Genomic DNA, 115,343 nt, shown 5'->3' with positions numbered 1-115,343 from the left:
ACAGAAGATCCGTGATGACAGCCTGCCGGGACAGGGGACAGACGATCCGGACAGCGCCAGGGGTCCAAGCGATGAGGCTTGAGCTATGGGAGCACGGCGCGTCACTCGATGCACGTCTGCCTGGCTCAGTGGCCCAGGCGCTAGTGAATGACAACCTCGTGGACATCGTGCCCTTGGGCGATGATCACTGGCGGTTGATTCCGGGCGACCGAGTCGGCGCCTTGCGTTTCGGGGAGTTCCAGGTCATCGTCCAACCCAAGATTGGCCCTAGAAATCTCCTTTTCCTTCTTGGCTATGCGGCAGATCCAGGCTTCCGGGCTGAGGATGTCGGGGGCGTTGAACAGACTGACATGCTGCCCGTCGTCGCGGAGTTTCTAGCCCGCCAGACGGAGCACGCCATCCGATCTGGCATCCTGCAAGGATATGTCACCTACGACGACTCCTTGATGTTGGTTCGGGGACGGATCAGAACAGCTGACCATATGTCCAAGCGAGCTGGGATGACGCTCCCAGTAGAAGTCACCTACGACGAGTACTCGGTAGACATAGCCGAGAACCGGATCCTGCGAAGCGCGATCAGGCGGATGCTTGCCGTGCCCCGCCTTGACGCCTCAGTTCGACGGCGGCTGTCACACGCCGATGGCCGGCTGGACGGAGTCGTGCCGATTACGCCCGGACAATCGCCGCCGGCGTGGTTGCCTTCCCGCCTCAACGAGCGGTACAAGCCGGCGCTCCGAATCGCAGAGATCGTGCTGCGTCACCTCTCAGCGACCATAGGCCCAGGAGAGGTACCGGTCGCCAGCTTCGTAGTGAACATGGCAAAGGTGTTCGAAGACTTCGTCACGGTTGCACTGCAGGAAGCCGCCGCCGAACACCGTGGGTTGATGGCCCCGCAATATCCAGTGGATCTTGCACGTGGGGGTGGGGTAACCATGCGCCCGGACGTTGTGCATGTAGTCAACGGAGAACCACAGGCCGTGTTCGACGCCAAATACAAGATCGAACGAGATGACCGGGGCGTGCCGAACGCGGACATCTATCAAATGCTCGCCTATTGCACCGCTCTCCAGTTACGTCGCGGCTACCTCGTCTATGCCAAAGGCGCAGCCGCACCCGTCGTACACGAAATAGTGAACACCGACCCCAGCGTCGAGGTCGTCCAGTACCCGCTCGACCTATCAGGTTCACCTCAACAAATCCTCGACGCCGCCAACCAGCTCGTTCATGCGGCGCTTCCCGCGGCGGCGTAAATTCGCGGATTCCAGGCGAGCGCCGAGCGCGAGGTTGGTGAATCCGAACTTCACGTCGTCGATAGGGCCCGACGATGCGAGCTTCGGATATCGAGGAGCGCCGTCATCTGCAGTTTCTAGCTTGCATGAACGATCTTGATGGCAACTTGTGAAGACACAGATATCTTCCGAATATACGCAGCTCGTCATCGAGTAGCGGTCATCTCGTTGAGGCGCTTTGGGCATCGATTTGTGGTGTCTCGGGGTGGGCGATCAAGGATGATGGTGCGCCAACCCACCCGAGCCAGAGGGCATCGCGGGCCCTGGTCATGGCGACGAAGAGACGTCGGCGGAGCAATGCAATTCGTTCGGCATACGTCTTGTCGTCCTCGTTGCGTCGCTGTGCTTCGCTGAGCCCGTCGAGATCAAGCCGTGGAAGGTAGACACGCTTGAACTCAAGACCTTTGGCGCGCTGATACGTCCCCACCTTCACGTGAGAGTTCGGATGGCCGTCGTAATGCTCTAGCTTCTGCGTGGTGAGGCCGATTTGGCTGATACGGCTGACGTATTCGGCGACGAGCCGATTCGTTGGGACCAGCACGGCCACATCTCCTTGGCCACAGCCGGCGTCGATGGCCGCTTCGATGTCGGCGGCGAGAGCGAGATCGTGGTCGTCACTTGTCTCGAAGCCACATCGGACAGGTTCGGAACCGTCGCGCATCACTTGGATCTCACGCTTGCCGGGTTCGAGGATCTCACCTCCGTCGTCGAACTCCTCGTGCTCGACAACTCTGAATGCCGCATCCACGATCTGTCGGGTATTGCGGTAGTTCTTCGTCAGCCGCGTTGCACGTCCCCGTACATCTACGCCGAGCGAGGCGAGATTGTACCCCCCTGGGTAGATCGATTGCTGACCGTCTCCAACAAGGAGAAGCCCGTTCTCTCGGTCACCTACAGCCGCGTGGAGGAGCCTGATTGAGACCTCGGTGAGATCTTGTGCCTCATCGGCGATGATCGCAGTGTAGGGGAGTGTGATCTCGCTATCTCGGACAAGCTTGTACGCGGTGGTCAACACGTCGTTGAAGTCGTGGACGCCGGCATTCTGCAGTTCCGTCTCGTAGGACTCGTACAGCGACCACACATCCGTCCGGAGTTCCTTGGACAGCGGAGTGCCGCGGCCACTGCGCTGAAGACCGAGGTAGTCGTCAAGCGATCCCAGCGCGCGGCCTTTCACCAGCCAGTCGATCTCCTCCCTCAGATAACTCCGTGTCAAGGACGCGCGCTGCAGTGGTGAGGTGTCGGTCAAAACGCGATCACAAGCCCGCTTCCATGCTCGGTCTACCTTGCTCAGGTCGATATTCATTCCCCGCCCTGCGCGTCCGAGCAGACCTAGAGCCCACGCGTGGATGTTCTTGAACTCGACACGTTGGCGTTCATCGGGCGCGAACCTGCTGAATATGTGTTCGAGCACGGCTGGGATGGACCGTATGAACGTTGTGAAGAGGACCTTGCTGTCCCCAGCTTCGCGAGCCATCTCTCGTGCTCGGTGAAGGGCGACGACTGTCTTGCCGGTTCCTGCGGCGCCTCGGATGCGGGCCGGGCCGTTGAATCGTCGATCGACCAAGCCCTGCTGGGAAGGGTCCAGGTAGACCATCCAGTCTTCGATTGGCGCAGCCAGGATTCGCGCCAGCTCGTCTGCGGTGACCGGCACGAACTCGTCACGAGAGCCCGGTTGGTCGAGTGCGGATACGAGCGTACGTTCTTCGGCTTCGTCGGCGAGGAAGAACCCATCATCGACCCTGGTTGCCTCTTCACGTTCTTTGGCTTGACGTGCTTCGATGGCTGCTTGCTCGCCCTGCGGATTGCCGTGAGCCAGCACGTTGTAGGCGAGGGTGAATGCTTCCGGTCGCATTCGCGGCTCAAGGTCCAGCAAGGAGTCCTCGTTGTCGAGCCGACGGAGCACGGGCACTTCATGCTGCCGAAAACCAAGGCCCAGCAAATCACGATCATTCCAGGCCATGAACAGGCTGCCTTCAACCTGCCGGCGTTCTTCGTACGGCTGCTGTCCTTCCGTAGCAGGGTCTATGTCGTAGACGCGTAAGACGTTCTGCTGGTCATCGATTTCAAGCTTGAGACGTTCCGCGCGCCGGTACGCGGCGTCGTGCTCATCGACCACGAGAAGGATGATGACCCGCTTGATCAACCGCCAGATCAGCCGGTGGCCGCGGTTGCCGACGTAAGACGTGTAGGTGCCGGCCGGGCAGTTCTTGACCGCATGGGTTTGAAGTCGTGGGTTCTGGAAGGGCTGAGATGTCAACTCGGTGGTAGTTACGAGTAACGACGCGAGCACGTCGGGTCGGTGCTCGAACTTGCGGATCGAATCCGTGTAGGGCTTGGTCAATCGAATGTCGTACATGCCCGACCCCCTCCGTCGTGCCAAGACCATACAAGGAACCCCGGACATTAGACAGACGCAACTGGCCATATGGCCGTATGACCGCACCCCGGACGAGCAAACTCGGGTGTAGGCGGACGATCTTGGGTATCACGTGCCGGCGACGTCCCGTAGCCTGAAGACATGACGGCCTTTGCCGAGACTCAGCACGACTCCGGGCGCACGTTTGTACTGCTCGGAGCCGGCTTTTCACGAGCCGCCAACGATGCGATGCCGACGCTCAGCCGATTGACGGAGGGCGTCGTCGAGAAGATGCCCGGCGAGACCGACGAGCTGTCGATGTTCAATGACGATCTGGAGCAATGGCTGTCGTACCTCGCGGTCGACCAGCCATGGCTCACCGAAGATCGCAACCTCGAGAACCGCGCTCGCTTCGTCCGAGCAAGCCAAGCCGTGCACGACGTGATCACCGAGGCCGAGACTGCGGCAGCGAACGGGCCATTCCAGATGTGGCTCCAGCGTCTCGTGAGCTGGTTGTACGACGAAGCAGTAAACGTCGCTACGTTCAACTACGACCTGCTCTTGGAGCGTGCGGCATTCGACCTCGGGCTATTAGGTAGTTGGGAGCATGCCTATGTCATTCCGCTATCTCGCAGAGAGGGGAGCACGATCTATCCAAGTCCACCCGAAGGGCCTCAGGCCCGGGTGTACAAACTTCATGGATCGATCAACTGGGCCTACCCAGGAATGTCCGCGCCGGTGAGTGAGCGAATCACGCTGACGACAGCGAAACGACTTGGGTGGGGTCGGGAGACGCGGAACCAGAATCAACGACGCGGGGACGAACCTCGCTATGACGACCTCATGCCGATGATCGTCCCACCCACCTTGACGAAAAGCGTCTACTACAGCAACACGTCGCTGCGTGCGCAGTGGCGAAGTACGGCCGAGGCATTAAGCCGGGCAGAAAACCTCGTAGTCATCGGCTACTCGCTCCCACCAAGCGATGTGAACGCGCGGCAGTTCATCTCCACGCTATTCAAGGGCAGCCGCGTCACCGTCGTGGATCCGTGCAAGAAAGTGAAGAAGCGATACGTGAGACTTCTGGAAGCGAGGAAGACTGAGATCGTCCACGTCCCCAACGTCGAAGAGTTCGTCGACTCGACGTGCGGCGACCTCGTCGAATGGGGCTTGAAGGCCGGCGAGGATTCATACCCGCACCCGTACATCAACTACAACGGGAGCAACGAATTGGCCGACTCCCGGTGGACGGTTGATCCAGATGCCCCAGGCGATCCGGCTGAGCGCCTCTTGACGGAAACCCGAGACGAGGTCGAGCGGCGCTGGCCACGGCTGACGCAGCGCGGTAGGCGCGATATAAGGGCCTCAACGATCTCTTGGAATGCCGATGCGCAGCTTGCATATCTGCCACCCAGGGCTGCGAACTAGAGTGTCGTGTCGCAGGCGGTTGTTGCCGGCCGAGCCATGCTGATGTTGTACGGCTTCCCTGGTCTTGGTGTCAGCCGAGCCATTGGATGAGTAGCAGGTGGACTTCCTGTTGTTCTTCGTGGATGAGGTAGATGATCTGGCCGGCGTGGTCGGGGCCGAAGGGCCACCACCTCACCGCGCCGTCCGGGTCGGCTTCGTGCTGGGGGCGGCCGTTCCACGGCGTGAGCTGCAGAACGTCGAGGACTTTCAGCGTAGGCGGCCAGAGCTTCGTCGGGGAGTGCGGCGAGCTGGTCGAGTATGGGCCGCGTCGGGGACGAGGCGATACACCCTAGGTGTCCTGGCGTCGGCCGAGCAGTTCGTGCATCTGCTCCACGGGAACGGCGTCGGGGTTGTGGCCCGTCTGGGTAATCTGTTCGGCCTTGGCGAGTACGCGGAAGTACGAGCCCGGGTCGGTGTATTCAGTGTGAGCGATGTGTTGCCACTTGCGGAGGAATTCGTGCACTCCGGTGAGGTCTTTGGATTGCTTGGCCCGTTCTAAGACGATGTCCCATTCGGTATCGACTCCACGGTGACTCGCCAGCTCAGGCGTGCCCGGATGGCTGCCGGGTCAGCGGCCAGCGGTGTCGGAGACCGTCGGGTAGTGGCTCAGCGGCGTGGTCATGTCCTCACGATAGCCCAGCCGGACGTTCTTCTCGCTTGAGTTCGACGGTGTCCTCGTGGGGCGTCGTGTTTGGTCGTCTCCGGTGGTGGCCGACGGTTTGTGTCAAAATACGTGCCGAGTTTCAGCCTGCGCGGCCGTCGTGTGCGCGTTTTGCAGGTCAGCTCGTATGTGCTTGTTGCGGGCACGCCGCTCTCTCAAGGCGGTTGCGGGACCGGGATCCCGTTGGCGGCACTCGGGCTGGCGGCGGTGAGCCGCGGATTGTCACAGATCTGGCCCGTGGAGGACATCGTTCGCGTGACACGGGCTGCGACGCGAAACCGAGTCGAATCGGGTATCCTGACGCTGTCAGAGTGCCCTCAAGCGATACTGTTGTTGCAGGTAGAGGACAGATGAGCCAACACAGAGCGGACTTAAATCCGTCCCGTGTGGGTTCGAGTGCCTCCGAGGGGGTTCGACAAAGGTTCAGATCACCACGAATGTAGTGATCAGCGTATCGTCCCCGCTCCTTCGCACTTCGAGTTCGTATTCGGTGAGGTCAGCTTGGCTGCCGCGATGACGCCGGGCAGCGCCCTTCATCAACTTGGTGAGATGGTCGGGGTCCGACGGATCTGCATCCGCCACGAAGCGGCGGATCTCCTCGCCGAGGTGGAGAAGCCGAAGATCGAGGAGGGGCTGAGGCGCTGGCGGCGCGTCCGCGGCGCGATCTGCTGAGCGCTCGTCAGGTGCGGAAGCTTTCCCAGCAGAGGACATGACCACTGCCCGACTCCCACGCTTGACATCAATGGCGCCCCATTCCTGTAAAAGACGCGTCGCGCGCTGAACCGTTCCTGCACTGACGTCATATGTGCTTTGAAGCTGCTTGACCGTTGGTAGGAGAGAACCCGCTGGAAATCGTCCAGCGGTGATCTCTGCCCAGAGGTCCGCGGCAATGCGTTCATACGGTGCGTGCGGCTCGGTCCTCGCGCGCTCGGATCGCGACATCGCCTCTGGCTTTGGCGGTAGACGTTCAGTGAGGGCTTGCGCAGCTCTCTGGTCGGCCTCGCTTAACCAAGCGGTATAGACGCGGAGGGTTGTGGTTCCACCTCCGCCATGGCCGAGTCGACCAGCGACAGTCCGGACGTCAACGCCGGCCGCGATGAGCTCGGTCGCCGAGTAATCACGGAGCGCGTGGAGGTGCGTGTCGATGCCTAGCCTACGTACGAGACGCCGATAGCGTTGCGTCACCGACGACGGGCGAAGGGGGACACTGTGCGCAGGATCGTTAGAGAACAGGTAACAGTCGCCTTGTAGCTGCGCGCCGATGGCGTGAGCCTGGTCCTCGCCGCGTGTCATGTGCTCAGCTATGAGCTGACTGGTGACATCGTCAAGCACGATGCGTCGCTCTTGGTGAGTCTTCGTGGACTTCTCCCACACTTCGGCACCGTCTTGAGCGAGAGCGTGGCGTAAATGAAGGACTTGGTTGTCAAGGTCAATATCCTGTCGTCTGATAGCGCAGATCTCACCACGACGTAGGCCCGTGACCATGAGGAGCCAGACGGCCGTCCCCCAACCGGGATCATCGGCCCACGACTGATTGATGATCCTGGCCGCATCCTCAGCGCTCGGTGGTGACGGATTGGGCGGCGGCTGGGCCGGGGCTTCGGCTCCGGTGATGGGGCTGGTCGAAATCCAATTCCAGTATTGCGCCTTCTTGAACGCGCCTGAAAGGATGTAGTGGATCTTCCGGATGGTCGCCTCGCCCAGAGGCTTGCAGCTGTGCGGTTTGCAGCGGTCGTCACATGCGTGGGTCGCCGACGTCCGGTGGTCTACGCGGCCCTTCTCATTTCTGCAATGTGCGCGGCAGCGGCGTACTTCGGCGAAGAGCGTGTCTAGAACGTCGCCAGTAATTCGTCCGGCTCTTTGCGATCCGATAAGTGGTCGAATGTGCAGGTCAGCAACTTGCCGGTAGCGCGTGAGGGTCGTTCGTTCGACGGTGATGACCGAGAAGTACCGGTCGAGCAGCTCATCGACTGTCGCAGACGTCCTCGGGTGCCGAGCTTCGTCGACCTCGTGCACCAACCGTGTGCGAGCCTTCTCAGCCTCCCGCTCAGCATTGGGCCCGGCAGGGATCGTCTCGGTGAGGGTGTTGCGCCTTTTGCTGATCGGGTCTTTGCCACCGTAGACGCGTACGCGCAGCGAACCGCTGCGGAGCCGCTCGATACTGCCTCTGGGTTTAGCGCCTTTCGTGCTACCCGCCATGACCAGTACTTTAACAACCTTTGTGCCACGTTGCGTGCCACGCGAGGTCGTGGAAGCCGGCCGGGAAGGCCTAGATGGCCTGGTCAATCATGGCGCCCTCGGTAGGATTCGAACCTACGACACCCGCTTTAGGAGAGCGGTGCTCTATCCCCTGAGCTACGAGGGCTCGGCCGCAACCTGCCGGATTAGCGTACCTGGCCAGGCGCGGCCGTGGCGACCTCGGTGCGGTGGCTGTGCGCCCTTACGATCTCTCCCGGAGATGGCTCCGGACTCGGCGCGACTGATCAGTCCAGGACGCCGCAGTCGGCCCCGAGGTCGACCAGGCCGGCCACGAACGCCTGCGTCTGCTCGACGGCGTCCTCGATCTCGGCGCGTTCCGGATTCTCCGCGTCCACCAGCGACTGCCATGCCTCTTGCGCGGGGACACCCAGTGCAATGACCGCCTCGGTCTGCTCGGCCTCCTGGGTGTTCGACACCGGCGGGAGCTCATTCAGGCGTTCGATCAGGGCGGTGACACCTTGCTCCACCGCCGCCGTGTTCTCCGGGTCGAGCTTGGCGTCCTGCCCCTGTGTGAGCACAGAATGCTCCTCGGCGACGGTCATGCATGCCCCGGTCGCCTGCTCCACCCAGCCCGACAGCTCGACCGGGCCCTCTTCGTCCGAGTCATCGCCACCCATGAGCAGCGTGTACCCGATGAACGTCGCCGCAACGACCACGAAGAGCGTCGCCACCATGGTGACCAGCACCCGGCGACCGGACGGTCGCGGTGTCGTGGATGAGGGGATCTCCTCGAGCAGTTTCACTATGACTCCTCACGAGCTGCCAATGCCGTACCCTCTGCCGGGCGCGGCGTTGATTCCCCCTTCACGCCGCGCAACTCTAGCTTGTTTGGCTCGATTGTCGAGTGACGTGGGGCTGACCGCCGTGTCAGACGCCGGTGCACGGCCTGTCTACGTCGCTCTCGGCTAGTCGCTGAACTACCCTCGGCAGAGTGAGACACAGTGATGGCCTCGGCGAGGTGGTGGAGCAATGGAGGGACGAGCTCGCCGCGCTGGGTGGGCGCGATCCGCTGCTGTCCTTCCGTGACCTCAAGGTCGGGACGCTGGATCTCGCCGCCGCAGAGCCGGAAGCCCGGCAGCGTCTGATCGACGGTGAGCCGGTCGTCCTCTCGAAGCTCTTTCCGCACGAGCCGTTGCGCAGTTCCGCACTGCGCTCTACCCGCGCCATCCGGGACAAGTCACGCGAGCTGTTCGAGGAGCGTGGCATCAACGTCGGCCTGCTCGCTGTGGGCATCGCCACCTGGTCGAATCCGTTCGTCGCGCACCGCCCCACAGCCCCGGTGTTGTTGCGCACGGCGTCGGTCGTCGCGCAGGACCCAGCCGAGACCGACTTCGTCATCACCGTCGACGACGACCCCGTGGTGAACCCGGTCCTGTTGCACGCCCTCGACACTCAGGTAGGTCTCCGGTTCAAGGCGGACGACCTGCGCGACCACTCGGGGCAGCTGAAGTACCCGACGGTGGTCGAGCGGTTGCGGGAGTTCGCTCCGGCGCATGTGGTCGACGGATTCTCCATCGCACATCGTGCCGTGCTGGCCACGTTCGCCATGGAGCCGCTGCTACTCTCCCGCGACATCGAGCAGCTCGGCGCGGACCTGGCGAGCCATGACATCGTGGCGGCGCTCGCCGGCGATGCGCATGCGAGCCGGACGATCGGCTCGGCGGGCGAGCAGGTCACGCCGGAATACGTGGCTTTCGACCTCGACTCCCATCAGCATGACGTGGTCGCCGCGGCGGCGGGTGGCGGCAACCTCCTGGTCGACGCGCCGCCTGGCTCCGGCCGGACGCAGACGGTCGCGAGCATCGTCGCCGAACTGGTCGGTCGCGGCCAGCGGGTGCTCGTGGTCAGCCACAAACGCGCGACGGCGGCCGATCTGATCACCAGGCTCGACTCCGCCGGGCTGAGCGATGTGGTGCTGGACATCGGCACGTCGTCCTCGACTGAGGCCGTTGCGCAGGTGGTGGACACGGCGCACCGGCTTCGCGAGGCTGGCGTCAGCGGTGGAGTTCAGCCGGAGAACCCGCAGGACGTGCGGGCAGCCGAGCACCTGCGCTCGGAGCTGGACGCCTACCGCGATGCTATGCACCGACGCCGCGAGCCCGACGGCACCAGCGCCTACGACGCGATGGTCGCGGTCGCATCGGCAGACGAGAGCATCCGCACCGACGTCCGGATATCGCCGAGCGCTCTGGACGGCGCCCGTACGGCCGAGCAGCTCCGCTCCCACCTGCGCGAGTACACAGACCTGGAGGGGCTGACGCTCACCGAGAAGGCCTCACCGTGGTTTGGCTCCCGGGTGCACACCGCCGCGGTCGCCGACTCCCTGGCGACCACCGTGGTCGGTCTCCGGGACAGCTACGTGCCTGAACTGCGGGACGCGGCGACCCGGGCCGCGGTCGAGGTGGGACTCGGCGCCCCCAACACCATCGAGGAGAGTGTGGAGGTCGTCGAGTTACTGTCCTCGGTTGAGTCGACGCTCTCCATCTTCGGTTCGCGCCTCTGGGACGAACCGATCGACGATCTGGTGGCCGCGACGGCCCCGCGGAGGTCGCACCCCAACGACGGCGGCGACGGGCCTGGATTCTTCGCACGTCGGCGACTGCGCCGCCGCGCCGCCGAGCTGGCCGGCGGTTCCGGTCGCGGTCAGCGGGACGTGGTACACAAGCGGCTGGCCGCTGCCCGGGAGCAGCTGGCGGCGTGGCGGGAACGGTCCCGGGACGGAAAGCCGCCACGCACGGGTCAGTTCCTCGCTCGGGCGGTCGACGCGGTGAAGGCGCTGCATCGCCGGCTAGACGTGCTCACCGAAGCGAACCCACGCACCCGAGATCTCTCCACATTGCCGTTCTCCGACGTGGCGAAGCGACTGGAAGCCCTCGCCCGGGACGAGGCGCATCTGCGGGCGCTGCCGCGGCTGACCGAACTGGAGAGCGAGCTCGTTGACGCCGGTCTGGAGCCCCTGCTCGATGATCTGCGCAACCGGAGCGTTCCTCCGGACCGCGTTGAGCAGGTGCTTGACTACGCGTGGCTGGCGTCACTGCTGGACCATTGGCGCAACACCGACTCTGCGCTCCGTGGTTTCGACCCGGCCGACCATCGACGCAAGGCCGAGGAGTTCCGCGCCGTCGACGCGGCGGTCGTCCGAGCCGGCGCCAACCGTGTGCTGCGCTCGCGGGCCGCGCACTTCGCCGAGGTGGCCGACGAGTACGCGGGCCAGTCCGAGGTGTTGGAGGGCACGGTCGGCCAGGGCTCCGGCGACATCCCGCGGACTCCGCGTCAGCTTCTGGAGATGGCACCGGAAGTGGCGCTGGCGGCGGCTCCGTGCTGGGTGATGTCTCCGTTGAACGTGGCCACGGTGCTGCCGCCGCGGCGGCTGTTCGACGTCGTGATCATCGAGGACGCCGGACGGGTGGCGGTAGCGCAGGCAGTTCCCGCGATCGCACGCGGTTCGCGCGTCGTGGTGGTCGCCGACGACGAGGTCGCGTTGACGTCCTTCACGACGGCTGTGGAACCGGCCCCGGATCCCGATGAGCACGAGGGTCCATGGGCGGGCGAGCCGCCTGCGTCCGTGGCGGATCTGCTGCGCGACGTGCTCCCCGTCTATGGGCTGCGTGGCCAATACCGGTTCCGGGACGACCGGCTGGTCGGTTTCGCGGCACGGGTCAGTTACGCGGGACGACTGACGACGGTGCCCAGCGCCGGCGGCAACCCCCGGGTCACGCTGGAGCTGGTCGAGGCTCGGGCCGGTGGCGACGATCCGGTGGACAGCTCGTCGGCGGAGGTGAGCCGCGTCGTGGAACTCGTGCTGGAGCACCTGCGGGCACGTCCGCACGAGAGCCTCGGGGTGGTGACGCTCGGCCCGCGACATGCCGAACGGCTGGATGCGGCACTGCGCCGGGCGCTGGTGCGGGCACCGGACGTGGCACGGCTCCTGCGCGAGGAACGGACCGAGCCGTTCTTCGTCAAGGACGTGGAACGGGTGGCCGGCGACGTCCGCGACGCGATCATCCTCAGCCTCGGATACGGCCGGTCGGTGGACGGACGGATCCTGTATCGTTTCGGCGCGCTCGGGCGGCCCGGCGGCGAGCGGAGGCTCGCGTCGGCGACCACCCGGGGACGCGAGCGGCTGACCGTCGTCTCGACGTTCGGCGCCGACGATCTCAGCCCGCGGCGGTTGACGACCCCGGGGTCGCAGGCGCTGGGGGAGTTCCTGGCGTATCTGGAGTCTGGCCAACAGGCCGTCGACCAAGAGCAGGCGCCCGGCCAGGACGCGCTCGCCGAGGCCATCGCCGAGCGGTTGCGGCAGGCGGGAGCGGCGGTCGCGGTGGGCTACGGCGGCCCAGGCGGCTTCCCGGTCGCCGTCCGTCACCCGGTGCGCAGCGATCGAATGGTGCTGGCGGTCGAGACCGATTCCCCGGATGGGCCCGCGGCGCGTTCTGCCCGGGAACGCGAGCGACTGCGGCCGAATCAGCTCGCCCGGCTGGGATGGTCCCTGCACCGCGTCTGCGCCGAGGCTTGGGTGAGCGACCCGGACGGCGAGGCCAAACGGCTGGTGCACGCGTACGAGGAAGCGGTGTCTGTGGCGGACGCCTACGACTGGGCGGTGGCCGCGGCCGAGGCGGACGTCGTGGCTGGAATGCCGGATGAACCCACCCCGAGCGCCGATCCGTCCTTCGCGTCTGACGCCGGTGCCGTATCCGCCGAGACGGACAGCCCCGACGCATCGGACGCGGAGATCGGTGACTCCGCCGCGGCAGACGAGGCCGGCGACGCCATGCCGGACGCCGAAGAGGAGCCGCCGGTGCCGGCGCGAACTGCGTCCCGGCCCGAGATCACACCCGGGTGGCCGGTCTCCGACTACACGGTCCGGGAGCTGTCCGCGGTGTCGCGGTGGGTGGAATCCGACGGGGTGGCCCGCAGCGAGGACGAGACGATCGATCTCGTCGCCCTCGAGCTCGGGCTGTCCATGGACGACGCACGCAATCGTGACGTCCTGCGGCATGCGGTGCGGGTGGCACGCGCCGGCGCATCCTCTTGATCATGAACATTAACCGTTCACATAGCACGGCTAATGTTCATGATCATGGGCGGGAGGCTTTGGCGTAGCGGGCGGACAGCCCTCGGAAGTGTTCGACGAGTTCGGGCGGGTCGATGACCTCGAAGTCGACGCCGAGCAGGGCGACATGGACGGCGAGCTGTTCCAGGGAGTCGTTCGCCGTGTGCAGCACGCATCGGTTCTCATCGACGCTGCGCACCGTCCCGACGGAGGTGTGCAGCCGGCTCTGGATGGTCTCCGCGGGCGCCTCCAGAAGCAGCTCGGCCTGGTATCGGCGCGGCGCGACGTTGACCTGCCGCGACACGTAACGTGCCAGGTCTTCGTCGGGTAGTTCCCGCGGCGTGAACCGGGCGCCGACAGCCGTGCAGGATGCGATCCGGTCCACCCGGAACGTCCGCCAGTCGCTGCGGTCGATGTCCCACGCCACCAGGTACCAGCGGCGACCCCACCGCACCAGGCGATACGGCTCGCCCGCGCGCTTGGAGGGTTCGCCCTGGTGGTTGTGGTAATCGAACCGCACGCGCTCCCGGTCGCGGCAGGCCAGCGAGAGCGTGGCCAGGATCTCCGCGTCCACGCTGGGTGCGGGTGAGTCGTACGGCACGGACACGGTGTGCGTGTTCAGCGCGTCGACGCGGCGGCGCAGCCGTGGCGGCAGCACCTGTTCAAGCTTGGCGAGGGCGCGTACCGAGGATTCCTCGATGCCCTCGATGGTGCCGGTGGCCGCGGTACGCAGGCCTACGGCGACGGCGACCGCCTCGTCGTCGTCGAGCAGCAACGGCGGCAGGTCGGCACCGGCGCCGAGTTGGTAGCCGCCGGCCACGCCCGGGGTGGCATTGACCGGGTATCCGAGTGAGCGGAGCTTGTCGATGTCGTTGCGGATGGTGCGCGCGGTGACGTCGAGCCGGGAGGCCAGCTCTGCCCCGGTCCACTCGCGCCGCAGCTGCAGCAACGAGAGGAGCCGCAACAGACGGGCCGATGTTTCGAGCATTCTTCAAGAATGCCAGCTATTGAGGAAAGAAGTCTTCCGCATTAGCCCGTAGCGTGCATGACATGACGAACACCACGAGCGCCCAGAGCGCCCTCGCCGCCGCAGAGATCCGCCCGTTCACCATCGACATTCCCGAAGCCGACCTCGACGACCTGCAGCGTCGGCTGGCCCGCACCCGGTTCACTCAAGAGCTGCCGGGAGCCGGCTGGGACTACGGCATGCCGCTTGACTTCGTCACCCGGCTGGTCGACTACTGGAAGGACGGCTACGACTGGCGCGCGGCGCAGGCCAGACTGAACTCCTACCCGCAGTTCACCACCGAGATCGATGGCCAGAACGTCCACTTCCTGCACGTCCGCTCGCCCGAGCCGGATGCGTTCCCGCTGCTGCTCACCCACGGCTGGCCGGGCTCGATCGTGGAATTCCTCGACGTCATCGAGCCGCTGACCGATCCGCGTCGGCACGGCGGCGACCCGTCCACCGCCTTCCACCTGGTCATCCCGTCGGTCCCCGGGTTCGGCTTCTCCGGGCACACGACGGAGCGGGGCTGGGACAAGACGCGGATCGCGAAGGCATGGGCCGAGCTGATGGGCCGGCTCGGTTACGAACGTTACGGTCTGCACGGCAACGACGGGGGATCGATCATCTCGCCCGAGGTCGGCCGGGTGGACAGCGAGCACGTCGCCGCGGTGCACGTGACTCAGATCTTCTCCTTCCCATCCGGTGATCCGGCCGAGATGGAAGGGCTGTCCGAGGAGGATCAGGCGGGTCTGCAGCGGTTGCAGTGGTTCTGGGAGAAGATGGGGGCGTTCAACCAGCTCCAGTCGACGCAGCCGCAGACGCTGGCCCACGCGCTCGCCGACTCGCCGGTGGGACAGCTGGCCTGGAACGCGCAGCTGTTCGGTGAGGGAGCGGTGAGCGACGACTTCATCCTCACCAACGTGATGATCTACTGGCTGACCAACACTGCGGCGTCGTCGGCCCGCTTCTACTATGAGGGCAGCCACGGAGCCGAGCCGGAGGGTCCGACCACGGTGCCGATCGGATTGGCCGCATTCGCCGACGACTTCATCTCGATCCGCCGGTTCGCCGAGCGTGACCACCAGAACATCGTGCAGTGGAACACGTACGACGTCGGCGGCCACTACTCCGCCCACCAGGTCCCGGAGGTGCTCGTCGGAGATCTCCGCGAGTTCTTCCGCCGCTTCCGCTGAACGCCTGCACGCCTCGGAAGGGTCCATCGATGCCACGCTCCACCTCCGCGTCCGGCACGAGCGGCGACGTTCTCCAGCGGCGCGCGTTGAATCGCGCGACGCTGGAGCGTCAGCTGCTGCTCCGGCGGTCGGACATGTCGCCGCTGGCCGCTGTCGAACATCTCGTCGGTCTGCAGGCGCAGGCGCCGTTCTCGCCGTACTACCAGCTGTGGTCGCGGCTGCGTGACTTCGATCCACACACGCTGGGTCAGCTGCTGCTCGACCGGCAGGTGGTGCGGATCGTGGTGATGCGCGGCACCATCCATCTGCTGTCGGCCGCGGACTGCGCGACACTCAGGCCGTTGACGCAGCCGATCATGGACCGGGACCTGGGGACGAACACCCAGTACGCAGCCGGTATTCGCGGCCTGGACCTGGACCACCTCGCCGCCGTCGCGCGTGCCGTGGTCGAGGAGGAGCCGCGCAGCAACGCCGAACTCGCCGCTGTGCTGGCGGAACGGTTCCCGGAACGGGACCGCTCGTCGCTGGCGTATGCGGCCCGGGGGTTGCTTCCGCTGGTCCAGGTCCCGCCCCGAGCCGTCTGGGGGCGGAGCGCCCAGGCACGGTTGACGACGGCGGAGGCGTGGTTGGGCCGAGGGCTCGATCCGGCACCGTCGATCGACGCCGTGGTGCTGCGTTACCTGGCGGCGTTCGGACCGGGGAGCGTGGCGGACGTGCAGACGTGGTCCGGGCTGACCAGGCTTCGGGAGGTGGTGGAGCGGCTGCGGCCGGAGTTGCGCACCTTCCGCACCGAGGAAGGCAAAGAGCTGTTCGATCTGCCGGACGCGCCGCGGCCGGATCCGGATACGCCGGCGCCACCACGTTTCCTGCCCGACTTCGACAACGTGCTCCGCTCGCACACGGACCGGACGCGGTTGATCGACCCTGAGGATATGAAGCGGATGCATGTGCGCAACGGCGTCACGCCCAGCTTCTTCCTGGTGGACGGCGTGGTCGCCGGCACCTGGCGGTTGACTGTGGAGCGCAAGGCCGCGACGCTGCGGATCACCCCCTTCCGCCGGCTTCCTCGCGCGGAGCAGCCGGGCCTGGTGGAGGAAGGAGAGCGGCTGCTCGCGATGGCGGCATCCGATGCTGAGACGAGGGAGACCGTCGTCGACGATCCGATCTGAGGCCGGGTCGCCGCGGCGAGCGTCTCATCCGGCTCGGCGGTCGCGGTACGTGCGCCGAGCGCGCGTCGAACTCTTGGTGAACCGTGCGGAGTGGAGTTCGCCCACGGTCTAGGCTGGTCGTCAGTGTCAGCGTCGTACGAGGAGTAGAGAAAGCCGTGAGCATGACGAGCGGGTGGGACGACGACTTCGAGATCCTTCCGGACACCACCGAGGACGAGGCGCCCCGTGGGTGGGGCGATGACGATGCCTCGAATGACCGGCGACTTCTGGACGAGCGCCCGCCGCACTGGGACTGACCGCGACGTCCGAGGCCAGGCCCGGACGCTCCCGCGCCGGCGCGGGCCGTGGACGGAGGCCGACCCGAGATCGACACGAAGCGGGCCGGACGGATTCACCGTCCGGCCCGCGTCATCGTCAGCCGAGCATGCCTATTGCTGTGGCGGTGGGCCACCCGCCAGCGGTGCTGTCGGTGGTTGTGGTTGATCTCCTGGGGGCGGCGCAGCAGGTGGCTGCTGGCCGTAACCGGGTGCCGGGGGTTGCTGGCCGTAGCCCTGAGTCGGTGGCTGTTGGCCGTAGCCCGGTGCGGGAGGTTGCTGGCCGTAGCCGGGCGGAGCCGGTGGCTGTTGGCCGTAGCCCGGTGCCGGCGGTTCCTGGCCGTAACCGGGTGCCGGCGGCTGCTGGCCGTATCCTTGCTGGGGATATGCGCCGGCTGCGGCCGGCTGTGCGGCACTAGAGTTCCGGCGAGCCAGCGCGAAGAACAGCAGCCCGATGAGGAGCGCGGCGCCCACGCCGATCACGACCCACAACCACGCCGGGAAACCGTCGTCGTCGGAACCCGCGACCGCCGTCGTGTCATCCTCGGCGACCGGATCAGCTTGTTCGTCTTGTTCGGTGTCTGAGGCGGTGTCTTCGGCGGCGTCGCCTTCTTGATCGTCCGTGTCGTCGCCGGGCACGGCACCGCCGGACGACTGGGCGCGGGCGAATACTTCGTTCGCCTGGCCCATCTCCGGCACCCAGGTCACGGTAGTGCCGCTGAGCTCACCGTTGTGATCGAGCACTTCACCGGGGAAGGTGATGCTGATCCGCATGTCGAAATCGAGCATGCCGTCGAACATCCCCGGCGGAAGGTCCTCCATGCCCTCCAGTTCATCGAGCTCGCTCGTGTCCACGTCGGACATGTCGAGCTGCCCGGAGACGACGTACTCGTCGCCTTGACGTTCAATCGACAGGTCGCCGTCGGTGCTGCCCTGAAACTCGGACAGCGGCACACCGTTGAAGGTCACTTCTTGACCTTGGTATGTGCCGTCGTCGTACGGAACGGCTGACGCTCCGTCAGGGTAGTCGTCCGGGTTGAACTCCGTCAGATCCTCGAGGTCGGACATATCGCCGGCGGCCGGATCGTCGTACATCTCGGCCATCGACATGAATTCGGAGCTGACCCCGGTGATCATCGTCCCATCGACGGTGTCGTCTTCATTGATGGTCAGATCCATGTCCATTTTGATGCAACCGGTCAGAGCCAAGGCCAAGCCGCCCAGCCCGATTGCGCGCAGTATTCGTCTAGCGCTCATAGGGCGTTATCTTCGCATACGTCATGATGGTGATCGTCTCGCTCCGGTAACGTCAGGTACGGCTCGCGCGCAGCTCATCGCGGATCTCACGGAGCAGGGCGATCTCCTCGGCCACGACCTCTTCCGCTTCTTCGGCGGCGTCCTGTGCCTTCCGAGCGCGCACCTTGTTGATCGGCACGACGATGAAGAAGTAGATCGCCGCGGCCACCATCAGGAAGTTCAGAAGAGCGTCGAGGATCAGCCCGATGGAGAATTCGGCGTTGTTGATCTCGAATGTCGCGACCTGGGTGAGGTCGGGCTCGCCGAAGACGGCAGCGACCAGCGGATTCACGAACCCGGTCACCACCGCGTCGATGACAAGCGCGAACGCTCCGCCGATGACCACCGCCACGGCGAGATCAACGACGTTGCCACGGCTGATGAACTCGCGGAAACCCTTGACCATGAGCCACTCCTCGAAATCTCTCGTGTCAGATCATGATGTACCGCGCACAGATTAGCGGTGCGAGGTGTCGGGAATGGTGAACGACAGTCGTGCCGTTCCGCCGGCGTGGGCGAGGTCGGCCGCTTGGTCGGAGGTCACGGCGACGGTGACCAGCGCTCCGCCGCCGACGGAATCCGCGGGTGTGTCACCGCCCACGAACAGTACCGGCACGGCGGAGGCGACGACGCGGGTCTCCTGCAGGCCATCGGGGGACACGGCGAGCAGGTTGATCCGGTCGCCCGGACGTAACAGCGCGGCCGACCCGGCGTCGGCGATCCGGACGGGGACGGCCTCTAGCTCGTCGTCCCAGCCGCTGAGGAGCGATGGGCCGATGACGCGGACGTCGGTGATGGGTTCGCCGGCGCGTACCGGCCCAGCGAGCACACGTCCCGAGATGTCTTCCGCGTTCAGCGCGCCATCGGGTTGTGCGTCGGGTGGCACCGTGACGGTGGTGACATCGTCCGACGCCAGGATGGTGCCGCCGGGCAGGTCGTGAGCTGCCACGTGTAGTTCCGCACCCGGCGGCGCCGACGAGGTAGAGATCGCCTCAATGGCGAGCGCGACCGTGCCCGCTGCCAGCCCGGCGGCAAGCAGGCGGCGCCGCCAGGCGATGGCGCGGGCAAACTGGACCAAACGCAGGTGTCCGCTCTCCATGACCAGTAACCCTAAGCGATGCGGGACGCTTCATGGAGTTTTCCACAGGCATGACCGCTGCGGGTGTGCGGCCAGGTGGCGCAGGGCGGATCGCTCAGGCGGTCGACGGCGCAGGCGTCTTGTTCGACGACGAGCTGGATCCGTTCGACGAGCTGGATCCGTTCGACGAACTCGTCGACGACGACTCTGAAGAGCTCGACGACGATTCCGACGAGCTGGACGACTCGGACGAACCGGATCCGTTCGACGAGCCGGACTTCACGCTCGACGATCCGTTCTTCGAACCCTCGTTACGGCTGTCGTTGCGGTAGAAGCCGGAACCCTTGAACACGACGCCCACGGCGGAGAAGACCTTGCGAAGCCGGCCGTTGCAGTTCGGGCACTCCGTCAGCGCGTCATCCGTGAAGCTCTGCACCACCTCGAGCGGTTCGCCACAGTCGGTGCAGGTGTACTGATACGTGGGCACTCGTAGTCCTCCAGGCTCTCAACACGTCCACGTTAGCACTCATGGACCCCGACTGCTAATAATGCGCTCTCGGGCGCTGTTTTGTCCACGTGACAGACGCCATGTGGGACGAGTGGCGACGGGTCAGGAGCGCAATGCGATGACGGTGCCGGCCACGGCCGCCGCCCAGAGGATGCTGGCGAAGGTGCCGATGATGAACCGTTCCGGTGCGGCCGGTTTGCGCAGCTCGGGATAGCGGGCCAGCCCCTTGACCGCCAGAATGAGCGCAAGGCCCTCCGGCCACCCGGCCAGCAGTGTGGCGACGACGGCCGCACGCTCGAGAACGCCGATGGTGGCCCCGCCGCGGAGCGTGTCCGGGTTGGAGACCGCTCGGTATCCCGTCGCTGATGTGCTGTCGCCGGCGCCCGAGGAGGTGTAGATCGGCGGCATGCCCGGCATGGCGGGCGTCAAGGCTTGGTGCAGCGACGACGACCGCTGGCCGTGGGGGGTCGATGTCGGCGGGGGCGGCGGAGGGGGAGCCGCGGGTGGCAGGTCGGTGCTGCCGCTAGTCCAGCCGTGCTCCGGTGCGGTGCCTGCCGCCGCCCCGCGTGCCAGTGGGCTGCGGTCGGCCAGCCGCAGCACCGCGGTCACGACCAGTCCGCCGGGAATCGCGGCGAGGACTGCGACGGCGTGGCCCGCACGCAGCGTCCAATCTCCGGCATCCGACTCGCCCAGGGCGAACAGCGTGGCCACCCCGAGCAACACCAGCGGGACCCCGGCGGCGAACGCAGCGGTGGTCGCCGAGATCCGTCGTCGATTCTGGTCGACGACGTACCAGAGCGCGGCGCCGACGGCCGCGGCGCATGCAAGAAGGATGACGGTGATCATCCAGCGGCCTCCTCGAGGAGTCGTGCGGCCAGTGGATGTACGTCTCTCTCCTGCTGCCATAGGGCCACGGCCAGGCGCTGTCCGACCGCCTGGCGGGTGATGCCGAGCCGGTCGGCGGCGTCGGCGATCGTGTGTCCCGCGTCGAGCAGGTCGATAGCCTCCCAACCGGCGGCGGTGCGTTTGGCGATGAGGGCGGCCAGCAGAGTCAGCAAGGCGTCCGCGTCGCGTGCCCTGTCATCCTGGCTGATGGCCGCGATGGTCGGCGTCCGTCGTTTGGCGGTCTCGAGCGCTTCGCGGGCGTATACGAACGCGGAGCCGCGTGCGGCGCGGGTGCTGTCGGGGATCGGCTCGTCGGCGTCTCCGATGCCGATGCCGACGCTCCACGTGCCTTGTCGCATGAGCGCAAGTGAAACACGGATGACGTCGGCGGCGTCAGAGAGCACGCCCTGGAATTCGTCGCCGGCGGTGCGTTCGAAGTGCAATACGGGCTCGGACACGTGATCATGAACCGACAGCAGTGCGTCCTCGACCAGATCCCGGCTGGTACGGCTGCGCCGCTGGTCCACGGTGAGGACGTATACGCGCATGGTGGCCAGCGTAGCGCGCAAGGGCAGAGCCTTGTATCGGCCACTGCAAGCCCAGAGGCTTGCCCATTTGTGCGTAGGACTTTGACCTCTGGTGTCGATGCGCGTACGGCACATGTGGGATGTGTGGCGTCACGGCTACGACCTTTCGGCCTCGTGCGCAAGGTCAGGAGCTGCGCGCGCAGCCGCAGCCGCAGCCGCAGCCGCTGGCATGGCTTCGCGGCTGCGCGACGAGGCGTCAGGATCTGCGGGGAGGGAGTGTCATGGCACGGTGAGGGCCGGTGCATGGCACCTTGAGCGCCCGCCACCGCGCCTGTTTTGCCCGCTTTGTGGAGGCGTTCAACGCGCCATGCTCCGCGTGCCGGGGCCCGGGCGGGGGCTGCGCGGACGCCGGCGCCGGAATCGTGCCGCTGGCCATAACCCGATCTATGAGTGTGCCTGGGGTATTAAAGGTGTTAACCTTTCCCGCCGCTGTGAAAGGGTACAGCCTTGACACCTCAGGTGCCGCTCTTGCCTCGAGGCGTGCCCGTGTATCCGGCGGTGCATGTGTCGAGATGGGTCGTGATGAGAGCCGTGTGGATATCGGCCCGGGGCGTGGCGTCGTGAGATCTGTCGTGTGACGCTGGACCGGTATATGCGGCCGACGGAGGGTCGTGAGACCTGTCGTGGTGTAGATCGCCGCTCCACGCGGCTGGAATCACCACGGCTCGGAACACGACCCGCAAAGCGGCGCCAATCAACACGACTCGTTACACGGTCGCTTCCAGCCGGGGTGGTGCGGCGGCGCGTGCGTTGCGCGGTGACGGTGACTGGGTGGTGCGGCGGCGCGTGCGTCGTGCGGTGACGGTGACTGGGTGGTGCGGCGGCGCGTGCGTTGCGCGGTGGCTGCGACTGGGGGATGTCCGCCCACGCCCGCAGGTGGCCGGGCCCAGCACGACAGGCCACACGGTCTGTCCGTCGTTGCGGCTGCGCAACGCACAGGTGGCGTTTTGTGCCGGAATATGACGCCGACCGGTAGCGCGCCTGATAGCGTCGTCCCCTACGCTGTGCCGGGTGGCTCGTCGTCGGATCATCATCGCGCTGTCGGTGACGACAGGTGTGGTCGTGCTCGCGTTGGTGGCGGCTACGGTTTTCACCGTTTGGTCGATACGTCGTCCGTTCCCCGAATATGACGGAACGGTCGGCTTGCCCCGGCTCGCCGACGACGTGGAGGTCATCCGCGACGAATACGGCATACCGCACATATATGCCGACACTCCCGAGGATCTGTTCCGAGCCCAGGGTTATGTCCATGCTCAAGATCGCTTCTGGGAGATGGACTTCCGCCGGCACGCCACCGCCGGCCGGCTTTCAGAACTCTTCGGCGAGGACCAGGTCGAGACGGATGCTTTCGTCCGGACCCTCGGCTGGCGCGAAGTCGCGAAGGAAGAGCGGCCGCTGCTGGAGCCGGAGACCCGGCGCTACCTGCAGGCCTACGCGGACGGGGTGAACGCCTGGCTGAACGACAACTCCGGCGGCGACCTCGGCTTCGCGTACACCCTCCTCGGCCTGACCTCCGGCGACACCACACCGGACCGCTGGACGGCGATCGACTCCCTTGCCTGGCTGAAAGCCATGGCATGGGACCTGCGAGGCAACATCGAGGACGAGATCGACCGGGCCTTGCTCGCCGCGGAGCTGCCTCGTGACCGCGTCGAGCAGCTCTACCCGGCGTACGACACGGACGTCGCTGCGCCCATCGTCGCCGACGAGCAACTGCCGACGCAGCAACCGGAGTCGATCATCGGTACCGACGGCGAGCCGCTGCCCCTGGACGAGACCGAGGTCGCATTGCGCTCCGCGGCAGACGCGCTCCGTTCGGCCCCGGCCCTGCTGGGCGACGGCGACGGAATCGGCTCCAACTCGTGGGTGGTGGACGGCTCACACACCGAGAGCGGGGCACCGCTGCTGGCCAACGATCCGCACCTGGGGCCGGAGATGCCGTCCGTCTGGTATCAGGTAGGCCTGCATTGCCGAGACGTCGGTCCGGACTGCCCGTTCGACGTCACCGGGTTCTCCTTCTCCGGCCTGCCCGGCGTGGTCATCGGCCACAACGGCCGGATCGCCTGGGGCTTCACCAATCTGGGCGCAGACGTCAGCGACCTGTATCTGGAGGACGTGCGCGGCGACACCTACCTTACGGGCGACGAGCGCGTGCAGATGGAGACGCGCGAGGAGACGATCCAGGTGGCGGGCGGCGACGACGTCACCATCACCGTCCGATCGACGCGGCACGGCCCGTTGATCTCCGACCACGACGAGCAGATGCGAGAAGTGGGCATCCGTGCGCCCGTCGACGCGGAGGCGGACGCACCGGCTCGCGGTGACGGCTACGCGGTCGCGCTGCAGTGGACGGCGCTGCAGCCCGGGAAGACCGCTGATGCGATCTTCGCCATCAACGCCGCGCAGGACTGGGAATCCTTCCGGTCAGCCGCCTCGCTCTTCGACGTCCCGGCGCAGAACCTGATCTATGCCGACATCGAGGGCAACATCGGCTACCAGGCGCCGGGGAGGATCCCGGTCCGCGCGAACGGGGACGGACGTTATCCGGTACCCGGCTGGGTGGACGAATACGAGTGGGCCGGCTACATCCGGTTCGACGACCTGCCCAGGGTCTACAACCCGGACAGCGGCATGATCGCGGCGGCGAACCAGGCGGTCACCAGTGCCGCCTACCCGTTCCTGCTCACCGCGGACTTCGACCGGGGACACCGTGCCGGCCGGATCGACCAGCTGCTGCGGGAAGCGACGGCCGGCGGTGCCCGGGTCGACGCCGAGACGATGGCCGACATCCAGATGGACAGTTACAGCTCGGCAGCGGAGGTGCTCGTCCCGTATCTGCTCGACCTGAATGCGCCGGCCGGCTACTACGGGGACGGCCTGCGTCTGCTGGAGGACTGGGACTACCTGCAGGAACCGGAGTCGGGCGCGGCCGCCTACTTCAACGCGGTCTGGCGGCACGTGTTGGAGCTGACCTTCCACGACGAGCTTCCGGAAGACCAGTGGCCAGACGGCGGCAGCCGATGGATCGAGGTGATGCGCGACCTCGCGGCGCATCCGGACGATCCGTACTGGGACGACGTCGACACGGAGACCATCGAGTCACGCGACGAGATTCTCGCCCGAGCGGTGGACCGGGCTCGCAATGAGATGACCAGGCTGCAGGGCAAGGACGCTTCCACCTGGGAGTGGGGCCGGTCGCACCAGCTCACGCTCGTCGAGCCGACGTTCGGCACCTCCGGCATCGACCTCGTCGAGAGCCTGGTCAACACCGGCCCGGTCTCGGTCGGCGGTGGGACGTCGACCGTGCTGGCCACCGCCTGGGCGCCGGATGAAGGTTACGAGGTGACCTGGGTGCCGTCCATGCGGATGGTGGTGGATCTGAGCAATTTCGACGCGTCGCAGTGGGTCGACCTGACCGGGGTGAGCGGACACCCGTATCACGAGCACTACGGCGATCAGACGGAGTTGTGGCGAGACGGTGAGATGCTCCCGATGCGGTCGAGCGCGAACAGCGTGCGGCACTCGGGCGAACACACGCTGACCTTCACACCGCTGGAGACGGTCGGCGCGGAGTGAGGCTGCGCCGCCTCAGCGGTCACCGACGTGCTGGATACCCGAAGGGGTGACCACCGTGTTGACCCGGACGTCGTGTGGCTCATGCGGGATGGGCATGTCGAGCACTTCGCCGTCGTGGAGCAGGACGTACGCGGGGGCGCGCCCAGCCAGCCGGGAGAGCACCCGGTCGTAGCATCCACCACCCTTGCCCAGCCGGGTCCCGCGGCGGTCCACCGCCATGGCCGGCACGAGGACGACATCGGCTTCCCGCACGGCCTCGGGACCCAGCCTGGGCGCGATCGGTTCGAGCAGACCGCGCCTGGCGGGCGCCAGCGATGCGGGACCCTGGTATTCCGCCCAGTCCAGGTCGAAGTCCGGAAGCAGGATCGGAAGCAGCACGTGGACGCCGCGGTCGTGTAGTTCCTCGATGAGTGGACCGGTGCCCGGCTCGTCGCCGACCGAGACGTAGGCGGCGACCCGTTCGGCCGCGACCACTTCGGGTACCGAGACAAGCACGTCCCGCAGCGCCCGGGCGTGTACGGACAGCGCAGTCGCGTTCAGCGCGGACCGGTTGGCGGTGATGCGTTCGCGGAGGGCTTGTTTCGCCTCGCGGATAGACGTGGCCACGCCGCCACCGTACTCGGTGAACGACGGATCTGCCTGCCGGTAGTCGTCCCGTTGACGCGCTGGTACGTACTGGATAACCCCCGGGGAGGACTCCGGCGGGGGAGAGAGGTTAAGTAAAGTATCGTCATGAATGAGCCGACCAAGTCTGTCACGAAGGCCGTCATCCCCGTTGCCGGTCTGGGGACCAGGTTCCTGCCTGCCACCAAGGCGACGCCCAAGGAAATGCTGCCGGTGGTCGACAAGCCGGCCATTCAGTACGTCGTCGAGGAAGCCGTGGGCGCCGGGCTGGAAGACATCCTCTTCGTCACCGGCCGGAACAAGAGTTCGCTGGAGAACCATTTCGACCGGGCCTGGGAGCTGGAAGCCGCCCTCGAACAGAAGGGCGACGAGTTCCGGCTGGAACGGGTCCGGAAGTCGCAGATCCTCGGGGACATCCATTACGTGCGGCAGGGTGATCCGCGCGGGCTCGGTCATGCCGTGTTGTGCGGCGCGATGCACGTGGGGGACCAGCCGTTCGCGGTCATGCTGGGCGACGACCTGATCGACCATCGGGATCCGCTGCTCGCCCAGATGCTCGACGTGCAGCAGCGTTACGGCGGAAGTGTCGTCGCGCTGATCGAGGTGGACCCGGCGCAGGTCAATCTGTACGGCTGCGCGGCCGTGCGGCCCGGAGCCGAGGAAGACGTGGTAGAGGTCACCGATCTGGTGGAGAAGCCCGACCCGGACGACGCGCCGAGCAACCTCGCCATCATCGGCAGGTACGTCCTGGAGCCTGCGGTGTTCGACGTGTTGCGGCAGACGCCACCAGGCCGGGGTGGGGAGATCCAGCTGACCGACGCGCTGAAGACACTGGCCGGTATGCCGGCCGATTCCGGCGGTGGCGTACGGGCGGTCGTCTTCCGGGGCCGGCGCTACGACACCGGGGACCGGCTCGACTACCTGCGCAGTACGGTTCAATTGGCCAGTGAGCGCAAGGACCTGGGGCCGGAGTTCCGTAGCTGGTTGCGGGGGTTCGTCGCCTCGTTGCCGCCGGAGGAGCAGGAGTGATTCGATGAGGCGTCGCTCGACTCACCGTCGCTCGACGGCCCTGTCCTCCTCGCCAGCGGCGACCGGCTGTGAAACGGTGAAGGTGTGAAACGCGTCGCCGACCATCTCTCCGACATTCTCGAGACCATCCGGCCGCTGCCGGCACTCGACGTGCACCTGCTGGACGCGCATGGCTGCGTGCTGACCGAAGACGTGGTGGCTCCGTGGCCGTTGCCGCAGTTCGACAATTCGGCCATGGACGGTTACGCGGTGCTGGCCGACGACGTGTCGGATGCCACCGAGGAGAGTCCGGTGGAGCTCCCGGTGGTGGCGGACATCGCCGCCGGTGACCTGGACGTCAGTGCCATCAGCTCGGGTCTGTGCGCCCGGATCATGACCGGTGCGCCGATGCCTGCGGGCGCCGATGCGGTGGTCCCGGTGGAGCAGACCGACGGTGGCACCGCCCGGGTCCGGATCATGGCCCCGGCCAAGCTCGGTGCCCACGTGCGGCACGCGGGCGAGGACGTGAGCGCCGGCGACGCGGTGCTCGGCGCCGGGACGTACATCGGGGCCCCGCAGGTGGGGCTGCTCGCCGCGATCGGCCGGGACCGGGTCGTGGTCCGCCCGAAGCCGCGGGTCGTCGTCATCTCCACCGGAAGCGAACTGGTCGAGCCGGGCAACCCGGTGTCTCTGGGACAGATCACCGACTCCAATTCGTTCACCCTCACGGCGGCGGCGCGCGAGGCCGGGGCGATCGCCTACCGGATCCCGCCGATCCCGGATGACCCGGATCGGCTGCTCGGCCTGATCGAGGATCAGCTGGTCCGTGCCGACCTGGTGATCACCACCGGTGGGGTCAGCGCGGGCGCCTACGACGTGGTGAAGGAGGTGCTCTCCAGGCTCGGCACGGTGGCGTTCGAGAAGGTGGCGATGCAACCGGGGAAGCCGCAGGGCTTCGGCACGGTCGGCGAGGAGAACACACCGATCTTCACGCTGCCCGGGAACCCGGTCAGCGCGTTCGTCTCTTTCGAGGTGTTCGTCCGGCCCGCGATCCGCAAGATGTTCGGCGCCGCCCGGCTGCACCGGCAGAGCGTGAAGGCGGTGCTGCAGCAGACGATGCGTTCGCCCGAGGGCAAGCGGCAGTTCGCCCGGGCCCGCCTGCAGCCGTCGTCGGATGGTTCGTACCTGGTGACGCCGCTGGGTACGCAGGAGTCGCATCGGCTGGGCGATCTGGCTTACGCTAACTCGCTGATCGTCGTGCCCGAGCATGTCACCGAGGTGACGGCCGGGCAGGTGGTCGACGCCATGCGGCTGGAGAACAGAAAGGACTGAGCGTGAGTGCTCGGCTGACGCATATCGACGACGACGGTTCGGCGCGGATGGTCGATGTGTCGGCCAAAGACGTCACCGTCCGCACGGCCCGGGCCAGCGGCCGTGTGCTGGTCTCTCCGGACGTGGTGGCGGCCCTGCGCGCCGGGGACGTGCCGAAGGGCGATGCGCTGGGCGTGGCACGTATCGCGGGCATCCAGGGCGCGAAGCGGACCCCGGATCTGGTGCCGTTGTGCCATCCGCTGGCCATCCACGGGGTCGACGTGGACGTGTCGGTGTCCGACGACGCGGTCGAGATCTCCGCGACCGTGCGCACGGCGGACCGGACCGGCGTCGAGATGGAGGCGCTGACCGCCGTCTCCACCGCCGCGTTGACCGTCGTGGACATGGTGAAGGCGATCGACAAGGGCGCGGTGATCACGGACATCCGGGTGGAGGAGAAGACCGGTGGGCGCTCGGGTACCTGGCGGCGCGCGGATCGCGCGCACTAGTGTCCTCTTCAGCTGACGAGGCCGTGAGGTGGCGAGCCGATGAGAGCGCTAGTGGTGACCGTGTCCACCCGGGCGGCGGCCGGTGTATATGAGGACCGCAGTGGACCGGTGCTCGTCGCCGGTCTGCGCGAGATGGGCGCCGACGTCGACGGCCCGACGGTGGTACCGGACGGACCCGAGGTCGAATCGGCCCTGCGCGGCGCCGTCGAGGCGGGCTACGACGTCGCCGTGACGACCGGCGGTACCGGGCTGAATCCGAACGACCAGACGCCGGAGATGACACAGCGCGTGGTCGAGGCCGAGGTGCCCGGCCTCGCCGAAGCGATCCGCGCACACGGACGGTCGAACGGTGTGCCGACGGCGTCGCTGTCGCGTGGCATCGCCGGACGGGCGGGCCGCACGCTGATCGTCAACCTGCCCGGTTCCACCGGGGGTGTCCGGGACGGCTTGTCCGTCCTGCAACCGGTGCTGGTCCATGCCGTGGATCAGATCGCCGGCGGAGATCATCCCAGGAGCGGGGCGGCGTGAGGAGTGGGTCCCGGTTGGGGTGGCCGGTCGAGCTGGAGGATCCGCCGGTCGGGCTACGGCCGCTGCGTTACCGCGACTCGCGCGCATGGGCGGAGATCCGCACCCGGAACGCCGAGTGGCTGCGACGCTGGGAGGCTACGCCGCCGCCGTCGTCCGCCTCGCCACCGATGAGCTTTCGCCAGATGGTCCGGATGTACTCGGCTCAGGGGCGGGCGGACGAGGCGCTGTCCTGGGCGGTGACCTACGAGGGCCGGTTGGCCGGGCAGCTGGGCGTGTCCAACATCGTCTGGGGCTCCGCCCGGATGGGGACGGTCGGGTACTGGGTCGACGGCGCGCTGGCCGGACGTGGCATCACCCCCACGGCGCTCGCGCTCACCGTGGACTACTGTTTCTTCACGGTGGGGCTGCACCGGCTGGAGGTCAACATCCGGCCGGAGAACCAGGCATCCTTGCGGGTCGTCGAGAAGCTCGGCTTCCGGGACGAGGGGATACGTGAGCGGCTGCTGCATATCGACGGTGATTGGCGTGATCATCGGTCTTTCGCGCTGACGTCGGAGGACGTCCCGGACGGCTTGCTGACGCGGTGGCATGAGTCGAAGCGGCTGACGTGAGACAGGCGGTCCTCGGAGGGATCATGGTGCACGTGACGCCGTGATCTGGGTGTGCAAACCGCCACAGTAGTCACATCCGTTACCGGCGACACACCGCCGCAGGTCCACCGCCAGCGACGTTGCGCACCGTACCGTCTGATGTCATGGGGTACAGCGGCCTGATCTATGCGGCGATCGTCGCTGCGTGGTTGGCCGTCCTCGTCCCTCGATGGGTCCGCCGCAACGAGGAGGTCGAGCGGGCGCGGGAGACCGACGCGGCGAACGGCGTGCGCGTGCTACGGCGCAAGTCCGGGCCCATCCATGCCCCGCACCGGGTTGTCGCCGACGGGCCGGACGGCCGGACGATCGTCACCGGCGACGTCAAGGGTTTGGCGCCGACGAGCGGGGCGGTACCGGCGGCGCGAGAGGGCGCTGCTGCCGCCCGCCATGCCGAGTCCAGCGCTGCGGACGGTCGCGTGCGGCCTCGGCCACGAGACGGACGTGTACCGGCCGAGGCGGAGCTTCGGCGGTTCGAGCAGGCGGCTGTCGATGCGGCGCGGCGGCGTCGCCGGATGCTCAGTCTGCTGTTCATGGCGACCCTGCTGGGCGTGGCGGGGACGGTCTTGGGGCCGTTGCCGAGCTGGGTGCCGATCGTCACCGGGACCATGATCGCCGGGTTCGTGGTCGTGGCTCGCCGGGCTGCGGTAGCCCAGACCCAGCGGCGTCGCACGTTGCGGAAGCGGGCGGCGCGTGAACGCGCCGCCGCGGCGGACAGTGCACCCGAGAACGATTCCGTGGCGGTCAACGCGGAGGGCAAGCGGATCGCCGTCCTCGATCTCCCGGAGGAGGCGGAGCAGCCAGCGGAGGGCACCTGGGATCCGGTCGACGTGCCGTTGCCGACGTACGTCAACAAGCCGAAGGCGCCGCGTGTCAACCGCAAGATCGACCTCGGCGGCGACGGGTCGTGGACGTCCGGTCGACTGGAGCACACGACGTCGTTCGAGCTGCCCTCCCGCCCGCCGGCGTCGCCGGTGACCGGCGACGGGACGGAGGCAGCGGAGAGCGAGACGAACGCGTCGGACGACGAGATGCCGGAGAAGCGCCGTCGAGCGGTCGGCGAGTGAGCGCGGACCGCGTCGCCCAACAGCCTACCTCTGGTTGGTGTCCAGGCTCTGACCACGCGATTCCATGATTGGTGCCGGGTGATGGTAAGCTCGTCGAGGTCTTGAGCCGGGGGCTGTGGCGCAGTTGGTAGCGCGCCTCGTTCGCAACGAGGAGGCCACGGGTTCGAATCCCGTCAGCTCCACCATGTCTGCTGACCAGGACATTTGATTGTTCGAGGCTATCCACAGTAGTCATCGGAGCCGCCCGAAGAGCGGTTCTGTCGCGTGCTGGGGACGTGCGGCGACCTACGTTGCCACTCAGCGTCCCCAGCCAGTGCCTTCCTCCGAGCACCGTACCGGTGTATCTGCGGCGGCGGCCGGATCATCGCGGCGTAGGGGATCGCCATCGTCGATCGCCGCGTCGGCGTCCGCGGGCGCGGAAGAACGGCTCGCGGCGACGTCTGCCGTCACGTTCGGCGGTAGGCACCAGAAGAGGAGTAACGATTGGCTAGAGGTGTTCAGCGCCAGTCCGGCGCTAGCCGTACCACCACCCGAGCCCGGCGTCGTGCCCGTGGCCGGGATAACGACGGAATCATCCCGGTCCTCGCGCGCGCCGTCCGCGACGTCGAGACCGCCGTCTCGCGTGGCCCCTCCACGCCCTCCACACGCACCAAGTTTCAGGTCATCGCCCTGCTGGTGCGGGAGGAACGCGCCCGCGTCAAGGCAGACGAGTCGAGCAGTGACAGCTACCGTGCCGACCAGCTCAAGCGCCTCGACGGGATCGCGACGATCCTGGCGAAGGTCGCCGTCCGCGAAGCCTCGCTCCTGGCGCTGCTCGCCGAGGATGCCGTCGTCGGCGACGCAGCCAAGTCGCTCAAGCGGGAGATGCTGGCCGCGGCGGGCATCGAGCCATCCGAAGACGAGGTCTCGGTCAGCACGCCGGTAACCTCGACCGGCACGATGAAGCGTCAGGTGGTGCCGCAGTCGGTCGTCTCCCGGCAACTCGCCAATCCGTTCCTGGCGCCGGATTTCACGGCTCCCGGCCCACGCGAGCCGCGCCCGCAACGCCTGGCCAGCTGGGAACTGATCGGCCCGCTGCTCAATGCGTTCGAGTACGCCGCTGACGGGGCATCGGCCTGCATGGCACTTCCCGACGAGTCCGCCCTGCGGACGTCGGGCGGCGGCGAGATGATGCCACACCAAGCACGGCTGATCGCCGCAGCCGAGTCCGGACACAGAACCTTCCTGCTCGCCGACGAGCCGGGGCTGGGCAAGACGGCTCAGGCGCTGCTCGCCGCGCAGGCCGCGAACGCCTATCCGCTGCTCGTCGTCGTACCGAACGTCGTCAAGACCAACTGGGCTCGCGAAGCGGACCGGTGGACGCCGGAACACCCGGCCACGGTGATCCACGGGGACGGCGACACGGTCGACGGCTTCGCCGAGATCATCATCGTCAACTATGAGGTGCTCGACCGTCACATCGGCTGGCTCGGTGATCTGGGCTTTCGCGGCATGGTCGTCGACGAGGCGCACTTCATCAAGAACAAGAAATCCCAGCGCTCGCAGTACGTCCTGCAGCTCTCCGAACAGATCCGGGCGCGGGCCGTGCGTCCGCTGCTGATGGCGCTCACCGGCACGCCGCTGATCAACGACATCGAGGACTTCAGAGCCATCTGGCAGTTCCTGGGCTGGATCGACGAGAAGAAGCCACGCTCCGAACTGATGGAGGCACTGGAGAAGACCGGCCTGACACCGGCCGACCGCGGCTTCTACGCGTCCGCTCGCGACTGCGTGATCGACTTGGGCATCGTTCGCCGCCGTAAGATCGATGTGGCCGCTGACATCCCTGCCCGCCGCATTGCCGACCTTCCCGTCGAGCTCGACGGCGCCGCCGGCCGGTCGATCCGCGACGCCGAGCGCGAGCTGGCCGACCGTCTCCTGTCGCGCTATGAAGCGGCATTGGAAGCACGGACGTCCGGCGTCGTCGTGCCGGGAATCGATCACGATCTCGTCCGCCGGGTCGCCCGTGCGGAGCTGGCCGATACCACGACGGCGAAGACGGGCCAGAACGTGTTCAGCATGATCCGCCGCATCGGTCAGGCCAAGGCCGGCCTGGCCGCCGACTATGCCGCGCAGCTCGCCCGCAACGTGGGTAAGGTCGTCTTCTTCGCCAAGCACGTCGACGTGATGGACCTCGCCGAGAAGACCTTCGCGGAGCGCGGCATCCGCTACTCGTCGATCCGGGGGGATCAGACCTCGAAGCAGCGTCAGAAGAACATCGACGCCTTCACGCACGATCCCGACGTCTCCATCGCGGTCTGCTCGCTCACCGCTGCCGGCGTGGGCCTGAACCTGCAGGTCGCCTCCAACATGGTCCTCGCCGAGCTGTCCTGGTCCGCCGCCGAGCAGACGCAGGCCATCGACCGCGTGCACCGCATCGGTCAGGACGAGCCCGTCACCGCCTGGCGTATCATCGCCGCCCAGACCATGGACACGAGGATCGCGGAGCTGATCGACAGCAAGGCCGGGCTGGCCGCCCGGGCGCTCGACGGCTCGGACGACGAGGTTGGCTCGGCAGCCGACGTGCAGCTCGAAGCTCTCGTTGCGCTGTTGACGGACCGGTTGTCGACGTCGTCGTAATCCCGTGACCCGCCGCGCGGCAGGCGACGGCAGGGGGTCCCACGACATCAGCCACGACCTTTCGAACTTTTCGTGGCGTGGGCGCATCTTGTGGGCATGCACTCTTCGATACACGCCGTGGACTCCATAGACGATCTGGCTCCACAGCTGGCCAACAACCGTGCCTACTGGCTCGGCTGGGGCAGCACTGATTCCGTCGATGCCGACCTGCCGACGTACCGCAGTGACCTTCCGCACCCTCTCCTCAATGGGGTGTTGCGGCTGCGTCGGCAGCGACTGGACGATGCCGTGGCCGAGGCGCGACGCCGGCTGTACAGAACGCCATGGCTCTGGTGGGTGGGTCCGGACAGTGATCCCGCTGTCGCCGACGGTCTGCTGGCCCGGGGCGCGAGCGAGGTTCAGTCGATGCCTGTCATGGCCGTACGGGTGGACCAGGTGGCTGAGGTCCCCGCGCCGGCCGATCTCGTCATCGACCAGGTGGAAGGAGCCGGCGGGACCGCGGCATTCGTCGAGGCGTATGCGCCGTCCATGGGCGTCCCCGATGCAGCCGTGCCGGCCGCCGTCGAACGAGAGATCAACCGAACCACACAGAATGATGAACTCATCCGTTTCACCGGCCGTCTCCACGGGCGGGTCGTCGGAACCGCCGCCACGTCGATCAGCAACGGTGTCGCAGGCATCTACGTCGTCAGCACCGATTCCGGCTACCGGCGCCGGGGAATCGGCACCGCGCTGACCCTCGCCGCGCTGAAGGCCGGAAGGGAACGCGGTTTGCGGGTCGCGACGCTGCAGTCCAGCGCCGACGGCGAGCCGGTATATCGCCGGATGGGCTTCCACACCGTGACGCACTACCGGCTGTTCCAGTTGCCGAGGGCACCGGCGTAGGCGACGATTCCGCCGCCTGGTGATGGGTCAGTCGAAACCGGCTGATGGACCGGCGTCTGCGGCGCCCGGAATCGAGCGGCAATCTCACCGCTCGGGATGGAAAAGCCGCAGCCGCCGGACTCGGCGGTCTTCCAGGGCCAGTACCCAGACCGCGCCCGGCGGGCAGTGGAACGGATCGTCAGGTGGGCTGATCAGGTCGGTCTCCAGGATGGTCACGCCACGGCTGGCCACGACATGGGCCAGCCGATAGCGCACGCCGTCTTCCACGTCGCCGTACATCGCCCGGATGAGCTGGTCCTGGCCCGTTGTCCGCTGACCGTCAGGCCAGGTGGTCTCCACGTCCGTAGACCAGGTCGCTGCCAGGAGCTCGGCGTAAGAACCGCGCTCCGCGGCCCGCAGCATCTCGGTTGCCTCGGCCCGGCGCGTTCTGGTCAGCGCGGCCACGTCGTCGTGTGCCGCGTCGGCGGTCGCGAGGAGGGCGTCGGTCAGTTTGGTACGAGCCTGGCTGAGCCGGCTGCGCACCGTGCCGACCGGAATCCCGCACAGCGCCGCGATCTGTTCATAGGCGGTGACTCCGGTGAAGTACCGCAGCATGGTCACCAGACGGAGGCTCGGGGACAACTCCTCTATTGCTCGCCAGACCCAGTCCCTCGCCGCATGCCGGTCCAGCAGCTCCGCCGGATCAGAGTCGATCGCCGGCCGGGCCAGGAGATCGAGCTGATCGGCAGGGACCTCCGTCCTTCCGCGCACCTGCATCCGGCAGACATTGCGCACGATGGCGCGCAACCACGGGCCGACGGAGGCCGCATCACGCACATCCCCGATGCGGCGCACGGCTGTCAGCGCCGCCTCCTGCAACGCGTCGTCGGCTTCGGGCCTGTGGCCGAGAATGCTCAACGCGACCGCCCGCATGGCGCCCCAATGCCGAGCCAGAAGCACACCGGAACACTCGACATCACCGGCCTGAGCGGCACGGACCAACTCGGCGTCGTCTGGTGCGTCCGCCATCCCCCTGCCCACCAGGCGAGTCTATCGACGTGCTGGGACGGCAAGGGCCGCCACCGGCGTCCATCGGCCAGTCAGTCCGCTTCGGGGATGCACCACGCCAGCGGTGAGCCTATATGCGCAGGACGCTCACCCGGACCATACGCTCGTCTGCCGGTGTCACGACGTGGGGTTCACCGGTCAGCGTGATGGTCGCGCGGGGCGGGCCGTCGTCCGCGTCGGCCATCACGTCCGATGCGGGCTCCGCCTGGGCGATGCCGTCGGCGTGTGGGCGTGTCCGGTTGTCGGCGGCGGAACGGCCCACCCAGACCTCGACGTCGCCCGGTTCCACGATGCGGACCATGTGACGGTCGGTGAACGCCAGCCGCGTCGTGGGAACCTCGAAGCGGACGACCGCTGACTCGCCGGCGTCGAGCTCGACGCGGTGATAGCCCAGCAGCTGGACGGTCGGCCGGGTGATGCTGGCCACCAGGTCGCGAGCGTAGATCTGCACGACGTCCGCGCCGCGACGATCGCCGGTATTCGTCACCCGGACCGAGGCGGCGAAGGAACCACCGGCGGCCGCTGCGGAGTCGACAGCGAGATCCTCATGCGTGAACGTCGTGTATGACAGGCCGTGCCCGAACGCCCGGACCGGTGTGGTGTCGGCGGTGGTGACGTCATTCGGGCCGCCGAGCGGCGGGTGCAGATACGTGTACGGCTGGGCTCCGGCCGACCGCGGCATCGAGACGGGGAGCCGCCCGGACGGGTTGACCCGCCCCGAGAGCACACCGGCGATCGCCGAGCCACCTTCCTCCCCCGGGAAGAACGCCTGGAGAACCGCCCCGACCGCGGATGGTCCCTCCAGCGCCCAGTCGATGGCGTACGGACGTCCGGTGATGAGGACCAGCACGGTGGGCGTGCCGGTGGCTCGGACGGTCTCGACGAGTTCCCGCTGGACACCGGGAAGATCGAGGCTCTCGACATCGTTGCCCTCACCGACCGTGCCTCGCCCGAACAGCCCGGCCTGGTCGCCGACCACCACCACGGCCACGTCGGCCTCCCGGGCGGCCTCGGTTGCCTCGGCGAACCCGGAACGGTCGGCGTCGTCGACGCCACACCCACGTACGACGACGGTCTCCGCCCCGGAGAGCGAGCCGGTCGCCGACTCCTGGCGCAGCCCGTCCGCGACGGTGGGGATCTCGATCCCGAACGGGACGTCAGGACGATCGGCGAGAACGTGGTTGATGAACGAATAGCAGCCCAGAAGCGCTTCCGAGCGGTCGGCGTTCGGACCGATCACCGCTACTCGGCGGGGCACCGTGCGACCGGGACCGCCCAGAGGGAGGACGCCATCGTTGGACAGCAGGACGACCGACTCCTCCGCGAGGCGGCGCGCGAGGTCCCGATGTTCCGCCGAGTCCAGGTCGGCCGTGGACGGCGGATCGTCGGCGAAGGTCTCGTCAAGCAGACCGAGTTCCTCCTTCTGCGCCAGCGCGCGCAGCACCGCACGGTCGACGAGCTTCTCGTCGACGACGCCGGCCCGCACCCGCTCGGCGAGCGGCTCGAGGTATGCATCGCCGTTCGGCAACTCGATGTCGATGCCGGCGGCCAGCGCCTGGGCAGCCGCATCACCCTGGTCGGCGGCCACCCTGTGCAACAGCGCGAGAAACGCTACCGAGAAGTAATCCGCGACGACGGTTCCGGTGAAGCCCCACTGCTCGCGCAGCAGACCGGTCAGCAGGTCGGCGTCGGCCGCGACCGGCACGCCGTCGATCTCGGTGTAGGAGTTCATGACCGAGCGAGCGCCTCCGTCGAACAGCGCCATCTCGAACGGCGGCAGCAGGACATCGGCGACCTCGCGAGGCCCGGCATGCACCGGTGCGTGGTTCCGTCCGGCCTGCGACGCCGAGTAGCTGACGAAGTGCTTGAGCGTCGCGTGCACGCCTGCCGACTGCAGCCCACGCACGTACGACGTGCCGAGTGTGCCGACCACGTACGGATCCTCGGCGATGCACTCGTCGACGCGACCCCACCGCGGGTCCCGGATCACGTCGAGCACCGGTGCGAGGCCTTGGTGGATGCCGAGCGCCCGCATGGACGCGCCGATGACGCCGCCCATCTGCTCGACGAGGTCCGGGTCGAACGACGCACCCCAGGCGAGCGGCGTGGGGAACGCCGCCGCCTGCCAGGCGGCGAGGCCCGTCAGGCACTCCTCGTGCACGAGCGCCGGAATGCCGAGGCGGGTGTCCGAACGCAACCGGCGCTGCTGGTCCCAGAGCCATTGCGCACGTGTGACCGGGTCGACCGGGTGGGTCCCGTACACCCGGGTCAGGTGGCCGATGCCGTGCCGGATCGACTCCTCGAACGACCGCTGTGATGCGGTCATCTCCCCCTGCAACGGCGCGACGTCACCCGGACGATCCGGCTCGTCGCTGCTGCTGCCGCCGTCGTCGCTGCTGTCGTCCGTGCCGGCGTTGTCGGCGCCGACCTGATCGACCCAGTAGCCGACCAGCTGAGCCAGCTTCTCGTCCAGCGTCATCCGCGCCAGCAGGTCATATACCCGCTGGGAGATCTGAGACAGGGGCAGGTGATTGTCGAGGTCCGTCACGTATTTTGGCTCCTTCTTCCGGGGTGGGCCGGGGTCATCCCTTGACCGCACCCTGCAGGCCGCTGACGATGCGCTTCTGCATCAACAGGAACAGCACCAGCGCTGGGATCATGGCCAGCGAGGTGAAGGCGTAGACTCCGGCGACGTCGGCCGAGTACTCCGAGGAGTAGTCCGCGACCCCGAGGGGCAGCGTGCGCATGTTGCCCTGCAACAGCAACAGCGGGAGCAGGTAGGCGTTCCAGGATTGGACGAACGCCACCACGCCCACGGTGACCATCCCTGGCCAGGACAGCGGCACGACGATCCGCCAGAAGAAGCTGATCCGCGACGATCCGTCGATCATCGCCGCCTCTTCGATCTCGTTCGGCAACGCGATCAGGAACGGACGCAGGATGACGACGCTCAACGGCAGCGCGAACGCGGCTTGTGGCAGCGCGATTCCCCACCAGGTGTTGCTGAGCCCGAAGTTCTGGCTGACGAGGATGAACAGCGGGATCACGGCAACGGTGACCGGGAACAAGAGCCCCGCGACGAAGACGGTGAACAGCGCCTCGCGTCCACGGAACCGATACCGCGCGAGCGGGTACGCCGCCATCATGCCGCACACCACGACCACAAGCGTCGTGATGGTCGCGATGGCCGTGGAGTTCAGCGTGAACCGCCAGAAGTCCGGATTGGTCAGGGCCTCGGTGTAGTTGCTGAACACCCACGGGTCGGGCAGGCCGGCCGGGCTCTCCGCCAGCTGGGCGTTGGTACGGAAGCCGCCGAGCACGCCGAAGAGCACCGGTCCGAGCGAGCCCGCCGCTACCACGAGGGCGAGCACGTAGATCAGCGGGTTACCGCCGGAGAAAGTGTCCTGCTGTCGTCGCGCGCGCTGGGGAGTTGTCGCGGTGGTCATCGTCCGGCCTCCTTGGTGTCCCGGCGCAGCACCAGCCGCTGGTAGAGGATCGCCATGGTGAGTGCGATCACGAAGAGGATCATCGAGGCCGCGCCTGCGATGCCGTAGTTCTGGCGGTTGGTACCCTCGTTGACCAGGAACGTCACCATGGTCGTCGTGGCGTTGGCCGGGCCGCCCCGGGTGAGGATCCACACCATGTCGAACAGCTGGAGTGATCCGATCATCGACAGGAACGCCCAGGTCCGCATCGTCGGTCCCAGCAGCGGGATGGTGATGTTGCGCTGCACCTGCCACCAGGTGGCGCCATCGAGCTGCGCGGCCTCGTACAGGTCGTTCGGGATGCCCTGCAGGCCGGCGAGGAACAGCAGGATCGGCAGGCCGAGGTACTTCCATGTCAAAACGATCAGGACGGTCCACAGGGCGATGTCGGGATCGCCGAGCCATCCCTGCGCGGGCCCGTCGAGGCCGACGCTGCCCAGCGCCGTGTCGACGACGCCGTAACGCGGCTGCAGCAACTGGAACCAGATGACACCGGCGATGACCTCGGACAGAACGAACGGTACGAAGACGATCGTTCGCAGTAGGCCCTGGCCCTTCATCTTGCGGTTGAGCAGCAGGGCGACGGCGAGCCCGAGCGGCAGCTGGAGAAGGATCGAGCCGACGACGATGATCATGGTGTGCGCCACGGCCCCGGTGAAGACGTCGTTGGTCAGCACGGAGACGTAGTTGTCCAGACCGACGAAATCCTCGAGCGGCCCGAAACCGCGCCACCGGTACACGGACATCTGGACTGCCGTGAGCACCGGCACGATCACGAAGACCACGAACAACGCGAGGGCGGGCGTGACGAAGAAGACGATCTCCGCGCGCTTGCGCCACTCTTGCCGAGCCCGACGGCTGCTGCGGCGGCGGGGGGTCCGATCCTGTGTGCTGCGGTCGGCAGGCGGCGCCTCGGAGGCACCGCCTGCCGACCTGGTCGTTGCGTTACTCACTGCTCGGCATCTGCCGCTTGCTGAGTGGCGTCCACGATGTCCTGTGGTGACGCGTTGCCGGCGAACGCCTGGACGATCGCGTCGTTCATCGCACCACCGACGGACTCACCGAACGCTGTGTCGAAGTAGAGCTGCACGTAGGGCGCGTTGTCCCGTACTTCGAGCAGCCCGGACAGCGCCGGATCGGTGACGGAATCCGAGGCGGCCGGATTGACCGGCAGACCCATGTCGTTCTCGGCGAAGCCCTGCTGAACCTCGTCGGAGAGCAGATACTCGATGAAGTCGACGGCTTGGTCCGGCGCGTCCGCGGAGAGTGCCCAGGCATCGCCACCGCCGAGAACCGCCTCCGGGTCACCCTCCTGGCCGGGGACCTCAGGGAACGGGAACCAGCCCGTGTTCTCGCCGAGCCCTTCGCCATCCTCGGTCAGGCCCTGCATGACGCCCGGCTCCCAGTGGCCGGCCAGCTCCATCGCCACTCGCTCGGTGGCCAGCAGGCCGGACGCGGAGGTCGGGCCCTCCTGAGCTGGGGTCGTCAGGAAGCCCGCGTTGAACGGCTCGGCCTCGACGATGGTCTGCAGCGTCTCACCGGCCCGTACGAAGCACGGGTCGGAGAAGCCCAGGCTGGTGACCGCGTCCTGCAGGACGTCCTGGGCACACTGGCGCAGCGCCGTGTAATACCAGTAGTGCGCGGCCGGCCAGGCGTCGCCCGCACCGACCGAGACGGGTTCGATGTCCGCGTCCTTGAGCGCGTCGACGGCGGCGAGCCAGTCGTCCAACGTCTGTGGCGGCTCGGTGATCCCCGCCTCCTCGAACAACGCGGTGTTGTACCAGAAGCCGACCACGCCCAGCGAGAACGGCAGCGCGTACGTGCGATCGTCCACCTGCCAGCCGGCGACTGAGCCACCGAGCTTGTCGATCGTCTCGGCGGCGTCATCGGTCAGATCCCGGGTGAGGCCGGCGTCGACGTGAGCGGCGAGTTCGCCGCCGCCGCGTTCCATGTAGATGTCCGGCACGTCGCCGCTCTGGAACGCCGCGTCGAGCCGGGTGAGCATGTCCTCGTGCTCTTGTGCGTTGATCTCGATGGTGACATTGGGGTTGGCCTCTTCGAAGTCGGCGGCAACCTGTTCGTAGTAGCTCCGGCCCGGATCGTTGTTCGAGTTATGCCACCACTCGATGGTGACAGGCTCGTCGCCTCCTCCGGTGTCGCCACCGTTGCCGTCACCCTCCGCGGTGTCGGCGGCGTCGGGTTCGGAGTCGCTGTCTTGTCCGGCGCACGCTGTGCTGAAGAGAGCGGCCGCCGCTGCAACTACCAGCGCGGCCTGCCTCCGTGTCCTGCGAGTCATCTGGGTGCCCTCCAGTCGTCCCTGACGGAATGTGCGCGAGTTTTGCAGCTTCGACACACGGGTGTCAATCGTTATCGACATCGGTTTCGATAACGGTATCGACATCGTTATCTATCACACACCTCCATTCGCGTGCCCGTAGCTCGCCGGCACGCTACTGTCTTGTCCATGCAGCCCACGGGAAGGGTCACCATCGGTGACGTTGCGAGAACCGCGAAGGTCTCCGTCGCGACCGTATCCAAGGTGATCAACGGCCGTTACGGTGTCGCGCCGGAGACCGAGCTCCGGGTCCAAGAGGTCATCAGGCAACTCGGCTACGAGTCGTCGATCGTGGCACGGAGCCTACGCAGCCGCCGCACCAACGTGATCGGCATTCTCGTCGCCGAGTTCGAGCCGTTCTCCACCGAGCTGCTGAAGGGTGTTTCCGAGGCGGTCGACGGGACGGGTTACGAGTTGATGGCGTATACCGGCGGTCTCGGGCGGCACGACCGCGTCGGCTGGGAACAGCGCAATCTGAGCCGGTTGGCCGGAACGCTCATCGATGGTGCGGTACTCGTCACGCCTACCGTGAGTATCGAACACGGCACCATTCCCGTCGTCGCCGTCGACCCGCATACCGGCCCGTCCGGCACTCCGACCGTCGACGCGGACAGCTTCGCCGGCGCCCGGCTGGCGACTCAGCACCTGATCTCGCTCGGCCATAGCCGCATCGGCTTTCTCGGCGGCCGGGAGGATCTCGAATCGGCGACCCTTCGCGAACAGGGTTACCGCTCGGCGTTGGAAGAGGCGGGCATCGCCGTCGACCCGGATCTCATGCGGATCGGTGGCTACCGTCCTGACCTGGCCGACACCCCGGCGCATGAGCTGTTGTCGCTCCCGGACCGCCCGACGGCCATCTTCGCGGCCAACGACCTCTCCGCGATCCGCACCATGGAGGTCGCCCGGGAACTGGGGCTGCGCATCCCGGACGATATCTCGGTGATCGGCTTCGACAACGTGCCCGAGTCGGCGTTGACGGACCCTCCGCTCACGACCGTCGCCCAGCCGATCCACCAGATGGGCGCCGAGGCCCTGGGCATGGTCATCGACCTCATCAACGGCGTGACCAGGGAGCCCCACGTCCGCTTGCCGACGAGCCTCGTCACCCGCTCGAGCTGTCGCCGGTTGTGAACGCCGCGATATCGGTCGCTGCAGGACTCATCGCGGTACACGATCCGGATGTAGGGCTGCGCCATCGCCGGTATGTGCCATTCTGGGCGGCGCGGGCTCGTGTTGCTTAACGCTTACTTAACTGGCGCAGCCAACGTTGCATGTGGTCGACCGTCGAGTATGCCGCTGACCTGCAGGAATAACGTGCCTAGACCCATCGGCCAGCCTGATGTCACTTAATCCGATCGTTTGCACCTCACATAACACGGCACGATCAATCTGGTCTAGACCAAGGGAGGCGACGCGGTCAGCGATTCTGCAGCTCTTCCGCCGAAAGTTCGTTGTCCACCATGTCGCCGGCGAGGTACGCGCCCTAGGCGGGGCAGATCGAGATTGGCGTGCCCACACAGGTCGGTGAGGATGACCTTCTCTTCGCCGGTCTCGACGGGCTGGGGTGCACGGTCGTGCCGTAGGCCTCCATCATGATCTTGCGGTCGGCTTCTGATCGTACGACACCGGTATCATGCTGCTCCTCATGCACGGACTCGGGCGATCTCGCGTTGCGCACAAGGCTTGCGCGGCTACCCTGCGCGGGGCCTACTTCCGCGTACGGTGAAGGCATGCAGACGGTGCAGGCTTCCGGCGATGCCTCCTCGCCGGCCACGGAGATTCGATCCGCGGTCGGCCGGTTCGTGGACTTCGCGGAGGTCGTCGGGGTCAAGAAGCCCGGCGGTAAGGGTTGCTGGTGCATGTCCTACCGGGACTCGCGGGTGTCGAGCGAGGAGCGTCCCGAGTTCATGCGTCAGCTGTGCGACGTGGAACCGGGTCCTGGTGTGATCGCGTACGTGGACGACATTCCGGCGGGTTGGTGTTCCATCGCGCCACGCAGCACCTATCGACGGCTGATGAACGCTCGCACCATCCCGTTCGTAGACGAGCGGGACGCGTGGGTCGCGGTCTGCTTCGTCGTCCGTGCGGGATACCGTCGCCGGGGCTTGATGCATGTGCTGCTCGACGGCGCCGTCGAACATGCCGCCGCTCACGGTGCCGAGGTGGTCGAGGGATACCCGGTCGAGGTGGGCGACGACGAGCGCGTCGACGTGATCAGCGGGTATGTCGGTACGACCAGACTGTTCGAGGCGCATGGTTTCCACCGGGCCGGCCCCACCTCGGGTCGTAGCGGTGGCCGCCCTCGATGGATCATGCGCCGCGAATTGACCTAGGTCCCGGGTCGACCGCACCACGCGGCGGGTGGAGCCCGCCGAACATCCAACCCCAGACGCAGTATACGTAGACCATTACAACTAACTGAGATACGTCTAGCGTAGACTCCTAGTAGTATTGGACTACAACTAACTGGAGTGTGTTATGACGTCGCTGTCGAAGCCCCAGGTTCTGTTCGATCGTGACGATGAGTGGGCGCAATTGGTCGACTTCATGTCCCCCCACGTCGACAGCTTGCGGCTGGGCGTGGTGTATGGACGTCGAAGGCAAGGCAAGTCCGAGATGCTGCAGCAGTTGTGTGATGCATCCGGCGGCTTCTACATGCTCGCGCTCGAGCGGAATTCGAAACCCCTCGCGTTGCAGCGTTTTGCTGATGAGTTGGCAGAATGGGCTGGCTTGCCCGCTGGAATGAGGTTCTCGTCGTGGGAGAACGCTCTGGAGACGGCCGTGCGAATGGCAGGTGAACGGGCCGGACAACGGGGCGAGGTGCAGCTGCTCGTCCTCGACGAGTTGCCCTTTCTGATCGCGCATTCGCCGGAGTTGCCGGGCGTCCTGCAGTGGCTACATGACACATACGGTCCGACCAAGGGTGGCGGCGCTCCTCCGGTGCGCCTGATCTTGTGTGGGTCGGCGTTGTCAGTGATGTCGGAGCTGCTCGCCGAGTCGAAAGCGCTATACGGTCGGGTTCAACTCAACATATGCCTGAATGCGTTCGACCACATCGACTCCGCTGCCTTTTGGGGAGTGGATGACCCAGATACGGCCGTGCGCTTACATGCGATCGTCGGCGGCATCCCGGGCTATCGGGCGCTCACGGATGGAGTGCCGGTACCCGACTCGCGTGAGGATCTGGGGCGATGGCTCGCGGCGACCGCATTCAATCCTGCGCATGCGATGTTTGATGAGGTTGATCTCCTCTTCAGTCAGGAGCCTGGCATCAAAGACCGTGCACTGTATTACGGGATCCTTGCGGCGATAGCAGCTGGGGAGTCGACGCCCGCCCGAATCGCCAGTCGACTAGAGCGTGACTCGCGGACGATGTCGTATCCGCTGACGACTCTGCGCAGAGCCGGCTTCATCTCCTACGACGAGGATATGCTCCGCGAAAGGAAGCCCATCGTGTCGATCGCTGACCCGGTCATGCGGTTTCACCACACCATCACGCTGCCGCGCCTGCAGATCTTCCAGCGTAGAAGCAGGGCCGAGCAGGGATGGCAGCAGGCGCAGGCGACCTTCGATTCCCAAATCCTCGGCCCGCACTTCGAGCATCTGGCCCGTGAGTGGACCATCAGCGAGCTTGCTGCTCGTGGCGATGTGCCCATCGGGTGGACCGGCACGACATCGGTGGCATGCAGAGAGCACAAGGTGAGTCATGAAATCGACGTGATCTCACTCATGCTCGGGGACATGCCCCGCACGTCCTCGGCAAGAGTCGCCTTGATCGGGGAAGCCAAATCGACCAACACGGTTCGTGACCGTCGCGACTTGGCTCGTTTGGAGCATATCCGCGGATTGCTGGGAGGGCGGGCCGAAGAAGCGACGCTCGCGATCTTCAGCCGCAGCGGGTTCAGCGACGAGCTGATTCGACTCCAACATCGCCGCGACGTCCTGCTGGTTACTCTTGACGACATGTACCGCCGTTAGCGCTCAGGTGCTCGTGCGGACGACCAGTTCGGCCGGTAGCGTCACCGACCTTCGGGGCGCACCGTCGACGATGTCGAGCAGTACACTCACCATCTCGCTGCTGATGCGGTCGAACGGCTGGTGCATCGTGGTCAGCGGAGGGTCCAGCGTGGCGGCCAGGCCGGAATCGTCGAAGCCCGCGACGGCGATGTCGTCAGGTACCCGGCGGCCGCTTTTGCGCAGCGTGGTGAGCGCCCCGGAGGCCATCAGGTCGGAGGCGGCGAATACCGCGTCGACCTCGGGCATGCGATCCAGAAGCTCTGCCATGGCGGCGGCGCCCGACGCCGCGCTGTAGTCGCCGTAGGCGACGAGGCGCTCGTCGAAGCTGTCACCCAATTCCTCTTGGTAGCCCGCCAGGCGATATCGCCCGCCTGGCGTGTCGAGTGGGCCCGCGATCATCGCGATGCGTTCTCGTCCGGACGAGCGCAGGTGACGGACCATCGTCCGGGCCCCGCCGGCCTCGTCGACCGAGACCGACGCCACCCGGTCGGAGTATCCGAGCGGGATCCCGCAGGCGACCGCAGGAATGTCCTCGTCCAGCAGTGAGGCGATCAGCGGCTCGTTCTCATGCGTGGAGATCAGCAGCACGCCATCGACATGACCTGCGGTGACGTACTGGATGACGTTCGCGCGCTCCGCCTCGTTGCCCGCGACGAGCAGGACGAGCGTCATCGACCGGGCGTCGAGCGCCGCTGCCGCACCGCGCAGCAGGATCGCGAACGTCGGGTCTGCGAACAACCTCTGCTGTGGCTCGGTGAGCAAGAAGGCGAGTGAGTTCGCGCGACCGGTGACCAGGCTGCGGGCGTGCCTGTTGACGCGGTAGCCGGTCGTGCGGATCGCTTGATCCACCGCGCGGCGTGCGTCGGGTGACACCCAATGCCCGCCGTTGATGACGCGGGAGACCGTCCCGCGGGAGACGCCTGCGGCAGCGGCGACGTCTCGGATGGTCGGGCGACGCCGCTCCGTCTCGGAAGTCACAGCACTGACTGTACTCGGACCGTCATCGTTGCAACCGCGTCGTGGCGACTGTGCACGATCACAGTCGAGTAACGGCAGACGTCGACGTATTGTGAACCAGGCCCGTCAGATGCCTAGACTTTGCGGAATTCAGGACTGGGACCGTGCACAGTCTGCCCCGACTCAACGGAGTGTCATGACGGACGGAAGCGTCTGGCCGACCGGTCGACGGATCGGCTACGGCGGGGACTACAACCCCGAGCAGTGGCCCCGCGCGACGTGGGACGAGGACATGGTCCTCATGCGCGAAGCCGGGGTGAACTTCGTCAGCGTCGGGATCTTCTCCTGGGCCCTGCTGGAGCCGCGCGAGGGCGCGTACGACTTCGCCTGGCTGGACGATCTCCTCGACCTGCTGCACGGCAATGGCGTCGCCGTCGACCTCGCCACCCCCACCGCCTCCCCGCCCGCCTGGTTCTTCGCCGCCCATCCCGAGGCCCGGATCGTCACCCGCGACGGAACGACCCTGGGCTTCGGCTCCCGTGGCATGGCGTCGCCCAGCTCCACCGCCTACCGGGCGGCCGCGGTGCGGGTCGCCTCCGCGCTCGCCGAGCGATACGCCGATCACCCCGCTGTGGTCATGTGGCACGTGCACAACGAGTACGGCGCGCCGGTCGGGGAGGACTACTCCGACGCCGCGGTGCAGGCGTTCCGGGCGTGGCTGAAAGACCGGTACGGGACGCTCGACGCGCTCAACGAGGCGTGGGGGACGACCTTCTGGGGCCAGGTGTACGCCGACTGGGAGCACGTCGGCGCCCCAGCCGCGACACCCACCGTGGCGAACCCAGCACAGCGGCTCGACTTCGCCCGGTTCACCGACCATCAGCTACGCGCGTGTTACATCGCCGAGCGCGACGCCATCCGTGTGCACGCCCGGCAGCCGGTGACGACGAACTTCATGGCCAACGAGTGCCCCACCACCGACCTGTGGGCCTGGGCGCGCGAGGTCGACATCGTCTCCAACGACCATTACCTGACCGCCGCGGACGAGCGCGGGCACGTCGGTCTGGCGCTCGCGGCCGATCTGACCCGCTCGGTGGCGGGCGGGCGGCCGTGGATCCTGATGGAGCACTCCACGTCGGCGGTGAACTGGCAGCCACGCAACGTGGCCAAGCGGTCGGGGGAGATGGCCCGCAACTCGCTGGCTCACCTGGCCCGCGGCGCCGACGTGATCGGATTCTTCCAGTGGCGCGCGTCGCGTCAGGGCGCCGAGAAGTTCCACTCGGCGATGCTCCCGCATGCGGGCACCGGGACACGGCTGTGGCGGGAGGTGCGTGACCTCGGCCGGGACGTCGCCCGGCTGGCGGAGGTGCAGGGATCCACAGTGGCGGCAGACGTCGCCGTGCTGTGGGACACCGAGTCCTTCTGGGCGCAGGACCTGGAGTGGCGCCCGTCGGTGGACGTGCGGCATCGCGAACGCATCCGGGCGTATTACGAGCGGCTGTGGCGAGACGGCGTGACCGTCGACTTCGCGCATCCGTCGGCGGACCTGTCCCGTTACCGGCTGGTGGTGGCGCCGGCGTCGTACCTGATGACGGAGGCGTCGGCGGACAATCTGCGCCGCTACGTCGCGAGCGGCGGCACCCTGCTGGTGTCCTTCTTCTCCGCCGTCGTCGACGAGCACGACGCCGTCCACCCAGGTGGCTACGGTGCGCCGCTGCGCGACGTGCTCGGTGTGCTGGTGCACGAGTTCCTGCCGTTGCGCGCGGCCACCTCGACCCGCGTGACCTGGCCCGACGGCCCGCTCGGGGACGCGGGCGAGGTGGCCGCCGACACGTGGCAGGAGGATCTCGCGCTCGAGGGGGCCGACGTGGTGGCGACCCACCGGGACGGCCCGGCCGCCGGCGGACCGGCGATCACACGGCATAGGTTCGGCGCGGGCACGGCCTGGTACGTGTCCACCCGCCTGGACATCGACGCGCTTGCGCCGGTGCTGGGCGCGGTCTACCGGGACGCCGGCGTGCAGCCGCCGGATCTGCCCGACGACGTCGAGGTCGTCGTGCGGCACGGGCGGGATGCGGACTACGTCGTGGCGATCAACCACACGGACGACGACGCCAAGGTGGGGATCGGCGACGGCGTCGAACTGCTCAGCGGCGAGCCGGTCGCCGAGCACCTGGACCTCGGCGCCGGCGGCGTCGCGGTCGTGCGCACCTCGGCATCCGGGCCGCTTGGAGGTGGTCGCCACGCATGACGACCGGCGACGGCCGTAGCAGCTCTGTCAATCAGCATCCACCAGGTCGCAGCGCCGCGATCGAAGGACCTGCGCGCTGCGGTACTCGATCGGAAAGGTTACGCCATGCGCAAGACATCCATCCGGCTCGCGCCCCTCGCGGCCGTCCTCCTCGTGGCCGCGTGCGGCGGTGGAGACGACACGGCTGACGAGACCCCGGCCGCGGAATCGACCGAAGACGTCGCCGAGTCCGACCCCGGGGACGAGACCGACGAGAGTGACGATGAGGGCGAGGCGGCGGCCGGCGGCACCCTGACCGTCTGGGTCGACGAGAACCGCGAGCCGGCCGTCGCCGCGGCGGCCGAGACGTTCACCGCGGAGACCGGCGTCACGGTCGATCTGGTCCAGAAGAACTTCGAAGACATCCGGGCGGACTTCCTCGCTCAGGTGCCGACGGGCGAAGGGCCGGACATCACGGTCGGCGCGCACGACTGGCTCGGTTCGCTCATCGTCAACGGTGTCGTGGACTCCGTCGATCTGGGCGCGTCCGCGTCGGAGTTCGAGGACGTCGCGATCGAGGCCATGACCTACGACGGTCAGCTGTACGGACTGCCGTACGCGCTGGAGAGCGTCGGCCTGGTACGCAACACCGAACTCGCCCCGGACCCGGTCGCGGAGACCTTCGACGAGATGATCGCCGACGGCGAGGAGATCGGCACGTCGTTGCCTTTCGTCATCAATACCAACGGCACCACCGGTGACGCCTACACCTACTACGCCTTCCAGACGTCCTTCGGGGCGCCGGTCTTCGTCCAGAACGACGACGGCTCGTACACGAACGAGGTCGGCATGGGCGGGGACGCCGGTTACGCGTTCGCCGAATGGCTCGGGGAGAACGGCATGGCCGGGGCCGGGCTGTTCAGCACGGACTGGACGATCGACATCGCGGACCAGGAGTTCGCCGACGGCAACGCGCCGTACACCGTCGCCGGCCCGTGGGCGATCGGCACCTACGTGGACGCCGGCATCGAGGTGGCCGTCGATCCGATCCCGTCGGCCGGCGGCGAGACCGCCGCCCCGTTCGTCGGCGTGCAGGGCTTCTTCGTGTCGGCGCAGAGCGACAACGCCCTGGTGGCGGCCGACTTCCTCACCAACTACGTCGCGACGCCCGAGGCCATGCGTGCGTTGCATGACGCCGACCCGCGCATCCCGGCGATGAGTGTGGTGGCCGAGGACGTGGCCGAGGATCCGGTGGTCGCCGGGTTCCTCGCTGCCGCTCAGAACGGCGCGCCGATGCCGTCCATCCCGGAGATGGCCGACGTCTGGGAGCACTGGAACGCGGCCCAGGCGGCGATCATCTCCGGCTCGGCGGAGCCGGAGGAGGCCTGGGAGAAGATGCTCGCCGACATCGACGCCACGCTCGGCGGGTGACCCGGATGCCCGAGGCCGGCACGCTCGGCTCGCCGCGGGACGTCCGCGGCGGGCCGCCCGTCCGCGGCGAATCCCATGCCCGCGCCTGGACCGGCACCGGCTGGGGGTTCGTCGTCAAGCTCGTGATCATGGCGGCCGTCAACGCGGTCGGACTGGCGATCGTCTGGGCCGCCTACGTCGAGGGCTCGTGGGGGATCCTCGCCGGCACGCTCGCGCTCACGGCGGCTGCCGACTGGGTGTACTTCAGCAAGCGTGCGCTGCCGTCCAAGTACCTCTTCCCCGGCCTCGCGTTCCTGCTGGTCTTCCAGCTCTTCACCATGGCGTACACGTTCAACGTGGCCATGACGAACTACGGGACCGGCCACAACGGCACCAAGCAGCAGGCGGTCGATGCTCTGCTCATCCAGCACGAGCGGGCCGTTGACGACGCACCCACCTACCCGTTGACGATCGTCCAGCGCGACGACGAACTCGGGTTCGCGGTCATCGCCGACGGCCGGCCGATGGTCGGCAGCGCGGACAGTCCGCTGGCGGCCGAGCCCGGCGCGACTGTCGACGGTGACCGGATCACCGCGGTCCCGGGCTGGGATGTGGTGGACCGGAACACCCTGCTGGCCGATCAGAGCCTGCAGCGAGAGGTCCTGGATCTGCGGGTGCCCGTGTCAGACGACGCCGACGATGGCTCCATCCGTACCCGGGAGGGCACCCGGGGCACCGTGTACCGATCCACCCTCGAGTGGAACCCGCAGAACGAGACGCTGACCGACGCGGAGACGGGCGTCGTCTACGCGGCACGCGACGACGGCCGGTTCGTCGCCGACGACGGCACCGCGCTGCCCGTCGGCTGGCAGGTCTACGTCGGCTTCGACAATTTCGTGCGCGGGTTCACCGATACCAACTACGCCGGGCCGTTCTGGCGCATCACGGCCTGGACCTTCGCGTTCGCCATCCTTACCGTCGCGACGAGCTTCCTCATGGGTTTGGTCATGGCGGTGATCTTCAACGATGCGCGCATCCGGGGACGGAAGCTGCTGCGGACATTGTTCATCCTCCCGTACGCCTTCCCCGCGTTCCTGTCCGCGCTGCTGTGGCGCGGCATGCTGAACGCGAATCCGGACTACGGGATCATCAACGACCTGTTTCTCTTCGGCGCGAGGATCGAGTGGCTGAACGACCCGTGGCTGGCCAAGCTCGCGATCATCGGTGTGAACCTGTGGCTGAGCTTTCCGTACTGGTTCCTGGTCTGTACCGGGGCCCTGCAATCGCTGCCGAGTGACGTGCTCGAGGCAGCGCGCATCGACGGAGCCGGCTGGTGGCGAACCTGGACGTCGATCACCCCACCGCTGTTGCTCATCTCGACGGCGCCGCTGATCATCGCGTCGTTCGCGTTCAACTTCAACAACTTCACGATCATTTACATGCTCACCGAAGGCGGGCCCCGCTTCACGGACACATCCGCGGTGCTCGGGCACACCGACATCCTCATCACGATGATCTACCAGATCTCGGGCGTCGCCGGCGGCCGTGCCGACTTCGGTCTGGCCAGCGCGTTGTCGATCATCGTGTTCCTGGTCGTCGGGGTGATCTCCGCGTTGGCGTTCCGGCGTACCCGCAGACTCGAGGAGATCCTGTGATGGCTACGAGAGTGCAGGATGCGCCGGTGCGGATCGATCATCGCCCCGCCGCCGCGCGACGGCGGCGGTGGTTGGCCGAGGTGGGCTGGAAGTATCCGGTGGCGGTGCTGATCGTGTTCTACGCGGCGTTCCCGCTGGCCTACGTGCTGTCCGCGGCGCTGGCCTCGTCCGGGACGCTGACCGGCTCGACGGAGCTGTTCCGGTCGGTCTCCGCGGCCAACGTCACCGCACTCGGCGATACCCGGTTCTGGACGTGGATGGCCAACAGCCTCCTCATCGCGGGATCGACGGCGGCCGGCTCGGTGCTGATGGGGGCGGCGGCCGCCTACGCGTTCTCCCGGTTCCGGTTCACCGGGCGGCGCGGTGGGCTGACCGCGCTGCTCATCATCCAGATGTTCCCGCAGATGCTGGCGTTCATCTCGATCTTCCTGCTGCTGCTGACGCTCGGGAACGTCGTACCCGTGCTCGGCCTGAACTCCAGGCTCGCTCTGATCTGCGTGTACCTCGGCGGGGCGCTCGGCACGAACACGTTCCTCATGTACGGCTTCTTCAACACGATCCCGCGGGAGATCGACGAAGCAGCCAAGATCGACGGCGCCACCCACGCCCAGACCTACTGGACGATCATCCTGCGCCTGGTCACTCCGATTCTGGCCGTCGTCGGTCTGCTGTCGTTCGTCGGGGCCTTCGGGGACTTCATCCTGGCCCGGATCATCCTCACCTCCGAGAGCAACTTCACCCTCGCCGTGGGGATGTACGCGTGGGTCTCCGACGCGCTCAATGCGAACTGGGGATTGTTCGCGGCCGGCGCGGTGATCGCGAGCCTGCCGATCCTCGCGCTCTTCCTGTTCCTGCAGAAGTACATCGTCGGCGGCCTGACCGCAGGCTCCGTCAAGGGTTAGGGCGTGTCCCGAATAACCACAACGAGCACCGGATCGAGCGCCGGTCGAGGTCGATCGACGCGGAGCGGAGGAGACATGACAGTGTACCGGCGACGTCGCGCCCGTGGCCTGACGGCGATGGTCGCGGCCGGCACGCTGCTGCTGGCGACATCCGCGGCAGCCGCCACACAGGAGGATGGGCCGGTGGAGGCCGGCATCTTCGTAGAGAAGGTGGAGGGTCTGCCCGATGACTTCGTGCACGGCGTCGACGTCTCGATGGTGCTCTCGCTGGAGGAGAGCGGCGTGAGGTTCTACGACGCGCACGGCGAGCAGGCGGACCTGTTCGCCGTGCTGGCCGACGCAGGCGTCACCGACGTGCGGATCCGGGTCTGGAACGACCCGTGGGACGCCGACGGCAACGGGTACGGCGGCGGCAACGTCGACGTACCCCGGGCGGTCGAGATCGGCCGGCGGGCCACCGCACACGGAATGCGCGTCCTGGTGGACTTCCACTACTCCGACTTCTGGGCGGATCCCAGCAAGCAGCAGGCGCCCAAGGCATGGGCGGGCATGACGATCGATGAGAAGGTCGACGCGGTGGGCACCTTCACCACCGACGCGCTCGAGGCGTTCCGCGACGGCGGCGTGGACGTCCGGATGGTCCAGGTAGGCAACGAGACGAACAACGCCGTCGCCGGTGTGAGCGCCTGGCCGGACCGCGCGCGGATGTTCTCCGCCGGCAGCGCCGCGGTGCGGGAGGTCTTTCCCGACGCACTCGTCGCGCTGCACTTCACCAACCCGGAGACGGCCAGCCGATACGCCGGATACGCGGCGGAGCTGGACCGGCACGGCGTCGATTACGACGTCTTCGCCAGCTCCTATTACGCGTTCTGGCACGGCAGTCTGGACAACCTCACCAGCGTGCTCGCCGACGTCGCCGAGACGTACGACAAGCAGGTCATCGTCGCCGAGACCTCATGGGTGCACACGCTCGCCGACGGTGACGGCACCGGGAACATCATCGGCACCGACCCCGGGCTCAGCCGGTATCCGGTGAGCGTGCAAGGACAGGCCAACGCGCTGCGCGACGTCATCGCAGCGGTGAACGACGTCGGCGAGGCCGGCATCGGGGTGTACTACTGGGAGCCGGCCTGGCTGCCGGTGGGACCGCCCGAACAGCTCGAGCAGAATCGGCTGCTGTGGGAGGCGCACGGCTCCGGCTGGGCGACGAGCTACGCCGCCGAGTACGACCCGGACGACGCGGGCGAGCACTACGGCGGGTCGGCGTGGGAGAACCAGGCGCTGTTCGACTTCGAGGGGTATCCGCTCGAATCCCTCCGGGTCTTCCAGTACGTCTATACCGGCGCCGTCGCGCCGCTGCAGGTCGAGTACGTCGAGTCGCCCGAGGTGGTCGTCGTCCACGGCGACGATGTGGTGCTGCCGCCGACCGTGCGCGTGACGTACAACGACGGTTCCGTCGAAGACCACGCGGTCGTCTGGAACGACGACGACCTCGCGGCGATCGACGAACCGGGGACGTACGAGGTCCGCGGGTTGACCGAGTCCGAGATCGAGGTGACCGCCGCCGTCGTGGTCCGGCCGGTCAACCACGTGATCGACGGAAGCTTCGAAGACGCCGACCCGAGCGCGTGGACGATCACGGGTGACGGCGCGTCCATCCAGGAGACCGGCGACGCGGCGGACGGCGCGCGGGCGGTGGGCTTCTGGGCGCCGGAGCCGTACGAGTTCACGGTGGGTCAGCGGGTCGAGGGGCTGACGCCGGGCATGTACCGGCTCTCGGCGACGACGCAGGGCGGCGACAGCCCGGCCACCGACGTGCGACGGCTCACCGCCACCACGTCGGCCGGATCGTACGGCGCCGACCTGCGACTCGACGGCTGGCGGGAGTGGCGGACGGCAACGGTCGACGACATCGTGGTGGGCGCCGACGGAGAAGCAACCGTGGAGGCGTCATTCACGCTGTCCGGCGGGGCGTGGGGCACGTTCGACGACGTGGTGCTCCAACGGGTCGGCGACGCCGAGCCTGAGTGGCCCGCCTGGGATCCGACGCAGGTGTACTGGTCCGGTGACCGGGTGACGCACGAAGGCGCGGTCTTTGAAGCGCGGCGGCGCAATCGGGGCAAGGAGCCCGAGGTGAGCCGGCGGAGCCCGTGGAGCCTTATCGACCCGGCATGACGGGACACCACCTCCTGACATCGTCTCTGCTATGGCCTCGACGGTGTCAGGAGATCTCGGACCGAAAGTGGTCGGGCAAGGGTCCGTCGTATTGTCGGTCCAGTAGCATCGCGTTGTTGGACCGGATGTGCTCACAATGTCGGGTGAAACCGGCTCACATTGTCGGGTGAAACAGGTGCGGACGGTCCGTGAGGATGCATGTGAAGCCGGACAAGTCGACACCAGCAGAGACTGGGGAGCTGTCGTGGGGCGTGCGAGCAACCGCAAGAGGGCCAAGAAGGCCCGTCGTCAGGAGCATGGAGGCGAGTCGCGGGCCCCTCAGAAATCCGCGCAGAAGGTGGTCGATGCGATGCAGGAACTGGATCGGCTTTTCCAGAGCCGCGAAGCCTCGCTTGAGTCGGCGCGGCGAGTGTGGGAAGGATCCGGCGAGTTCGAGAGCGTCGAGGCGTTCATCTGGCCTGAGGGGTCGCTGGGTGACCGGTTCTTCTCGGACTTCATGATGAAGGAGGTTGAGCGGACGCCGCTACTGCACTCGGCCCGGCTGCCCGGGGCGGGCGTGATCGCTGCAGAGCCCGCTCAGTGGAGCGTGGCCACGTGGGCGTTGGTCCGCGGGGTGGTGTTCGACGGGCTCTCGCTCGAAGACCGGCGAGTGCAGGCGCTCTTGGACGCGCTGGCTCCCGTCGTTACGGCGGAGCTCACTCTCGATGGTGTGCGGCTGCCGGGGCTCGTCCGGTCGAACGCGGATGTGCCGGAACCATCTGATGATGACGGTCCACTGTTCGTGCTAGGGGTGATGGCGCTGGTCGACGCGACCTGGGCGGTGGTCGGGGATGATTCGCTGCAGGACGTGGTCGACGTCTTGTCTCCAGTCCTGGACGACGTTCATCCTGACGTGTCCGGCCGGACGATCGCCGAGGCGCTCGTGGGTGCGTTCGCCCATCATTATCGATGTGAGATGCCTGGCGACGATGAGCTTCTACAGCGCGTGGACGTCGAGACTGGCAATGCGCTCCAGCATCTGGTGACGACGAACACTGTGGCCGTCAACGACGTGCTCCGTGTCGGCTTGGCGGCGCTCGCCGCGATCGCCGAGCTGTGCAGGAGTGAGTCGGCGTCCGTCCTCCCACAGCATTCTTGACGATGTGCAATGAACGATCCCGCGCCGAGTCGGTCGAGCCGACCGGCCTCGGCGAGCGCGACCGCACGTCGCCGGCGACGGACGCATGACCGCCGGCGCGGGGTCTGAGTACTCCGTCTCCGGTCGGCCACCACGTCGACGGAGACGATGGATCATCGGCGTGGTCGTGGTGCTTGCGAGTTCGATCTGCGTCCCGTCGGCATGGTCGTACGCCAAGAGCTGGGGCCGCATCGTCAACGTGGGGAGCGCACCGTCCGCGCCGGTGGCGATGGTGCTGGGAGCCGGTGTCCGCCCGGACGGGCAGCCGTCCCAGCTCCTTGCCGGACGGCTCGACGTGGCGGCTGAGCTCTACGCGACCGGCCGGGTGGACACGCTGCTGGTCAGCGGTGCGACCGGGATGGGCGGCTACGACGAGCCAGGGGCCATGCGGGACTACCTGATCGATGCCGGCGTGCCGGCGTCGGCGATCCGTCTCGACGATCTGGGAAACTCCACCTGGGAGTCGTGTGAGCGGGCGCATGACGAGTTCCGCTACAACGATCTGCTCGTCGTGAGCCAGCGGTTCCACCTGCCGCGCGCCGTCGCGCTGTGCCGTGCCGCCGGAATCGACGCGCATGGCGTCGCTCATGAGTCGGGTCGCACGAACCCGCGTGGCACTCGCACCGGCTACGCGCGCGAGGTGCTGGCGAGCGTCCCGGCGCTGTGGACCGCCATCACGTCGAAGGTCTGAGCAGACGCGGCCGCCGGGTAGCGGCCCCGCCGCGTTGCCCAGGTGGCCTGAACAAGCGATCCCGCGACGCGACCCGCGCCGTCGTCTCGGTCGTCAGATGTCGACAAGCTCGACCGTCATGCTCGCGACATCTCCGGCTTCGAGATCTTCGGCCCGGCGGACGGCACGCTTGATCGGAAGCACGTAACAGTTGCGGGTGCTGTCGGGGAAGATGGACGTCGTCCATGTGCTGCTGCCCACGGTGACGCGCACACGCACGGAGCCGAACCCGTGGCGCTGTCCTCCGGCCATCTCGCGGATCTCTTCGGACTCCTCGACGGGCAGACTCACAAACGTCCAGCTGTCGTCGCGACGGGCCTCCCACAGCCACAGTTCGGCATCGAATTCGATGACCACCACCTGAGCATCGCACAGGTCACCGACAAGTTCCGTGTTCGGATGTGGCTGTCACGTCATGGGAGACTGAGTGAGGGGTGCCATGCCCTGAAGTATGGCAGTTCAGTGGTGATCTGGTCGCAGATCTGGTGGTGATCTGGTCGCGCGTTTCGACGCGACAGCGAACTCTCCGCGGTTTCCGTTCGTCGCCGCCGCGCCCGTCGACGCCCAATGGTGAATGGTGTGGCTCTACCGATCAGGTATGGTCCCGCGGTAGAGCCTGCTGATGACCTCGGGGAGCAACCGGGCAGCGATCGGCTCCGGGAGCACCTGCAGCGCCGCGAGCACGGGTGCCATCCGTTCCGGGAGGGCGTTGCCGTCTCCGATTCCGGCCATGGTCAGTGCTGCAGTCGCCTCATCCGGTCCAAGTGTCCGGGGATCCAGCGTGGCGGCCGCCTGTTTGAGCATCGGGTTCACCTCGGCCGGGCCCACGGCTCGTGCGCGGTCGGCGGCAGCCGAGAGCTGGTCGAGCAGCTCGGTTGCGCTCTCCGGGTTCGCCATGGCCGCGGTGACGGTGAGGTGGAGATTGGCGGGCGACGTCAGGTACGCCAGCTGCGGTTGCAGGTACCAGCCGGCCGCACGCATCTCGTCGGCCAGCACGAACACGTCGAGCTCCGGGTCGTCTGAGGTGACGGCCAGCAGTGACGCCTGCGGGCTCCCGAGCACCCGTAGCCCAGGGATCTTGTCGACGCCGTCGATGAACAGCCGCGTAGTGTGGTGAACCTTGCGGGAAAGCTCGATGTAGCCGTCGGTGCCGACTCGTTCGACGACGGCCCAGGCTCCGGCAAGCGGGGCAGCGGACTTGGTTCCCTGCAGCGTCGTCGTGATCACCGGGTATCCCGGCCACGCCGTGTGCACGAAGTATCCGTCTCGACGCAACTCGTCGTCGCGGAACAGGACGATCGACGCACCCTTCGGCGTGTAGCCGTACTTGTGCAGGTCGACCGAGATCGAGGTGACGCCGGGCGCGCTCAGATCGAACGTGGGGATCTCGGGCGCATCCGCCGCGAGCCGGAGATGCCCCAGGAACCAGCCGCCGATACACGCGTCGACGTGGCACAGAACGCCCCGTGCGCGAGCGATCTCGGACACCTCGACAACAGGGTCGATGACGCCGTGCGCATACGACGGCGCGGAGACGACGACCAGAGCGGTGTCCGCCGTCATGGCGGCCTGCACGTCGGCGGCCCGCACCGTGTACCGGTCGCCGTCCACCGGGACCACCCGGGATTGAATACCGAACAGCTCGGCCGCCTTGTGAAAGGCGGGGTGCACCGTGGACGGCAGCACCATCTCCGGCCGGTCGATGCCGCGGGTCCGGCGCGCATGGGTGCGGGCCGCATGCACGGCCAGCAGGCAGCTCTCCGTTCCGCCGCTGGTGAACGTCCCGACTGTCTGCTCGTCGCCGCCGAGCAGGCCGGCCGCCCGGCGCACCAGATCGTTCTCCAGGGCGACGACGCTGGGGAAGACGGTCATGTCCAAGCCGTTGACGCCGCTGTACGCGGCCTGTGCCGCCGCGGCGAGCTCGTCGAGTTCCGGCCGCCCCGAGTCGTAGACGTAGGCCATGGTGCGGCCGCCGTGCACGGGCAGATCGGCGGCACGCAGTGCGGAGAGGCGGCCGAGGATGCTCTCGTCGGTGGTCATGTGAGGTCTCCAGCTGGTGCGGACATCGGCGGTTCGCCGTGCGCGTCGCGCAGGGCGATGAGACGTTCTTCGGTGAGGTCATAACGCGCCAACAGCAGCAGGCTCAGCCCGACGAGCAGGACGGGCACGGCGCCGAAGCCGATCACGATCCCGGTGAGCGCGGAGTCGGGCTGGGCCACCCTGTGGTCGGCGTCGGACGAGACGAAGCCGCTGAGCGCGAGTATCAACCCGTACAGGCCCGGCCCCACCGCGAGCCCGAGCGTTTCGCCGGCCGTCCAGAGCCCGGTGAAGACGCCCGCCCGTCGCCGCCGGGTGGTGAACGCGTCCGCGGCGATCGTGTCGCCCAGCATGGAGAGCGGCAGCATCTGGATGCCCGCGTATCCGACCCCCGCCAGCGCGACGCCGGCATAGACCGCGGCGGCGGGGACGTCCCGGCCGAACGCCGCGATGAGCGCGCCGGAAAGGAAGCACAACGACGCGGCGAACGTCGCCTTGCGTTTGCCGGCGCGTCGGCTGGCCGCCAGCCACATCGGCATGGCCAGCAGCAACGGGAGGATGAGGAACGCGAAAAGCACGGAGACGGCGGACGGGTTGTCCAGGATGTACGTGGCGTAATACTGCGCGCCGGCCAACATCAGGCCTGCGGCAAGGGCCTGGACGACGAACATCGCCAGCAGCCAGGCGAAGGGCCGGTTCCCGCGCGCGGCGCGCAGTTGCGCCGGCAGCGACGGTTCGCTCGTGGTGCGGAGCACGCTCGGGGCGCCGGCCGTGGCGGCGACCGCGATCAGCGCTCCGGCCAGCAACAACGCGCCCATCACGATGCCCATGAGGCGGTATCCGGCAGGTGTGCCGTCGGAGTCGCCGGTTGCACCGGCCAGCATCGGAGCCAGGGCGCCGGAGAGCAATATCGCGACGGCGAGGATGGCTACCCGGCACGAGTTGACCTTCGCGCGTTCGTCCGGATCCGCGGTCATCTCCGCTGGGAGGGCCACGTAGGGAACCTGGAAGCAGGAGTATCCGGTAGCGGTGAACAGGAAGAGTATCGCGACGTAGGCCGCCGCGCCGCCCGGTGGGATCGGCGGCGCGGCGAAGATGGCGGCGAACCCGATCGGGGTGAGCACCGCGCCCAGCAACATCCACGGCCGGCGTGGGCCCCAACGATGCCGGGTCCGATCGGACAGGCTGCCGATCCACGGGTTGAGCACGACGTCCCACACCTTGGGCAGGGCGACCATCAGGCCGGCGACGGCCGCGGCGACACCGAGCACGTCCGTCAGGTAGTACAGCAGCACCAGCCCGGGAACGGTGCCGAAGATCCCGGTGGCCACGGAGCCCATCCCGTATCCCACGAGCACCCGTCGGCCGAGTGCCGGAGGACTCACCGGCGAGGATCCGGACATACCCCATGATCTTAGGGCCTCCCCGGCACGCTTCGATCGTCTCGTTCTGTGCCGATCCGCCGCTATCCGGCCGGGGCGACGCCCCGTCCAGCGCGGCCGATGGATCCGGAGGCCGAACGTCCGGAATCGGCTTTACGCTGAGGCTGTGATCGACTGGCTTCTCGACTCGGATCCATCCATCCGCTGGCAGGTGATGCGCGATCTGCTCGGCGCGCCGGAGGCGGAGTGGAAGGCTGAGCGGGCCAAGGTGGAGACGGAAGGGTGGGGCGCCAGGCTTCTGGCACATCAGGACGAGGACGGGCAGTGGGCGGGCGGTGCCTTCGTCCCGCGTGGGTTCGACTACCGGGAGTGGCAGCAGGTCGGCCAGCCGTGGACGGCGACGACCTTCGCATTGTCGCAGCTGCGGGAGTTCGGCCTCGATCCCGTCACCGACCGGGCCAGGCGAACCGTCGAGCTGATCGGTGCCAACGCCCGCTGGGATCATGCCGGCCAGCCCTACTGGGAGGGTGAGGTCGAGGAGTGCATCAACGGCCGGACCGTAGCTGACGGTGCCTATTTCGGGGTCGACGTCTCATCCGTCGTCGACCGGCTGGTGGGCGAGCGTCTCGACGACGGCGGCTGGAATTGTGAGCGGGCCAACGGCTCCAGCCGCTCGTCCTTCGCCAGCACGATCAACGTGCTGGAAGGTCTCCTGGAGTATGAGAGAGCCACCGGCGGAACCCCCGAGTCCCGGGACGCGCGGGCATCCGGCGAGGAATACCTCCTGCAGCGGCACCTGTTCCGGCGCCTGACCACCGGTGAGCCGGCCGACGAACGGTTCCTGACGTTCCTGCACCCGAACCGATGGCGTTACGACATCCTCCGTGCGCTGGACTACTTCCGCTCCGCGGCCGCGCTGACCGGAGCCGCGCCCGATCGGCGGCTCGGCGAAGCAGTCGATCGCGTACGTTCCCGGCGCCGGCCGGACGGCACGTGGCCACTCGACTGGAGCCTGCCCGGTCGTGTCTGGTTCGACGTGGACGACGGACCGGGCAGACCGTCCCGCTGGGTGACCCTGCGTGCGATGCGCGTCCTCAAGTGGTGCGACCAAACCCCATGACCACACCCCATGATCATGAACACTTACCGTTCACATAGCACGGTTAGTGTTCATGATCATGGCGGGAGAGGGTCGCGATGATTTGCGGCCGCAGCTCTTCGGGCCGGATGATCGCGTCCACCGAACCCACCCGCTGCGCCCGCTGAATGGAATGCACACTGTCGAACTCGGCCGCGACCTCGCCCAGCTTCTCCGACCGTACCGACGTCCGCAGGTCCCCCAGCTGGGCGACGAGCGCGGCGCGCTCGGCACCCTCGGCCTCGGCGATGCGACCCTGAAGCTCCACGACCCGCGGATCGCTCGCGGTCCGCGCGTTCACCTCGCCGGCGAACACCACCGCTGCCGCCGGCGCGCCGCCCAGCACCGATGCGTATGACCCCTCGACCGCGAGCACGGTCATGTTCGGGTTGAGCGCCTTGGAGAACACCACGAACGCGCCACCGTGGTACCGCGAGATGACGCAGAACACGATGGGGCCGCGGAAGTTCACGATGGCGCGGCCGATCTCGGCGCCGTACTCCAGCTGCAGCTTCCGCATCGACTCGGGCGACCCGTCGAACCCGGACAGGTTGGCCAGCACCACCAACGGCCGGTTTCCGCTCGCCGCGTTGATGGCGCGGGCCGCCTTCTTCGACGAGCGCGGGAACAACGTGCCGGCGGTGTAGGTATCCGGACCGTCCGTGGGCGGGAAACCGCGCCGCGGCACCGACAGGGATTCGATGCCCAGCAGGCAGACCGGCCGCCCGCCCAGATGCACGTCCTGCACCACGGCCGTCTCCGCGTCGGCCATGCCGGCCCAGCGCTCGAGGACCGGATGGTCCTGGTCGGCCAGCGCACGCATCACCGTGCGGATGTCGAAGGGCTTCTTGCGCTCCGGGTTCATCCGCTCGGAGAAGATCTCGCCGACGGTGGTGAAATCGCTGCCCTCCACCGCGTGCGGGTAATCGGAGATGTCCCGGTCGATCGGGTCGGTGGTGACCGCCGTGCGGGGCCCGTGCTCGCCCGGGAACACGTAGCTGTGGTCGTAGTGCGACAGCAGCACGCCGTGGGCCGCCCGCAGATCCGGCGCCCAGTACTGGGCCTGGCCGTTCGGGCCCATCACCCGGTCGTAACCACCGATGCCGAAGTTGTCCTCCGCGGACACGCCGCCGGAGAAGTCCAGCGACTGCTTGCCGGTCAGCACCATCGCCGAGTCCGGCGTCATCACCAGGATGCCCTTGGTGTGCATGAGCATCGTCGCCTCGGCGTTCCAGTACGGCTGGGCGCCGACGTTGATCCCGGCCACGACGACGTTGATCTCGCCGCCGTCCTGCGTGAAGTGCACGATGCGGCGCAGCGCGGCGGCGATCCAGTCCATGTTCTCGGTGCCGGAGTCCATCGCGATGCGCGCACCCGCGGACAGCGCGTACCACTCGACCGGAACCCGCCGCTGCTCCGCGAGGTCGAGCGCCGCGATCACGCGGGCACACTCCGGCTCGGACAACGCGCCGAGCGCCTTCGTCGGGTCACCGATCAGCACCACCCGGATCATGCCCTCGGGGTACCGCTCGGTGGGCGTCGTGGCCACGCCGGCGACGATCCCAGCCCTGTTCAGCCCCTTCGGCCGGTCGACGGGGACCAGAGCGCCGGAGGCGTCGAGGTCGTGCTCGGCGAAGGATCCGCCCGGTCCGGCGATCATGTCGGTCAGCTCGTAGGGGTAGACCGTGCCCCGGCGCCGAGCCCGCAGCACCTTCTGGCCGTAGTCGTCCAGCGGCTGGATCGGCTCCGACGGCGGCGCGGTGACCTCGAGGCGCACCCCGGCGCCCACGTCGTAATAGACGCGTACCGCGACGGAGTGCAGTTGCCCGGTCGACGCGTCCCGCTGCCGGCCGAGGAGGAACACCTCGTCGACCCCGGCGCCGCCGGTCGTGGGCACGATGCGCTGGGCGACCGTGCGGAGGTCATCGGGGGACAGGTCGCTCGGCGGCCACACGTACAGGAAGATCCGGTTGGTGTCCGGTCGCTTCTTCGCCGGACGTTGCGCCTGCTCCTTACGGATCGCGTCGAAGCACGCGGCGAGCGCGCCTTCGACCCCCGGCAGCGCCAGCATGCCGCCCTCCGCGTCGCGCAGCGGGGTCAGATCCCTGACCTGTGCCATCGCGACGAATCGTTCGTCCGACGGGTTCTGCTTCGCGACGCAGCGCAGCAGGTAGACGTCCTCGTCGGCGGAGGGCAGCCGGGTCAGGTCGAAATGCCGCAGCCGGTGCAACTGCAGCCGTTGCCCGATGAGCGGATGCAGGCCGCGGATCAGCCGGTCCTCGGTCAACCCGTCCGGCGACGGCCGGAACGTGAAGTGATGGTGCAGCACGGCGCCGCTGCTTCCGGCGACGATCACCGTCATGCGGCCGAGATCGGCCGGGATCGCGGCCGCGGTGAGCTTCGCACGCAGCTCGGCCGCCATGACATCGGCGTCCGTGGGCTGATCCGGCCAGGTGAGGTAGACGTCGGCGACGAGGTCCGGCCGGTCCGGCTCCGCGGTGATCGCGTCGGTCAGCGTGACCAGCGCGTCGTCCAGCTCGGTCACGTCCGCGACCGTGGCCAGCAGACGCTGCGGGCGGCTGTCGAGTTCGAAGCGCGCGGTGACGAACGCGCGTCCTCCGAGCGGCTCGCAGCGTACGTCGGTGAGCCCGTGATCGCGGTAGTAGCGGCGGCTGATGACCTCGAGGAGGGGCCCCGCGTCCGCGTCCGGCCGCCCGATCCGCGGCCCTAGCAACCGGATCAGCGGCTCCGGGCTGGCGACCATGTCGGCGATCCGCTCGTCGCGGTCGGGTGCGTCCGGATGCTGGTCGAGATACTGCAGCTGGCGACGGACCCGGTTGTACACCTCGGCCCGGGTCCGGCGCAGTAGCGGCTGCGCGAACCAGCGGAACTCGAGGCTGCGGGCGAGGTCGCCGATCACCGGGAACCGCAACTGGGTGGCGACGATCAGCCGCTCCAGCGATTCGGCGACGGTCTGCCGCAACTCGCCCGGGGGAGGTTCTTCGGTGAGCCACTGCTGGAGCAGCTCACTGATCACGGTGGCCTCGGCGCCGGCCCGCTGCTGGGCGAGGAAGATCCGGAACACGGCTTCTTCCAGTGCGGGCGTGCGGTCCAGCCCGTCGACGCCGTAGTGGCCCAGCACGCGGACGAGGCGGCTGCGGAACGTCTCGGACAGTCCGGCGCGCTCGGCGTCGAGGCTCTGCAGATAGGTGTGGAAGTACTCGCGCGGGCTGCGCACATGCGTGTCGGACTTGCTGACGTCGTTCTCCTGGTCAACCGGTTTGTTGCGGCTGAGCTCGGACAGGTCGGCGAAGACCTCCAGCAGGCCGATCTCCTCCGCCAGCGGGCGCTCCGGTAACCCGGAGCGGGCGGTGAGGTAGCCCGCGAGCGCACCGGACCCGTCCTCGTCGTGCGGATCGACATCGAAGCCGAGCAGGATGCTGCGCAGGTCGGCCAGGCCACGCCGGACCCGGTGCTCGGCCGTCAACCCGTCCGGCTCGGCCGGCAGTGCCAGATCCACGGTGGCAGTACCGGCGGACGTGGTGGCCTGCGCGTCGTCGTCCTGTGGTTCCAGGCGCAACAGCGGCGCGCCGGTCCCGACCTGGCTGCCGACGGAGACCATGCTTTCGCGCAGCAGCGCGCGGAACGGTGCCCTCAGCACCGTCTCCATCTTCATGCTCTCCAGCACCAGGATCGGCGCACCGGCCTCCACCTGGTCTCCGACCGCGAGCGGGGTGGCGACGACGAGCGCGGGCGCCGGGGAACGCACCACGCCTCCCTCGTCGCGGCTGATCCGGTGCGTGACGCCGTCGACCTCGACCAGATGGATCGGGCCGTGCGTCCCAGTGACCAGCGGGAACCGGTGTCCGTTGAGCTGGATCTGACCGGTGTGCTGGTCGAACCGCTCCAATACCGCGTCCACGGTGCGCGCGTCGTCGCCGCTGCCGAAGCCGACCCGGTACCGTCCCGGACTGGTCTCGGCGACGGTGAGCCGGTAACCCTCGCCACGCAACTTCAGATCGATCGGACGGCCGCTCTCGTGCTGCACCTGTGGGCGTCCGCCGTGTGCGGTGGACAGCAGCCGCTGCAGCTCGACATGTTTCTGATCCTCATACGCGTCGATCGCGGCGGCCGCGAGGGCGACCCCGGAGTGCTGTTGCGACACGAGGCGGCCTTCGGCTCGCACCCGGTCGATCCAGCTGGTGTCCGCGACCCCGCTGATCACCTCGGGCTCGTCGAGCAGGTCGAGGATGAAACTCTTGTTGGTGGTGCCGCCCTCGATGACGACGGTCGTCTCCCGCATCGCGCGGCGCAGCCGGGACAGCGCCTCGTCGCGGGTACGTCCGTAGGCGATGATCTTGGCGATCATCGAGTCGAAGTCGGCGGGGATCACGTCGCCCTCGCTGACTCCGGTGTCGACCCGGATGCCCGGACCGGCGGGCAGGTTCAGCAGCGCGATGCGGCCGGGGGCCGGCGCGAAATCGCGGTCCGGATCCTCCGCGTTGAGCCGTGCCTCTACGGCGTGACCCAGTTCACCGGGCCTCGGGCCGGTCAATCTGCCGCCGGTGGCGACGTGCAACTGGGCCTTGACCAGATCCATACCGGTGGTGGCCTCGGTGATCGGATGCTCCACCTGCAGCCGGGTGTTCACCTCCAGGAAGGCGAACTGCTGGTCCTTCGGGTGGTACAGGAACTCCACGGTCCCGGCCCCGCGGTAGTCGACGGCGAGCGCGAGCCGCTCGGCGGCCGCCTTCAGCTCGTCCGCCTGTTCCGGCGCCAGCACCGGGGAGGACGACTCCTCGATGATCTTCTGATTGCGACGCTGGACCGAGCAGTCCCGCACGCCCAGCGCCCAAGCGGTGCCCTGGCCGTCGGCGACCACCTGGACCTCCACGTGCCGGGCACCGGTGACCAGACGTTCCAGGAACACCACACCACTGCCGAACGCGCGCTCGGCCTCCAGGCTGGTGCGCTCGTAGGCGTCGGCCAGTTCCTCCGGGCCGGTGACGACGCGGATACCTCGGCCGCCTCCACCGGCGGTGGCCTTGAGCATCAGCGGGTACCCGATGTTCTCGGCGGCGCGCAGCGCAGCATCGAGGTCTTCCACCGGGCCGCGGCTCCACGGCGCGACCGGCACGCCGACCTCCTCGGCCAGGAGTTTGGCGCCGATCTTGTCGCCCAGCCTGCGCATGGCGTCCGGACCCGGTCCGATGAACGTCACGCCGAGCTTCTGGCACAGCTCGGCGAACGCCGGGTCCTCGGCGACGAATCCCCAGCCGACCCAGGCGGCGTCCGCCCCGGTCTCGACCAGGGCGCGCTCCAGCACGGCGAGGTCGAGATACGGACGCGCCGCGGCCGGGCCGAGATCATAGCCGAGGTCTGCCTCGCGCACGAACGTCGACCTGGCGTCGGCGTCGGTGTACAGGGCGACCGTCTCGATGTGCGGCCCGCCCTCCGCATTGAGTTCACCGACGGCATGGATGAGCCGCATCGCGGCCTCTCCCCGGTTGACGATCGCGACACGACTGAACACCGAAACGAGCCTCACCTGGTGGACGACAGACGACCGTGGCTACGTTGCCACATCTCCAGCATCTCGGTTACCGGCCAGTAGGGTGATCGTCCATCGCATGACGCCCTGAAGCGGGATTTTCGTGGGAACCCCCCAAACAGCGGCTGGATCGGCGCGACCTGCCGGGCTTCGCGCGGGCCGTGGCAGAGAAGTGCGTCGGCGCCGTTCGCGCCCGGATATGGTGGGCACATGAGGTTCGGGGTGCTCGGGCCCTTGGCGGTGTGGTCGCCGGATGGAATCCCCGTGACCATCCCCGGGCTCAAAGTCCGGGCGCTGCTCGCCGATTTGCTCGTCCACGAGGGGCGGCCGGTGTCGGCGGACCGGCTGATCAACGATCTGTGGGCGGAGGACTATCCAGGCAATCCGGCCGGGGCGCTGCATGCCAAGGTGTCACAGCTGCGGCGCGCGCTCGATGAGGTGGAGCCAGGTGCCCGTACCCGGGTGGAATTCGGGCCCTTGGGATACCGGCTCAAGGTCCCGCCGGAAGAGGTCGACGCGGGACGGTTCAGTTCACTCGTCGAGCAAGCGCGGACTCTGCGGGACGCGCACAGCAAGGTTTCCCTGCTGACCCAGGCGCTCGCGTTGTGGAGGGGTCCCGCTCTCGGAGAGGCCGGGGAGATGGAGTTCGCCCGGGGATGGACCGTCCGGCTGGACGAGCAGCGGCTGGTGGCGTTCGAGGACCTCGCCGAAGCACGACTCGAACTGGGCGAACACACCCTGCTCGTGGGGGAGCTGGGCGACATGGTCGAACAGCACCCGTTGCGTGAGCGGTTACGCGCCGCGCAGCTGCGCGCCCTGTACGGTTCCGGCCGGCAGAGTGAGGCGCTGGACGCATACGAGCGGTACCGCCGGCGGCTGCGGGACGAACTCGGCCTGGATCCCGGCACCGAACTGGTCGAGCTTCACCGAGCGATCCTGCAGCGGGATCCGGCGTTGGGGTCTGGAACGGTCTCGGCGACGGCTGCGGCGATGGCCGCCCCGCCCACGACGAACCTGCCGGTCGCCATCTCGACAGAGCCCGACGGAGGACTGGTGGGCCGGGCGGCGGCGATCGCCGAGGTGAGGAAGGCCCTGGAAGCAGGCCGGCTGGTGACCCTCACCGGACCGGGCGGAGTGGGCAAGACCCGCCTCGCCGTCGAGGTCGCGAGGGCTGCCGCGGATCTGTACCCGGACGGCAGCTGGATCGTGGAACTGGCCGGGGAGACACCGCACCTCTCCCGGCCCGACGACGTCGACGACGTCGGTTCGATCGCCACCGTCGTGGCCGCGACGCTCGGTGTCCGGGAGGACTCCGCGCTGGGTGTCCCGGCCGGCGAATCGCACCTCGGTGTGACCGACCGACTGGTGGCGGCGCTGCGTTCCCGCCGGTCACTGCTCGTGCTGGACAACTGTGAGCACGTCATCGAGCCGGTGGCCCATCTCATCGAGCGGGTGCTGGGTACGGCGCCCGGCGTCTCGTTGCTGGTCACGAGTCAGGAGCCGGTGAGGTTGCCCGCCGAGGTGATCGTTCCGGTATCGCCGCTCGAGCTGCCGGAGCCGGATTCATCCTTGGACGAGTTGTCGCAGGCCGCCGCGGTACGCCTGTTTCTCCTGCGCGCTGCCGCCGCGGCGCCGGGTTTCGCCCTGACCGCGGACAACGCGAAGGCTGTCATGGAGATCTGCACCCGGCTCGACGGCATTCCGCTCGCGCTCGAACTGGCCGCCGCCCGGGTGCGTGCGCTGGACGTGCGCGATCTCGCCGCTCGTCTCGACGACCGATTCCGGCTGCTCGGTCCCGGGCATCGAACGGCGCCGCAGCGGCAGCGGACGCTGCAGGCCATGATCGATTGGAGCTGGCAGCGGCTGTCGGCGGTGGACCAGACGGTGCTGCGCCGGATGGCCGTCCACGTCGGTGGATGCACCCTGGAAGCGGCCGAACAGGTCTGCGCCGACGACGCCATCGCTGGAGTGGACGTCGTCGATGGGCTGGGGCGGTTGGTCGACCGGTCCCTGGTGACCGTCTCGCAGGAGACCGACACTCGACGTTATCGACTGCTGGAGTCGGTGGCGGAGTACGCGCGGCAGCGGCTGGAGGAGGCCGGCGAGGCAGCGGTGCTGCACCGTCGGCATGCCGCGTACTACGCGGATCTGGCCGAGCGTGCCGGACGCGCGCTGCGCGGATCCGGTCAGCGACAGGCGTTGCGCTGCCTGGACAGCGAGGCCGCCAACCTGCGTGCGGCCCTGGACACGGCGGCGCACGTGAACGCGGCGGACATGGCGCTGCGCCTGGTGAACTCCCTGGCGTGGTATTGGTTTCTCCGCGGGCGACATCAGGAAGCCCGTCGATGTCTGACGCTGGCTTTGGAGATTCCGTCCAGCGAGGGGGCCGTCGGGGCCGCTCGAGCCGAGGCATCCACCTGGCTGGCCGGCGTCGCCTTCACCGATCTTCAAGACGATCCAGTGGCCCGGCGCGATGCGGCGCTCAGGCTCTACGACCAGATCGACGATCCGGCCGGGCGAGCGCGTGCGCAATGGGTATGCGCGTTCACCATGCTCGGCTGGGGCGACAAGGCGGTGGGCGAACAACTCGTGTCCGACGCCTTGACCGGTTTCCGGGCGCTGGGTGATCGCTGGGGAACCGCGGCCGCGTTGTTCACTCGCGCCGAGCACGCGCTGATCGAAGGTGATCTCGACGCGGTCAGACGCGACAGTGAGCAGTCGCTCCAACTGTTCGACGACGTCGGTGACGACTGGGGGCGGCTCCAACCGATGCACCTGCTCGGCGTGTTGGCCGAGATCGGCGGCGACCACACACGTGCGGCGCAGCTGCATCGAGGCGCGCTGCGGATCGCGGAGGACCTCGAGCTGTGGCCCGCCGTGTCGATGCAACTGGCCAGCCTCGGCCGGACGGCGCTGCTCGTCGAGAACTTCGCCGAAGCGACGGAATACCATCAACAAGCACTGAACCTGGCCGAGCAGCAGTCGGACGGCGCCGCCGCTGCCTTCGCCGCCATCGGCTTGGCCCTCGGCGCACGCCGGCAGGGTCACCTCGATGCCGCCGAAGAACGGCTGCACGACCTGCTTGACTGGCATCGCCGTACCGGCCACCTGCCGGGTACCGCCCTGATCCTGGCGGAGTTGGGTTTCGTCGCTGAGCTGCGGGACGACGCCGCGTCGGCGCGCGAACTGCACGCGGAGGGGTTGGTGACCGCCCGCAAGACGGGAGACACCAGGGCCGTGGCGTTGGCGCTGGAAGGGCTCGCCGGCGCGGCCGCCCTGGCCGCGCGGTACCAAGACGCGGCTCGGCTGCTCGGTGCGGCGGCCGCCGCTCGCGAGTCCGCGGCCGCACCCTCGGCGGCGGCTGACCGCGGCGATGTCGAGCGGATCGCTCGGCGAGCGAGAGAGGCCCTGGGCGCGAGCGCCTTCGCTGCCGAATTCGCGCTGGGCGGACGGTTGGGCATCGACGAGTTGGCGTGATCGTCGGGCTCGCCTTCCGGTCGTGATGGTGGGCTGAGGACCGTTCCGCCGCACCATCACGACCGGCGGGAGGTCAGGAGAGCGTCACCTCGGCGGTGACCTCCTGCTGCTCGTCACTGACCAGGTCACCGGTCTCGTCGACCGGAGTCAGCGTGGCCTCGAAGATCACCGCGGCGTCCGTGCGGTACATGAAGTTGTCCCCGTAGGCGATCGACTGTCCCGGTCCGAGCGGGTAGACGCCGTCGTCCCGGCGGGCGCCGACCCCGTCGCTGTTGACGTCCATCTCCTCGTACAGATCGTTGTCCGTGATGCTGTCCATTCCTTGCAGGTACGGCCAGTCTTCATACTCGGCCGACACGGATACCAGGCTGGAGCTCATGGGGATCGTTTCGTCTGAGGTGTTGGTGATGACGTAATTGACGAACACGATGTCGTCTCCCTCCGCCAGGACGGGCTGATTGCTGTCCGGGTCGACCAGCAAGCCGTCCTTCGGCGACGGGGCAACGCCCACCTGATAGATCTCCACCTCGAAGTTCGCCCCTTCAAGGGTCGTGAGCTTCTCGCCGGGTGTGGTGACGGCGGCCGCCCACTCAGGGGTGTCGCCGCCGCCCTCCGCGGCGTCGTCGGGCTCGTCGTCGGCGGGCTCGTCCTCGGCAGGCTCCTCCTCTTCTTCACCCGCCGAGTCGTCGGCGTCTCCACCGAGCTCGCCGGCGTCGTCCTCGGCCTCGTCTGACTGAGCGACCGGCTCGGTGTCCGCGGCTTCCTCCCCGCCGTCGTCGTCGGAGGAACACGCCGTGAGGCCGAGAGCAAGTGCCGCGGCCGCCGTGGCCACGAGCATGCGACGCTTGGAAAGCGTCCTGCGCATAACAAGGTTCCTTTCATCAATGGTGACTGGACTTCCCCGGGATCGCGTGCTGCATCCCGGCGGAACGCTCAGTGGGACGGGTGCCTCCAGTCCTTGGCACCCGGAGCGAGCCCTAGCCGGGCCGGCGGTTCATGCGGCCGCCGGCCGGTTGGTCAGTGACGAGAGCACCGTGGCTGTCTCGGCGAGCCGTCCGCCCTGGTGCCGCGCCGCTTCCAGCACCGCTTTGAGGTAGTCATCGTCGTCGGCTTGCTCCTCGACGCAGCTGACCCCGTACGGGTTGCCGCCCGCGGCCGCCGCGACCTCGTAGTCGACGTAACCGGTCGGCAGAACGATCGCTCCCCAGTGGCACAAGGTGTTGTAGAGGGACAGCAGCGTCGACTCCTGCCCGCCATGTGCGAAGTGGCTGCTGGTGAAGCCGGTGGCCGGCTTGTTCGCCAACTTGCCGGCTTGCCAGAGCCCGCCGGTGGTGTCCAGGAACTGCCGAAGCTGGGAGCTGACGTTGCCGTAGCGGGTCGGCGTGCCGAACGCGTAGCCGTTGGCCCAGAGAAGGTCGTCGAGGCTGGCGGGCTTGATGTGCGCCGTGGCGTCCAGATGGGCACGCCAATCGGGGTTGGAATCGATGGCCGCATCCGGGGCGAGTTCGTCCACGCGGCGCAACCGCACCTCGGCTCCCGCGTCGGCGGCGCCGTCCGCGAACGCTTGGGCGAGACGGTGGACGTTGCCGGTGGAGGAGTAGTAGACGATGGCTATGCGTGCTTCTGCGGTACTCACGTGAGAGTTCTCCCGTCGGTGTCGGTTCGGCATCTACGGTGTGGTGCGGGTGAGGTCACCCGCGGGCTCGTTCTCATGTCCGAACGGCCGGACGTGGCGCAACACGGCCACGACGAGTACGGCGATCCCGATCAGGAGGACCGCGCTGCCGGCGGCGACCACGTTGAAGCCGGCGGTGAAGGCTTCGCGTGCGGCGCCGACGAGTTCATCGCCGAGCGGCGACGGCAGCTCGTCGGCGACGGCGAAAGCGTTGGCGAAGCTGTCCCGAGCGGTCGCTGAGGCGTCTGCCGGCACCGCAGCCGGCATCGCGCCGGCTAGTTCGCTGCTGTAGACGGCGGTACCGGCGGCCCCGAGCGTGGCGATGCCCATCGCCATCCCCAGCTCGCTACCTGTCTCGGACGTGGCGGCTGCGGATCCGGTCTTCTCCGGCGGCGCGGAGCTCACCACCATGTCGGTCCCGAGCGCCAGCAGCGGTACCACGCCGAAGGCGAATGTGGTGCAGCCGGCCACCAGAATCGCCAGGCCGGACACCGCCCCGAGCTGGGTGAGCAACACCAGCCCGACGACGGCGACCGACAGGCCGCCGACGATCACGCGGGCGGGCCGGACCCTCCGTGCCAGCAGCGGAGCCACGATCGAGCTGACGATGAAGGCGACCGCCATCGGGAGGAACCACAACCCCGCCCGTAGCGGTGACAAGCCTTCGACCAGTTGCAGGTACTGGGTGAAGAAGAGCATGACGGCCGTCAGGGTGATGGCGGCAAGGAAAAGCCCGGCCACCGCGCCGGAGAATCGGCGGTCGGCGAACATCCGCAGGTCCAGCAGGGGGTCGTCGAGCCGGCTCTGGCGGCGGACGAACAGCCACCCGATGATGATCGCGGCGGCGATGGCGGCGGCCGGTATCCCGTCGACGGCTCGATCCTTGGCGATCTCCTTGATGCCGTAGACGACGGGCAGGATGGCACCGAGTGACAGCATGACGCTGACGAGGTCCAGCCGTCCGGCGTGCGGGGCGCGATACTCGGGTAGCAGGAGGGGGCCGGTCGCCAGCAGAACGACCATGACGGGCACGCCCAGCAGGAACACCGAACCCCACCAGAAGTTCTCCAGCATGGCTCCGCCGATCGCCGGCCCGATCGCGGTGCCCAGCGAGAAGGACATTCCCCAGATGCCGATGGCCAAGCCGCGCTGTTTGGGCGCCGTGAACATGGTCCCGATCAGCGAGAGTGTCGACGGCATCAGCGTCGCTCCGGCGAGGCCCAGCAACGCCCTGGCGACGGTCAGCATCTCCGCGCTGGTGGAGTACGCAGCCAGGACGGACATGGCTCCGAACGCGGTGGCGCCGATCAGCAGGAGCCGGCGGCGCCCGATCCGATCCCCGAGTGTCCCCATCGTGACCAGGAGTCCGGCCACGACGAAGCCGTAGATGTCGGTGATCCACAACATCTGCGTGTTACTGGCGCCCAGGTCGGATCCGAGTTGCGGCAGGGCCATGTACAGCACGGTCAGATCCAGGGCGATCAGGATCGTGGGGAGCGCCAGGACGGCCAGGCCCAGCCACTCGCGTGGCCCGGCTCGCACGCCGGGCGGCGTCGTCGTGATGGCGGACATAAGACCCCTTAGCGCTCGTCGTCAGCGCCACGATGACGTACGGGGCTTACGCCGTTCTTACCGCGAACTTACGGCTGCACCGGTCATGTGCGATTCGCCAAGGGTTCGCGGAGACGCCAACCCCGCGTCGCGCGCCGGCTTCTCCTCCACGTCTAAAGTCCCGGCTATGAGAGCGCGCCTTGCTGTCCTCACCGGAGCCACGTCCCTCATCGCAGGGTTGGCGGCGATCGCCACGTCCGCCGACTCGGCCGGGGACGCTCGTCCGAAAGGCCGGGACGAGCTGCTCGTCTCGGCGTTCGAGCAGGTGGACCGCAACACCGAGTGGCTGCACGTCGACACCGTCGACCTGGACTTCGAGACGTTCCACCCACAGGCGATGGAGGTGGTGGGCGACCGGATCTACCTGTCCTCGGTGGAGGTGATCGAGCGGCCGGAGCGTTATCCGGAGCCGATCGACGGCTACGACCGCAGTCCGGGCCGGGGTGTCGGTCACGTCTTCGTGCTCGACCTCGAGGGCAACCTGCTGGAGGACATCGAGATCGCCGACGGCCATCGCTACCACCCTGGCGGAATCGACGTGCACGGTGACGCGCTCTACGTCCCGGTCGCCGAGTACCGTCCGGACAGCTCCTCGGACATCTATCGCATCGATCTACAGACGTATCAGGTGACCCGGCTGTTCGGCGTGGACGACCACATCGGTGGTGTGGTTGTGGACCAGCTGTCCGGGCGCCTGGTGGGTCAGTCCTGGGGTTCGCGACGGTTCTACGAATGGAGCCTTGCCGGGAAGCAGAAGGACTTCTGGCTCAACGAGAACCACTTCCTGGACTACCAGGATTGTGAGTACGTCGCGTCCCGCAAGACGCTGTGCTCCGGGGTGACCGGACTGGCGGCGCCGCCCGGCATCGAGGGCAGCTACGAGCTGGGCGGCTTCGCCATGATCGACCTCCGCGACGAGCACCGGATCCTGCACGAGGTGCCGCTGCAGCTCTGGTCGACGGCCGGTCACGTCATCACCCGCAATCCGACGGACCTGGACGCCGAGCCCACCGCCGACGGTGCGCGGCTCACCCTCTATGCCGCCCCCGATGACGCTGACGAGGGAGCCGGTACACAGGTGCTTGTCTATACGGCCGACGTCGCTCCCTGAACTCGAGCGCAGCACGATGGCCGGCCGCGGGCAGGTCCCTGGCCGTGCGGCTGCAGAGGCTCATGTTTCGACGCCTGTCACGTTGCCTTGCGTGTCCGTGGTGTATCGACCCTTGGAGAGTTCGATCAGCACAAAGGGGTTGCCGAACGGATCGTGCACGACGGCGACGCGGCCGACTGGGATCTCTATGGGGTCTGACACGCAGGAACCGCCGGCTGCCTCGATATGTTCGAGCGCCTGGTCCACTGATTCAACGAGGAGGTCGATCTCGTGTTCTGGATGCTCCGTTTGCAGCACGAGTTCCGCGTCCGACTCTGGAAATCGTAGGCCAGCTTGTGTCGCAGTCCGCCAGATAAGTTCGTGGCCTAGCCGCGAGCAGTAGAAATCGAGGCCCTGGTCAAGGTCGGGAACGGGTATCCGGACGCAATCTATCTTTCGGATGAATGCTGCATCCTTCATGCCGCAACCATAGCGCCGTCGCGCGACACGCGGACCGCGCTGGGTCAGGGCGTGGGTTCCATCTGGTTGACCAGGTGCACCACGCCGGCCGGGTTGGCGATCCAATGCGCGCTCGACGGGTCCGGCAACGGTTCCAGCTCGTCCCGTGCTGGAACGCCCGCCGCCTTCAGGTGTTCCATGGCAGCGTCGATGTCGTCGGTGTTGAGCTGCAGCCATACGTCGGTCTGACTGTAGGTCTCGACTTCGTCCAGCCAGAGCGTGCTGGGGCCGAAGGCGCACCGGTAACTGCGTGACACCCCGGTGGCCACATCGGACCCGCTGACGTCCTCGGTCGGGAGGCCGAGTACGTCGCGGTAGAAGGCGACGGTGGATTCGAAATGGACGCGGGGGATCTTCATGGCGATGTTGACGCCGCCGTCGAATGTCGGCTGGTTCATGGTTGTGTTCCTTCCTCAGGGGTCTCGGCAAGGCGTTTGATTGCGGACAGTCGGGTTTCCCAGACGGCGGCGAGGGCGCTCATCCGCCGCGCGGCGTCTTCGAGCCGTTCCGGGCGTGCCTGGTAGAGAACCTCGCGTCCCATCCGTCGACCGGTGACGAGGCCGGCGTCGTCAAGCACGCCGAGATGCTTGACCACCGCCTGCCGGGTCACCGGCATTGCCTGGGCGAGCGCACTGGCGCTTGCCTCACCGCGCTCGGTGAGCAGGTCGAGCAGCGTTCGTCGAGTCGGCTCGGCCAGCGCGACCAGCACTGCGTCGAGGTCCGGCTGGTTCATGCGCCGGCGGACTCCGCGTACACGCGCAGTTCGTCCAGCTCGGCGCGCCAGCCCTGGGTGTTCTCCTCGATATGCTTGGCGCGGCCGGCAGCGTCGACGGCGAGCGCGGTGAACCCGCTCTCCACGACCTTGAGCCTGGTGCTTTCGCCTTCAGCCGAAAGGGTGAACACCACCAGCGTGGAGTTGCCGTCGGTGATCGGTTCGCCGGTCCGCAGCGCCCAGCGGAAGGCGAACGTGTGGGGTGGCTCGACCGTCTCGACCCGGCCGTCGTGGGCGCCGTATTCCTTCCAGGTCAGTGTGAGAACCCCGCCGGGGCGCAGGTCGATCTCAGCGCCGGCATCGGCGAACCACGTGCCCAGATGCTCGGCACGCGTCACGATATTCCAGACGCGCGAGAGCGGAGCCTCGATGAGGATCTCGCGCTCGATGGTGTCGACGTCCGTGGCCATGCGGGTCCTCCACGAAGAGCGAATGGAATGTGCAACTACAGAGTTGCACATTGTATCGAGAAGTGCAACCCGGTGGTTGCGGATCGCGGCGAAGTGGCCGAGCGCCGGACTATCGTGCGGTGAGCGGCAGCCTGGCGGTGAAGGTGGTGCCGTCGGATCCGGTGACGAAGGTGAGCGATCCTCGGTGCCGCCGCTCGATGATCCGCTTGGCGTTGTCCAGACCCAGCCCGCTGCCCTTGCCGGCGGCCTTGGTCGTGACGAAGGCGTCGAAGACCCTGCTCCGTACCTCCGCCGGAATGCCGGTCCCCGTGTCCTGCACGTCGACCGCGACCGCATCGGCGTCGCGGTAGGTGCGCACCGTCAGCACCCCCGTACCGTCCATGGCGTCGACGGCATTGTCGATGAGGTTGGTCCAGACCTGGTTCAGCTCCGCGGCGTAGGCAGGGACGCGTGGCAGCGCGTCGTCGTAGTCCCGGCGGATCTCGATGCCGGCCAGCTTGTGCCCGAGCATGGTCAGCGTGCTGTCGATGCCCGGGTGGATGTCGATCTCCTGGTGCGCGGCCTGGTCCATATGGGAGTACTGCTTGACCGACTCGACCAGCGTCGAGATGCGTGCCGACGCCTCTTCGATCTCGTCCATCAGCGCCTCCGTCTCCAGCGTGTATCCGAGCCAGCGCAGCGCACTCTCCAGATCGGGGCCGACGTCGGCGGCCACGTCGTCGACCCAGGTGGGATCGAGGCCGGCGGCCACGAATACGGGCGCGAGGTCGATGGCGCCGGTGACGCCGAGGCTCTCCAGATGGTCCGTGAGCTCATCCTCGAGATCCGTCACCTGGATCGGGGTCAACGGATCCCGCTTCTTGGACGCACGCTCCACCGCGGCCTCCTGGATGGCGATCAGCCGTGCCAATGTGGTCGGTTCGACCAGACCCTCGGCGATCATGCCGAGCTTGTGTCGCATGTGCGCGACGCGTGCCCGCAGCTGCCCGCTGGCCCGCACCGTGGCCGCGGCGGGATTGTTGAGCTCGTGTGCCAGACTCGCCGAGAGCCGGCCGAGCTGCGCGAGGTGTTCCCGCTGCCGTACCGTGCCCTCCGCGGCCTGGATTCCGACGTACAGGCCGTCGAAGAGGTGCTTGGCCATCGGAAACCAGCGCTGAATGAAGGCAGCGAAGTCGTCGGCTGGGAAGCGCAGGAATCGGCTCGGCCGGACGGCGATGAGCGAGCTCTGGTATGTCTGCGCGGCCGAGCTGGCGAACGCGCGGACCGCGCCCGCGTAGGCGCCCCGGTGGTCGGTCTCGTTGACCAGGACGTCGTCGTCCTCGGAGTGGCGGATGAGCCGCAGCGTTCCGTCCAGTAACACCCACAGCGCGTCGGACGGCTCCCCTTCGCGGAAGACCACGCCGTTCTCCGGATAGGCGCGGACGCTGGACCGATCGGCGACGAACCGCAACTGTTCTTCGGTGAGTCCCTCGAAGAGGAACAGCGTGCGTAGTTCGGCCAGGTCGATGCGTGCTTCTGCGCTCACGTGGCCTCCAGGTAACGGTGGATGAGGGTGATGGCCATGGCGCCCTCGCCGACCGCGGAGGCGACCCGTTTCACCGATTCCGCACGGACGTCGCCCGCGACGAACACGCCGGGAACGCTGGACTCCAGGTGGTAAGGGGAACGTGACAGCGGCCACGTGCGTGGCGGACGCCCGTCGTCGTCCAACAGCGCCGGGCCGGTCAGCAGGAAACCGCGATCGTCCCGGAGGAAGGCGTCGCTCAGCCAGTCGGTGGGTGGTTGTGCGCCGATGAAGACGAACAGCCGGTCGGCGGGGAGTTCCTCGGTCCGGCCGTCTCGGGTGTCGGTGACGGTGATGCGCTCCAGGTGGCCGTCGCCGGCGCACGTGGTGACCTCGGTGCAAGTGCGCACGTCGATGCTGGGATGGGCTTCGATCCGGGTGACCAGATACTCCGACATCCGGCGACGAAGGTCCGGCCCGCGGACGAGCATGACGACGCGCTTGGCGTATTCAGCGAAGTGCAGCGCCGCCTGACCGGCCGAGTTCGCCGCGCCCACGATGTAGACGTCCTGATCCTTACAGCCGGCCGCCTCGTGTGCGGCGGCGCCGTAGTACACGCCCAGGCCGGCGAGCTGTTCGGCGCCGTCGGCGGGAAGCCGGGCCCACCACACACCGGTGGAGAGGACGACGGCATGCGCGGTGACTTCGGTGCCGTCGCTGAACCGCACGACGCGCCCGTCGCCGCGTGCCTCGAGCCCGACCGCCTCGGCGGTGGTGATGACCTCTACACCGAAGCGGAGCACCTGTTCACGTGCCCGTTGGGCGAGATCTGCGCCGGATACGCCGTGCGGAAATCCGAGGTAGTTCTCGATCCGGCTGCTCCTGCCTGCTTGGCCGCCGACGCCGGCCCGCTCCACCAGCAGTGTGCGCAGCCCCTCGCTCGCCGCATAGACCGCCGCGCCAAGGCCAGCCGGCCCACCGCCTACCACCACGACGTCGTAGAACGGGCTGCCCGCGGTGGTGGCCAGGCCGCAGCGTTCCGCGACGTCGCGCAGGCTGGGGCGGCTGAGCACCACGCCGTCATCCATCACCAGCACCGGCAGCGCGGCATCGTCTCCGATCCCGGCGGCCTGGGCAAGGGCTCTGGCGTCCTCACCCTGGAGGTGCCGATAGGGAATCTGATTACTCGCCAGGAATTCCTTCAACGCCTGGGTGGTCGCGCACCACTGATGCCCGATGATGTTGATGCCGTCGAACCCGGGGCGGCTGCCTGCCGCCCACGTCTCGAGCAGCTCGTCGAGCACGGGGTACAGCTGTTCTTCGGGTGGATCCCATGGCTTGAGCAGGTAATGGTCCAGGTCCACATCGTTGACGGCCCGGATCGCCGCGTCTGTGTCCGCATACGCGGTGAGTAGCACGCGGCGTGCGCGCGGAGCGAGGTCCATGGCTCGTTCGAGAAAGTCGATGCCGTTCATGCCCGGCATGCGATAGTCCGCCAGGATCAGCGCGGTAGCCTCGCTTCGCACCGTGAGTTCCCGGAGCGCTTCCAGCGCCTCTGGGCCGTTCTGTGCGCGAACCACGCGATAGGCCTGGCCGTAACGGCGGCGCAGATCGCGCGCGATCACCCGGCCGACCGTGGGATCGTCCTCGACAGTCAGCAGTACCGGCCTGCGGCTCACCCGGCCTCCTGGTGGGGAATGTGCACGTTCGAGTTAATAGTCGCACCACAGCCAGGGTGAGTAGAACTCAGTACTCCGGCGACGCACCGTCCGTGTCGGAGTCGGACGAGGCGGCGACCTCGGTCAGGCCGAATTCCTCCCGCCGGGATTCCGGCACGAGAGCGACGTAGGCCGGATGGCCGATGATCCAGTCTCGGACGAAAGGACACCATGGCAGGACTGCGAGGCCGCGTCCCTGGGCTTCGTCCAGGACATGCCGGACAAGCCTTCCGGCGAGGTGTTTGCCCTGGAAATGCGGGTCGATCTGGGTGTGGATCAATGAGATGGCGGCCGACTCCACGCGGTATTCGAGGAACCCCGCCAGGTCTGCGCCGTCGTAGATCTCGAAACGACGGCGATCGAGGTTGTCGATGATCTCCACATGGTCCATCGGCGCGTCCTCTCCCTGACCCAGGTCTGAAATTGTAGTGATCGCCGGGCGGGATCGCGCGGTGGCCTGCTGGTGTCGGGCCGTCGTTGGAACCGGATCAGGCGGCGTGGAGATCGCGGCGGCGGAATCCGGCGAGGCCGGCAAGGGCCAGCCCGACGGCTATGGCGCTGAGGATGACGACCGGCATGATGCTGAACTCCGCCCCAGGCAGCTCTGGGACGTGGTCGAAGGGGGAGAGATTGCGCAGCTGCGACTCCTCCAATCCGATCGCGGGTCCCAGCAGGCTGACAATGACGCCGTATCCGAGCACCAGCCATGCGGCTGGGGCCAACCTCGGCAGCACGCCGAAGAGTGCCACCGCGAGCATGGCCACCACCCAGATCGCCGGCATGTGTACCACACCCGCTGCCAGCAGATTGAACACCAGCGCCGGGTCGCGCTGGTCGATGGACGCCGTGACGCCCAGTGTGAGCGAGCCGGCGAGCATGACGATCATGCTGCCACCCAGCATGACGATGAGGTATCCGGCCATCCATCGGTGGCGGGGGAGCCCGGTGGCGAGGAGCGGCTCCAGTCGGCCGACGGCCTCCTCGTTCCGCATCCGGAGGGCCGAGGAGACCGCGAAACCGGTGGCGAGCAAGGCGAGCATGCCGGTGATGGTGCCCAGGAACGACTCGATGATCGTCGCACCCTGGGCTGCGGCGACGATCTCCTGAACCCGTTCGTTCTCAGCGACGAACTCCTCGATGTCGCTGAGCAGTGGGCCGAAGGCGGCGCCGAGGAGGGCGAGGCCGGCCGTCCAGGCGAGCATGCCGGCTCGCTGTTGCCGGAAGGGCAGTCCACCCAGTCGGGTCAGCCGAGGGGATGCGTGTGGGCGCCCAGGACGTGCGGGCATGAGTCCCGCAACCACGTCACGGCGCGCGTTGAGCATGATGGCCGCAGCGGTCAGGACGACGGCGAGCGTGAGGGACAGCAGCAGCGGCCACCACCGCTCGTCCACGTACGCGCGGGTGTGCAGCGACCAGGCGAAGGGGGATAACCAGGACAGGCCGGTCTCGCTGACATCGCCGACAGCGCGGACCGCATAGCTGGCTCCGAGTACCGCGACGCCGATGCCGACGGCTCCTCTGCTGTACTCGGTCACCTGGAGTACGACGGCGGCCACCGCGGTGAAGACCAGTCCGGCCGCGATCATGGAGATACCGAATGTCAACGAGCCGCGACCGTCTAGCCGATCGATGCCGGACAGTCCTGCGGCGGTGAGCAGCCCGACGACGACGTTCAGGGCAGAGACCACGACCAGGCTGGACGCCAGCATGGCATGGCGGCCTGTGACGGCTGACCTCACGAGCTCCGCCCGGCCACTCTCTTCCTCCGCGCGCGTGTGCCGGACCGTCAGGAAGACGCTCATGAGCGCGACGAGGATGATCGCCAGGTAAAGCGTCTCGTGGGCGACCATTGCGCCGAGCGTGTAGTTGTCGAGCCCGAAGCCAGGGCCGTTGAAAGCGACGAAGACCGGCGTGCCGGCGAGTTCGGCACGGCTATCCAGGTCGGTCTGGGTCGGGAAGGTGTCTGCGTAGCTCAGTGCCGTCCCCACGATGGAGCCCCCGACGGCTACCGTCCACACCGGAATCCTCACCCGGTCGCGACGGAGGATGAAGCGGATCAGCGTCCAGGTTCCCGCCAGAGTGCCTTCCCGGCTCAGCGGCATGTCGCCGGCAGCTGGCCGGGCGGCGCCGGAGTTCGCGTGTCTCATGGCGACATCACCCCGATCACGTTCGCCAGGCGGCTGTGCCAAAGTAACTTACCATTGAGTCAGTTGTCTACCGACGGGTTGGTAAGTTACCGGCTGTATAGGATGAGTCCTTGCGGGCGCATCAGCGGTGCGTCACGCATGCGGGACAGGGAGGAGCGCATGGAGCTTGAGCAGCCGCAACGCCGACGTGACGGACGGGTCCGGGATACCAGGCAGCGGATCCACGGCATCGCGCTCGAGCTGTTCGTGAGCCAGGGCTTCGCCAACACCACGATGCAAGACATCGCCGATCGTCTCGGCTTGACCAAGGCGGCGCTCTACTATCACTTCCCGACCAAGCACGATCTGATCCGCAGCGTCCTGCAGCCCGGGATCGATGACGTCGAGCGCTTTCTGAGTGAGATGTCGGCGGAGGCGCCTTCGTCACAGCGGGAGATCCTGGAACGCTTCTTCGACCTCAACTACGCCCACCGCATGGCTTTCCTCGCCCTCAGCCTGGACCCGTCGGGTTTGGCCGAGGTGGATGCCGAGAATTGGATTCCACGGCTGGCCAGCACCTTCCAGCTGCTGCTGTTCGGCGCTGACGCAACGAACGAACAGCGAATCCGTGCCGTCATCGTCGCCAATGGTCTGAGCAGGTGCGCCACGCTGTTCACCGACATCCCCCATGACGAGCTTCGCGCAACCGCCGTCAACGTGGCCCTTCAGACTTTGAGCGCTGACCTTCCCCGCTAGGGTCAAGTGGTTCAGCCATGGGTGCGGCGGCCTCTCATCGTGATTCTCACATCCGTTCCGGGGCGGTGATGCCCAGCAGCCCGAGTCCGTGCTCCAGGGTGCGGGCGGTGAGCCGGCATAGCGCGAGCCTATTGCGACGGACCGGCTCGTCGGCGGTCAGCACTGGGCACGTCTCGTAGAAGGTGGTGAAGTCGCGAGCCAGGGCATAGAGATAAGCACACAGGTGATGCGGCTCCAGCGTGTCGCTGACCTCGGCCAGCGTCGTGCCGTAGTCGTCGAGTCCGAGCGTGAGCGCCCGTTCGGCCGGTTCGAGCCGGACTCTCGGGTCCACGGAGACCTCGGCGTTGCCGGCCTTGCGCAGGATCGACCGGATGCGGGTGTGCGCATACTGCAGGTAGACACCGGTGTTGCCGGTGAAGGACACCATCCGGTCGACGTCGAGGAGGTAGTCCTTGACCCGCGACGTCGACAGGTCGGCGTACTTGACCGCGCCGACGCCGGCCACCTCGGCGATCCGTGTGAGCTCTGCCGGGTCCAGATCAGGGTCCTTCTCGGCCACCACCGCGCGGGCCCGGGTCACCGCGTCGTCGAGAAGAGCCATCAGCCGTACGGTGCCGCCCTCACGGGTCTTGAACGGTCGGCCGTCGGGGCCGCGTACGGTGCCGAAGGCGACGTGCTCAGCTGGAACGTCGTCGGTGAGCCATCCGGCGCGGCGGGCGGCCTCGAAGATCAACCGGAAGTGCAGCGCCTGACGGGAGTCGGTGACATAGAGCAGGCGCTCAGCGTTGAGCTCTCCGGTCCGGTACCGGACGGCGGCGAGGTCGGTGGTGTCGTAGCCGTAGCCGCCGTCGCGCTTGCGCACCATGAGCGGAACCGGCTCGCCGTCCGGCCCGGTGACCTCCTCGGAGAAGATCACCAGCGCGCCCTCGCTCTCGACGGCGATCCCGGCGTCGACGAGTTCGGTGACGGTGCCGTCGAGCAGGTGGTTGTAGAACGACTCGCCGACGGAGTCCTCCGGGGTGATGAGCACATCCAAACGGTCATAGATATCGCGGAAGGCCTTCTCCGACTCGGCGACGATCTCCCGCCACATGGCGAGCGTCGCGGCGTCGCCGGACTGCAAGGCGACGACGCGCGCCCGAGAACGATCGGCGAAATCCGGGTCGGCGTCGAACTGCCGGCGGGCGGCCTTGTACACCGCGTCCAAGACGGAGACGGCCGACGTCGAACGGCCGGTCACCTCGCCGTGGTGCCAGGTGAGTTCGGGGTGCTCGCCGAGGTATTGGATGAGCATCCCGAACTGGGTGCCCCAATCGCCGAGGTGGTTCTGCCGGACCACCTCCGCCCCGAGGAACTCGAGCACGCGAGCGAGGCTGTCGCCGATGATCGTCGTACGCAAGTGCCCGACGTGCATCTCCTTGGCGATGTTCGGCCCGGAGTAGTCGATGACCGTCCGCTGCCCCGCGTTCGGGACGCCGACACCCAGACGCGCGTCGTTCAGCCGGGAGGACACCTGCCGCCAGATCGCCTCGTCGGGAACGGTGAGGTTGAGAAAACCCGGCCCGGACAGTTCCGCCGCGCCGATGGCGGAGTCACCGAGGTGCGCGATCAGCTCCGCGGCCAGCCCTCGTGGCGCGGTGCGTGCGCGCTTGGCCAGGGCGAGGGCTGCGTTGGACTGGAAGTCGGCATGCTCGGACCGGCGTACGACGGGAGCCGCTCCCGCGAGCTCGGGGCGGGCACGGTCGATCGCCCCGGAGACGGCGTGGGCGATCTGACCGAGCAGCGGCGGCACCTCGTGGTTGGTCACAAGCCGATCCTGGTGGTTTGTGTCCCGGGTGTCACATCATTTCTCCAGGTGAAGCTCAGGGACGGTGCTGGGCGGGCGTCGCGTGGTCGGCACTGACGACGGCGTCGAGCAGGCCCGGGAAGCGGTCGTCGAACTCGTCGCGGCGCAGCGAATTCATCCGGGACGTGCCGACGTAGTACTGCCGGATGAGCCCGGCCTCGCGCAGGACCCGGAAATGGTGAGTGGCGGTGGACTTGCTCACCGAAAGATCGAACGCACCGCACGCGATATCGGCCGGGGAGCCCGAGAGCTGGGTGATGATGCTCCGTCGTACCGGGTCGACCAAAGCCTCGAGCACCTGCTGGACCGTGACGCTCCTGACGTCGGGATGCTCCGGGACTCGATCCGTGTCCATGGCTCAATAGTACGACGGCTATCAAAGTTTGACACTCATCGTACTTTCGTCTTCAATGAGCCTCGGCCGCAGCGAAAGGGTGGTGCCATGTCCAGGACGGTGTTCTTCCATGAGCTCGGTGACCCCGAGGTGATGCGGCTGGAGGAGCACCACGTCGCCGAGCCCGGCCCTGGCGAGGTGCTGATCCGGGTGGACGCGATCGGCCTGAACCGGGCCGAGGTGCTCTTCCGTACCGGCCGTTACATTGAGCCGGTACGACGGTTCCCCGCGACACTGGGCAACGAGGCCTCAGGTGTCGTCGAGGCGGTCGGCGACGGGGTCACCGGAGTCCGGGTGGGCCAGCCGGTCAGCACCGTGCCCGCGTTCTCCCAGAACGACTACGGGGTCTACGCCGAGCGGACGGTGGTACCCGCGGCGGCGCTGATCCGTCGCCCGGATGAGCTGGGTCCGGTCGAGGGCGCGGCGGTATGGATGCCGTACGTGACGGCCTACGGCGCGCTGGTCGAGGTCGGAGGGATGAAGCCGGGCGACACGGTGGTGTTGAACGCCGCATCCAGCAGCGTGGGCCTAGCCGCGATCCAGGTGGCGAATCGCGTCGGCGCCACGCCGATCGCCGTCACCCGCACGGCCGACAAGAGGGAAACCCTGCGCAAGGAAGGCGCGGCGGCGGTGATCGTGACCGAGTCGGAGGATGTGGCGGAACGGGTGCGTGCCGTGACCGGCGGCCGGGGCGCGGAGTTCGTCTTCGACGCCGTCGCCGGGTCGGGCGTGCGGGATCTGGCGTCGGTGGTCGCCGACGGCGGCCTGCTCCTGATCTACGGCGCGCTGAGTGGTGAGCCGACCCCGTACCCGGCGATCGACCTCGGCATGCCGCCGCTGAACATGCGCACCTACACCATGCTGGAGACCGCCCGCGATCCCGAGCGGTTGCGCCGGGCCGAGGCCTTCGTGTTGTCCGGATTACGCTCCGGCGCGCTCCGGCCGGTGGTGGACCGCACATTCGAGCTGGAGCACATGGTCGAAGCGCACCGCTACATGGAGTCGAACGTGCAGATCGGCAAGATCGTCGTCACCGTATCCCACTGATATCCGCGGCCGGCGGGCCAGATCGGGTGATCACGCCGAGGCTGTGCCGCCGGTGCCGACCGGGACGGCGACGATGGCCTGCACTGTCGCGACGATGACCCGCCCGGCGTCGGCGCTGTCGAGACGTCCGGCACGGATCTCCTCCGCGGCACCGTGGAGGACATAGTGGACGGTATTGATCAGCCAGAACACCGGCAGGTCGGTCCGGAATACGCCCTGACGTCGGCCCCGCTCGATGAGCTCGTTGAGACGTTCGGCCGGCGCCGCGTGCAGCTCGCGCATACGCCCCGCGGGAAGTACGCCCTGCGCGGCCTCGACCAGCGCCGCCGATTCCGCGACCAGCGACCAGCTCGACTCCAGTAGCCGGGTCAGAGCGTCGCGTGCGTCGCCGGTGAGATCGACGTGCGCGAGCGTCTCCTCGCCGGCTCGCAACGCATCCGCGAGTGCGGCCTCCACCAGCTCCTGGCGGGTGCGGAAATGCCCGTACAACGTCATCCGCCCCACGCCGGCGGCCTTCACGATGTCGTCGACGGTCGCGTGTGGGTCCGTGCTGAGAGTCGCGCGGGCTGCGGTCACGATGCGCGCGATGCTGCGCTCGGCATCGGCGCGGCGGCGGGGACGGGCGGTGTCGGCGGACATGAAGAAAAGTTTACTCGTATGGGAATGTACGAGTTAGGCCCTGGGTTCTAACTCGTATTCATACATACGAGTTAGCTGGGGAGGCTGACCATGACATCGAGCGAGATCCGCGAATCAGCAGTTCAGGAGAGGACGCCGCATCCGTGGCGATGGCGCATCCTAGGGTTTCTGGGGGTGGCGCAGCTGATGCTCATCCTGGATGTCACCGTCGTCGCTATCGCTCTGCCGCACATCGAGACCGACCTGGGAATGGGACGCGAGGCGCTGACGTGGACGGTCAGCGCTTACACGCTGACGTTCGGCGGACTGATGCTCCTGGGAGGACGGATAGCAGACCTGCTCGGTGCCAAGCGCGTCGTGCTGGCCGGCCTCTTGGTGCTCACAGCGGCGTCACTGGTCACTGGCCTCGCCGATACCGGAGCGATCTTGTTGAGCGGCCGCGTCGCCCAGGGCGTGGGGGCGGCGCTGCTGTCGCCGTCGGCGTTGTCGCTTGTGGTGACGCTGTTCGACGGCGATGAACGGAACCGGGCCCTCGGCGTGTGGTCGGCGCTCGGCGGCGGTGGCGCCGCGCTAGGTGTGCTCCTCGGAGGGTTGTTGACGGCCGGCCCGGGCTGGCCGTGGGTGTTCTACGTCAACGTGCCGATCGGGCTGGCGATCGTCGTCGCGCTGGCTGTCATGCTGCCGCGCCAGGGCGGCGCCGTGCCGCGTGCGCGCGTGGACGTGCTCGGAGCGGCCCTGGTCACCGCATCGTCCGGTGCCGTGATCTACGCGCTGATCAGCGCCGGGGATCATGGCTGGCTGACGGCCACCACGGGATTGCTTCTGCTGCTGGCGGCTGTGGGCTACGCACTGTTCGTGGTGTGGCAGCGCAGGGCACGGTCCCCGCTGATGGACGTCATGCTGCTGGCTCGGCGCCCGGTGGCAACCGGTACGTTCCTCATCCTGATGGCGACAGCGCTGATGATCGCCGTGTTCTTCCTCGGCACGTTCTACTTCCAGCATGCGCGCGGGTACGGTGCCCTGCACACCGGTCTGCTGTTCCTGCCGGTGGCGCTGGCGACGATGATCGGGGCGAATGCCACAGGCCGCGTTATCGGCCGGTGGGGCGCCCGCCCGCTCGGTGTGGCGGGCCTGGCCATCGCCGCCGTCGGTATGTCCGCGCCGGCCGTGTCGATGCGCCCGGTGGTGGTCGTCGTGAGCGTGGCGGTCGCGGCCGCGGGGACCGGCGCCATGTTCGTGGTGGCGTCGGCCACGGCACTCGGCCAGGTGGCTCCGCACGAAGCCGGCGTCGCTTCCGGGATCGTCAGCACGTTCCACGAGTTCGGCGCCTCGATCGGGGCGGCCGTCATGTCGAGCGTTGCGGCGGCCAGCCTGGTGGGGGACACGCTGAGCGGATTCACCGACGGCTTCGTGGTGGCCGCCGTCGCTGCCGGATTGTCGGCCGTCGTCGCCGCCCTGCTGACTCCCGGGCGCCCGGGACGCGTCCACTGAACCGCCCACCGCCCGGCCTCCTGGCCCCTTGTTGCGCGTGGCCTGCCGACAGGCTGCCCATGCACAATGCAGGGCCAGGAAGGCCGGTCCTCTTGGCTACCCAGAACCGGCGGGGCCGAGGAGGTCCCAACGGTTGCCGGCGACGTCGAGGAACACGACGACACGTCCGTACGGTTCGGTCCGGGGTTCGGTCACGAACTCGACACCGGCCGCCACCATCCGTTCGTATGCGTGGTCGAAGTCATCGACCCGGAGAAAGAACGCTACCCGCCCGGCGGCCTGGTTCCCGACGGCAGCGGCCTGAGCAGGGCCGTCCGCCTGTGCGAGGAGGATGCCGGTCTGCCCGCCCGGCGGCCGTACGACGACCCAGCGTTTCGGCCGCCCGTCGTTGGTCAGGGACGGCGAATCCTCGACCAGATCGAACCCGAGAACGTCGACGAAGAACTCGATGGCCGGGTCATATTCGTCCACGACGATGGTGACCAGATGAAGGAACGACACGTTCGCTGACGATACCGTCGACTTTCGTCACCGGATCCGGCCTTGGTAGACGTCCGAAGTCGCGGTTCCATGACATGTGCGGATGTCGCGGAACCGCGACACCGCTTGGTGGTCCGGGCACACGTGCGCGTGGAGCGGTCCGGCACGAGACGGGCCTCTAGAGTGTTGTGACATGGTTGACGACAATCCCACCGTTGCCCGGGTTCGGGCCGCGCTCGTGGACGGCGGGGCTGCTGGCGAGATCAGGGTTCTTCCCGACGCGGCCCGCACGGCCGCCGATGCCGCAGCCGCTCTCGGCTGCGAGGTCGGCGCGATCGCCAACAGCTTGATCTTCGATTCAGGCGGCGAGCCGGTCCTGATCCTGACGTCCGGCGCACATCGGGTCGACACCGATAAGGTGGCCGCTGAGCACGGTCTCGCCGCCCTGCGTCGCGCTCAGCCGGACTTCGTGCGTAGCCATACCGGGCAGGCCATCGGCGGCGTCGCGCCGGTGGGTCACCCCACCCGGCTGCGCACCTTCGTCGACCGCTGGCTCGACAAATACGACGTGGTCTGGGCGGCGGCCGGTCATCCGCACACGGTCTTCTCCACCACGTACGACGAGCTTCTGCGGCTCACCGGCGGCGAACCGGTTGACGTCGAATGACGCACGTCACCGAGGATTCAGCCTGACTGGTCGGCTCAGGCGGCATTGACGAAACGGCTGCCGCGCAGGACGGGCACGCAGATGCTCGCGTCCAATTCGGACGCGATGCGGACGTCGTCGCTGAAACCGGCCTCACTGAGTTCGCGGCCGCTGCTGCATCGGGCCAGCACCGCTGAGAGTGAGGGTTGGACAGCGCGGAATGCGCCCGCGGCCGTTGCTGCCTCCGGGCTTAAGGGTCCGGCGCCGAGATCCTCAAGAGCGGCGACGACTGCGCCAGCACCCCACATGTCCTCGACCGCCGGTCGAAGCGACCCGTCGCCGGGCCACCGTTCACCCGCCGCGACTACCGTGATGGCGGTACTGGAAGGCGAGTCGAGCTGTGCGGCCAGCCATCGCGCCACGGCAGAACGATTGCGCAGGCAGGCGCCGAGCACCGTGGCGCCAGTGTCTGCCAGCTCGGAGCAGATCGTTGATCCGTTCGGCGAGGGAAGCACCAAACGGCCGAGACCGTCGGCTTCCCTCACCGAGAACGGAGACAGACTGACTGCTGAGTACCCCGGCTGGCGTTGCGCTTCCAATCGTCCGACGGCGAGCGTAGCCGAGTGCGCCTGGGCGAAGTCGATAGCGCCGTTGTCCTTCCACCGGTAGGGGAAGACGTCGATCCCTCGGTCCACGGCGACGCTGAGTGTAGTGGTGAAGCTGAGGACGTCGACGACGACGGCGAAGCCGGCACCGGCCGACGTCTCCGATGCGCCTCTCGGACCCCACTCCAACCGAATCCGTGCATCGTCCTGACTGAGTGCTCCCGGCATGAAGATCAGCCTGCCAGAAGCCCGCGACTCGTCGATCGTTCTATCCGTCGGCCGAGGCTCGTTTGCGCGCGCGATAAGCGGCGGCTTTGACTCGATTGCCGCACTCCTCCATTCCGCACCACGTGCGCCGGGCGCCACGGGAGCGGTCGAGATAGATACGGGTGCAGCCGGTGCGGCCGCACTCCTTGAGGCAGGCCCGGGAGTCGGCGAGCACGGCGATTCCGGCTCGGGCGATGTGCGAGAGTACCGCGGTCATGTCGCCTGACATGTGTACTCCCGTATCGCTGAGTCTGATCGTCAGCGCTGGTCCGGCGGCCGCGTTGTTGACGATCTCCACGCTGGCCGGATCGAAGGGCCGGTCGAGCACACGATCGAGAGCGAGCTGGTAGATCGCTTCTCGCAGTGACACGGTGGTTCCGAGGGCGGGGGCGTCGACGGTCACGTGGTCGGGAAGTTCATGGCAATCGGCCACCCACCGCTCGAGGTCGGCCGGTGTGAGCAAGGTATCGACAGGCTTATCTCGGCGAGACCCCACGGTCGCTGCCAGGTCGAGTGCGGGGTTGCCGCTGACGAACGAAAAATCCACGTCACCATCTTGACCGGTGACGGCGGCCATGACAATATCGTCACCGGTTTAACTAGTGACGGTACGACGAGGGGAGACGGTGTGGCCGAGGTCCGCGGCATCGAGGCGGTCGTCCTCGACGTGCTCGGCACGCTGGTCGACGAACCCAGCGGACTCCGGGCCGGGATTCGTGACGCGGTGCCCACGCTCGACGATGCGTCGGTCGATGAGTTGTTGGCCATGTGGCAGAGACATCGCGATCTCGAGCAGCACCGCATCGCACGAGGCGACCGCCCATACGCCAACACCGAGATCATCGACGCAGAGGCCGCTCGTCGGGTGGCGGCCCATGCCGGGCTGGCCGACCCCGCGGCCATCGCCAAGCTGGCCGCGGCGGGGCAACGCTTGCCCGCATGGCATGACTCGGTTGCGGGTCTCGATCGGCTCGGGCGGCATTTCCCCGTGCTAGGACTCTCCAATGCCAGCCGCACCGCCCTGTTCCGGCTCAACGCCCATGCCGGCCTGCGCTGGCATCAAGCGCTGTCCGCTGAAGACGTCCAGGCCTACAAGCCGGCACCGGAGGTGTATCAGCTTGCCATCGACACCGCTGGGTGTGCGCCGGAGCGCGTCCTCATGGTGGCCGCCCACGCCTGGGACCTCCGGGGCGCGCAGGCGAACGGCATGCGGACCGCCTACGTGCGGCGACCGGTCGGTGATCCGCCGGCACGCTCCGATACGTTCGACTGGCGGTTCGATGGGCTAGATGCACTGGTCACCGCGCTGAGGCCCAGGGCAAAGCCGCTGCGTGATGAGCGAGACCATCCCCCGTGAGCGTGCTATAGGGACGTCATCGGGACCATCGTGGACGGCCAAATCGGCCTTGGGTCGACACCAAGCGGCTCTGCCATGTCAACGACCGCCACGGAGCGCAGGACCAGGTAGCCAACGGATGTTGAGCCCGCGTGCTGGGCCGTCGGGGACCGTCGGCGATCGCTTGCAAGGCAGCTTCGACAGGAGCGAGAGTTTATATCTATGTCACTGCTCACGCCGTATAAACTCCCCGATAAACTGCGACGCGCTGAAGGCCGCTCGCCGCACGCGGCACTGTGCATCGACGGTGACGCGATTCTCCGAGTGCGACCGGTCAACGGCCCAGTTGCGAGTTGAGCCGAGTGGCTTGGCGCATGAGGTGGTTGCGCTCGGCGAGGTTGGGTGCGTGGTGAGCTGCCTCGGCGTACAGCCGGGCCGCGAAATCATGCATGTATGCCATGTGGGCCGAGACCTTCTCCGGCGTCCATTGATCCATCGGTACGTCGTTGACCGCCGCCGGTGCGCCGCGGTGGTGCTTGAGCAGTAGGTACTTGGCCACGGTGGTACTTCTCGGTGCTGGTGCGTCCATTGTCGACGCGTTCACTGCGGGGACGGAGCGGGGCGCAGGATCTCGACATCGACGTCTGAACTCTTTCCGGACGAATGTCGTCCGGAACGCGGCGTACCGTCATCGACATGGCTATCGCACGCTTTCCCAGCTTCGTCATCGACTGTTCTGATCCCGGTGCACTCGCGCGGTTCTATGGCGCGATGCTCGACTGGAAGGTCGACGTCTCCTCCGACTGGGCCGACATCCGCGCGGACCACGGGCAATGTATCTCTTTCCAGCAGGTCGAGGGCTACACGCAGCCCAGGTGGCCGGACCAGGAGTTGCCGCAGCAGATGCATATCGATGTGATCGTCGACGATCTTGATGCCGCAGAGGCCGCAGTGCTCGAGCTCGGCGCGACCAAGCACGAGTACCAGCCGGGCGAGACCTTCCGGGTGTTCCTCGACCCGGCAGGCCATCCCTTCTGCCTGTGCGTGGACTGACGTTGTCCGTGTCGGCCGGGCACGCAGGTTGCTGGTTCTACGCTGCTGCTCAGCCGATACCGACGATCTGCCGCTCGGGCACGATCAGGGCTACGATGCGTTCCTGTTCCCGGGGATAGGGCGCACCGATGTACTTCGTGGAGATTCTGTCGATGATCTCCCACGCAGCGTCACCCTCGATCCACTCGACGACGTGCCCACGGACGACGATCGGCTCGAACGGGTTGTCGACTGGCGCGATCGAGACTGCCACTCGCGGGTCGCGACGCAGGTTGCGTGCCTTGCATGCATCCGGTCCGGTAAGGAAGGCGATGCGGTCGCCGTGAGTGCCGATCCAGACGGGCACGGCGTGGGGCGCGCCGTCGGGGAGGACGGTCGCGAGGTGGGCGATCGAGGTGCCGTCGAGTACGCGGCGGACATCCGGGTCAATCATGGGCGTGCTCCTTTGAGTCGGTTCATGTCCGGTCCTCCGATGACCAGGATCATCGGAGGACCTCGTAATGCAGGTGGGTCACACCAGGCGCCGGCACGAGCTCGATCAGTCGCAGCCGCACGTGCTCCGGGAGCGTCTGGAAGTACGGTCGCCCACTGCCCACCAAGACCGGCACCTGGTGCAATACGATCTCGTCGACGAGGCCGGCGTTGAGCGCCTCGGTCACCACACCCCCGCCCATCAGGCCGACATCCTTGTCGCCTGCCGCCTCCTTGGCTGCCGCGACGGCGTCGTCGATGCCAGTGGTGATCAGTGTCTGGCGCCCGTACATCCGCGGTGCCGGCCGGTGACTGAGCACGAATAGGGGTGCCGTCGGGTGGGGGCTGCCGTCGTCGCCGAAGCGATCGGAGTCCTCATAGGTGTTCCGTCCGCAGATGACCGCACCCGCACGGGCGGCGAGCGCATCGAAGAAACGGGCACTGGGCTCGCTGAGCTTGAAACCGTCGAACACCTGGCTCGGCGTGTCACCGTTGAAGTACCAGTCGAAGAGGAACCCGGCGTCGCCGAGTCCGCGCCCGGGACCCGGGTCGCGGCCGGTGATATAGCCGTCCACCGAGACGGATAGCGCGCTGATGACCTTGCTCATGTCACTCCTTCGCGGTTGATCAGATGGCTTGCGGGAAGCCGAAGAATCGGTGCGGGTCGTAGGCGTACTTGACTGCTGCCAGCCTGGGGTAGTTGCGCGCGTGATAGGCCGTGGCCCAATCGTTGAGTGCGGGGTCGGGGAAATTGGGATAGACGCGTCCCGACCCGTCGGCGTGGGCGGTTGCCCATGAGGCGTCGACCCAGGGATCACTCTCGTCGGCGATGTGCTCGAGCAGGAAGCGTTCGCTGCGGTGGGCGAACGCGGTGGCGTCCTCGGCGACGCTGTTGTAGGCCGCACCCATCGCGGTGAATGTGATCTCCCGTCGGCCCGGCGTCGGCCGTGCCTCGTCGAGCAGTGTCAGAAGCGATCCCAGTGTGTTGTGGGCCATCGGACGGGAGAAGAACTCCGACCTCAACCGCGGAGCACGGACGGGCGCATCTCTCGGGTCGGCGAAGGTGTCCTTCAGGTGGTGGTACGGCAGCCCGGGACGCACGTCGATCGCCGGCGCCGTGCCAACCTGGTCGACGAACCCGCGCAGCAGGTCCCTGGTGGATTCCTCGGTGAGCGTAGACGCGCCGAAGAGGGTGGCCCGGATGGGCGCGCCGGCGTCCGACACGAGGGTGAGGTTGAGCGTGAGCCCGGCCGGGACATCCGGTGCCCAGGCCTGCCAACCCGAGACCAGTTCGTGGAGCGCGAAGTCCGGCCAGTGCGCCTGGATGCGGGTGGTGATCGGCTCGCCGACGGTGTCGAAGCGTAGGGAGGTGACCACCCCGAACTGGCCGCCGCCCGCACCACGCAGACCCCAGAACAGATCCGGTTCATGGTCATCGTCACAGTCGACGACGCTGCCGTCGGCGAGCACGACCTGTGCGCCCACAAGGCGGTCGCAGGTCAGCCCGTAGATTCGTCCCAGCAGGCCGATTCCGCCACCGAGGGTGAGGCCCGTGATGCCCACAGTGGGACCGCATCCGGCCGGCAGGGTCAGGCCGTGAGCGTGCAGCGCCGCGTACACCTGCCTGAGGCGGGCCCCCGCTCCGATCGTGGCGGTCCCGTCGTCCGCCACCGATACACCATCGAGACCGGACAGGTCGAGCACGATGCCGTCTGTCGATGAGCGGCCCGCGAAGCAGTGTCCGCCGCCACGAGAGGCGACGCGATCCCCGGTGGCGGTCGCGTAGGTCACGGTACGGGCGACGTCGGAGACCGAGCGGCACAGAACAACGAGCCGGGGACGCACATCCCCATAGGCAGAGTTGACCGGGCGGCGGACCGCCTCGTAGCCCGCCGAGTCCGGCCTGAACAGCTGGCCGTCGAGTGAACCACTGAGCTCGGATAAGTCTGGCACAGGGCCGAAGCTACGGGCGGCGCGACGGCGGGGTCTTGAACGAATCGCGCACCTTCAGATGCGAAGCGGTGGCCTGCCGCGGGTGGCGAGGAAGGGCATGTAGGAGGCGGAGTGGTCATGGCCGCAGGCGCACCGCTCGACGTCGCCGCCGAGAAGCCGGCGCGGGGTGAGACCGGTCAGACGGAGGCACTCTCGGCTGAGGTGCGCTTGGTCGGCGTACCCGGCGTCTACCGCCAGGCCGGCCACGCCGTCCGCACCGCGCCGGCCCGTGGCCGGGATGCCTGCCTGAGCCAGCGCGAGAAAGCCCTGAAATCGCAACGTCCGCTGGAGGACCTTGGGGCTCACCCCCAGTGCGTGCAGACAGCGGCGACGCAATTGGCTCGCGGAGAGGGCGAGGTGGACGGCGAGGGCTTCGATGTTGACCGCCCGCCATGGCATCAAGGCTCGGACCGCCTCGTTCACCAGTGGATCCACTCGAGCTGAACGACGATACTCTCGCAGAAGGTGGGCCTGCAGGAATATGAGCGCCCGCTCGGGTGTCTCAGCCCCGGCCATCACCTCCGCGAGATGGTCCACCGAGCTGCCCCACAGCTCCGTCAGCCGCAGGCGCTGATCCACCAGGTCGTCGAGCGTCGTCGGAATGGGCGGTGCGGCGCCCGGGTGGAACCGCACACCTACGATCGTGGTGTGTGCGGGGATGACCTCTATCTCGGGGCCGGTCAGCGGGCCGACGAGCTGAGGATGGCGGCCGAGCGGAAAGTGGATCTCTATCCCGCCGGTAGGCAGATGCCGTTGCACGCATGCCGCCTCGCCGGTGCGCTGGATCCAGACGGTCCGCACCACGCCCGCCAGCTCCGGCCGTGGCGCTCGCTCGACGTAAGACTCCATTACGGTCATCCTCACCCTGAACGCAGCGCTCCGCGGAGGGTTGCCGCCAGGCGCGTCAATATACGCAATCTACATATTCATGGCAGGTCGAGGCGCGTGAGCGCGCGGATCCACCGGAGACCGCTCGGCCGCGGGCCCTCCTGACCTGTTGCGGTGCTGGACCGGCTGGCTCTGAGCGCTTGCACCCGAACCAGTAGCGTTGGCTTGTGCACTTCACGGAGTACGACACCCGGCTTGCCGCCTACGCCGTCATCGTGGACGACGCCGATCGGATGCTGCTGACCTGGTACAACGGCTTTGGGGGAGGTACGCCAGGATGGACATTGCCCGGGGGCGGCGTCGAATACGAGGAGTCTCTGGAGGCAGCGGTCGTCCGCGAGGTGCAGGAGGAGACCGGTTATGTCGTGGCGGTAGGCGCGCCGCTTGCATGTCATAGTTTCACCGCGCCCGACGGCCGTCATGGTCGTCCGTTCAAGTCGGTGCGTCTCGTCTTCGCTGCCACGGTGACCGGTGGAGCACTCGGTACCACCGAGATCGGCGGTTCTACGGATGACGCGGCCTGGATCCCGAGGGCGGAGGCCGCGGTCAGGACACCTCGGGCGGACATCATCGACGTCGCACTGGCCGCGGATGTCAGCGCGACGCCGACTCGACCATGACGGCGAGTGACGATCGGCGCCGGCCCTTCTTCGCAGACCTGCCCGCCCAATCCGCCGCCGCGGGGATGTTGATCACCGACGAGAATGGGCGCTCGCTGCTGGTCAGAACCGTCGATCGAGAAGGTCTCGTCCTTCCAGGTGGGGTGGTCGAAGAGGGTGAATCACCCGCTGCCGCCGCCGAGCGCGAGGTACTCGAAGAGACAGGACTCGTATTGCCCGTGACTCGTCTTCTTGTGGTCCAGCACAAGCCGGCGACGGACAGCACTCCGGCGAGCTTGATGTTTGTCTTCGATACCGAGCGCGTCGCCAGCGGTGTTGTTCTCAGGCTGCAAGAGGAAGAGATCGCCGACGCCTTGTGGCTCGATCCCCCAACGGCGATACGACAGCACACGGACGGAGGCCGATCAAGACTTGCCGCTGCGTTGCGAGCACGAAATGAAAGCCATACCTTCTACATGGACGCGACACGGATACTCGACGTCCAGCACGATGGATAGCGGCGCAGTGCGCCGCAGAGGTCGCCATACGAATTTCTCTTGATCGATCAGTGTGCCGTCGGCGATTGTCGTCTCAGGTTCCAACGCAGAGTATTGCGGTCGTGACTGCATGCGGCCACGACCAATACTCGACTCAACTCATGACCACAAGACGATGATCCGCGGCTCGGCGCCTGTCGACGGCTCGGTTGGAGCCGTCGCCCGCTCAACGTTGAACATGACTGGGTCATATTCAAGGTTATGCCGTAACCTTGAATATGGGAGGTCGTTGTTGGGACGTTACGAGGAACGAGTCTGGCCAGGCGATCCCGCGGGAGCGACGCGCGCGGAGCGCACACCTTGCCGGTTCCGAGCATATGTCGCCGACACCCTCGTAGGCGCTGACCTGGAACTGAGAGCTTCTGTCGCGGCCGACCTCGCCGACATCGAGCAGCAGGTGCGTCATCTCAACGACGCGCACCCGGGCCTGGCGAACCTCGAACCACTTGCACGATTCTTGCTGCGGGCGGAGGCGGTTGCTTCGTCGAATATCGATGGCCTGGTGGTGAACGTTCGCCGACTCGCGCGTAGCGAGGAGACCGAACGCGAAGGGTTGCCAGTCACGGATACCACCGCGCGCGCCGTCCTCGGCAACGTTCGGGCGCTCGATGAAGCACTCACCTTGGCGGCGGACCCGGCTAGACCGGTCAGCGTCGACGACATCACAGCCATCCACAAGGCCTTGCTCGCGGCTACGCGAGAAGAGGCTTGGGCTGGCATCGTGCGCCGTGAGCAGAACTGGATCGGCGGAGCCAACCCGTGCTCGGCCGCCTTCGTGCCGCCGCCCGCGGAGTTCGTTCCCGAACTCCTCACTGACCTGGCTGCATACCTCTCAGGAGACGAACATCCAGCGCTCCTGCAAGCCGCGCTCGCCCATTCTCAGTTCGAGACGATCCACCCGTTCGCGGACGGTAATGGGCGTACGGGGCGAGCACTGATTCAGTTGGTTCTACGCCGACGCGGGGTTGCGACGCGGGTTGTACCGCCGATCTCCTTGGTGCTTGCGACGCAGGCCGATAGATACGTGGATGCACTCGACGAGACCCGGATCGACGGTTCGCCGATGGCGGGTCAGCTGGCGTGGGTGGAACTGTTTCTCTCGGCGACCGGGCGCGCGTGCCGAGACGCCTCGCAGTTTGTCACCGATCTGGTCTCGTTGGAGAGGTCGTGGAGGGAGAGACTTGGGCGCGTACGCGCGAACTCGGCCACGGACTTACTACTCACGGCGCTGCCGTCATTACCCGTCTTCTCGATCACCACCGCGGCAATCCACATTGGACGGACTTTCCAAGCGACGAGTGACGCTGTCAACAGGCTTGCCGATTCAGGTGTTGTGCGTCAGGTCTCACTGGGACGTCGTAACCGTAGGTTCGAAGCGGTCGGCCTGTTCGAAGCGTTCACTGGGTTCGAGCGCGTGTTAGCCAGCCCCGACTCGGACACGCAGGTCTCGCCGCCGACACGACCAGTCCCGCAACGACCAGCGCAACAACCGTAGACATGGGAGTCGGATCGCCCGGCCAACGTGTGGCGAGGCGCTTCGCGAGTACGAAGCGACACCAAGCGCGTGGCGGTGACGGATTCAGATCAGATCAGGCCGGCGTGGCGGCGGTTGAAGTCGATGGTCCGAGGGTCGAGGGCCGTGTTCCGCTCGTGCAGCTCTCGGGAGATGCGGTTGGCGGTGAGGCGGACCTGGTCCGCGAGGCGGCGGGGATCATGCTGATCCGCGACGTACACCATGCCGACCGCTGTCTCGACCGTGCCATCGACGCCCATCACGGGCGCGGCCACGGAGCCGACCTCCATCACCACGAACTGGTGCGCGATGGCGTATCTGTTTCTCCGTATCTCGCGCAAACAGTCCTTGAGCGTCGGCACATCGGCGATGGTGTTCGGGGTGTAGCGCTTCAGCGGCTCGCGGAGATACTCGTCCAGCACGTTCTCGTCCGCGTAGGCGAGCAGCACCAGTCCGGTGGCGGTGATGTGCAGGCGGAGCCGCCCGCCCATCTTGTTCGCCCCGGTGTAGTTCGGGTGTGACCGGAGCGCCTCGAGGTACATCACATCAAGGCCGTCACGGACGGCGAGGTTGACGTTCAGGCCGGTACGGCGGTGTAGATCCATCAGGTGCGGCAGTGCCGTCTCACGGAGCTGTAGCGCCTGCGTGGAGGCGGAAGCGAGGTCGAGGATCTTGCGACTGAGCCGGTAGTGGCCCGTGTCGTCGACCTCCAGGCCGCCCCACTCGAGGACCTCCCGTACCAGGCGATGGGTCGTCGTGAGAGTCAGGTCCGCGTGCCGACTGATCTCGGAGAGTGTCATTGATCCGCGCCCGTTGGCGAATGCGCCGAGCAGCGCCAGCACACGCCCGGCGGCGGTGCGCTTGCTGCCCGACGGCACGTCCGACCGGACCGGCTGAGCGCCCACGTTCTGGTGGGTTTCGGCTTGCTTCGCGTCTGTCTTCTCTGGCATCAGCAGCCCACCTCGAACCTCGAGGCGGCACCGCCCTCGGCGCGGCGCCGCGACCGTGTTCCGACACCATAACCCTCACCGCCGTACATGCCTATGCCCCGTTTTCCGCTCAGCGGGAGGCGAGCTGTGTTCTCCAGGCCGGGGAAGGGACTATGTCAACATGGTCGAACGTCGTCACGCAGCGAAGGAGCTTCGTCATGATCGGCCTGCACACGCATGAGACGGTATCGGCCACTGGAACACTGACGGGCGACGGTGACGATGCGACCGGGTTCGCGAGCGGGGAGTACACGACGCCGGACGCCTTTCCGCAGGCTCGTCGCTCATCGGTGGAGCGAGTCCACCGGCTGCTGTCGTCGTTCGACTACGAGCACACCCGGCTGCGTCTCTCCGAGCTCAGCCGCCGCGCCGGCCTTCCACTGTCGACGACGCACCGCATGGTCACCGAACTCCTGGAGCTCGGCATGTTGGAGCGTGACGAGGACAACTTCCTGTGCGTCGGGGTGGCGGTCTGGAAGTTCGGGCTGTTGACACCGAAGACGTACGGCATCCAGCGGGTGGCGCTGCCGTTCATGCAAGACCTCTACGCCACCACCCGGCTGCCGATCCATCTCGGCATCCCGCAGGGCAATCAGACGACGATCGTCGAGAGCCTCCGGCCGCAGGGAACCGGACAGGAACGCCCGCGCATCGGCCAGCGTGACCCGTTGCACGTGACCGCCGTCGGCACGGCCCTGCTGGCGTTCTGCGACAGCGGCTTCCAGGAGAGATACCTCACCGACCTGAAAGATCACCAAGGCGCGGACGCACCGGAGATGATCCGCCGGGAGCTGGCACAGACCCGAGCAACCGGCTGCGCCATCAGCAAACGGAAGACTGCCCCGAACATCGCCATCGGCGCCCCGGTGCTGGACCGGGCCGGTCGCCCGTTGGGTGCCGTCTCGCTGGTCGTGCCGGAGGGAACCTCCACACCTCCATACGACCACCTCATCAGGTGCACCGCCCGTGCCGTGCAGCGCACCGCGTGGGAGCAAGGCGTGGCCTGACTCCTCTCGGGGAACTCCCAGTTCTTGTCGTCAGCCTGTAGCCGTTGCCGTTCCTTCTTTCTCGTGTGGCTGATAGAGATCGTCGATGGTCCATAGGTAAACCTCATCCCTCGAAGCGGTCGCGGCTTGGCGGAAGCGGTCGGTGAACCCGCCGGCGGCAACGTAGAGCAGTGGAGAGTCTGGTCGGTTCGCGTCGTGTGCCCACCCGATGCCGGCGTCTACGAGGCGGTCGAGCATGCCGAGGTGTTTGGAGTGGACGTCCACGTCGACAGGTTTGGTGTTCCACTTGATGGCGCCGGTGAGAACGCGATCGTCGAGGAGAGGACACGCGATGTCCATCTCGAGTGACGTGCGTTGACGGTCGACACCTTCCCAGCGTCCCCATTCGCGCACAAGGGGCAGACCAAGCACATCAGCGAGGCGGTAATAGGCCTCTTCGACCATTCCTTCGAAGATAAGCCCCATATAGCCGTCGAGCATTGGAGCTACGCGCTGTTCCCAGATCGCCCGGGGATTCTGGGTGGCGAGCATGCTCTCGATTGGAGCGATCGCGTCGTAGTAAAAGCGCATTGCGGGATCTGACACGTCATAGCGGTACGGCTCTTTGGGTTTGGCGCCGAGGCGACGGCCGGCCCGGACGTAGTCGAGTTCGATGAGTCGTTCGATCTTTTCCCGAAGAGACGAGTCAGCGTCGACTCCGGCGCGCTGGGCGATCTCGTTGAAGTTGGTGCGTCCGCCGCCTATTGCCCGCAGGATGGCCACGTACTTGGAGATGTCGCGCAGACCCTGCTCCTGCAGCAGGGCAGTCTGAACGAGCTCTCGCACTTCACCTGTAGGCTCGAGCACCAAATCGATGACGTTCTCAGCGAGGTGCTTGGTGGCGTCGACTGGCGCGAGGTAACGCGGTGTACCTCCGAAGATTCCGTACGCGCGTGCCCGGTCGCGGACGTCATCGAACGACGCGAGCTCGCCTGCGTGCCAGTAGTCGAATGGGCGCAGGCGTGTCTGCCAGGCGAAGCGCCCATAGAGAGGCGAGCCACCGTCGTTGAGGCTCTCGAGTGTTCTGACGGCGGAGCCGGCAAGGATGAAAAGGAGGGGCCGAGGCGGACGACGCATTTCCCAGGCGGCGTTGAGCTCGGACGCCACGGCGTTCAGGTCTCGATGGTCCTCGCCGAGGTATTGGAACTCGTCGATGGTGATGACAAGAGGTTGCGTGGACACATGGCCCAGTAGGAGGCGGAAGACGCTTCGCCAGGTCGGGTAATCCTCCGGATGGACCTGCTCGCCCGACCATGCGGCGTATGTGTCGAGCAGAGCCGCGCGGTTCTGTGCCGCAGTCGTCTCGGACGCGGTGAAGTAGAACGTCGAGGCTCCAACGGAATCCCATGCCCGATTCAACAGGTAGGTCTTCCCGACCCGGCGCCGTCCATACATCAGCACGAGCTGGGGTTCTGACCTCGCGAGGAGTCGGTGAAGGCGGGCGATTTCCTTGTCTCGATCGATGAGCGTGTCGCTGGTGTGCATGGTCAAGGATTCCGGTCGAGTATTGTGGTTGTAACCATATTAGGCCACAGCCCTATATGGTCAAGACCACAATACGTCACCCACGGGCGCGGCCATCCCACCCGGCCACCTGACCTTGTGCACCGACCGGGCCGTGTAACGCACCGCGTGGGAGCAGGGCGTGGCCCTGACTCCCGCCACCCGGAAACCTCTCTTGTTCGTCGTCCGCACGGGTGGAAACGTCGGCTCCCAGCTGAACCGACTGAGGAGGACGTGTGGAGTTGCGCAGCAACTTTGCGGCGAACAGTGCCCACGCGGTGACCCGGCGCGCACAGTGGGTCTCGCTCGGGATCGAGCCGGCGGACCTGGACCGTCCCAAGGTGGCGATCGTCAACACCTCGAACGATCTCGCCGCGTGCTTCGCGCACCTGGACGACATCGTCGCGATGCTCAAGGAGGAGCTCCGGTCGCTCGGGATGCTGCCCTTCGAGATCCGCACCGCGGCGCCGTCGGACTTCATCACCAGCGCCGGGCGGGGTGGCCGGTATGTGCTGCCCGCCCGAGACCTGATCGCCAATGACATCGAGGTGGTGGTCGAAGGCGCCCAGCTCGACGCCATGATCTGCCTGAGCTCCTGCGACAAGACCACCCCCGGGCACCTGATGGCCGCCGGCCGGATGAACGTGCCCACCGTGATCGTGCCCTGCGGCTATCAACGCAGCGGGCTCGCGGAGGGCGGCGAAGCAGACGTCGAGGAGGTGTTCCTCCGCGCCGCACAGCAAGCCCTGGGCAGCGGGAAGACCGACGAATCCCTGATCGACCTGGCCGACGGCGCGATCCGCAGCCCAGGTGTGTGCTCCGGCCTCGCGACCGCGAACTCCATGCACATGGCGGCGGAGGCACTCGGCATGGCGGTGACCGGTTCGGCTCCCGTCCGGGCGCTCAGCGACCGGATGTGGGACGGGGTCCGGCGTTCCGCGCGGGCCGTCGCGGACCTGATTGAGCGCGACATCCGCCCGCGGGACATCATCACCGCGGGTTCCATCACCAACGCGGTCCGGCTGATGCTTGCCGTCGGCGGGTCCATCAACACGGTCAAGCATCTGCAGGCCGTGGCCGTCGAGGCCGGGCTCGGCATCGACGTCTGGGAGACCTATCGGGTGCTCGGTCGCGAGACCCCGACGCTCTGCTCGATCCGCCCGAACGGCACCGACTTGATCGAGGATCTCGACGACGCCGGCGGGGCCGCCACGGTGCTGCGCGAGCTTCTCCCGCTGCTCGACGGCGACCAGCTGACCGTCGACGGGCACACTCTCGCGGAGAACGCCGAAGCGGCCCGTCCCGGCGACGGTACCGTCATCCGCGGCCTGGACGACCCGTTCTCGACCGACCCGTCGATCGTGGTGCTACGCGGCAGCCTCGCCGAGCAGGGGGCCGTCGTCAAGCGACCCATTCCCGATCCCGGCCCGCGCCGGTTTCGTGGACCCGCCAAGGTGTTCCACTCCCGCGAGGAAGGGGTGGCCGCCGTCGTGGAGAACAAGATCCAGGCGGGCGACGTCGCGATCATCCGTGGTATCGGCGTCACCGGCGGACCCGCGATGGGGATGATCTCCGCGTTCATCTTCGCCCTTGACGGCCGCGGTCTCGCCTCCGAGGTCGCCGTCGTCACCGACGGCCAGATGAGCGGGCTGGTCAACCACGGTATCGGCGTGGGCGAGGTCTCGCCCGAGGCCGCGGCCGGCGGCCCGCTCGGGCTGGTCGAGGACGGCGACCTGATCGAGATCGACCTCGCCGACGGCCGGATCGACCTGCTGGTCGACCCGGAAGTGCTGGCCACCCGGCCGCCGTTCACCCCGCAGCAGCAGGTCGAGACCACCGGGTTCCTCGACCAGTACCGCGCCACTGTCCAGCCGCTCGCCTGCGGCGCCGTCCTCGGCCCGCGTGCCGGCCTGACTCCAGGAGGGGTTCGATGACCGCCACCGTCCACGAGCCCTCGCGGGAGGTCCCGGTCATCGGCGAATACGACGTCGTGGTGGTCGGTGGAGGACCGGCCGGACTCATGGCGGCCACGGCCGCCTCTCGGGCGGGCCGGTCGACCTTGCTGGTCGAGCGCTACGGATTCCTGGGCGGTGCCGGCACGATGGGCGGCCTGTCCACCTTCTGCGGCCTGCACGCTCGCGTCCACGGCGACGACCGCCAGGTCATCCACGGTTACGCCGACGAGTTGCTGGACCGCCTGCGTACGCTCGACGGACTCAACGACGTCCACCTGACGGTTCAGGACCGCATCGCCGCGCAAGCGTTCGACATCTCCGCTTACAAGATCGCCGCCGATGAGCTGGTGCTCTCCGGAGGCGGGGAACTCCTCTTCCACGCGATGGCCGTTGGGCTCGTACTGCACGACGGACCGGACGGCGGCACCGAGATCGATGCGGTGATCGTCGAATCGAAGTCCGGGCGGGGCGCGATCCGCGGCCGGATCTTCATCGACGGCTCGGGTGACGCCGATCTCGCCCACTGGTCGGGTGCCCCGACCGAGACGTCGGAGCGGCTGCTGTACCCGTCGTTGATGTTCCGGATCAACGACGTCGACCCCGTGCGGGCCGGCGAGGCGTGGAAGACGGTTGCCCGGCTCATGGAAGAGGCGGAGACGGCCGGCACGCATCGCTTTCCGCGGAAGAAGCCGATCGTGCGGCCGCAGCGCAACCCGCGCGAATGGCGTTCGAACCTCACCCAGCTCAGCAACGACGACGGCTCGCCCGTGGACGGCACCGATGTCCACCAGCTCACCCACGGGGAGATCCAGGGCCGGCGGCAGGTGCGCGAGACCTTCGGCTTCATCAAGGCCGTCACCCCCGGGTTCGAGAACTCCTACGTCGTCGACATCGCCCCGCAGGTCGGGATCCGGGAGACCCGGCGCATCGTCGGCCCCTACCGGTTACGGGAGGAGGACATTCTCCACTGCGTGGACTTCCCGGACGCCATCGGGGTCAACGGTTGGCCGGTGGAGGCGCACGTCGAAGGCACCGTCGAGTTCCGTTTCCCGGTGGCCGAAGATTCGCGCGGTTTCAACCAGCTGCCCTTCCGGATGATCGTTCCGCAGGGTGTGGACAACCTGTACGTGGCAGGCAGATGCGCGTCCATGACACAGGGCGGCCAGTCCTCCGCGCGGGTGACCGGGCCGTGCTTCGCCATGGGTCAGGCGGCGGGCACCGCGGCCGACCTAGCGCTCTCGGCGAAGGTTCCGGTCGGAGAGATCGACGTCGCCGAACTTCAACGCCGTCTGATCGCCGAAGGTGCCTATCTTGGCACCGAGCTGGCACCCGACCCCCAGCCGGCCGGTGTCGCGTCACAGCAGTGAAGACCGACGGCCGGGCAGCATGAACAGTCGATGGAGGTGGCGATGCTTCTGACCGACGACGAGAAACGCATGCGGGACGGCGCGGAGGGCGCCGCGGTCGCGGCCGCCATGGATCTGCTCGTGCGGTACGGGGAGGCCTTGGGTGCGGAACGCCTCTGCGAGACGCGGAACGTCGCCGGAACGATGACGCAGCCGTCGCCGGCGAAGGCGAAACTCGTCGAGGAGGGCGGATGGGCGAAGGCGTTCGCCGTCATCAATCTCGACTGCGACGAGGACATCGACATTCCGCCGATGAAGGTGCCCACCTGCCAGCTGCAGCACGGCTTCGGTGCCGACGCCCGCGGCTTGACCGGTTATCCGGATGCGAGCATCGAGCTGCAGCGCGACGCTGAGGCGTACTACAGCGACAAGGGCGTCAACATCCTCGCGACCTGTACGCCCTACCAGGTGGGAAACCTGCCCGTCCGCGGTGAGCACTGCGCCTGGATGGAGTCCTCCGCGGTGGTGTACTGCAACTCGGTGCTCGGAGCGCGCACCAACTGTGAGGGAGCGGCGTCCACAGGCGCGGCGAGCCTGACCGGTCGCATCCCGTACTGGGGCAACCACATCCCTCAGAACCGCTTCGGCACCCATCTGATCCGCACCGACGTCGAGCTGACCACGTTCGCCGAATGGGGCTTGTTCGGGTACTTCGCCGGTGAGGCCGTCGGTGAAGGGCAACCCGTCGTCACCGGTAGCTGGAGCCAGCCGGACCTCGCCGACCTGAAGCACTTCGGTGCCGCCGCCGCGACCAGCGGAGGGGTGGAGCTGTACCACATCCCGGGCATCACCCCCGAGGCGAGAAGCGTCGAGGAGGCCTTCGCCAATCGTGCGCAACCGGATGCGATCGGCTACGGACCGCGCGAGCGACGGCAGGTCTACGAGCGACTCAACGATCAGGGAACCTCGACCGACGTCGACTTCGTGTTGCTCGGTTGTCCGCACGCGTCGCTGGAGCAGATCGAGGCGGTGGCGCGCCGCCTGAAGGATCAGAAGATCCATCCCGATGTCCAGTTGTGGATCATGACGCCTCCGGCGTTGCGCGCCGCCGCGGCGCGCAGCGGGTACGACCGGGTGATCAGCGCTGCCGGCGGCAGGCTGCTGACCGACTCCTGTCCGGCTATGTCCAAGGCGGCGCCGGACGGGACGCGGGTCTTCGTCTCTGACAGTGCCAAGCAGGTGCACTACCTGCCCGCCATCCTCGGCATTGAGGGCTGGTTCGGCACCCTGGACGAGTGCGTCGATGCGGCGATCACCGGCGTCTGGCGTGGGGAGCTCTCCCCGTGCTGACCTTCTCCGGACGAGGCATCGTGCCCGGCGTCGCCTCAGGGCCCGCCCTGGTCTCCACGGAGCCGATCTCCGGTTTCGGAGGGATCGATCCGGCCCGTGGGGTGGTGATCGAGCCACGGCACGAGCTGTTCGGGGAATGCTTCACCGGCACGGTGCTCGTCTTTCCGGGAGCGAAGGGGTCCTCCGGCTGGGCCGGCTTCTTCCAGAGCACCCGCCTGATGGGTACGGCGCCGTTGGCGATGGTCTTCACCACGGTGACCACGAAGGCGGTGCTGGGCGCCATCGTTACCCGGGTACCCACCGTCGTGGAGTGCGACCGGGACCCGACCTGCCTGATCCGCACCGGCGACCGGGTCCGGGTCGACGCGGACGCCGGTGTGGTCACCGTCCTCGGCGGGTCATGAGTGCTGTGCGAAAGTGGGCCTTGTCCTCTTGGTCGCGAGGCGGACCCCGATCACAGCGCTGAGGATGTAGCCGCTAAACCGGCCGATCGGAATCAGCCATCCGGTGGGCTCCCACCGGAAGTACGCGGGTGTGACCAGGTTGGCCGTCGTCGAGAGCACGCCGAGGACCGCGCCGGTCCTGCGGAGCAGACCCGTGTTGTGCGCCGCGACCGCTGTCGCTGCGGTGAAGGCTCCGTATGCCACGCCGTGGACCGGCCCTCCCGCGACGAACACGCGTCGTGTCGTTGCCAGAACCTCGTTGTCGGTACGGTCGTCCTTCGGCACGGTCAGGCTGGCTTGGAAAGCGGCTGATGTCGCAAGCGCGGCAACCGCGGCGCGTCCGGCGACCAAGACGGCACCGGTGAGCAACCGGGGATGCGTCCGATGCCGCGACGCGACTCGCGCCATGGTGACCACATACCGCGACTGCGCCAGGATTGACAGCGCCTGGCAGGCCACGTTGAAGCGAGCCGCCCGGGCGCTCCTGCGATAGTAGGTGCGGATGACCTCGGCCGACGAGCCCGGCGCTGGGAAGGGGTCCTTTGCGAGCCGGCCGGCGCCGGCGATTGCCGTTGTGAAAAGGAGTCCCGCTGCCGGGCCGGCGAGCCCGCCGACATCGCCTATGGCCGTCGACGACGGCGCTGGCGCCTTGGTGATCATGGTGTCGTCCTTTCGAATCGAGGAGCGCGTGCCTGCACATAGCTGGGCAGCTAGCCACGTCTTACCGCTGCCACCTTCGCCGGTCAGGGTCACGCGACGGTGATCGGTCAGTCGCACACGCAGCAGGTTCCGCACCAGGGCCCTGCTCGGGTGGCTGACGTCGGGGCTGGAGCTCGCGTAGTCGTGGTATGGCTGTGCCGAGGATGTCGATGGTCTCCGGCGTCCAGGCTTGCGACATCACCATCGCGACGTGATCGAATCCGAGTGCGGCCTGGGCTTCGACTCGGTGGACGAGGTCGTCGCTGGTCTCGCCTGGGGTGAGCCGGGTGGCGAGCGTCTTCTCGATCTCCTCGAACGGTCGGCCGAGGTCCGCACAATGCTGAGCCAGCACCGTGAGCTTGCGCCGTACGGTTTGGCCACCATCGGGGATGTCGAAGAGGTTGCAGGCGGCCGCGTACTCCGCCACCAGACGCAACGTCCGACGTTCGCCATCACCGCCGATCAGGATCGGGGGATGTGGAGCGCTGATCGGCAGTGGCCGGCCGACTGGTCGGGAGAGTCCGTAGTGTTTGCCTTCGAACGCGGACTCCTCGCCACGCCACATCTGTAGGGCGAGCTCGATGGTCTCCTCCAGCCGTTCGAATCGTTCGGCTACCGGAGGCATCGGTAGGCCCATGCGGTCGGCTTCCTCGCCGTGGTATCCGGCTCCGATGCCGAGCCAGGCCCGGCCGCCGGACAGCACATCCAGGCTGGTCACCGCCTTGATCATCAAAGCGGGCGGGCGGAACGTGACGGCGGTGACCATCGTGCCCAGCTTGATCCGCGCGGTCCGTGCCGCCAGAAAGCCGAGCGTGGTGTACGCCTCGAGCATGTCGGTGGCCTCAGCGGCCACCGTCGGATCCGCCTGGAGCAGATGGTCCGGAACCCAGAGCGTGTCGACGCCGGCCCGGTCGGCCGCCTCGGCGATGGCGATGAGGTTGTCCCGCAGCCCGGTTGGGCCATCGGGCCAGGTCTGATTGGTCAGGCTGATGCTGATCTTGACCCCCGTCATGGCTCAGCCCACCTTGGCCGGCCGCGACGGATCGATGTGCGCTCCGATCAGCGTCCGTTGATCATCGGTGCGGGTCGCCCGTGGCTCCGCGACGTGTGCTGCCGACATACATCTCCACCTGGGGCTCGTGCGGCGGATGGCCCTCGCCGTGTAATTCTAGAGTAACTCTAAGATTAGAGTTACCCTAATTATGTTGATAGGTTTGAACCGTGGGACTGCGGGAGCAGAAGAAGGAGCAGACCAGGGCGCGGCTGACCGAGACGGCGTGGCGTCTCGCCGCGGAGCGCGGGTTCGAGCGAGTCACAGTCGCCGAGATCGCGCGTGCCGCCGAGGTCTCCGAGGCCACCGTGTTCAACTACTTCCGGACCAAGGAGGACGTGTTCTACGCGCCACTTGAGGCGTTCGGCGATCGCCTGATCGAGGCGGTGCGCACCCGGCCCGCGGAGACCTCGCCGCTGGATGCGGTTCGCGACTTCCTGATGCAGAGTCATGGACTGCTAGGCCGACTCGAGCCGAACGAGGAGGAAGCCCGTGAGCGGCTGCACAGCATGGTGCGGGTGATCAGTGAGAGTCCCGCGTTGCTCGACCGAGAACAGCGGGCCTTCGCCCGCTATACCGAGGATCTCGCCACACTGCTCGCCGAGGAGGCCGGGGAAGGGGATCCTGTGGCCTCGGCCGTCGTTGCTCATGCGCTGATAGGGGTTCATCGCAGCCTCGTTGGCTATGTCCGGCAGCGTGTTCTGGCCGGAGCATCGCTGCCGCGGGTCGCTGACGAGGTCCGCGACCACTGCCGTCGATCCTTCTCCTTGCTGGAGTCCGGCCTCGGACGCTGACCCAGCGCCGGTGCCTAGTGCGTCGCACAAGCACTCGCGTGGGGTGGGGAAGTAATCGACGAAGCTCGGTAATGGTGCGCTTGGAGGCCGAGCGACGCGTCGATCGAGAACCGTCGGAGAGGCTTCACCCCACCGACGCCCCGACGCGCTCGTCCTCCGTGACGTCGTCTTCCGCTATTCACCTGCGCGCGACGGGTGAGTTTCACCATTTCCCGACACGATCACATGGCCGTCGTGGGTATGCACATCGTCAACGGTCTGCACAGGTTCCTGAAGGACGCCGAGTTCATTGCCATACTCCGGCGCTCGTCTTGCGGGGAGGAGCCGGCGATCCGCGGCTGAATCCTCATCGACTGCTCGAGCGACGGCGACCTCGCCCACTGGCCAGGTGCGCTGGCCGAGACATCGGGGTAGCCGCTCTACCCGTCGCTGATGTTCCTCGACGGGTCATGACCGGAAGCAGCGCCGCCGCCGACCTCGCGCGCCAGGCTCCATACCAGACACCTGCGCCGTAGGCCAGATCGTCAAGCCGCTTGGCGACGGCGAACCGCGCCGGGTCCAGATCGGGCCGTAGCCGCGCGTACTCCCAGACCGCATCGGCGACCGCGGCCACGGCGACGACCCGTCGCACCCGCGCGGAGCGCAGCGCCGCGAGCGCGAAGGCGGGCCACGAGTGACGTACGGCGAGTGCGAATCCCTGAGCGGTCGCCCAGGTGAACCCGTAGCCGGCGAGCCGCGCGGCGAGCGCATGCGGGTGCTCGGTCCGGCCGACGCGGCGGGCGATGCGCAGCGCGGTCGCGGCGGTGACGGTGCCGGCGACCGGGATCGACCAGCGACGCTGAGCGGCGAGGGCCACCAGCACGGTGGCGGTCCAGGGGGAGAGCACGGCGGGCGCGGCGAGGCCCGGGTGCCGCCTCGCCAGCGTCGCCGCGCCGGTGCCGTAGAAGAACTTGCGGCCGAGCCAGGCACGCGCTGATCCTCGATGCTCGTGTTCGACCACGGACTGCGGCTCGTACCGCACCCGCCATCCTTCGGCGACGAGGCGCCACACCAGATCGACGTCCTCGGCCACCCGCAGCCCCGCCCCGAAGCCGCTGCCCAGCGCGGCCGTGCGTGCTAGCAGGCAGGTCGTGGAGACCCAGGCCATCGGTGAGTGCGGCTGGACCAGGGACGCGTCGGCACCGTGGTCGAGGGACGACCGGGCACTCTCGTAGCGCAGGATCCAGTTCGGATCCGGCGCCGTCAGTCCGGCGACGCGGGGGGCGACCGCGGCGAGCCGACGGTCGGCGAAGTGCCGCAGCAGCAGCGCGACGGCGCCCGGGCGGAGCACGGCGTCGGTGTCGGTGAAGAGCACGAACGGGGTCGTCACCAGCGCCAGTCCGGCGTTGCGCGCACCGCCCGGACCGCGGTTCTCCTCCAGCCGGACCAGTTCCGCCTTGTTGCGGTAGGTGACGTCGGCGATCTCCGACGCCTCTGCTGGGCACGCGTCGTCGACGACGATGACCCGAACGTGACCGAGATCGTCCCGAATGCTGCGCAGCAGCCGGTCGAGCTGCCGCGAACGCCCGTACGCTGGGATCACGACGGTGATCTCCGCGACGTCCCCGGGTGGGAGTGATTCGGGCGACGGGTCGGCGAGGCCGGCCTCGATCAGATACTCGGCGAGCGCGCGAGTCGCGGCGTCGGTGACCGTCAGGCTGCCGCCCTGGATCTGCTCCGCCACCGTCGGCCGGAGCCGGCTGACGCGCGCGGGCACGCCGCCGAACAGCACCGCGCCACCGTCGGTGACGTGCGTATGCCGGTTCAGTCGCAGCACCGCGCCGTCGGGCAGACCTGCATCAGCTCCACGGTCACCCGCCGACATGGGTCACCTCAGTGGAGCCGGTTCGTTGTGATGAGTCGGCTCGTCGTGCGACGGCTCGTCGTGCGACGGTTCGCCGCCAGGCGGTGTCGATCATGGAGTCGAGCAGGCGCGCACCCTCCGCGGCGGACGCGCCGTGCGGGTCACCGAGCACACCGTTGGCGGCGACGGCGGCCACACCGCCACGGCGCAACGCGGGAAGGATCTCGCTCAACGGTTGCAGGTTGCCGGCCTCCGCGCGGTCGAGCAGCACACGTTCGGGTGCCAGATGCAGCATCAGGGAGGTCTCAAGCCGGCCGGCGTGCGCGTCGAGAACGCGTGGCACCGTCACGTCGGGTGTGGCGGGCTCCGTCGCAGGGGATGTGGGCGGTGCCGGTCCGTCGTCTGCCTGCGTGTCGTCGTCGGCGATGAGGCAGGGCGTCCAGACGGCGTCGCGGCCCTCGGACACTAGCCGCCGGACGGCGCGGTCGAGGGCGTCGACATTCCCGCCGTGGCCGTTGACGATCACCAGCCGCTCGGCCCAGCGGCATATCGAACGGCCGTACTCGATCAGCAGGAACTCGAGCGCGTCGCGCCCCAGTGAGACCGTCCCGGCGAACTGCTCGTGCTCGCCGCTGGCTCCATACGCCATCGGCGGGGCGACGACGCTGTCGGTGCCGTCCGCGGTGATCCGCTCCGCCAGGCCGCACGCGACGGCCGTCGCGATGACGGTGTCGGTGTCGAGCGGAAGGTGCGGTCCGTGTTGCTCGGTGGAGCCGAGCGGAAGCACGACGACGGGTCGGCCGACGTCCGGCCACGGCCGATCGGCCAGCCACTTCTCGGGTCGTGTTCGCGCTCCGCGACGTTCCTCGCCGGCGCTCGGATACGCCGCGGAGCCCGCGTCTACGCTCGGCCGCGACTGCCGGACCGGTTGGCCTTGGGGGGACATCGCCGCGGTCAACCGGTCACCGCACCGGCCGGGGCATCGTCGGCGATCTCGCCACTGCCGCGGGCGGTGCCGTCGCCGAGCCGCAGGAAGAAGCCCTCGGGTATCACCAGATCCTCGGCGCCGAGCTCGGTGACCGAGCTGTGTCCCAGGCCGAGAACGGCCGAGTCCAGGCCGCTGCGCAGCAGGTCCAGGACGTTCTCGACGCCGGCTTGCCCGTTGGCGGCGAGGCCCCAGAGGTAGGCCCGGCCGATCATCACGGCCCGTGCACCGAGGGCGAGCGCCTTGGCGACGTCGCTGCCGCGGCGCACCCCGCCGTCGAGCAGGACCTCGACCTGATCGCCGACGGCCTCGGCGATCCCTGGGAGCACCCTGATGGCCGCGGGGGTGGTGTCCAGGTTGTTCCCTCCGTGGTTGGACACGGACACGGCGGTGACGCCGATATCGGCCGCCCGCTTGGCGTCGTCGATGCGCGTGACCCCCTTGAGCAGGAAAGGGCCGTCCCACTGCTCGCGCAGCCAGGCGACATCCTCCCAGGTGGGCGGCGTCGTCGTCATCCACTCGTGGTAGGCGCCGAAGAAGGTCGGCGCCTCGCCCCCGGGTGGTCGCAGGTTGGGGACGGTGAGATCGGGCAGCTTGCGCGTCTTGAGGTAGGCGAGTAACCACCCGGGCCGGCGCAGCGCCTGCGGCGCGAAGCGGGCGGCCACCTTCGCTGTGATCTTCTCGGGGATCCACGGGCTGCCCCAATCGCGGCCGTTGGAGAAGGACCAGTCGAGGGTGGCGATGAGTCCGCACGCGCCGGCCGCACGGGCGCGTTCCATGCGCTGCAGCATCGCCTCGCGCGTCCCGGACCAGTACATCTGGAACAGGGTGCGCGGATTGGCCGCGATGACCTCCTCCACCGGCTTGGACGCGAACGAGCTCAGGCCCATGATGGTGCCCCGGTTGGCGGCCGCGCGGGCGACGGCGACCTCGCCGTCGGGGTGGACGGCCTGGACACCGGTCGGCGAGATCAGCACCGGCAGCTCGGTCGGGATCCCCATGACGGTGGTGGACAGGTCGCGCTTGGCCTGGTGGCCGACGACGTGCGGGGCGAGCCCCAGGTGGGCGAAGGCTTCCTGGTTGTCGGCGAGGGTGACCCCCTTCTCGCTTCCGGCGATGAGGGCGCCGTAGACCGACCGTGGCAGCCGCCGCTGCGCCCGTCGCTGCGCATGGGCGACCGTCTCGAACCAGCCGCCCGCCATCAGCGCGCCTCGCTCGGTTCGAATCCGGCGAGTGGGCTCTCCTGGCAGGCCGAGACGGGTGGCGCGGCGACGTCCTCGCGGCGGCGGACCAGGGTGATCGGCACCGGACCCGGACGGGGACCCTGTCGGGCCGAGGGTGGGGTGGTGCGATGCGAATGGTCTCCGGTCGGCCTCGGGAGGGCGGCGTCGTCGTCGGCGCGTCGTCGGAGGGCGTCCTCACCGAACCCGCGCACACACTCCGGGTCGGGGCCGTCCAGCGGCAGACCGGTGAAGAACTTGGCCGCCATGCATCCGCCCTTGCAGCTGTCGTAGAACTGGCAGGACGAGCACGCCCCGCCGTGCTGGGGCGTACGGAGCCGGCCGAACAGCTCGGACTTGCGCCATACCCGCTCGAAACCGCCTGGATCGCGGACGTTTCCGGCGAGGAACTCGTCGTGGATGGCGAAGGGGCAGGCGTAGACGTCGCCCACCGGGTCGATCAGGCAGACGACGCGGCCGGCGCCGCACAGGTTCAGGCCGGGCAGGGCCTGGCCGTACGCGGACAGGTGGAAGAACGAGTCACCGGTCAGGACGTTCTCGCCGTGGGCGACCAGCCAGTCATACAGCTCACGTTGCTGCTCCTGGGTGGGGTGCAGCTCGTCCCACACGTCGACGGCGCGACCGGAGGGCCGCAGCCGGGTCAGCCGCAGCTGCGCACCGTAACGGTCGGCGAGCGCCTTGAACTCGTCGAGTTGCGGGATGTTCTGCCGGGTGCACACGACGGAGATCTTGAAGTCGCTCATCCCGGCGTCGGACAGGTTCTGCATCGCCCGCAGCGCCATGTCGTAGGAGCGGCCGCCGCGCACCGCGTCGTTGACGTCCGCCGTCGCGCCGTCGAGAGAGATCTGCACGTCGACGTAGTCGTTGGCGGCGAGGCGCTCGGCGGCTCGGCGGGTGATCTTCACCCCGTTGGTGGAGAACTTCACGCCCACGTGGTGTGCGGTGGCGTAGTCGAGCAACTCCCAGAAATCGCCGCGCACCGTGGGCTCCCCGCCGCCGATGTTGACGTAGAAGACCTGCATGCGCTCGAGCTCGTCGATGATCGCCTTGCACTCGTCCGTGCTGAGTTCGCGGGGATCGCGGCGTCCGGATGCCGACAGGCAGTGCACGCATGCCAGGTTGCACGCGTAGGTGAGCTCCCAGGTCAGGCAGATCGGTGCGTCCAGGCCGGACTCGAAGTGATCGACCAGGCGCATCGGCCCCTGGTGGGTGGTCGGCTGGCGTTCGGCGGTCAGTTGAGCCGTCATTGGCTGCTCCTCCCATCGCGGCCACCGGCGGTGGTGACCACTGAAAGCCGCCCGCCCCGGCGGCTGACGTGATGGCACCACATTAATGGCACTGAGTGCCGTTGGGAACCGGTGCGTCGTTCCGATCATGCATTGCACCAGTTCCGGCGGATGCCGGAACAGGATCTCTTCTGCTGGATGGAAGACGCGCTGCGCGGTGCTGAGTGGGCTGCTGACATCGACGGCATGCGAGACGTTCACGGCAAGGTCGCCGTCATCACCGGAGGCTCCAGCGGCATCGGGCGGGGGATCGCGCTGGCGTTCGCCCGAGCCGGCATGCGGGTGGTCGTCACCGGACGGCGTGCGGAACACCTGAAGGAGACCGCGGAGGAATTCGCCCAGCATGGATGGGACGTCGACGCGCGACGCGTGGACGTCACCGACCTGGCGGCGATGCGGGAGGCCGCCGACGACATCGAGCTTCGGCACGGGCGGATCGATGTCCTGGTCAACAACGCCGGCATCGGCCTCACCGGGCCGGTCGCCGACGCCACCAGCAGCGATTGGGACTGGGTGATCGACGTGAACATCCGCGGCGTCGGCCACGGCATCCAGGCGTTCCTCCCCAAGATCCGCGCGCACGGCAACGGCGGGCACATCGTCAACACGTCGTCGATGGGCGGCCTGCTGCCGATCGTCGCCGGCCTGTACTCGATGACCAAGGCAGCCGTCATCGCGCTCTCCGAGGCGTTGCACATCGAGTTGCAGCAGGAGGGGATCGGCGTGTCCGCGTACTGCCCCGGTCCCACGCACAGCAACATCGCCGTCGGGACCGCGGACCGGCCCGCGAAATACGCCGGCTCGGGTTATGCCGCACCCGACCCGGCCCGGGCCGAGTTCGCCAAGCAGCAGCCGTACATGTCCGCGGAGGAGGCCGGCGAGCGGGTGCTGGACGGGATGCGCCGTGGTGACCTGTTCATCCTGACCCATCCGGAGTTCGCCGACGGGGTGGCGGCGCGGCACGCGACGATCGAGGCCGCCTTCCCCGACGAGCCGATCGACACCGAGCGCGCCGCCGCGATCCCGTTCCTGCTGTCCTCCCCCGTCTACGCCCCGCCACCCATCGATCCCGCGAGCCCTAAATGAGGCTCTTCTGACTTATCCGTGGGTGGGTTGAGCGTGTCATAGCAGCGCACGCCGTTCTTTCCGGCCTAGGTTTTTGATTGTCGAAGATCAAAACTAGGTGTGGGAGAACGGCGTGCGT

At 67.7% G+C, this 115,343-nt stretch carries 96 protein-coding genes, 2 tRNA genes and 1 pseudogene (1 of these 99 running past the window's edge); 46 read left to right on the top strand and 53 right to left on the bottom strand.

All coding sequences use genetic code 11. From position 1 onward, the window contains the following. A protein-coding gene (locus G1H10_RS34535) for an McrB family protein (protein WP_216853230.1) crosses the window boundary here: on the top strand, positions 1–82 show its 3' portion. The gene continues 2,198 nt to the left of window position 1, outside the view; only the last 82 of its 2,280 coding nucleotides appear in the window; the start codon falls outside the window, past its left edge; its stop codon occupies positions 80–82. Positions 83–158: 76 nt separating this feature from the next. Beyond that, entirely contained in the window at positions 159–1,250 is a 1,092-nt protein-coding gene (locus G1H10_RS13320) for an McrC family protein (RefSeq protein WP_163738224.1), read from the top strand. A gap of 199 nt (positions 1,251–1,449) precedes the next feature. On the opposite strand, the gene G1H10_RS13315 is transcribed toward G1H10_RS13320, so the two are convergent. Continuing rightward, the gene (locus tag G1H10_RS13315; RefSeq protein ID WP_163738222.1) at positions 1,450–3,645 is read right to left on the bottom strand and encodes a UvrD-helicase domain-containing protein; all 2,196 of its coding nucleotides are present in this window, start codon (positions 3,643–3,645) and stop codon (positions 1,450–1,452) included. Positions 3,646–3,807: 162 nt separating this feature from the next. Between G1H10_RS13315 and G1H10_RS13310 the strand changes: the two genes are divergently transcribed. Continuing rightward, the gene (locus G1H10_RS13310) at positions 3,808–5,073 is read left to right on the top strand and encodes an SIR2 family protein (RefSeq protein WP_163738219.1); all 1,266 of its coding nucleotides are present in this window, start codon (positions 3,808–3,810) and stop codon (positions 5,071–5,073) included. Between the two features lie 328 nt (positions 5,074–5,401). Here G1H10_RS13310 and G1H10_RS35015 read toward each other — a convergent pair whose 3' ends face one another. The 4 genes from G1H10_RS35015 to G1H10_RS13290 form a co-directional block, all read right to left on the bottom strand. Further along, entirely contained in the window at positions 5,402–5,575 is a 174-nt protein-coding gene (locus tag G1H10_RS35015; RefSeq protein ID WP_376778607.1) for a DUF6247 family protein, read from the bottom strand. Positions 5,576–6,196: 621 nt separating this feature from the next. Then, positions 6,197–7,972: a tyrosine-type recombinase/integrase gene (locus tag G1H10_RS13300; protein WP_163738213.1), complete on the bottom strand. Its 1,776-nt coding sequence runs from the start codon at positions 7,970–7,972 to the stop codon at positions 6,197–6,199. A gap of 90 nt (positions 7,973–8,062) precedes the next feature. Beyond that, positions 8,063–8,138: transfer RNA gene (locus G1H10_RS13295), tRNA-Arg, on the bottom strand. Between the two features lie 118 nt (positions 8,139–8,256). Beyond that, entirely contained in the window at positions 8,257–8,775 is a 519-nt protein-coding gene (locus G1H10_RS13290) for a hypothetical protein (RefSeq protein WP_163738210.1), read from the bottom strand. 188 nt (positions 8,776–8,963) lie between these two features. On the opposite strand from G1H10_RS13290, the gene G1H10_RS13285 reads away from it, so the two are divergent. Further along, the gene (locus tag G1H10_RS13285) at positions 8,964–13,067 is read left to right on the top strand and encodes a PDDEXK-like endonuclease domain-containing protein (protein ID WP_163738207.1); all 4,104 of its coding nucleotides are present in this window, start codon (positions 8,964–8,966) and stop codon (positions 13,065–13,067) included. 43 nt (positions 13,068–13,110) lie between these two features. On the opposite strand, the gene G1H10_RS13280 is transcribed toward G1H10_RS13285, so the two are convergent. Further along, positions 13,111–14,073 (bottom strand): helix-turn-helix transcriptional regulator, encoded by a 963-nt coding sequence (locus tag G1H10_RS13280; RefSeq protein WP_163738205.1) that lies wholly within the window; start codon positions 14,071–14,073, stop codon positions 13,111–13,113. 62 nt (positions 14,074–14,135) lie between these two features. Here G1H10_RS13280 and G1H10_RS13275 point away from each other — a divergent pair, with 62 nt between their 5' ends. From G1H10_RS13275 to G1H10_RS13265, 3 genes are all read left to right on the top strand, one after another. Continuing rightward, a complete protein-coding gene (locus tag G1H10_RS13275; protein WP_163738202.1) occupies positions 14,136–15,287 on the top strand; it encodes an epoxide hydrolase family protein in 1,152 nt (383 codons plus the stop codon). 29 nt (positions 15,288–15,316) lie between these two features. Then, positions 15,317–16,456 (top strand): winged helix DNA-binding domain-containing protein, encoded by a 1,140-nt coding sequence (locus tag G1H10_RS13270; RefSeq protein WP_163738198.1) that lies wholly within the window; start codon positions 15,317–15,319, stop codon positions 16,454–16,456. Positions 16,457–16,611: 155 nt separating this feature from the next. Beyond that, on the top strand, positions 16,612–16,752 hold the full coding sequence (locus G1H10_RS13265; RefSeq protein WP_163738009.1) for a hypothetical protein: 141 nt from the start codon (positions 16,612–16,614) through the stop codon (positions 16,750–16,752). Positions 16,753–16,884: 132 nt separating this feature from the next. Here the strand turns inward: G1H10_RS13265 and G1H10_RS13260 are convergent, their stop codons facing one another. From G1H10_RS13260 to G1H10_RS13235, 6 genes are all read right to left on the bottom strand, one after another. Further along, complete coding sequence (locus tag G1H10_RS13260) at positions 16,885–17,949, bottom strand: resistance to Congo red protein (RefSeq protein WP_163738007.1); 1,065 nt, start codon at positions 17,947–17,949, stop codon at positions 16,885–16,887. Positions 17,950–18,079: 130 nt separating this feature from the next. Beyond that, positions 18,080–18,472, bottom strand: a complete 393-nt coding sequence (gene mscL / locus G1H10_RS13255; RefSeq protein WP_163738195.1) for a large conductance mechanosensitive channel protein MscL — start codon at positions 18,470–18,472, stop codon at positions 18,080–18,082. A 51-nt stretch (positions 18,473–18,523) separates the two neighbouring features. Next, the gene (cpaB, locus tag G1H10_RS13250; protein ID WP_163738192.1) at positions 18,524–19,165 is read right to left on the bottom strand and encodes a Flp pilus assembly protein CpaB; all 642 of its coding nucleotides are present in this window, start codon (positions 19,163–19,165) and stop codon (positions 18,524–18,526) included. Positions 19,166–19,259: 94 nt separating this feature from the next. Further along, positions 19,260–19,631, bottom strand: a complete 372-nt coding sequence (locus G1H10_RS35010; protein ID WP_163738190.1) for an FmdB family zinc ribbon protein — start codon at positions 19,629–19,631, stop codon at positions 19,260–19,262. 123 nt (positions 19,632–19,754) lie between these two features. After that, a complete protein-coding gene (locus G1H10_RS32385) occupies positions 19,755–20,498 on the bottom strand; it encodes a hypothetical protein (protein ID WP_216853229.1) in 744 nt (247 codons plus the stop codon). Beyond that, positions 20,495–21,085, bottom strand: coding sequence for a hypothetical protein (locus G1H10_RS13235; protein WP_163738188.1), 591 nt, complete (start codon positions 21,083–21,085; stop codon positions 20,495–20,497). The genes G1H10_RS32385 and G1H10_RS13235 overlap by 4 nt, the downstream gene beginning before the upstream one ends. A gap of 1,050 nt (positions 21,086–22,135) precedes the next feature. Here G1H10_RS13235 and G1H10_RS13230 point away from each other — a divergent pair. Further along, the gene (locus tag G1H10_RS13230; protein WP_216853228.1) at positions 22,136–24,700 is read left to right on the top strand and encodes a penicillin acylase family protein; all 2,565 of its coding nucleotides are present in this window, start codon (positions 22,136–22,138) and stop codon (positions 24,698–24,700) included. Between the two features lie 12 nt (positions 24,701–24,712). On the opposite strand, the gene G1H10_RS13225 is transcribed toward G1H10_RS13230, so the two are convergent. Further along, positions 24,713–25,306, bottom strand: coding sequence for a 5-formyltetrahydrofolate cyclo-ligase (locus tag G1H10_RS13225; RefSeq protein ID WP_174264312.1), 594 nt, complete (start codon positions 25,304–25,306; stop codon positions 24,713–24,715). Between the two features lie 126 nt (positions 25,307–25,432). Between G1H10_RS13225 and galU the strand changes: the two genes are divergently transcribed. The 9 genes from galU (at position 25,433) to G1H10_RS34525 (ending at position 33,898) form a co-directional block, all read left to right on the top strand. Further along, positions 25,433–26,353, top strand: a complete 921-nt coding sequence (galU, locus tag G1H10_RS13220) for a UTP--glucose-1-phosphate uridylyltransferase GalU (protein WP_163738186.1) — start codon at positions 25,433–25,435, stop codon at positions 26,351–26,353. 84 nt (positions 26,354–26,437) lie between these two features. Then, positions 26,438–27,664, top strand: a complete 1,227-nt coding sequence (gene glp, locus G1H10_RS13215) for a molybdotransferase-like divisome protein Glp (RefSeq protein ID WP_163738184.1) — start codon at positions 26,438–26,440, stop codon at positions 27,662–27,664. Beyond that, on the top strand, positions 27,661–28,152 hold the full coding sequence (gene moaC / locus G1H10_RS13210; protein ID WP_163738576.1) for a cyclic pyranopterin monophosphate synthase MoaC: 492 nt from the start codon (positions 27,661–27,663) through the stop codon (positions 28,150–28,152). Before glp ends, moaC begins: the two co-directional genes overlap by 4 nt. Before the next feature lie 39 nt (positions 28,153–28,191). Continuing rightward, positions 28,192–28,680 carry a MogA/MoaB family molybdenum cofactor biosynthesis protein gene (locus tag G1H10_RS13205; protein WP_163738182.1) on the top strand — a complete coding sequence of 163 codons (489 nt, stop codon included), beginning with the start codon at positions 28,192–28,194 and terminating at the stop codon, positions 28,678–28,680. Next, on the top strand, positions 28,677–29,291 hold the full coding sequence (locus G1H10_RS13200; protein WP_163738181.1) for a GNAT family N-acetyltransferase: 615 nt from the start codon (positions 28,677–28,679) through the stop codon (positions 29,289–29,291). Before G1H10_RS13205 ends, G1H10_RS13200 begins: the two co-directional genes overlap by 4 nt. A gap of 143 nt (positions 29,292–29,434) precedes the next feature. Then, entirely contained in the window at positions 29,435–30,394 is a 960-nt protein-coding gene (gene sepX / locus G1H10_RS13195) for a divisome protein SepX/GlpR (protein WP_163738179.1), read from the top strand. Between the two features lie 109 nt (positions 30,395–30,503). Next, positions 30,504–30,579 (top strand) — tRNA-Ala (locus G1H10_RS13190). A gap of 298 nt (positions 30,580–30,877) precedes the next feature. Beyond that, on the top strand, positions 30,878–33,013 hold the full coding sequence (locus tag G1H10_RS13185) for a DEAD/DEAH box helicase (protein ID WP_163738176.1): 2,136 nt from the start codon (positions 30,878–30,880) through the stop codon (positions 33,011–33,013). A 117-nt stretch (positions 33,014–33,130) separates the two neighbouring features. Further along, positions 33,131–33,898 (top strand): GNAT family N-acetyltransferase, encoded by a 768-nt coding sequence (locus tag G1H10_RS34525; RefSeq protein WP_163738175.1) that lies wholly within the window; start codon positions 33,131–33,133, stop codon positions 33,896–33,898. 84 nt (positions 33,899–33,982) lie between these two features. Here the strand turns inward: G1H10_RS34525 and G1H10_RS13175 are convergent, their stop codons facing one another. From G1H10_RS13175 to G1H10_RS13155, 5 genes are all read right to left on the bottom strand, one after another. Beyond that, positions 33,983–34,918: an RNA polymerase sigma factor gene (locus tag G1H10_RS13175; protein ID WP_216853227.1), complete on the bottom strand. Its 936-nt coding sequence runs from the start codon at positions 34,916–34,918 to the stop codon at positions 33,983–33,985. Positions 34,919–35,015: 97 nt separating this feature from the next. After that, positions 35,016–37,424: a beta-xylosidase/alpha-l-arabinosidase gene (locus G1H10_RS13170; protein ID WP_163738572.1), complete on the bottom strand. Its 2,409-nt coding sequence runs from the start codon at positions 37,422–37,424 to the stop codon at positions 35,016–35,018. 103 nt (positions 37,425–37,527) lie between these two features. Further along, on the bottom strand, positions 37,528–38,391 hold the full coding sequence (locus tag G1H10_RS13165) for a carbohydrate ABC transporter permease (RefSeq protein ID WP_163738173.1): 864 nt from the start codon (positions 38,389–38,391) through the stop codon (positions 37,528–37,530). Next, positions 38,388–39,383: a carbohydrate ABC transporter permease gene (locus G1H10_RS32950; RefSeq protein WP_216853225.1), complete on the bottom strand. Its 996-nt coding sequence runs from the start codon at positions 39,381–39,383 to the stop codon at positions 38,388–38,390. Before G1H10_RS32950 ends, G1H10_RS13165 begins: the two co-directional genes overlap by 4 nt. Continuing rightward, positions 39,380–40,726, bottom strand: a complete 1,347-nt coding sequence (locus G1H10_RS13155; RefSeq protein ID WP_163738171.1) for an extracellular solute-binding protein — start codon at positions 40,724–40,726, stop codon at positions 39,380–39,382. Before G1H10_RS13155 ends, G1H10_RS32950 begins: the two co-directional genes overlap by 4 nt. Before the next feature lie 168 nt (positions 40,727–40,894). On the opposite strand from G1H10_RS13155, the gene G1H10_RS13150 reads away from it, so the two are divergent. From G1H10_RS13150 to G1H10_RS13140, 3 genes are all read left to right on the top strand, one after another. Continuing rightward, positions 40,895–41,896, top strand: a complete 1,002-nt coding sequence (locus G1H10_RS13150; RefSeq protein ID WP_163738169.1) for a LacI family DNA-binding transcriptional regulator — start codon at positions 40,895–40,897, stop codon at positions 41,894–41,896. Between the two features lie 599 nt (positions 41,897–42,495). Then, positions 42,496–43,098, top strand: coding sequence for a GNAT family N-acetyltransferase (locus G1H10_RS13145; protein WP_163738167.1), 603 nt, complete (start codon positions 42,496–42,498; stop codon positions 43,096–43,098). A gap of 145 nt (positions 43,099–43,243) precedes the next feature. Continuing rightward, positions 43,244–44,743 (top strand): AAA family ATPase, encoded by a 1,500-nt coding sequence (locus G1H10_RS13140; protein ID WP_163738165.1) that lies wholly within the window; start codon positions 43,244–43,246, stop codon positions 44,741–44,743. A gap of 3 nt (positions 44,744–44,746) precedes the next feature. On the opposite strand, the gene G1H10_RS13135 is transcribed toward G1H10_RS13140, so the two are convergent. Continuing rightward, positions 44,747–45,760, bottom strand: a complete 1,014-nt coding sequence (locus G1H10_RS13135) for a LacI family DNA-binding transcriptional regulator (protein WP_163738162.1) — start codon at positions 45,758–45,760, stop codon at positions 44,747–44,749. 175 nt (positions 45,761–45,935) lie between these two features. On the opposite strand from G1H10_RS13135, the gene G1H10_RS13130 reads away from it, so the two are divergent. The 7 genes from G1H10_RS13130 (at position 45,936) to G1H10_RS13100 (ending at position 55,979) form a co-directional block, all read left to right on the top strand. Continuing rightward, a complete protein-coding gene (locus tag G1H10_RS13130; RefSeq protein WP_163738159.1) occupies positions 45,936–47,990 on the top strand; it encodes a beta-galactosidase in 2,055 nt (684 codons plus the stop codon). Between the two features lie 105 nt (positions 47,991–48,095). Then, positions 48,096–49,400, top strand: a complete 1,305-nt coding sequence (locus G1H10_RS13125; protein WP_163738156.1) for a sugar ABC transporter substrate-binding protein — start codon at positions 48,096–48,098, stop codon at positions 49,398–49,400. A 5-nt stretch (positions 49,401–49,405) separates the two neighbouring features. After that, positions 49,406–51,034, top strand: coding sequence for an ABC transporter permease subunit (locus tag G1H10_RS13120; protein WP_163738565.1), 1,629 nt, complete (start codon positions 49,406–49,408; stop codon positions 51,032–51,034). Beyond that, positions 51,034–51,936, top strand: coding sequence for a sugar ABC transporter permease (locus G1H10_RS13115; RefSeq protein ID WP_163738155.1), 903 nt, complete (start codon positions 51,034–51,036; stop codon positions 51,934–51,936). Before G1H10_RS13120 ends, G1H10_RS13115 begins: the two co-directional genes overlap by 1 nt. Before the next feature lie 75 nt (positions 51,937–52,011). Beyond that, entirely contained in the window at positions 52,012–54,111 is a 2,100-nt protein-coding gene (locus G1H10_RS13110; protein WP_163738153.1) for a glycosyl hydrolase 53 family protein, read from the top strand. Positions 54,112–54,460: 349 nt separating this feature from the next. Continuing rightward, complete coding sequence (locus G1H10_RS13105; RefSeq protein WP_163738149.1) at positions 54,461–55,249, top strand: hypothetical protein; 789 nt, start codon at positions 54,461–54,463, stop codon at positions 55,247–55,249. 160 nt (positions 55,250–55,409) lie between these two features. Then, positions 55,410–55,979 carry a SanA/YdcF family protein gene (locus tag G1H10_RS13100; protein ID WP_163738147.1) on the top strand — a complete coding sequence of 190 codons (570 nt, stop codon included), beginning with the start codon at positions 55,410–55,412 and terminating at the stop codon, positions 55,977–55,979. A gap of 93 nt (positions 55,980–56,072) precedes the next feature. Here the strand turns inward: G1H10_RS13100 and G1H10_RS13095 are convergent, their stop codons facing one another. The 3 genes from G1H10_RS13095 to G1H10_RS13085 form a co-directional block, all read right to left on the bottom strand. Beyond that, positions 56,073–56,375: a DUF1905 domain-containing protein gene (locus G1H10_RS13095; RefSeq protein WP_163738562.1), complete on the bottom strand. Its 303-nt coding sequence runs from the start codon at positions 56,373–56,375 to the stop codon at positions 56,073–56,075. A gap of 228 nt (positions 56,376–56,603) precedes the next feature. Further along, positions 56,604–58,058, bottom strand: a complete 1,455-nt coding sequence (locus G1H10_RS13090) for a pyridoxal phosphate-dependent decarboxylase family protein (RefSeq protein ID WP_163738143.1) — start codon at positions 58,056–58,058, stop codon at positions 56,604–56,606. Beyond that, entirely contained in the window at positions 58,055–59,458 is a 1,404-nt protein-coding gene (locus G1H10_RS13085) for an MFS transporter (RefSeq protein ID WP_163738140.1), read from the bottom strand. The genes G1H10_RS13090 and G1H10_RS13085 overlap by 4 nt, the downstream gene beginning before the upstream one ends. Before the next feature lie 193 nt (positions 59,459–59,651). Between G1H10_RS13085 and G1H10_RS13080 the strand changes: the two genes are divergently transcribed. Continuing rightward, positions 59,652–60,557 carry a squalene cyclase gene (locus G1H10_RS13080; RefSeq protein ID WP_174264328.1) on the top strand — a complete coding sequence of 302 codons (906 nt, stop codon included), beginning with the start codon at positions 59,652–59,654 and terminating at the stop codon, positions 60,555–60,557. 43 nt (positions 60,558–60,600) lie between these two features. Here the strand turns inward: G1H10_RS13080 and G1H10_RS34520 are convergent, their stop codons facing one another. Then, positions 60,601–66,066 carry an ATP-binding protein gene (locus G1H10_RS34520; protein ID WP_174264327.1) on the bottom strand — a complete coding sequence of 1,822 codons (5,466 nt, stop codon included), beginning with the start codon at positions 66,064–66,066 and terminating at the stop codon, positions 60,601–60,603. A 270-nt stretch (positions 66,067–66,336) separates the two neighbouring features. On the opposite strand from G1H10_RS34520, the gene G1H10_RS13070 reads away from it, so the two are divergent. Then, positions 66,337–69,603, top strand: a complete 3,267-nt coding sequence (locus tag G1H10_RS13070) for an AfsR/SARP family transcriptional regulator (RefSeq protein ID WP_174264314.1) — start codon at positions 66,337–66,339, stop codon at positions 69,601–69,603. 73 nt (positions 69,604–69,676) lie between these two features. On the opposite strand, the gene G1H10_RS13065 is transcribed toward G1H10_RS13070, so the two are convergent. From G1H10_RS13065 to G1H10_RS13055, 3 genes are all read right to left on the bottom strand, one after another. Then, complete coding sequence (locus tag G1H10_RS13065) at positions 69,677–70,468, bottom strand: hypothetical protein (protein ID WP_163738135.1); 792 nt, start codon at positions 70,466–70,468, stop codon at positions 69,677–69,679. 129 nt (positions 70,469–70,597) lie between these two features. After that, positions 70,598–71,239, bottom strand: coding sequence for an NAD(P)H:quinone oxidoreductase (gene wrbA, locus G1H10_RS13060; RefSeq protein ID WP_216853221.1), 642 nt, complete (start codon positions 71,237–71,239; stop codon positions 70,598–70,600). A 33-nt stretch (positions 71,240–71,272) separates the two neighbouring features. After that, entirely contained in the window at positions 71,273–72,850 is a 1,578-nt protein-coding gene (locus tag G1H10_RS13055) for an MFS transporter (RefSeq protein ID WP_163738129.1), read from the bottom strand. Positions 72,851–73,016: 166 nt separating this feature from the next. Here G1H10_RS13055 and G1H10_RS13050 point away from each other — a divergent pair, with 166 nt between their 5' ends. After that, on the top strand, positions 73,017–74,000 hold the full coding sequence (locus G1H10_RS13050) for a DUF6454 family protein (protein WP_163738127.1): 984 nt from the start codon (positions 73,017–73,019) through the stop codon (positions 73,998–74,000). A gap of 60 nt (positions 74,001–74,060) precedes the next feature. Here the strand turns inward: G1H10_RS13050 and G1H10_RS13045 are convergent, their stop codons facing one another. From G1H10_RS13045 to G1H10_RS13010, 8 genes are all read right to left on the bottom strand, one after another. Beyond that, positions 74,061–74,459 carry a VOC family protein gene (locus G1H10_RS13045; RefSeq protein WP_163738126.1) on the bottom strand — a complete coding sequence of 133 codons (399 nt, stop codon included), beginning with the start codon at positions 74,457–74,459 and terminating at the stop codon, positions 74,061–74,063. A 44-nt stretch (positions 74,460–74,503) separates the two neighbouring features. Continuing rightward, entirely contained in the window at positions 74,504–74,896 is a 393-nt protein-coding gene (locus G1H10_RS13040; protein WP_163738124.1) for a VOC family protein, read from the bottom strand. After that, the gene (locus tag G1H10_RS13035) at positions 74,893–75,231 is read right to left on the bottom strand and encodes an ArsR/SmtB family transcription factor (protein WP_163738122.1); all 339 of its coding nucleotides are present in this window, start codon (positions 75,229–75,231) and stop codon (positions 74,893–74,895) included. The genes G1H10_RS13040 and G1H10_RS13035 overlap by 4 nt, the downstream gene beginning before the upstream one ends. Further along, a complete protein-coding gene (locus G1H10_RS13030; protein WP_163738120.1) occupies positions 75,228–75,680 on the bottom strand; it encodes an SRPBCC family protein in 453 nt (150 codons plus the stop codon). The genes G1H10_RS13035 and G1H10_RS13030 overlap by 4 nt, the downstream gene beginning before the upstream one ends. A 109-nt stretch (positions 75,681–75,789) precedes the next feature. Next, positions 75,790–77,205 carry an ATP-binding protein gene (locus tag G1H10_RS13025; RefSeq protein ID WP_163738118.1) on the bottom strand — a complete coding sequence of 472 codons (1,416 nt, stop codon included), beginning with the start codon at positions 77,203–77,205 and terminating at the stop codon, positions 75,790–75,792. Continuing rightward, on the bottom strand, positions 77,202–78,863 hold the full coding sequence (locus tag G1H10_RS13020) for an NAD(P)/FAD-dependent oxidoreductase (RefSeq protein ID WP_163738116.1): 1,662 nt from the start codon (positions 78,861–78,863) through the stop codon (positions 77,202–77,204). Before G1H10_RS13020 ends, G1H10_RS13025 begins: the two co-directional genes overlap by 4 nt. 67 nt (positions 78,864–78,930) lie before the next feature. Continuing rightward, positions 78,931–79,293, bottom strand: coding sequence for a GNAT family N-acetyltransferase (locus G1H10_RS13015; RefSeq protein ID WP_163738114.1), 363 nt, complete (start codon positions 79,291–79,293; stop codon positions 78,931–78,933). A gap of 97 nt (positions 79,294–79,390) precedes the next feature. Continuing rightward, the gene (locus G1H10_RS13010) at positions 79,391–81,049 is read right to left on the bottom strand and encodes an ABC transporter permease (protein ID WP_163738111.1); all 1,659 of its coding nucleotides are present in this window, start codon (positions 81,047–81,049) and stop codon (positions 79,391–79,393) included. Positions 81,050–81,208: 159 nt separating this feature from the next. On the opposite strand from G1H10_RS13010, the gene G1H10_RS13005 reads away from it, so the two are divergent. Then, entirely contained in the window at positions 81,209–81,784 is a 576-nt protein-coding gene (locus tag G1H10_RS13005; RefSeq protein ID WP_163738108.1) for a TetR/AcrR family transcriptional regulator, read from the top strand. A gap of 46 nt (positions 81,785–81,830) precedes the next feature. Here the strand turns inward: G1H10_RS13005 and argS are convergent, their stop codons facing one another. Together argS and G1H10_RS12995 are read right to left on the bottom strand one after the other, a co-directional pair. Then, positions 81,831–83,591, bottom strand: coding sequence for an arginine--tRNA ligase (gene argS, locus G1H10_RS13000; RefSeq protein WP_163738105.1), 1,761 nt, complete (start codon positions 83,589–83,591; stop codon positions 81,831–81,833). Positions 83,592–83,646: 55 nt separating this feature from the next. Next, entirely contained in the window at positions 83,647–83,985 is a 339-nt protein-coding gene (locus G1H10_RS12995; protein WP_163738103.1) for an ArsR/SmtB family transcription factor, read from the bottom strand. Between the two features lie 87 nt (positions 83,986–84,072). Between G1H10_RS12995 and G1H10_RS12990 the strand changes: the two genes are divergently transcribed. Continuing rightward, positions 84,073–85,071 carry a zinc-dependent alcohol dehydrogenase family protein gene (locus G1H10_RS12990; protein ID WP_163738100.1) on the top strand — a complete coding sequence of 333 codons (999 nt, stop codon included), beginning with the start codon at positions 84,073–84,075 and terminating at the stop codon, positions 85,069–85,071. A 30-nt stretch (positions 85,072–85,101) separates the two neighbouring features. Here the strand turns inward: G1H10_RS12990 and G1H10_RS12985 are convergent, their stop codons facing one another. Next, complete coding sequence (locus tag G1H10_RS12985; RefSeq protein ID WP_163738097.1) at positions 85,102–85,710, bottom strand: TetR/AcrR family transcriptional regulator; 609 nt, start codon at positions 85,708–85,710, stop codon at positions 85,102–85,104. 90 nt (positions 85,711–85,800) lie between these two features. Here G1H10_RS12985 and G1H10_RS12980 point away from each other — a divergent pair, with 90 nt between their 5' ends. Next, positions 85,801–87,201, top strand: a complete 1,401-nt coding sequence (locus tag G1H10_RS12980) for an MFS transporter (protein WP_163738094.1) — start codon at positions 85,801–85,803, stop codon at positions 87,199–87,201. A 96-nt stretch (positions 87,202–87,297) separates the two neighbouring features. Here G1H10_RS12980 and G1H10_RS12975 read toward each other — a convergent pair whose 3' ends face one another. Then, the gene (locus tag G1H10_RS12975; RefSeq protein ID WP_163738091.1) at positions 87,298–87,702 is read right to left on the bottom strand and encodes a VOC family protein; all 405 of its coding nucleotides are present in this window, start codon (positions 87,700–87,702) and stop codon (positions 87,298–87,300) included. A 172-nt stretch (positions 87,703–87,874) separates the two neighbouring features. Here G1H10_RS12975 and G1H10_RS12970 point away from each other — a divergent pair, with 172 nt between their 5' ends. Further along, on the top strand, positions 87,875–88,348 hold the full coding sequence (locus G1H10_RS12970) for a YbaK/EbsC family protein (protein ID WP_163738088.1): 474 nt from the start codon (positions 87,875–87,877) through the stop codon (positions 88,346–88,348). Between the two features lie 35 nt (positions 88,349–88,383). Here the strand turns inward: G1H10_RS12970 and G1H10_RS12965 are convergent, their stop codons facing one another. Both G1H10_RS12965 and G1H10_RS12960 read right to left on the bottom strand, forming a co-directional pair. Next, the gene (locus G1H10_RS12965; protein ID WP_163738085.1) at positions 88,384–89,160 is read right to left on the bottom strand and encodes a 2-phosphosulfolactate phosphatase; all 777 of its coding nucleotides are present in this window, start codon (positions 89,158–89,160) and stop codon (positions 88,384–88,386) included. Positions 89,161–89,200: 40 nt separating this feature from the next. Next, complete coding sequence (locus G1H10_RS12960; RefSeq protein WP_216853220.1) at positions 89,201–89,746, bottom strand: CGNR zinc finger domain-containing protein; 546 nt, start codon at positions 89,744–89,746, stop codon at positions 89,201–89,203. Positions 89,747–89,827: 81 nt separating this feature from the next. Here G1H10_RS12960 and G1H10_RS12955 point away from each other — a divergent pair, with 81 nt between their 5' ends. Continuing rightward, the gene (locus tag G1H10_RS12955; protein WP_163738555.1) at positions 89,828–90,556 is read left to right on the top strand and encodes a haloacid dehalogenase type II; all 729 of its coding nucleotides are present in this window, start codon (positions 89,828–89,830) and stop codon (positions 90,554–90,556) included. A gap of 406 nt (positions 90,557–90,962) precedes the next feature. Here G1H10_RS12955 and G1H10_RS35250 read toward each other — a convergent pair. Further along, positions 90,963–91,094 (bottom strand): annotated as a pseudogene (locus tag G1H10_RS35250) (YciI family protein); the annotation flags it as partial. Positions 91,095–91,231: 137 nt separating this feature from the next. Between G1H10_RS35250 and G1H10_RS12945 the strand changes: the two are divergent. Beyond that, positions 91,232–91,588: a VOC family protein gene (locus tag G1H10_RS12945; RefSeq protein ID WP_163738080.1), complete on the top strand. Its 357-nt coding sequence runs from the start codon at positions 91,232–91,234 to the stop codon at positions 91,586–91,588. Between the two features lie 49 nt (positions 91,589–91,637). On the opposite strand, the gene G1H10_RS12940 is transcribed toward G1H10_RS12945, so the two are convergent. From G1H10_RS12940 to G1H10_RS12925, 4 genes are read right to left on the bottom strand one after another with little or no spacing between them, the layout of a single operon-like run. Beyond that, complete coding sequence (locus tag G1H10_RS12940) at positions 91,638–92,021, bottom strand: PPOX class F420-dependent oxidoreductase (protein ID WP_163738078.1); 384 nt, start codon at positions 92,019–92,021, stop codon at positions 91,638–91,640. A gap of 49 nt (positions 92,022–92,070) precedes the next feature. After that, the gene (locus tag G1H10_RS12935; protein ID WP_163738075.1) at positions 92,071–92,667 is read right to left on the bottom strand and encodes a dihydrofolate reductase family protein; all 597 of its coding nucleotides are present in this window, start codon (positions 92,665–92,667) and stop codon (positions 92,071–92,073) included. Positions 92,668–92,686: 19 nt separating this feature from the next. Beyond that, complete coding sequence (locus tag G1H10_RS12930) at positions 92,687–94,012, bottom strand: FAD-binding oxidoreductase (RefSeq protein ID WP_163738072.1); 1,326 nt, start codon at positions 94,010–94,012, stop codon at positions 92,687–92,689. A gap of 54 nt (positions 94,013–94,066) precedes the next feature. Next, complete coding sequence (locus G1H10_RS12925; protein WP_163738069.1) at positions 94,067–94,900, bottom strand: DUF6597 domain-containing transcriptional factor; 834 nt, start codon at positions 94,898–94,900, stop codon at positions 94,067–94,069. Between the two features lie 206 nt (positions 94,901–95,106). On the opposite strand from G1H10_RS12925, the gene G1H10_RS12920 reads away from it, so the two are divergent. The 3 genes from G1H10_RS12920 to G1H10_RS12910 all read left to right on the top strand — a co-directional run bounded on the left by G1H10_RS12920 (position 95,107) and on the right by G1H10_RS12910 (position 97,590). Then, positions 95,107–95,559 (top strand): NUDIX hydrolase, encoded by a 453-nt coding sequence (locus G1H10_RS12920; RefSeq protein WP_163738066.1) that lies wholly within the window; start codon positions 95,107–95,109, stop codon positions 95,557–95,559. Next, positions 95,556–96,056, top strand: a complete 501-nt coding sequence (locus tag G1H10_RS12915; RefSeq protein ID WP_163738063.1) for an NUDIX domain-containing protein — start codon at positions 95,556–95,558, stop codon at positions 96,054–96,056. The genes G1H10_RS12920 and G1H10_RS12915 overlap by 4 nt, the downstream gene beginning before the upstream one ends. Positions 96,057–96,327: 271 nt before the next feature. Next, a complete protein-coding gene (locus G1H10_RS12910) occupies positions 96,328–97,590 on the top strand; it encodes a Fic family protein (protein WP_216853219.1) in 1,263 nt (420 codons plus the stop codon). A gap of 89 nt (positions 97,591–97,679) precedes the next feature. Here G1H10_RS12910 and G1H10_RS12905 read toward each other — a convergent pair whose 3' ends face one another. Next, positions 97,680–98,558, bottom strand: coding sequence for an IclR family transcriptional regulator (locus G1H10_RS12905; protein ID WP_163738060.1), 879 nt, complete (start codon positions 98,556–98,558; stop codon positions 97,680–97,682). Between the two features lie 197 nt (positions 98,559–98,755). Here G1H10_RS12905 and G1H10_RS12900 point away from each other — a divergent pair, with 197 nt between their 5' ends. Continuing rightward, the gene (locus G1H10_RS12900; protein ID WP_163738058.1) at positions 98,756–99,604 is read left to right on the top strand and encodes an IclR family transcriptional regulator; all 849 of its coding nucleotides are present in this window, start codon (positions 98,756–98,758) and stop codon (positions 99,602–99,604) included. 30 nt (positions 99,605–99,634) lie between these two features. Here G1H10_RS12900 and G1H10_RS12895 read toward each other — a convergent pair whose 3' ends face one another. Then, on the bottom strand, positions 99,635–101,128 hold the full coding sequence (locus G1H10_RS12895; RefSeq protein WP_163738055.1) for an ATP-binding protein: 1,494 nt from the start codon (positions 101,126–101,128) through the stop codon (positions 99,635–99,637). A 254-nt stretch (positions 101,129–101,382) separates the two neighbouring features. Here G1H10_RS12895 and G1H10_RS12890 point away from each other — a divergent pair, with 254 nt between their 5' ends. From G1H10_RS12890 to G1H10_RS12875, 4 genes are read left to right on the top strand one after another with little or no spacing between them, the layout of a single operon-like run. Then, positions 101,383–103,080, top strand: a complete 1,698-nt coding sequence (locus G1H10_RS12890) for a dihydroxy-acid dehydratase (protein WP_216853218.1) — start codon at positions 101,383–101,385, stop codon at positions 103,078–103,080. Further along, positions 103,077–104,468 (top strand): FAD-dependent oxidoreductase, encoded by a 1,392-nt coding sequence (locus G1H10_RS12885; RefSeq protein WP_163738052.1) that lies wholly within the window; start codon positions 103,077–103,079, stop codon positions 104,466–104,468. The genes G1H10_RS12890 and G1H10_RS12885 overlap by 4 nt, the downstream gene beginning before the upstream one ends. Before the next feature lie 42 nt (positions 104,469–104,510). Further along, on the top strand, positions 104,511–105,797 hold the full coding sequence (locus tag G1H10_RS12880) for an aconitase X (protein WP_163738049.1): 1,287 nt from the start codon (positions 104,511–104,513) through the stop codon (positions 105,795–105,797). Beyond that, positions 105,791–106,201: an aconitase X swivel domain-containing protein gene (locus G1H10_RS12875; protein WP_163738046.1), complete on the top strand. Its 411-nt coding sequence runs from the start codon at positions 105,791–105,793 to the stop codon at positions 106,199–106,201. The genes G1H10_RS12880 and G1H10_RS12875 overlap by 7 nt, the downstream gene beginning before the upstream one ends. On the opposite strand, the gene G1H10_RS12870 is transcribed toward G1H10_RS12875, so the two are convergent. Beyond that, positions 106,196–106,993, bottom strand: coding sequence for a hypothetical protein (locus G1H10_RS12870; protein WP_163738043.1), 798 nt, complete (start codon positions 106,991–106,993; stop codon positions 106,196–106,198). The genes G1H10_RS12875 and G1H10_RS12870 overlap by 6 nt on opposite strands. Further along, a complete protein-coding gene (locus G1H10_RS12865; RefSeq protein WP_163738040.1) occupies positions 106,962–107,951 on the bottom strand; it encodes a TIGR03560 family F420-dependent LLM class oxidoreductase in 990 nt (329 codons plus the stop codon). The genes G1H10_RS12870 and G1H10_RS12865 overlap by 32 nt, the downstream gene beginning before the upstream one ends. A 209-nt stretch (positions 107,952–108,160) precedes the next feature. Here G1H10_RS12865 and G1H10_RS12860 point away from each other — a divergent pair, with 209 nt between their 5' ends. Further along, positions 108,161–108,784, top strand: a complete 624-nt coding sequence (locus tag G1H10_RS12860; protein WP_163738038.1) for a TetR/AcrR family transcriptional regulator — start codon at positions 108,161–108,163, stop codon at positions 108,782–108,784. A 346-nt stretch (positions 108,785–109,130) separates the two neighbouring features. On the opposite strand, the gene mftF is transcribed toward G1H10_RS12860, so the two are convergent. The 4 genes from mftF to mftC are packed head-to-tail and all read right to left on the bottom strand — an operon-like array spanning position 109,131 to position 114,100. Further along, positions 109,131–110,648: a mycofactocin biosynthesis glycosyltransferase MftF gene (mftF, locus tag G1H10_RS12855; RefSeq protein ID WP_163738035.1), complete on the bottom strand. Its 1,518-nt coding sequence runs from the start codon at positions 110,646–110,648 to the stop codon at positions 109,131–109,133. Beyond that, a complete protein-coding gene (gene mftE / locus G1H10_RS12850; protein ID WP_163738032.1) occupies positions 110,635–111,573 on the bottom strand; it encodes a mycofactocin biosynthesis peptidyl-dipeptidase MftE in 939 nt (312 codons plus the stop codon). Before mftE ends, mftF begins: the two co-directional genes overlap by 14 nt. 8 nt (positions 111,574–111,581) lie before the next feature. Beyond that, positions 111,582–112,814: a pre-mycofactocin synthase MftD gene (gene mftD / locus G1H10_RS12845; protein WP_163738030.1), complete on the bottom strand. Its 1,233-nt coding sequence runs from the start codon at positions 112,812–112,814 to the stop codon at positions 111,582–111,584. Beyond that, positions 112,814–114,100: a mycofactocin radical SAM maturase gene (gene mftC / locus G1H10_RS12840; protein ID WP_163738025.1), complete on the bottom strand. Its 1,287-nt coding sequence runs from the start codon at positions 114,098–114,100 to the stop codon at positions 112,814–112,816. The genes mftD and mftC overlap by 1 nt, the downstream gene beginning before the upstream one ends. A 150-nt stretch (positions 114,101–114,250) precedes the next feature. Here mftC and G1H10_RS12835 point away from each other — a divergent pair, with 150 nt between their 5' ends. Next, positions 114,251–115,225 carry an SDR family NAD(P)-dependent oxidoreductase gene (locus G1H10_RS12835; protein ID WP_216853217.1) on the top strand — a complete coding sequence of 325 codons (975 nt, stop codon included), beginning with the start codon at positions 114,251–114,253 and terminating at the stop codon, positions 115,223–115,225. The last annotated feature ends 118 nt before the right edge of the window (positions 115,226–115,343 follow it).

Origin of the sequence: Phytoactinopolyspora halotolerans (assembly GCF_010550675.1) — a bacterium.
Taxonomy (GTDB): Bacteria; Actinomycetota; Actinomycetes; order Jiangellales; family Jiangellaceae; genus Phytoactinopolyspora; species Phytoactinopolyspora halotolerans.
The sequence above is the reverse complement of the archived record's forward strand: the minus strand, read 5'-3'. Positions and strand labels throughout refer to the sequence as shown.

Excerpts from the sequence above, each read along its gene's own strand:
- G1H10_RS13315 (WP_163738222.1), bottom strand. The coding sequence starts at position 3,645 with ATGTACGACATTCGATTGACCAAGCCCTACACGGATTCGATCCGCAAG.
- G1H10_RS13310 (WP_163738219.1), top strand. The coding sequence starts at position 3,808 with ATGACGGCCTTTGCCGAGACTCAGCACGACTCCGGGCGCACGTTTGTA.
- G1H10_RS13300 (WP_163738213.1), bottom strand. The coding sequence starts at position 7,972 with ATGGCGGGTAGCACGAAAGGCGCTAAACCCAGAGGCAGTATCGAGCGG.
- G1H10_RS13280 (WP_163738205.1), bottom strand. The coding sequence starts at position 14,073 with ATGCTCGAAACATCGGCCCGTCTGTTGCGGCTCCTCTCGTTGCTGCAG.
- G1H10_RS13275 (WP_163738202.1), top strand. The coding sequence starts at position 14,136 with ATGACGAACACCACGAGCGCCCAGAGCGCCCTCGCCGCCGCAGAGATC.
- G1H10_RS13270 (WP_163738198.1), top strand. The coding sequence starts at position 15,317 with ATGCCACGCTCCACCTCCGCGTCCGGCACGAGCGGCGACGTTCTCCAG.
- G1H10_RS13260 (WP_163738007.1), bottom strand. The coding sequence starts at position 17,949 with ATGGATCTGACCATCAATGAAGACGACACCGTCGATGGGACGATGATC.
- mscL (WP_163738195.1), bottom strand. The coding sequence starts at position 18,472 with ATGGTCAAGGGTTTCCGCGAGTTCATCAGCCGTGGCAACGTCGTTGAT.
- cpaB (WP_163738192.1), bottom strand. The coding sequence starts at position 19,165 with ATGGAGAGCGGACACCTGCGTTTGGTCCAGTTTGCCCGCGCCATCGCC.
- G1H10_RS32385 (WP_216853229.1), bottom strand. The coding sequence starts at position 20,498 with ATGATCACCGTCATCCTTCTTGCATGCGCCGCGGCCGTCGGCGCCGCG.
- G1H10_RS13235 (WP_163738188.1), bottom strand. The coding sequence starts at position 21,085 with ATGCGCGTATACGTCCTCACCGTGGACCAGCGGCGCAGCCGTACCAGC.
- galU (WP_163738186.1), top strand. The coding sequence starts at position 25,433 with ATGAATGAGCCGACCAAGTCTGTCACGAAGGCCGTCATCCCCGTTGCC.
- G1H10_RS13205 (WP_163738182.1), top strand. The coding sequence starts at position 28,192 with ATGAGAGCGCTAGTGGTGACCGTGTCCACCCGGGCGGCGGCCGGTGTA.
- sepX (WP_163738179.1), top strand. The coding sequence starts at position 29,435 with ATGGGGTACAGCGGCCTGATCTATGCGGCGATCGTCGCTGCGTGGTTG.
- G1H10_RS13170 (WP_163738572.1), bottom strand. The coding sequence starts at position 37,424 with ATGACGCTGGACGAGAAGCTGGCTCAGCTGGTCGGCTACTGGGTCGAT.
- G1H10_RS13165 (WP_163738173.1), bottom strand. The coding sequence starts at position 38,391 with ATGACCACCGCGACAACTCCCCAGCGCGCGCGACGACAGCAGGACACT.
- G1H10_RS13155 (WP_163738171.1), bottom strand. The coding sequence starts at position 40,726 with ATGACTCGCAGGACACGGAGGCAGGCCGCGCTGGTAGTTGCAGCGGCG.
- G1H10_RS13150 (WP_163738169.1), top strand. The coding sequence starts at position 40,895 with ATGCAGCCCACGGGAAGGGTCACCATCGGTGACGTTGCGAGAACCGCG.
- G1H10_RS13145 (WP_163738167.1), top strand. The coding sequence starts at position 42,496 with ATGCAGACGGTGCAGGCTTCCGGCGATGCCTCCTCGCCGGCCACGGAG.
- G1H10_RS13140 (WP_163738165.1), top strand. The coding sequence starts at position 43,244 with ATGACGTCGCTGTCGAAGCCCCAGGTTCTGTTCGATCGTGACGATGAG.
- G1H10_RS13130 (WP_163738159.1), top strand. The coding sequence starts at position 45,936 with ATGACGGACGGAAGCGTCTGGCCGACCGGTCGACGGATCGGCTACGGC.
- G1H10_RS13125 (WP_163738156.1), top strand. The coding sequence starts at position 48,096 with ATGCGCAAGACATCCATCCGGCTCGCGCCCCTCGCGGCCGTCCTCCTC.
- G1H10_RS13120 (WP_163738565.1), top strand. The coding sequence starts at position 49,406 with ATGCCCGAGGCCGGCACGCTCGGCTCGCCGCGGGACGTCCGCGGCGGG.
- G1H10_RS13115 (WP_163738155.1), top strand. The coding sequence starts at position 51,034 with ATGGCTACGAGAGTGCAGGATGCGCCGGTGCGGATCGATCATCGCCCC.
- G1H10_RS13110 (WP_163738153.1), top strand. The coding sequence starts at position 52,012 with ATGACAGTGTACCGGCGACGTCGCGCCCGTGGCCTGACGGCGATGGTC.
- G1H10_RS13105 (WP_163738149.1), top strand. The coding sequence starts at position 54,461 with ATGCAGGAACTGGATCGGCTTTTCCAGAGCCGCGAAGCCTCGCTTGAG.
- G1H10_RS13090 (WP_163738143.1), bottom strand. The coding sequence starts at position 58,058 with ATGACCACCGACGAGAGCATCCTCGGCCGCCTCTCCGCACTGCGTGCC.
- G1H10_RS13085 (WP_163738140.1), bottom strand. The coding sequence starts at position 59,458 with ATGTCCGGATCCTCGCCGGTGAGTCCTCCGGCACTCGGCCGACGGGTG.
- G1H10_RS13080 (WP_174264328.1), top strand. The coding sequence starts at position 59,652 with ATGCGCGATCTGCTCGGCGCGCCGGAGGCGGAGTGGAAGGCTGAGCGG.
- G1H10_RS34520 (WP_174264327.1), bottom strand. The coding sequence starts at position 66,066 with ATGCGGCTCATCCATGCCGTCGGTGAACTCAATGCGGAGGGCGGGCCG.
- G1H10_RS13070 (WP_174264314.1), top strand. The coding sequence starts at position 66,337 with ATGAGGTTCGGGGTGCTCGGGCCCTTGGCGGTGTGGTCGCCGGATGGA.
- G1H10_RS13065 (WP_163738135.1), bottom strand. The coding sequence starts at position 70,468 with ATGCGCAGGACGCTTTCCAAGCGTCGCATGCTCGTGGCCACGGCGGCC.
- G1H10_RS13055 (WP_163738129.1), bottom strand. The coding sequence starts at position 72,850 with ATGTCCGCCATCACGACGACGCCGCCCGGCGTGCGAGCCGGGCCACGC.
- G1H10_RS13050 (WP_163738127.1), top strand. The coding sequence starts at position 73,017 with ATGAGAGCGCGCCTTGCTGTCCTCACCGGAGCCACGTCCCTCATCGCA.
- G1H10_RS13045 (WP_163738126.1), bottom strand. The coding sequence starts at position 74,459 with ATGAAGGATGCAGCATTCATCCGAAAGATAGATTGCGTCCGGATACCC.
- G1H10_RS13040 (WP_163738124.1), bottom strand. The coding sequence starts at position 74,896 with ATGAACCAGCCGACATTCGACGGCGGCGTCAACATCGCCATGAAGATC.
- G1H10_RS13035 (WP_163738122.1), bottom strand. The coding sequence starts at position 75,231 with ATGAACCAGCCGGACCTCGACGCAGTGCTGGTCGCGCTGGCCGAGCCG.
- G1H10_RS13030 (WP_163738120.1), bottom strand. The coding sequence starts at position 75,680 with ATGGCCACGGACGTCGACACCATCGAGCGCGAGATCCTCATCGAGGCT.
- G1H10_RS13015 (WP_163738114.1), bottom strand. The coding sequence starts at position 79,293 with ATGGACCATGTGGAGATCATCGACAACCTCGATCGCCGTCGTTTCGAG.
- G1H10_RS13010 (WP_163738111.1), bottom strand. The coding sequence starts at position 81,049 with ATGAGACACGCGAACTCCGGCGCCGCCCGGCCAGCTGCCGGCGACATG.
- G1H10_RS13005 (WP_163738108.1), top strand. The coding sequence starts at position 81,209 with ATGGAGCTTGAGCAGCCGCAACGCCGACGTGACGGACGGGTCCGGGAT.
- G1H10_RS12995 (WP_163738103.1), bottom strand. The coding sequence starts at position 83,985 with ATGGACACGGATCGAGTCCCGGAGCATCCCGACGTCAGGAGCGTCACG.
- G1H10_RS12990 (WP_163738100.1), top strand. The coding sequence starts at position 84,073 with ATGTCCAGGACGGTGTTCTTCCATGAGCTCGGTGACCCCGAGGTGATG.
- G1H10_RS12985 (WP_163738097.1), bottom strand. The coding sequence starts at position 85,710 with ATGTCCGCCGACACCGCCCGTCCCCGCCGCCGCGCCGATGCCGAGCGC.
- G1H10_RS12980 (WP_163738094.1), top strand. The coding sequence starts at position 85,801 with ATGACATCGAGCGAGATCCGCGAATCAGCAGTTCAGGAGAGGACGCCG.
- G1H10_RS12970 (WP_163738088.1), top strand. The coding sequence starts at position 87,875 with ATGGTTGACGACAATCCCACCGTTGCCCGGGTTCGGGCCGCGCTCGTG.
- G1H10_RS12965 (WP_163738085.1), bottom strand. The coding sequence starts at position 89,160 with ATGCCGGGAGCACTCAGTCAGGACGATGCACGGATTCGGTTGGAGTGG.
- G1H10_RS12945 (WP_163738080.1), top strand. The coding sequence starts at position 91,232 with ATGGCTATCGCACGCTTTCCCAGCTTCGTCATCGACTGTTCTGATCCC.
- G1H10_RS12940 (WP_163738078.1), bottom strand. The coding sequence starts at position 92,021 with ATGATTGACCCGGATGTCCGCCGCGTACTCGACGGCACCTCGATCGCC.
- G1H10_RS12935 (WP_163738075.1), bottom strand. The coding sequence starts at position 92,667 with ATGAGCAAGGTCATCAGCGCGCTATCCGTCTCGGTGGACGGCTATATC.
- G1H10_RS12925 (WP_163738069.1), bottom strand. The coding sequence starts at position 94,900 with ATGGAGTCTTACGTCGAGCGAGCGCCACGGCCGGAGCTGGCGGGCGTG.
- G1H10_RS12915 (WP_163738063.1), top strand. The coding sequence starts at position 95,556 with ATGACGGCGAGTGACGATCGGCGCCGGCCCTTCTTCGCAGACCTGCCC.
- G1H10_RS12905 (WP_163738060.1), bottom strand. The coding sequence starts at position 98,558 with ATGCCAGAGAAGACAGACGCGAAGCAAGCCGAAACCCACCAGAACGTG.
- G1H10_RS12900 (WP_163738058.1), top strand. The coding sequence starts at position 98,756 with ATGATCGGCCTGCACACGCATGAGACGGTATCGGCCACTGGAACACTG.
- G1H10_RS12895 (WP_163738055.1), bottom strand. The coding sequence starts at position 101,128 with ATGCACACCAGCGACACGCTCATCGATCGAGACAAGGAAATCGCCCGC.
- G1H10_RS12885 (WP_163738052.1), top strand. The coding sequence starts at position 103,077 with ATGACCGCCACCGTCCACGAGCCCTCGCGGGAGGTCCCGGTCATCGGC.
- G1H10_RS12880 (WP_163738049.1), top strand. The coding sequence starts at position 104,511 with ATGCTTCTGACCGACGACGAGAAACGCATGCGGGACGGCGCGGAGGGC.
- G1H10_RS12865 (WP_163738040.1), bottom strand. The coding sequence starts at position 107,951 with ATGACGGGGGTCAAGATCAGCATCAGCCTGACCAATCAGACCTGGCCC.
- mftF (WP_163738035.1), bottom strand. The coding sequence starts at position 110,648 with ATGTCGGCGGGTGACCGTGGAGCTGATGCAGGTCTGCCCGACGGCGCG.
- mftE (WP_163738032.1), bottom strand. The coding sequence starts at position 111,573 with ATGTCCCCCCAAGGCCAACCGGTCCGGCAGTCGCGGCCGAGCGTAGAC.
- mftD (WP_163738030.1), bottom strand. The coding sequence starts at position 112,814 with ATGGCGGGCGGCTGGTTCGAGACGGTCGCCCATGCGCAGCGACGGGCG.
- mftC (WP_163738025.1), bottom strand. The coding sequence starts at position 114,100 with ATGACGGCTCAACTGACCGCCGAACGCCAGCCGACCACCCACCAGGGG.
- G1H10_RS12835 (WP_216853217.1), top strand. The coding sequence starts at position 114,251 with ATGCCGGAACAGGATCTCTTCTGCTGGATGGAAGACGCGCTGCGCGGT.